Origin of the sequence: Mesorhizobium sp. M1334 (assembly GCF_040317995.1) — a bacterium.
Classification (GTDB): Bacteria; Pseudomonadota; Alphaproteobacteria; order Rhizobiales; family Rhizobiaceae; genus Mesorhizobium.
On sequence record NZ_JAMYLM010000003.1, the window covers coordinates 54488 to 169232 of the forward strand.

Here is a 114745-nt window from a genome sequence, read left to right on the forward strand (position 1 = left end):
CGCCTGACCTTCGTGGTCACCAACAATCTCGGTGCCGATCTGTCCAAGGCGGCATTCGAGGTCGCGCTGTTCAACGAGGTCGGTGTCGTCGATCGGCTGACCGTGCTCGATTTCAAAGAGCTGCCGGCAGGCAAGACCAAGGTGACGCGTTTCGACCTTGCCGGCACCGATTGCGGCAAGCTCAGCCGCGTGTTGATCAACAGCGCCACGGAATGCGCCGGCGCCGAGCCGAATGCCTGCATGCGCGGGCTGAAGACGCAGACCAGGACCGGCATCGCCTTCGGGGTCTGAATTTTGGGACTGGAACCCGCCTTCGCACGAAACGCCGTGGCGTGGCCGCTAGCCGGTTTCCTGCCGCCGGAGCCGGACGATCCGGATTTCGCCATCCCGCGCGAGGCGCTGCGTGTTTCGCTGCGCGACAGACCGGAAGACAGTTACATCGTCGATGCCGACGGCAACCTGCCTACGGTGCCTGTGGAGCCAATGCGGCAGGCACGACAGAAGCAGCGGCGCCGCAACTGGACGGTGGCGATCGCCTGCTCTTGCGCATTCCACGTAGCCGTGGCGCTGGCTTTTCTCACGCTGCCGGACGACCGGCCAAGGATCGAAGGTGCTGACCAGCAAGGCGAAATGCTGCTCGGCGCCGATCCGCAGCAGGCGGCCGGCGATGTCGGAGACGACCCAGAAGTGGCCAACGTAACGATGGTGACCATGCTCGACGCCAAGCCCGTCGAAACGGTCGAGGCACAGGCGACCGCGGCGGAGGAGACGCTCCAGCCGGTCACTGACGCGGCCAAAGCATCGGGAACAGAAGTCGTCGAGCCGGTCAGCGAGGCCGCCCCGGAAACTGCTGCCCTTGCCGATCGCACAGAGCCGGCACCTGCCCAACCCTTCCACCCTGCCCGCCAGGACCCATCGCCCGACATTCTTGCGACCGACAGGCTGGTGCCTGCCGACGACAACGCCGTGCCGCCGCCAGTCAGCGCGGTCGAAACGGCCGAGCCTGCCGAGACGAGTGCTCCGGCACCAGCCGACCTGGCGCCGGCCGAAACGGTTCAGACGACCGAGACAGTCGGCGCGGCGGAAGAACCGAAGCCGGACAGGCCGGAGCCCAAGCAGCCGAAAAAGGCAACCGCACAGAAAAAGCCGGACAGGAGGGCCGAACCAAACGGGCCCGAAAAGCCGGCCTTGCGCAAGAAGGCGAGCAAGGCACTTGCCAAAGCCGATTCCAAGAAGAAAAAGACCGGCTCTGGCGGACGTGACGAAACGGATGTCGCGCGCGGCGCGGCCGACGGCAACAAGGACGGCAAGATCCTGACCGCCAGCAGGGGCGGCAAATCGGGCGTCGGCAATGCAGCCGTCACCAACTATCCCGGCAAGATCAGGTCTAAGCTGGTGCGGGCGTTCAATTCGACACGCACGCGCGCCATCGGCACGGCTACCGTTGTCTTTACCGTCGCATCGAATGGCAGCGTCCGGTCGGCCAGGCTGACGGGCAGTTCGGGGGTTGCCGCGCTGGACAAAGCCGCACTCGACGCAGTCCGCCGGGCTTCTCCGTTTCCTCCCATTCCGGAAGGAGCCGGTCGCTCGGCCTGGCAGTTCGAAGTGCCGCTCGGTATCAGGTAGCGACCATCCCCATGCCGACACCAAAGTCGGCGCCGCCGCTGCCCGCGATACGCGAGCCCTGGCGAAACCCTCAGGCCGCGGCCAGCAGGCTGGCATTGCCGCCCGCCGCCGTGGTGTCGACGCAGACGGCGCGCTCGTGCGCATAGGCGGCCGGATAATAGACTTCGCTGACCAGCGGCACGATCGGGCCGGCGCGCTCGGCGATGACCTTGCGCACGATGCGCGCGGCCTCGGGCGTGCCGGAAAAGGCCACGACATCGACCCGCAGCGAGCGCGCTTCGACCGGGTCCGGCCGGCCGTCGATCGCCGCCAGCGGCAAGCCCTTGCCGGTCAGCGCCGATAGCGCCGCCGGCGCGCCGGGCGCGACGGCGAGCACCGCGTTGCCGGCGGCCAGCGCCTGGATGGTCTGGGCAAGCAGCGTATCCGCGTCGGGACCGAGGCACAGCACGCGCCCGCGCGGCGCCAGCGACAGCGTATTGGCCTCGCCGGTCGGCCCGGGCAGGTCGACCTGGCCGAAATCGATCGCGGCTGCAGCGCCGATGGCCGCGGCGCCCTTGCCGCGCAGATGTTTCCTCAGGATGGCGACGCGATCCGGCCGCGTCGACCACCCGCCAAGCGCCGGGTCCGGCAGATTGTCGGCGAGCTCGGTCGCCGTCACCTTGCGGCCTTCGGCAAGATGGGTGCCGGCCTCCGGCCCCTTGCGGAAGCGCCGGAGATAATGCGGGCCGCCAGCCTTCGGCCCGGTGCCGGAAAGCCCCTCGCCGCCAAACGGCTGCGCGCCGACGACGGCGCCGATCTGGTTGCGGTTGACGTAGATGTTGCCGGCATTGATGCCGTCGACGAAATGCTGGGCGCGGCCTTCGATGCGGGTGTGCAGGCCGAAGGTCAGGCCATAGCCCTTGCGGTTGATCGCCGCGATCACCGCATCGATCTCGTCGGCATCGAAGGCGGCGACATGCAATACCGGCCCGAACACCTCGCGCTCCAGCTCCTCGATGCCCTTGACCCGAAAGACGTGCGGCGCAACGAAGCGGCCATCCTTCGGTGCTTCGAGTTTGGCGATCAGCCGGCCCTGCAGGCCCATTTTGGTGCAGTAGTCGCGGATCGACGCTTGCGCCTCGTCGTCGATGACCGGGCCGACATCGGTCGATATCCGCCAAGGGTCGCCGAGGCTGAGTGCTTCCATCGCGCCTTTCAGCATCTCCAACATCTTCTTCTCGACGTCCTTCTGCACGTAGAGGATGCGCAATGCCGAGCAGCGCTGGCCGGCACTCTGAAAGGCGGAGGCCAGGATGTCGCGCACCGCCTGTTCGGGCAGCGCAGTGGAATCGACGATCATGGCGTTCAGGCCGCCGGTCTCGGCGATCAGCATGGCATCGGGCGCAGCGGTCTCGGCGAGTTGCTTTTCGATCAGCTTGGCGACCTCCGTCGAGCCGGTGAAGCAGATGCCGGCAATGCGCGGGTCCGCGGTCAGCGGGCCGCCGACCGAGGGGCCGTCGCCGGGCAGAAGCTGGATGACATCCTCCGGCACGCCGGCCTCGCGCAGCAGCTGGACAGCACGGAAAGCGATCAGCGGCGTCTGTTCGGCAGGCTTGGCGATGACGGAATTACCGGTGACGAGTGCTGCCGCAATCTGCCCGGTGAAGATGGCGAGCGGAAAATTCCACGGCGAGATGCAGGCGATGGCGCCGCGCGCCTCGGTTCCCGCCTCGGCATTTGCGGCCTCGGCCGCATAGTAGCGCAGGAAATCGACCGCCTCGCGCACCTCGGCAACGCCGTCGGCGAGCGACTTGCCGGCCTCGCGGGCGGCGAGTGCAAAGAACTCGACGGCGTTCGCTTCGTAGAGATCGGCCGCCCGGTTGAGGATGGCGGCGCGCTCGGCAACCGGGCGTTTTGCCCACGCCGGTTGTGCCTCGACGGCGATGCGCACGGCGGTCTCGACCTGCTTGGCGCCGGCCTCGCTGACCGTGCCGACCACTTCCGAAGGTTTTGCCGGATTGACGACCGGACGCTGCTTGCCGTAGCCGGCAGCGCGGCTGACCGGCTTGGCGTGCCAGCGCTCCGGCCCGGCGAACTCGGCCCTCGCCTTGTCGATCGCAGCCAGCGTCAGCGTGTCGGTGATATCGAAACCCTTGGAGTTGCGCCGGCCGGGACCGAAGATCGCCGACGGCGGCACGATCGCCGGATTGGCGGCGGGGCCTTGTTTCTCCACCGTCTCGAGTGGGTCGCGGGCAATGTCCTCGGGCTCGACCTCCTCGTCGGTGAGCTGGTGGACAAAGGAGGAATTGGCGCCGTTCTCCAGCAGCCGGCGGACTAGATAGGCGAGCAGATCGGAATGCGCGCCGACCGGCGCATAGATGCGGCAGCGCGTGCCTTCGGCTTTGCGCACCGTCTCGTGCAGAGCTTCGCCCATGCCGTGCAGCCGCTGGAATTCGAATGTATCGCGGTCCGTCGTCATCGATAGGATGGCGGCGACGGTGTGGGCGTTGTGGGTGGCGAATTGCGGATAGATGCGATCGGTCATCGCCAACAGCTTCTTCGCGCAGGCCAGGTAGGAGACGTCGGTGTTGGCCTTGCGGGTAAAGACCGGATACCCGTCGAGCCCGAGCGTCTGCGCCCGCTTTATTTCGGTGTCCCAATAGGCGCCCTTGACCAGCCGCACCATGATGCTGCGGTCGTATTTCCTCGCCAGTTCGTAGAGCCAGTCGATGACGAACGCGGCGCGCGGTCCATAGGCCTGGACGACGACGCCAAAACCGTTCCAGCCGGCAAGTTCCGGCTCGGCCAGCACCCGTTCGATGACGTCGAGCGACAAATCGAGGCGGTCGGCTTCCTCGGCGTCGATGTTGAGGCCCATGCGCGAATGGCGCGCTGCGAGCGCCAGCGACAGCAGCCGCTCGGCCATGACGGGCAGCATCTTTTCCTTCTGCGTGACTTCATAGCGCGGATGCAGCGCCGAAAGCTTGACCGAGATGCCGTGGTTCTGGCGGATGTCGGGGCCGTTGGCGCCGGCATCGAGCGACGAGATGGCGTCGGCATAGGCCTTGAGATAGCGCAAGGCATCGGCCTCGGTGCGGGCCGCCTCGCCCAGCATGTCGAAGGAATAGAGATAGCCTTTCTGTGTCATCGGCCGGCCGCGCTTGACGGCCTCGGCGATCGTGCGGCCAAGCACGAACTGCTCGCCCATTTCGCGCATGGCAGCCGCGACCGCCTTGCGGATGACCGGCTCGCCCAACCGGCGCACCATGGCGCGCAGCGTGCCTTCGATGCCGCCCTCGCCTTCGTCGAGCACCCGGCCTGTCAGCATCAGCGCCCAGGTCGACGCATTGATGAAGATCGAGCTCGAGCCGCCCGCATGCGCCGACCAGTCGTGCGGCGCGATCTTGTCGGCGATAAGGTCGTCCATCGTTTCGGTGTCGGGCACCCGCAACAGCGCTTCGGCCAGGCACATCAACGCCACGCCCTCCTTGGTCGAGAGGCCGTAGGCGGACAGGAAGACTTCCATCAGCCGCGGATCGGACGAGCCGCGCACTGCCCGCACCAGATCGGCAGCGCGGGCCGAGATCGCCTTTCGGTCTTTCCCTGAAAGCCCCGTCGCCTCGGCCAGCCGCTTCACAGCCTCGTCTTCGTCAGGCAGGTAATTGGCACGGATCTGCTGGCGGATGGCATCGAGCGCTGGCATGACGGTCCTGTAGAGCAAGCATCAGGGAGCGGGCCGGCGGTCGCCGGACCGAATGGCGCAAAGCTAGCACAAAGCCCGATCGCAGTCGGTCCAAAGAAATCGACAGCGCAGGTCGATTGATCTATCATGACGGCTGATGCCCGCCAATTTGACCAGAATTTTAACGACAGAAGACCAATTGGACCGCATTGACAGGAACATCCTGTCGGCGCTGGGCAGCAATGGCCGGCTTTCCATGTCGGAACTGGCGGCAAAAGTCGGCCTGTCGAAGACGCCGGTGCAGGCGCGGGTGAAACGGCTGGAGAAAGACGGCTTCATCAGGGGCTACCAGGCGATCATCGATCGCGAGCGCATGGGCGAAGGCCATGTCGCCTTCGTCCAGGTGAAACTGTCCGACACCCGCTCGGCCGCGCTCGACGCCTTCAACCGCGCCGTGCAGGCGGTGCCGGAGATCGAGCAGTGCCACATGATGGCGTCGAGCTTCGACTATCTGCTGAAGGTCCGCACCACCGACATCGCCGCCTACCGCCGCGTGCTCGGCGAGCGCATCTCCGCCCTGCCGCACGTTGCCCAGACCTCGACGTTTGTCGCGATGGAGACGGTGAAGGATCGGTAGGAGAGCGCTGTTGCGGTAATGTTGGCGGAGTGAAGGACTTAGAAAGCCGATCGCTACAGAGCGGGCTGAGCCACCCTCACTCCGCCAGTGTCTTCAAAAACGCCACCAGCGCCGCGCGTTCGCGGTCCGAAAGCTGCAGCGGGTGGATCTCGGATGTGCCCTCGACGCTTGCCGGTGCCTTGGAATAATGCGCCACCACCTCGTCGAGCGAGGAAAACTGCCCGGCGTGCATGTAGGGCGGCCGGGTGGCGGCACCCCGCAGTGACGGCGTCTTATACGCACGAACGAGTTCCGGCCCGGCCTTGACCATGAAGCGCAGTTCGCGGCAGGCGCTGGCATCGCCGTCGCGAAAGGCGCCGAAACAGTTGAACGGATCGGCCTCGACTTGGCGTACCGCGTCGACGCGGCCGCGATCCGGCGGCAGGCCCGCGACCGGCGGCACGCCGGTGTTGTGGAAGCTGCCGTCGGTAAAACGCGGGCCATTGTGGCAGGTCACGCAATTGGCCTTGCCGACGAACAACTTCAGGCCGAAGATTTCCTCCGGCGAAAAGGCGGCGTCGCCTTTCGGCTCGGCGCCCGCAGCCAGATCGATGGCAAAGCGGTCGAAGCGTGTCTGCGGCGGCGCGATCGAGCGCTCGAAGGCGGCGATCGCCTTGCCGATGTTGGCAAAGACGCGGTTGACCTCCTCGGCTTGGCTGGCGGGCATGGCTTTCCAGGCCGCCTTCTCGGCATCGGTGCCGAGCGGGCTGGCATTGGCCGGCACGCCCGAAAGGTTCGGCAGCGGGCCGAAGATGCGCTCATAGCGCTCGCCGAAGCGGGCCTTGATGTAATGCGCGAAGGCGGCGCGGTTGCCCGCCTGCTCCAGCGGATTTTCAAGCGGTGTCAGCGCTTGCGCCCACAGGCTGTCGCGCCGCCCGTCCCAGAAGAACCAGGGATCATGAGCGACGCCGGCCAACGGCATGGTACGACGATTGGTGCGGCCGACGCCGACCGCTTGCGGCAGGTCGTCCTGGAATTGGCGGTCGATCTTGTGGCAGGTCGAGCACGATACCGTGCCGTCGCCGCTCATCCCGGTGTCGAAGAACAGCGTCGAGCCGAGTGCCGCGGCGGCCGGCACATCGGCGAAGCGATTGGTGGTGTCGGGCTTCAGCGGCGGCAGCCTGGACAGCGCCAATGAGGCGATGGTCTGCTTTTCGGCATCGGAAAACTCCGGTCTGCCGCAGCCGGCAAGCACGGCCACCACCACCAACACGAGAAGACTGGAAAACCGGCTCATCAGCGGCTCACAGCACCACGTTGAAGACGACAGTGTCCGAACCGGCCGCAGCGGAAATGGCAAAATGCAATTGCCACCACCCGCTCATCGTGAATTTGACCCCGTCGATGCGATAGCGCCCGGCGCCGAGGTAATCGGTCGCCTGTGGGCTGGTCGGCAGACCGTGCTTGTGCTGCGGCATGCCGCCGGAAATCGTTATCGCAGCACCTTCCACCGGCGCACCGTCGACGGTATTCAGCGTCAGCAGCCAGGATTCCAGTTCGCCCTGCCGGATGACGCCTTTCTCGGGCTCGAAAGTCGCCACGAACAGCTTGTTCGCCGTCGTCTTGGAACGGCCTACGTCCGAGCTTGGTTGCGGCGCATGCGGCGCCGTCAGATAGACGACGGCCAGCACGCCGGCAAGCAAGGCAGCCAGGCCGAGGCCTCCAAGAAGATAACGCCATAACGATGCCAAACCAATTCCTGTTCTGCGGATAACGTTTCGCTGGGCAGATCGCGTCCCACCCCCTGTGGGAAATCGCGCCCAGCGCAAGAATCCGCCGTCGCCAAGCATGGCGCTGCCGGCCGCAAAAAGCTACAGCACCGCAATTGCAGGATGGAGGAGTGCTTCATGGCAGGAAACGGCATCGCCTCGATTGGCGAGTGCATGCTCGAGCTTTCGGGCCAGGCCGGGCCGAACTGGCGCATGGGCTTTGCCGGCGACACGTTCAACACTTTATGGGCGCTGCATGCCTTGAGCAGCGAGCGGCCGGCGACCTACGTGTCGGCCTTCGGCGACGACCCGTTCTCGCGCGACCAGATCAAGTTCCTGGCCGAGAACGGCATCGGCATCGGCGCCAGCCCGGTGATAGCGGGCGCCCGCCCCGGCCTCTATGCGATCACGCTGACCGGCGCCGAACGTTCTTTCACCTATTGGCGGGCCGATGCGGCCGCAAGGCAGCTGGCTTCGGACCCAGCCGCATTGCAGAAAAGCCTTGAAGACCAGGCGCTTGTCTATTTTTCCGGAATCACTTTGGCAATTCTCGACGAGGGTCCACGCAAGGTACTGCTGACGGCCGTGGCCACAGCGCGCGCGGCCGGCTCGCTGATCGCCTTTGATCCCAATTACCGGCCCCGGCTGTGGCGCCGGCGCGAGGAAGCACAGGCCGCCATGCTCGAGGCGCTCGCAGTCGCCGACATCGCGCTGCCGACCTTCCCCGACGAGCAGGTGCTGTTTGGTGACACGACACCGCAGGAAACAGCCGAACGGCTGCGAAAGCTGGTCGGCGAAGTCGTCGTCAAGAACGGCGAGGAGCCGGCGCTGATCGCCCGGAACAGCGGCTCGCAATCGGTGCCGGCGGTGCATGTCGCCGCGCCGGTCGACACCACTGGCGCCGGCGACTCCTTCAACGGCGCCTACCTCGCCGCTCGCCTTGCCGGACATGCCCCGGAAGAAGCGGTGCAGCGCGCCCATCGCGTTGCCGCCGCCGTCGTGCAGGTGCGCGGCGCCCTGGCGCCGTTCGAGACGCTGAGGGGTGCGTTCGAGGCACCTGCTATCTGAGCTTGATGACGACCTTGCCCTTGGCGCGTCCTGTTTCGACATAGGCCAGGGCATCATTGGTCGCTTCGAATGGAAAGACTCGATCCACAACCGGGCGGATCGCGCCGGCTTCGATGAGAGAGGTGATTTTGCTCAGCTGATCGCCCTGCGCCCACATGAAAAGGAACGAAAACTGCACGCCGCGGCGCTTGGCTTTGGCCCGAATTCCGAGACTCAGGACGCGCAGCACCAGCCTCAGCATCAAATTCAGTCCCTTTTCCTGGCAAATTCGGGATCCGGTGGACCGGAAATGGAGATGAGCTTCCCACCCGCTTTCAGCACGCTCATGGATTTTTCCAGTGTTTTGGCGTCCTGGCTGTTCAAGACGACATCGTAGCCCGACAAAACTTTCTCGAAGTCGTCTTTCCTGTAGTCGACGACGACATCGGCGCCGAGGCTTTTCAGCAGATCGGCACTCGCCGCGCTCGCGGTTGTCGCAACGGTCGCGCCGAGGTGCTTGGCCAACTGAATGGCGAATGTTCCGACGCCGCCGGAACCAGCCTGAATGAAGACCTTCTGTCCCTTCGTCAGGTTTGCCCTGTCGATAAGCGTCTGCCAGGCGGTCAGTCCGACCAGGGGAATCGAGGCCGCTTCTTCCATGCTGAGATTCTCAGGCTTCAAGGCCACGTCGGCTTCATCCACGGCAATGAATTCGGCGAATGTCCCAATCCGGCCATCGCGCGGCCGCGCATAGACATCGTCGCGGCTTTGAACTTGCGAACTTTCGGTCCCACGCGGATAACCGTTCGGCCACGTCGTGGCCCAGGATGAACGGCCGCCGATAGGGCAGGATGAGCTTGAATTCTCCGGTTCTGACCTTGGAATCGAGCAGGTTCACCCCAGCAGCATGGACCGCTACCAGGACATCGCCGTCCTGGAGCTCCGGTTCCGGCAGATGCCGCAAAGGCGCTGATCCGGCCGGTTCAAAACGAGGTGGCCTCCTGAGGGCCGCCCGGACTATTCGGCCGGCTCGAATCTGCCTTGTACCAAGACTGTCTCCACCGGCCCAAGCGGATTGATGATCCGGCTCTCCAGGACTTCGATAAGTTTGCGTCCAACACCCGCCATATCCACGGAATGAACTCCGATCTTTGCGGGCAGGAAGCGTGCCAGCCGCGTGCTGTCGCGGGTGACGATGTGGACGTCGCGGCCTGCTGTAAGACCCCGCTTGCCGAGAGCGTGCAACGCTCCCAGAAGGCCCAGTTCGTTGGCGCACGCCAAGCCCGTTGGCGGATCTGATGACGCCAGCAAGCGATCGAACCAGCCGGCGCTCGATTCCATGGTGAACATGCCATGACCGATCAGCGATTGGTCGATCGGAATACCGGCCTCGGCCATTGCCCTTCCATACCCGGAAAGACGCATAGCACTCGCCTGGTCCTCCGGAACGAGAAGTTGCAGCGCAATGCGTCGACAGCCCTTATCCATGAGCCGCCGGGTCGCCTCGTAGGCAATCTGTTCATTGTCCACATCGACATAGGGATAGGCGATATCCAGGTCGGTTCTTCCAAACGCGACGAATGGCATGCGTTGATCCAGCAGCAGCTTGACGCGCGGATCAGCCGACACCAGGCGTGTGATGATCAGGCCGTCTGCGCTGCGCGCCTGAAGCTGCCGCTGCACACTCTCAACGGCATCGTCGTCGGGAGTGGTGGAATAGATGGACAGACTATAGCCGGCTTGCCGCGCCGCCAGCGTCATGCCTTCGATTAAAGGAAGCTTCAACAGATCGGACAGATGGTCTCGTGTCTCCATCGGGAGCACCGCCGTCAGCGTCTGCGTTCGACCGGTTTTGAGCGCGCGACCATGATGATTTGGTAAATAGCCGACCCGCTTAGCCGCCTCCTTGACGCGGGCTATGGTCGAGGGCTGCACTTCCGGTCCATCCTTCAGAGCGCGGGACACCGTGGTCACCGAGAGGGAAAGTTCCGCGGCGATCTGCTTTAGATTGGCCATTGTTCGCCCGACTTCATTTGCGAAAGCGCCGGCTGATTTGCTGACCGCCATAGCGTTACCGAATTCGACATCCCGGTCAATCCGAACTCCCATAGGAAGCAGCTTGACTCTAGCGTATCCAGATGCAATCGTAACGTTACGATTACAAAATAATGGCTCTTTCAAGCGATATTCCATAGACGTTGGGGAGGAGAACCTATGTCCTGGCTACGCATTTCCTTAACAGCATTCGCAGTCTCGGCTGCCCTGCCCGTGCATGCGCAGACGGTCACCATCACGACCGCGGGCGGCGACTATGGCAACGCCATCAAGGAGGCCATGTGGGGCCCGGCTGCAAAAGAGCTTGGCTATGATGTCCGCGAGGAGACGCAGAGCGACGGCCTGGCCGCCCTGAAGATGCAGGTTACCTCGGGTGCAGTCACGACCGATATCGTCCACCTGGGTTCGCCGGAAGGGGCGCAGTCGGCCGCACAGTCGCTGCTGGAGCCGCTCGACTACAAGATCATCGATCCGAAATCCGTGCCGGACGGCGCAAAGTCCGACTACTGCTATCCGTTCGATTCCTATGGCACCGTCATGTCGTGGAACACCAAGACCTATGGCCAGAACCCGCCGAAGACGTGGGCGGAGTTCTGGGATGTTGCCAAATTTTCTGGCCGTCGCGCGTTGCGGGCCAATGCGCAAGACTCGATCGAGATCGCGCTTCTCTCCGATGGCGTAGCACCGTCGGACGTCTATTCCGTGCTCAGCACACCGGACGGGCTAGAGCGCGCCATCAAGCGGCTTGAAGCGATTAAACCAAACGTCGCCGTGTGGTGGACCTCGGGCGCCCAATCCGCGCAGTTGCTGAAAGACGGTGAGGCGGATTTGGTCATTACCTGGAACGGACGCGCCCAAACCGTGAAAGCCGATGGCGGCGCGGCTGACTACACGTTCAAGGGTTCGGTCATCGGCACGGATTGTCTTGGGGTGCCGAAGGGAGCGCCGAACAAGGAAGCCGCGATGAAGCTCATTGCAGCGATGACGCAGCCCGCGCGGGTTGCCAAGCTGACCGATTTCATTGCCTATGGCCCAGTCAATCCTGCGGCATATGAGGGTGGACTTATTCCCGAGGACCGTCTGAAGACACTTGCGACCGCCCCTGAAAATGCTGGCACTTCGGTGTTTTCCAATTCAGAATGGTGGGTCAAGAATGGCGAGGCTGCCCAACGAGCCTTCGATGAAATGATGGCTCGCTGACTCTCAGCTCTGACGCATGTCGCGCAAAAATGTGCAGCGCGCGACAACGACATGCATGAAAACAAGAACCTGAAGCGCGTAGCGTGAAGCCGGTCGAACGCGACGCGCTTCAAGGCTGGAGCACATGATGAAGTCGCTCGCGATCACCATCGAAAGCGTGCACAAGGCTTATGGGTCCTACGTCGCACTGGATGATGTTTCGCTCGACATTCAGGCTGGCGAATTCCTCACGCTGCTAGGGCCATCGGGATCGGGCAAGACCACGTTACTCATGGCTCTGGCCGGCTTTGTCCGGCCGGATTCCGGTAAACTTTTCCTGGGCGATCGAGACATCACCCGCCTGCCGCCCAACAAACGAGACATCGGCATAGTATTCCAGAATTACGCCTTGTTTCCTCACATGAACGTCCTGGCGAACGTCGCGTATCCGCTGGTGCTGCGCAAGGTACCGAGAGCGGAGGCGCGTCAGCGGGCGCTTGACACCTTGGCCCGCGTGAAGCTGGATGGCCTGGCGGAGCGCAATGTGGCCGCACTATCCGGCGGCCAACGTCAACGGGTGGCATTGGCGCGGGCTATCGTCTTCGAACCGCGCGTGATGTTGATGGACGAGCCGCTGTCGGCACTCGACAAGAACCTGCGCGAGACCATGCAGTATGAGATCCGGCGTCTGCATGATCATCTACGGATCACCACAATCTATGTGACCCACGACCAGCGCGAAGCGCTGATTATGTCTGACCGGATTGCGGTGATGAATTCTGGCCGCATCCAGCAGATAGATACGCCGCAGCGGATTTATGATCGTCCATCGACCCGCTTCGTCGCGGAGTTCATGGGCGAGGCCAACATTGTGGCCCCGGGCTCGGCGCGCAGAATCGACGGCGCCGAAGCATCACGCGAAACGCTGATGATCCGCGCCGAAAGCTTCCATCTTGATGCGAAGCTCGTCGGGGGAGACGGAGTGGCTCTCGAAGGAATACTGCGCACCAAAGCGTTCCGCGGCGAGAACTGGCTTTTGACGCTGGCGCTTGACGGTGGGCAAGAGGTTCTTGTCTGCATTCCGGCAGCGCTGGCCGGCGGCTGCGCCGAACTTGCCGCCGGTCAGCGGATGACCGCATATGCACCAGCAGCGAAGGTTCACGCGATACCGGGAGCGACGGCGTGACCGTCGTCCGGGATCCGGCGCTCGCAGTGGATGCACGGCGCGAGCGGCGGTTTTTTCTATCGCTTTCGCTTCCGGCGCTGTTCATCGTTGGACTGGCGGCGATACTGCCCATCCTTTGGATAATCCGGCAATCCTTCCTGACCACCGGAGGTGAGTACACCGTTGGCAATTACCAGAAGGTCCTTTCGAGCGGACTGACATGGTCGGCGCTCGTCACGACCCTCGAACTGTCCTTGGGTACGCTAGCGGCCTGCATTCTCCTCGGCACCCCTCTGGCGCTCGCTCTGGCCAGCGTCAGACCAAGGTTGGCCAACGTGCTCATGGCGTTCGTCATGCTGCCGCTGTGGACCTCCATTCTGGTGCGTACCTATGGTTGGCTCGTGCTTTTGCGGCGCGACGGCCTGGTCAACGCGGCGTTGACCGGTTCAGGCCTGACGGCGGAGCCATTGCCGCTGGTCTACAACTTCACCGGAACGCTCATCGGCATGGTGCACTACATGCTGCCACTCTTTCTGCTGCCTGTTTATGCTGCGATGCGCGATATCGACCCAAATCTCATTCGCGCGGCAGCGAGCATGGGAGCCACTCTCAGGCAGGTGATCCGCACCGTCATTATGCCGCTTTCGGCGGGCGGCATCTTCTCGGGTTCGATCATCGTCCTCATCTACGCCATAGGTTTTTTCATCACGCCGGCGGTGCTTGGCGGCGGCAAGGTAAATCCGCTCTCTACCCGGATCGAGCGTACATTATCGACCTTTCAGGACTGGGGATCGGCGAGCGTCCTGGGCATTCTGCTCCTCGTTCTCATAGCGCTGATCGGTGTGATGTTGCTGGCGGCACGCCGGCTGGTGGCCCAGAACACCGTGGAAGCCTCCCATGCTTGAAGCCTATCCGCAAAACAGGCTCGCCCGCATTTTGCTCTGGAGCTTTGCCGCTCTTGTCATGGCATTTCTGATGCTGCCGACGCTCGTGGTGGTGCCGCTTTCCTTTTCGGCATCGAATCTCCTCGAGTTTCCGCCGCACGCCTACTCGTTGCGCTGGTACGAGAACTTCTTCGGCTCGGCAACGTGGATGGCCGCGCTGAGGACGAGTTTGATCCTTGGGACATTGACGGCGTTGATCGCGGTGCCTTTCGCGCTGCTCGCCTGCATTTCAATGAACCGGCTGGGCGGAAAGACCGCTGCGGCCATCCAGAGTGTCCTGCTGACCCCCTCGATCACCCCAGGTATCCTGCTTGCGATCGGTCTCTTCTTTGTGTTGGCCGCACAACATCTGATCGGAACGCTATTCGGTGTGCTGGTCGGACATGTGGTGCTGGCCGTTCCGGTCGCCTGCATTGTGTTGCTACCCGCTCTCGCCCGCTTTGACTGGAACCAGGTTCAGGCGGCGCGCAGCCTCGGTGCAAACTGGGCCAGAGCCATTGGCGGAATAATCGTTCCGCAACTTCGGATCAGCTTGCTGTCGGCGACATTGATGGCGTTCCTGACTTCGCTCGACGAGTCTGTGATTTCGATCTTCATTGCAAGCGGTCGCAACAGCACGATGCCGAAGCTTATGTTCCTGTCGCTGCGCGATCAGATCGATCCGACCATTGCGGCGATCTCGACATTGTGGACCGTCATCGTCGTGGCCGTGGTCCTGATTGTGACCCTTCGCCAAAAATCCTGACCGAGACTGGAAACATGCCCACCAATTACCATGCAGCCGACGATCTGGCGGATCATTCGACGGACATCCCTCAGGTAGGGTTGGCCATCATCACCGGGTCGGCAAACTGGGGGCTTGCCTTCCCGGAAGATGTCGAATTCGATGGTGTGCGCACGTTGCGGCGCGACATGAGTTTTGAAACGCCTTTCGGTCGTACCGACAACTGGAAGCTGCTCGAGTTCGACGCGTCGATTACTGCCGACGGGAGAGCAAAGCGCGCTCTGTGCATGTATTCGCACGGCAATCCCCGCGACCATATTGACCATTCCTGTCATCGCCGCGCGTTCTGGGTATTGATGCGGGCGGGTGTACGGCAAGTTCTCGCCTGCTCGACGGTTGGCGCCGTCAACAAGGCGATCCAGCCGGGCGACATGGTGGTGACCGCCGACATCATCGAACTGACGCAGACCCCGTTTTCACTGTTGCCTGACCGCCAGAGCTTTGACTGTTCGGGCAAGCAAATCGTGTGTCCAAGATGTGCGGCGGTTCTGGTCGAAACGGCCCGCCGTCATTGGCCAGCCGAATGCCGCGTTTATGGCATCGAACAGCAGTTGGTGGCTGCCCACTGTTACGGGCCCCGGCTGACAACGCCAGCCGAAGCCTTGGCGTATCGGGGCATGGGGGCGGATGTACTCAACCATTCCATCGCCCCTGAGGCGACCTTGTCGCGCGAGATCGGCGCGTGTTTCGTGCCTTGCGCGTTCGTGACGGCGGGCTTCAACGACTATATGGATCGCAATCGCCAGAAATTGCTGCAGGAGGACGTGCTGCCCAATCTCTCAATGACAGCCTCGCGGGTCGCGCTGGAGACCGCCGCGCGACTTCCTGCTGATCCGGCATGCTCCTGTCAGGGCTTGAAGTCGCCTCAGCCGAAAGAACGCTCCAGCCGGTTCTGAGATAGCCGCCAGATGGCTGAAGCTCTGCCGCAGACTAGGGATCTCGAGAGTTGTGTGCGTCAAGCTCTGCAAAAATGGCGTTGCATTCAGCGATGACGTTGGCGTGTCCGCCGGGCAGCCGGTAAGCCTCATGGGAGCCGGTCTAGGGCCTCCGCAACTTTTACTCTCAGTTGTGCGTCGTCAAGATAAAATCTAGGATTCTCTCTAATCAAGCTGATATCGGAAGTGTATGCGTCAATGTCAGCAAAGATCTCATCTATCACCTTAAAGTCCTGCTCTGGGATGGCTCGCGTCTCATCCTTAATTTCTTTAAGTAAAATTCTACCAACTTAGGAGCATCTATTTCCCCTGCGAGAAAGGTTTCAACCAACGCACGGTATTCGCCAGATACGCTGCTCATAGTTCGCCTCCCAGTTTGCCGGTCGTCAAGACATATTCTAACTGCTTGGGACTGAGCTTCCATCCAGACAGGAGATTTCCTGAACTATCGCGAATGACACTCAAGCCGGTTTGCGGGTCGACGAAGTGCGTTACTGATTGCCCTTGGTAAGTTCCTTGGATGGCCTGCGTCATCTCGGCCTCCAAAGCCTCCTGCACCACAATCTGCAAGTCCTTGCGAAAGCCGTCCTCATCCGACAACAGCAACCCTTTCAACTCGCCCTCTGCTCAGTCTAATTTCTCGATTGGTCATGGCACTCCCCTTCCACGGGAATCGGTGGTCGAAACGTCACCAGCGTGCCATGGCAGCCCCTTGCCTCAGGCCAAGAGCTGTTCTCTCTCCAGAGCTTTTGCAGAACCTTCAGGACACTATCATCCCGAAGGCGCCGCGCTGGGCATGTTCACGACGCTCGAGTCGTACGCTTGGGCAGCGGCACTCCTGCCCTAAGGCTGCCTGAACCGGTATTCCGTCACGTGATGGTAGATCTGCCCAGGCCACAGCGTGGCTTGCGGGAAATACGGCCGGTTCGGCGCATCCGGCCAGATTTGCGGCTCCAGGCAGAAGCCCGAAAAGGCCTTGTATTGACGCCCGCCCAATCCAGGCGAAGACAGCGCCAGGTACTGGCCGGTATAGAGCTGGACGCCCGGCTCCGTGGTCCAGAGCTCCATCTCGACCCCGGAATTCGCGCCTTGCGCCCATGACGCCTGCTTCAGCGGCCCGCGCGTCGAGGCGAGGCAGAAATTCTGGTCGTAGGGGAGCTGTTCGCCCTCGGTCTCCATGCGCAGCGGCCGGGCCTGGCGAAAATCGAAGGGCGTGCCGTCGACCGGCTTGACCGTGCCTGTCGGGATCAGATCGGCGTCGACAGGAAGATAGGCCCCGGCATTCAGCATCAGCCGGTGGTCGAGAATGTCGCCGGCGCCGCCGTCATCCAGGTTGAAATAGGAATGCTGGGTAAGGTTGCAGAGCGTCGGCTCCTCACAGGTGGCGGTCAGTTCGACGCTGAGCGTGCCGGGGATCTTCAGCCGGTAGGTGCAGGTCACGTCGAGCGCGCCGGGAAAGCCCATCGTGCCGTCCGGGTCGTGGAGGGTCAGCGTGACAAAATCCCTGCCATGCAGCGAAACCGCCCAGGCCCGGCGCGAAAAACCTTGCGAACCGCCATGCAGCGTGTGCTTTTCGAGGAAATTGCGCTCGGTCTGATAGCGTTTGCCGGCAAGCGTGAAGCGGCCGTCGCGGATACGGTTGGCATAGCGCCCGACGACGGTGCCGAAGAAGGCGGTGTCCGTCTCATAGTGCTCGAAACGATCATAGCCGAGCACCAGCGGCGCGTCGTGCCCGGCCAGACGCAGATCCTGGATGATCGCACCCAGCCCGATGATGTTGGCGGTGAGGCCGCCGCCACGGATGGTGAAGCGGCGGACGGCCTCGCCCGCCTGCGTCGTGCCGAAAACCTCGCCGTCCTTCATTGCCATGCTCGCAAGTTCGCTGCTCGATGCCAGCCTGGCCTTTCGAAGCGGCCCAGGGTCGTTTCGGTATTACCGCATCAGGCTTCTAGAGACCAAGTCCGCCGATGCAGACATATTTGGTGTCGAGATAATCCTCGATGCCCTGATGGCCGCCTTCCTTGCCGAGGCCCGATTCCTTGACGCCGCCGAACGGCGCTTCAGGGGTGGTGATGAGCCCCTCATTGACGCCGACCATGCCGTATTTCAGCCCTTCCATGACCCGGAAGGCGCGGCCGAGATCGCCGGTGTAGAAGTAGCAGGCCAGGCCGAACTCGGTGTCGTTGGCGAGTGCTACGGCCTCTTCCTCGGTCTCGAACTTGAATACCGGTGCTACCGGGCCGAAGATTTCTTCCTTCATGAAGCGCATCTTCGGCGTCGCATTGGCGATCACCGTCGGCTGGAAGAACGAGCCGCCGAGCGCGTGGCGCTTGCCGCCGGCGACGACCTTGCCGCCTTTGGCGGTAGCGTCGGCAATCAGCTCCTCGACCTTCTCCACCGCCTTCTCATCGATCAGCGGTCCCTGCTGGACACCTTCCTCGAGGCCGGAACCGACCTTCAGCCCGTTGCTCGCAATAGCGAGCTTTTCGACGAACTGGTCATAGATGCCGGCCTGCACCAGGAAGCGGTTGGTGCAGACGCAGGTCTGGCCGGAATTGCGGTACTTGGCGGTGATGGCGCCAGCGACGGCCCGCTCGATATCGGCGTCGTCGAAGACGATGAACGGCGCATTGCCGCCGAGCTCCATCGACACTTTCTTGACGGTCACCGACGACTTCTGGATCAGGATCTTGCCGACCTCCGTCGAGCCGGTGAAGGTGATCTTCTTGACCAGTGGGTTGGCACAGATCTCGTCGCCGATCTCACCGGCGGCGCCGGTCAGGATATTGATTACGCCTTTGGGGAAGCCGACCTCCTCGGCAAGCGCGCCCCAGGCAAGGCCGGAATAAGGCGTCTGCGACGCGGGCTTGACCACGGCGGTACAGCCGGCGGCAAGCGCCGGGCCAAGCTTGCGGGCCAACATCGAGGATGGGAAATTCCACGGCGTAATGGCGGCGATGACGCCGACCGGCTCCTTGGTCACCAGGATACGGCGGTCCGCCCAGGGCGACGGAACGACGTCGCCATAGGTGCGGCGGCCCTCTTCGGCGAACCACAATATGTAGGACGCGGCCGAGCCGATCTCGCCCTTCGATTCGAACAGCGACTTGCCCTGCTCGATGGTCAGCAGTTCGGCCAGCACGTCCTGATTGTCCATCATCGCGTCGTGCAGCTTGCGCAACAGCTTCGAGCGTTCGAGCGCGGTGGTCTTGCGCCATGTCTGGAAAGCAGCGTCGGCGGCTTCGATGGCGCGGCGGGTCTCGGCCTTGCCCGACTTCGGCACTGTGCCGATCTTGAGGCCGGTGGCAGGATTGTTGACGTCGATCGTCTGGCCTGAATCGGCCTGCACCCATTCGCCATTGATGAGATTGGCCTGCCGCATGAAATGGCTGGTTTTCTGAAGCATGATCTCGCCTCCGTTCGGCACCTGGCGGGCCGGTCGCTGATTTCGTGAATGGACGTGCGCGATAGCATCGCTAGAGCCACTGCTCTTAGCCCAGGGCAAGCCCCGCAAGCAATCACAAGATGGCATATAGGGTTTGGGCCAGCCAAAGCGAGAGCGATGCAGCCGGGCTCTTATCCAAAAACGACGACGACCACTGTCAGCCAAAACGCAGTGGTCACGACAGCACAGGCGGTGGCGATGGTCATCTGGTTCGACGCCAGCGCCTGGCCGGTGTTGAACTGCACCGCGATGAGATAGGAATTGATGCCGGACGGCAACGCCGCGACCATCACCGCCACCTTGGCCGTCAATGGCGGCAGGCCGATCAGCCACACCAGGCCGAGAACCAGCGCCGGCATCAGGAACAGTTTCAGCACCGACAGCGCCAGCGCCGGCCTTACATTGCCGGAGATGCCAAAGCGGCGCAGGCTGAGCCCCATGGCAAACAGCGCAACCGGGGCGGCCGTGCCGGCCAGCGCGTCGCTCAGCCGCGTCGCAAGCACCGGCAGCGGCGCACCGGTGAAGCGCCACGCCAGCCCGGCCAGTATGCCGATGATCAGCGGATTGATGAATACCCTCCTGAGAAAGCTCCTGACGACACGGACCGGACGCACAGGCTCGCTGCCGCCGCGGCCGAACATCTCGAACAGGATGATCGAGGCCATCATCATCACCGGCAGGTGAATGGAGACGAGCAGTGACAACACTTCGAACCCGGCCGGCCCGAACACGCCGATGATGAAGGGCGCGCCGAGCAGGACGACGTTGGAGAAGGACGACGATACGCCGCCGACGACGCCGGCGCGGGCGTCCCGCCCGAAGATGCGCGTAACAACCAGATGGCCGGTGGCCCAGGTGAGCGCGACCGCCGCGAAATAAGCGCCCCATAGCGACCACGGCGCCACGCCGTGGAAATCGGCCTTTACCATGGTCTGGAACAGCAAAAGCGGCATTGCCACGTTGATGGCGAATTCGGATACGCCCTCGCCGCTCGCCGGCTTCAAATAGCCGGTCAACCCGGCAAGATAGCCGAGCCCGACGAGACTGAAGACGAAGAGGACGGTTTCGGTAAGCGGAGACATTTTTCCCGTGATAGGCGAGGCCCGGCGGCGGCGCAATCGCCCTTCCCTCGCGAATGTACCGGCCAACAATCCGGCTGCTCGGATCTTGCCCGAATTTGCTCATGGTTGGATGCCAGCGCTATACAGGGTTGTCGGGGGACACGCGGCGAATGGGCCTTGTCGGAAATCAGCACTTCTTCAAGCAGGCGTGGCTGACGGCTTTCGTCGGCGCCATGCTTTGCCTCGTGGTGACCTCGGCTCATGCCGCGGAGCCGGAGAGCCTCAAGGGCGTGGCGCTGATTGTCGGCCAGTCGAAATACCAGCACATAGCGGCTCTTCCCAACCCCGCCAACGACGCCCGCGACATCGCCAAGATGCTGACCGATCTCGGCTTCGGCGCGCGCAGCGTCACCGACCGCGACGCGGCAAAGCTGAAGCGCGACCTCGAGCGTTTCGCTGAGGATGCCGAGGACGCCGACGTCGCCTTGATCTACTATTCCGGCCACGGCATCGAGGCCGGCGGCGAAAACTATCTGGTGCCGGTCGACGCCGACGTTTCTTCATTGAAGGACGCCGATCAGGCCCTGGCGCCGATCTCCGCCGTCATGGACGAATTGAAGACGACCGTGCCGGTAACGATCATGCTGCTCGATGCCTGCCGCACCAACCCGTTTCCGGCGGATGCGGTGCTGCGCCGGGCGCCCACCGCCTCGGCCTCGCCGATCGGCGCCGGCGGGCTGGAGCCGATGCGCGGCGCCAGGGCACTGGCGGACGTTACCGCGACGGAAAATCTGGGGGCGGTGATCGGCTTTGCCTGATCAATCTCGGCAATCTCGAACGGACCGGCAAATATCTGGACGAAGCCGAAGCCGCCTTCGAGGCGACGCTCAAGGTCTTCACCCGCGAAGGCCAGCCGATGCAATGGGCCTTCGAGCAGAACAATCTCGGCGACGTCCACTGGAACCGCGGCAGCTATGGCGGCGGCAATGCCGAATACCAAAAGGCGATCGAATTCTTCGAGAGAACGCCAAGCAAGGCTTTACCGAAGCCGGCTACACACTCCCCATCCCGCTGATCGACCGCAAGATCGATCTGGTGAAGAAGCAGATAGCGAAGAAATAGGCGTCTCGGCCGCAGGTTGCACTCGGCTTGTCTTTCAGCCGGCTTTGCCGTCCCTATATGCCGGTCACCGGGGACCTGCCTGCCGGTCACCCGAAAAGGATGTCTGATGCTTCGATTTGTGCTGGCGCTGCTGTTGCTTGCCGTTTCCGCCACAGCCCATGCGACGGAAGCCGGCTGGGCGCTGCTCCGCGACGGCGGGCATGTGGTCCTGCTTCGCCATGCCATGGTCACCGGCACCACCGATGCCGCCAATTTCGACCTCGGCAAATGCGCGACCCAGGTCAATCTCTCTGAGCGCGGCAAGCAACAGGCGCGCAAGATCGGCGCGCTGTTTGGCGCCCGCGCCGCACCGGTCGAGCGCGTGCTGTCCAGCCGCTATTGCCGCTGCCTCGAGACCGCCCGCATCGCTTTCGAAAGCGAGCCGGAGCCGTTCGCACCGCTTGACCTGCTGAAGACCGACGAAAAGGAAAAGGCCGACCAGATTGCCGCGATCCTTGCCGAGATCCGCGGCTATTCCGGCTCCGACAATCTGGTCATGGTCACGCATCTCGAAAACATCAAGGAATTGACCGGGATCTCGCCGCGTGAAGGCGAGGCCGTGGTCGTCGAGCCGCAGGGCGACGGCCTGCGGGTACTCGGCCGCGTCACTTTCTGATCTGCGCCGGAGCCGGTTGAAGCGTTCGCTAGTAGTGAAATCTAGCGTTTGGTACTTAAGCGGAATACCGGTTCCGACCCGCGATGAGGTCTTGATCGAGTCCAAGGTCGACATTGACCCTTAGTCAGGACCAACGAGCGCTTTCAACTAAAGCGAATGCGATGGTACGTCTCATCAGGACTTCCGAGCCGTGACAACGGGCGAGGTTTTCGTCCTTTACTTTGCCGGCCGGAGCCTCAGCGGCCGAAAAAAGGCCCGGATGTCCTCGACCAGGAGTTCGGGTTGCTCAATCGCCGCGAAATGTCCTCCTTTCGGCATGTCGGTCCAGCGCTCGACACGGAAGACTCGCTCGACCCAGGAGCGAGGTGGCATAGGAAGCTCTCGAGGGAAGACTGCAACGCCGAGGGGCGGTGTTATTCGCTCCCTTGGCCCGAAGGTCAGGGGGCAGAGCCGGTTCTCTTTGTAAATCCGGAGCGAGGCCTCGATCGTGTTACCGAACCAGTAGAGCGAGATGTCGGTAAGCAGCGTGTCTAGAGGGATGGCGCGTTCGAGTTCGCCTTCGCAGTCGCTCCAACTGCGGAACTTCTCGGCAATCCATGCGGCTAGCCCGATTGGGGAATCTGTCAGTGCAAAGGCTAGCGTCTGGGGCTTGGTCCCCTGCAGAAAAGCGTAGGCCCCCTCCGTCGCGGCGAAATTCGCCGCACTGTCGAGGAATGCCTTCTCCTCCGGCGTGACAGGTGGGTCGTCGCGACCGAGGGTCGGGCGGAAACTGCCTGGAATGTAATTCAGGTGCAATCCGATAAGGTCCTCCGGGTAAAGCTGAGCGAGCCAGGTCGAGACGCCGGCGCCGATGTCGCCACCTTGTGCGGCGAAGCGATCATATCCCAGTTCGCGCATCAGCCCCCGCCACAGCTTGGCGACATGCTTTGAGCTAACGCCGGCCTGACGCGGCGGGGACGAGAAGCCGAAACCCGGAAGCGACGGTGCGACGACATCGAAGGCGTCATCGGCATCCCCGCCGTATTTGGCAGGATCCGTGAGCAGCGGAATGACATGCTCGAACTCGGCGAAGGAGCCGGGCCAGCCATGAGTGAGGATCAACGGCAAGGGCGCTGACCCCTTTCCTTTCTGGTGAACGAAATGGATGTCGCACCCGTCTATCGTGACCCTAAACTGAGGCAACAGGTTCAGACGTTTTTCGTGATCGCGCCACCTGAAATCGTATTGCCAGTAACGTGAAAGCTTACTGAGGAAATCAACGTCAGTACCGTCCTCCCATCCGTATGCGAAGATCGACGACGGCCATCTTGTCGCTTGGATACGACGCTGTAGGTACTCGATCTGTTCATCCGGGATGTTAATGTGGAAGGAATGAATGGCCACGAGTGTTGCTCCGATCAGCGGCGAGGAATTGTCCCATCAAGGCACAGAACGAAGGAAAACTCACTGAGCGACAGCTTTGTCCGCTACTTGCTGGTTCCCATCTACGAGACGAAGGTAACATTCCACCCTTGGTGGCAATTCGTTTAAGTTACCTGGCGTCAGATTTTCACCGCTACCAGCCAAGCGTCGACACGGAGCTTCCATCCCTCGATCATGTCCGCGAACGCGTCCTCCGTCAGTTCGGACAGATACGATGCTCCTGCCGGGCTCAAGGCCGTGAACGCATAGGTAATCGACGCCTCCGTGCCTCCGTTAGTGTCGGTCGGCAGGCCACCTCGACAAATCCGAAACGCGAATCCGGCGTAACGCGAACATAGCGGATGCGATGCGCCAGCCGTCCACCCAGGCTCATGTCGCGATGCTCAGCCAAGGCCTTGAGCACCTTCGCCAATCGTTTTTCCAGGCGCACCCGGTCTGCACGCGTTTCTGTAGTCATAGATCTTCGTGGTACATTGGTACACGCAATGACCAGAGATGGGACGGTTTGGGCATATCGCCGGGAGGGGTTGCCAGCGACCCCTATTGCTCTGCCAGAACATCAATCCCAGCTGCCGTCGGCGCATCAGGCCTTTTCCTGCCCGGAAAAACCGATTAGACAGCGCCAAACACATGCGGACAGATTCCGCCCGCAATCGAAGGAAAAGCCCTTGTCCACCACGTTCGACAAAGTCGCCAAGATCATCGCCGACACCAGCGAGATCGATATCGAGACGATCACGCCCGAAAGCCACACCATCGACGATCTCGGCATCGACAGCCTCGACTTCCTCGACATCGTCTTTGCCATCGACAAGGAATTCGGCATCAAGGTGCCGCTGGAAAAGTGGACGCAGGAGGTCAACGACGGCAAGGCTTCGACCGACGACTATTTCGTCATGAAGAACCTGTGCGCCAAGATCGACGCGCTCGTCGCCGCCAAGAACGCCGCGTGAACACAGCGCCTGACGCGCCCGACCCACAACAGCCCCCAATGAACCCCCACGACGTCGTCATATCAGGCATCGGCCTTGTCTCGTCGCTGGGCGAGGGTCCGGATGCGCATTGGCAAAAGCTTGTCCAGCCGCGCCTTGAGCCGGTTCTGGAGGCCTCGCGCTTCTCGCCCTATACGGTCCATCCGCTGCCGGAGATCGACTGGAACCTGCAGATCGCCAAGCGCGGCGACCAGCGGCAGATGGAGACCTGGCAGAGGCTCGGCACCTATGCGGCCGGCCTTGCGCTCGACGATGCCGGCATCAAGGGCAATGACGAACTCTGCGCGACCATGGACATGGTGGTGGCCGCCGGCGGCGGCGAGCGCGACGAGGCGGTCGATGCGGCCATTCTCGCGGCATCGGAAAGCCGCAATGACCGCGACGTGCTGCTTAACGAGAAGCTGACCACGGAATTGCGCCCGACGCTGTTTCTGGCACAGCTTTCCAACCTGCTCGCCGGCAACATCTCGATCGTCCACAAGGTGACGGGGTCGTCGCGCACCTTCATGGGCGAGGAAGGTGCGGGCGTTGCCGCGGTCGAGACGGCGACCGCGCGCATCCGCTCCGGCCAGTCGACGCATATACTGGTCGGCGGCGCTTTTCAGACCGAACATTCCGACATGCTGCTCGGCTATGAACTGGCCGGCTACCTGCATCGCGGCGCGTGGCGGCCGGTCTGGCAGAGGCAAGGCGCCGAAGGCGGCGGTGTGGTGACCGGATCCGGCGGCGCGTTTCTCGTCCTGGAGCAGCGCGAGCACGCGGAACGCCGTGGCCGGAAGATCTACGCGGAACTCGGCCCGGTCCTGTCCGGTCGTGCCAGGCGCCGACGGGGCGAACTCGACGGTGAGATCGCCGCGCTGTTGAAGCAAGCCGCATTGCCGGACGGCGAACTGCTGGCGATCTCCGGCGCTTCGGGCGCCCATGCCGCGACCGCCGCCGAGAAAGCGGCACTCGAGGCCAATCCGGCGATCGCCGCACGCGGCTTTTCGACGCTGACCGGCCACATGAAGGAAGCGCAGTTCCCCTTTGCCGTTGCGCTGGCAGCCCTGGCTGTCGACCGCAAGGCGGCCTACCCTGTCTTCGACGCCACAGTCGAAAAACCGTTTGCCGGCGTCCCGAAGACCGTCCTTGCAACGGCGATCGGCTATCACCAATTCGAGGGCATGGCGCTGATCAAAGCCGCCTAGAGCATCGGACCGAAAGTGTGATGCGGTTTTCGGGCGATCCGATTGCTCCAAGAGAAACAGGTTTTTGGACAACAAATGGCCAATCTGAACGACCATATGGGCAGGCCTATCGTAGCGGTCACCGGCATCGGCGTGGTGACGTCGCTCGGTGTCGGCAAAGCCGAAAATTGGGCGGCACTTACGTCGGGCAAATCCGGCATCCATCCGATCACCCGCTTCCCGGTCGATCATCTCAACACCCGCATCTCCGGCATGGTCGATTTCCTGCCGTCGAGTTCCAAGGGCGCCAGTCTCCTCACCTATGAGCTTGCCGAAACCGCCGCCCAGGAAGCGATGTCGGAGGCCGGCCTCGATGCCGGCGATTTCGGCGGACCGCTCTTCCTCGCTTCGCCGCCGGTCGAGCTCGACTGGAGCGAGCGCTTTTCGCTCTACAATTCCGACACGCACGACACCGGTGCAGAAAGGCTGCTGCGGGTAGCGCGCGGCCTCAGGGAACTCGACATCTTCGAGACCACCCAGTTCGGCTCGATCGCCGACCGGCTTGCCGACCGTTTCGGCACGCGTGGCCTGCCGATCACGCTGTCGACCGCCTGCGCTTCGGGCGCCACGGCGATCCAGCTCGGTGTCGAAGCGATCCGCCGCGGCGAATGCGACAGGGCGCTGTCGATCGGCGCCGACGGCTCGGCGACCGCCGAGGCGCTGATCCGCTTCTCGCTTCTGTCCGCGCTCTCCACCCATAACGACATCCCCGAAAAGGCCTCAAAACCCTTCTCCAAGGACCGCGACGGCTTCGTGCTGGCCGAGGGCTCGGGCGCCCTTGTACTGGAATCGCTGGAGGCAGCACTTGCCCGCGGCGCCACCGTTCTCGGCATATTGCGCGGCTGCGGCGAAAAGGCCGACGACTTCCATCGCACCCGCTCCAAGCCGGACGGTTCGCCGGCGATCGCGGCGGTGCGCGCCGCTCTTGCCGATGCCGGCTTGAGCGAGGACGGGATCGATTATGTCAATGCCCATGGCACCTCGACGCCTGAAAACGACAAGATGGAGCACTTGTCGCTGTCGACGGTATTCGGCGAGCGGATCTCATCAATGCCGGTCTCGTCGAACAAGTCGATGATCGGCCATACCCTATCGGCTGCCGGTGCCGTCGAGGCCGCATTTTCGCTGATGACGATGCGCGAAAGCGTCATTCCGCCGACCATCAACTATGACAATCCCGACCCGGCGATCGTGCTCGACGTGGTGCCGAACGCCAAGCGCAACGCCGAGGTCGGCACGGTCCTGTCGAACTCCTTCGGCTTCGGCGGCCAGAACACCTGCCTTGTCATGGCGCGGGAACCGGTCTAAGCGACCTTTTTCAGCCGGACTGAACCGACAGGCAACATGCGCGCATTGCAACTTATCGAGGATCGCCGGCTTGAAACGGTGGACCTGCCGCCACCGCCGCCGCCGTCGCTCGGCGAGGTGACACTGCGCATCAAGGCCGTGGCGCTGAACCACATCGATGTCTGGGGCTGGCGCGGCATGGCCTTCGCCAAGCGCAAGCTGCCGCTGGTCGTCGGCGCCGAGGCCTCCGGCGAGGTCGAGGCGGTCGGCCCCGGCGTTTCCAGCCTCCTGCCCGGACAGTTGGTGTCGATCTATGGCGCCCGCACCTGCGGGCTTTGCCGCGCCTGCCGCGAAGGCCGTGACAATCTCTGCGAGCATGTTTCGGGCGTTCACGGCTTCCATCTCGACGGCTTTGCGCAGGAAAAGATCAACCTGCCGGCGCGCCTTCTGGTCCCCGCCCCGCCAGGCGTGAGCGAAATCGGCGCGGCGGTGGCGCCTGTCACCTTCGGCACGGTCGAGCACATGCTGTTCGACAACGCCCGGCTGCAGCCCGGCGAGACGATACTGGTTCATGCCGGCGGCTCCGGCATCGGCTCCGCCGCTATTCAGCTGGCCAAGAAGATGGGCTGCACGGTCATCACCACCGTCGGCTCGAACGATAAGATCGACAAGGCCAAGGCGCTCGGCGCCGACCACGTCATCAATTACCGCGACGACCGCTTCGAGGGCGTCGTGCGCAAGCTGACCAAGAAGAAGGGCGTCGACGTGGTGTTCGAGCATGTCGGCGCCGACACCTTTGCCGCGTCCATGCTGTGCCTCAAACGCGGCGGCCGGCTGGTCACCTGCGGCTCGACCTCCGGCGTGTCGACGCAGATCAATTTGATGCAGTTGTTCCAGCAGCAGCTGAAGCTGCTCGGCTCGTTCGGCTGCCGCATGGAAAACATGGCCGACGCCATGCAGAAGATGGCGGCGGGCCTGGTCGCGCCGGTGATCGACACCGAGGTCGGCTTCGACGGCATCGATGCGGCGCTGAAACGCATGGAAGGCCGCGACGTCTTCGGCAAGATCATCCTGCGCGTCGGCTGAGAATGATCGGCAACGCCTTCAAGAAGATCCGCAGGGACCTGGGATTCCGCTATGGCAGGCGGCTTCGCCAGTTCAACTACTGGCTGGTCGCGCGGGTCGCGATGATCATCATCTCCGCGCTGCGCCTGCTGCCGCCCGACAGCGCGCTCAATTTTGCCGACCGCGCCGCCCGCCGCATCGGCCCTTGGGTGGCGCGCCATCAGGTTGCGGTCGACAATCTGCGCCAGGCCTATCCGGAAAAAAGCCATGCCGAGATCGAAGCGATCGCTTCCGACATGTGGGGCAACATGGCCCGCCTGGCCGCCGAATACATCTTTCTCGATGCTTTGTTCGACTACGATCCCGCTGCGACGAAGCCGGGCCGTGTCGAGGTCAAGGGCGTGGAGCATTTCGTGCGCATCGCGGGCGAGGATAAGCCGCATATCGTCTTTACCGGGCATCTCGGCAATTTCGAGCTGCTGCCGGTGGCGGCGGCGACTTTCGGCATGAATATCACGGCGCTGTTTCGCCCGCCCAACAACCCTTACCTCGCCGACTACATCCTCTCGACCCGCCGCTCGAGCATGGGATCGCTGCTGCCGTCTTCGACCGGTGCCTCGTTCGCGCTTGCGGCCGTCCTGGAGAAGGGCGGCAATATCGGCGTGCTGGTCGACCAGAAATTCACCGGCGGGCTCGAGACGACATTCTTCGGCCGCCCCTGCGAGAGCAACCGGGTCCTCGGCACCCTGGCGCGGCACTACGATTGCGATGTCTACCCGGCGCGCTGCGTGCGCTTGCCGAACAATCGTTTCCGGCTCGAGATCGAGGACAAGCTCACCTTGCCGCGCACCGCCGGCGGCAGTGTCGACGTCCCCGCCACCACCCAGCTTCTCAACGACGTCGTCGAGCGCTGGGTGCGCGAAGACCCCGGCCAGTGGATGTGGTTCCACAAGCGCTGGGAGATCAGCAAGCGCAAAAAGCGTCGGCCGGCGACAATGCGCGACAAAGCCGCTTGAGCGGAAACCATAGCAAGCGTTTTCCGCTACTGACGTATTTTGTTCTTGCTTTGTGCCGGCAGCTATGCTATAAATTTAGTTATGGTGCTATTTGGCCCCGACGAACCCGCCGCTCCGGCGGGTTTTTTGTTGCGGGCCGGGGAGCAGACCCTAATTCGTCACGAGGATCCGCGTATTGCCGAAGCCGGCTTTGCGCACCATCGAATAGAATGCGGCCGCGTTGCTGGGGTGAAGGCGCACACAGCCATGCGATGCCGGGCGCCCCAATTGCCGGATCGCGCCGGTGCCGTGGATGGCATAGCCGCCGCGGAAGAACACCGAATAGGGCATCGGCGACATGTCGTATTTGCGCGAATACCACATCCGGGCCGTCCGCTGTGGACGATAGCTGCCGCGTGGTGTGATGTAGCCTTTGCGGGCGGTGGAAACGCTCCACCGGTAATACGACAGCCCGTATCTTACCGTCATCGTCTGTGAGGAAATATCGATGTTCGCGACCAGGCTGGCCGCACGGCTCTCGAACGACGAACCGAACAGCATCGCTACTAATGTCGCTGCCATGAGAACAGTGTTTTTCATGCAATCAAACCCCTTTGATGCCCCTTGCCTGCCTGCCCTCACGCTGTTCTCCAGCGCTTTGATGGCAAGCCAGCGAGCTAACACTTACTCCCTGACGATTTCACCAATCCCAAGCAGCGAATTTGAACGATTTCCCGCAATAGTTGCCGTAACGACACGCAATCGCCTGGCAATTCGCCATCGGGCTTGCAAAACCCCCTCATCCGCTGCTCAATTCGCCGAATGAACGAACCGAACGAACGGCTCCTCAAGGCTATCGATGACCGAGCCGATGATCTGGTTGCACTGACTGCGGATCTGATCCGCTTTCCGACCATCAATCCGCCCGGCGAAGCTTATCGGCCATGTGCCGAATATATCGGCGCGCGGCTGAAGAAGCGTGGTTTTGAGACCGAATTCATCCGTGGCGAGGGCACACCTGGCGACACTGACCGTTACCCGCGCGTCAACGTCGTCGCCCGCTTCGATGGCCGGGCGCCGGGTGCTTGCGTGCACTTCAATTCGCATATCGACGTCGTCGAGCCTGGCGACGGCTGGAGCCTCGATCCGTTCGCCGGCATCGTCAGGGATGGCAAGGTCTATGGCCGCGGCGCTTGCGACATGAAAGGCGGGCTTGCCGCCTCGATCATCGCCGCTGAAGCCTTCATGGAGGTCTTTCCCGATTTTCCCGGCGCCATCGAGATTTCAGGCACGGTCGACGAGGAGTCCGGCGGCTTTGGCGGCGTCGCGCATCTGGCCAAGCTCGGCTATTTCTCCAGGCCGAAGGTCGACCACGTCATCATTCCCGAACCGCTCAACAAGGATCGCATCTGCCTTGGCCATCGCGGCGTCTGGTGGGCGGAGATCGAAACCAGGGGCGAGATCGCGCACGGCTCGATGCCGTTCCTCGGCGACAATGCGGTGCGCCATATGGGCGCTGTGCTGCGCGCCTTCGAGGACGAATTGTTTCCGGCGCTCGACCGCAAGATGACGCGCATGCCGGTCGTGCCCGAAGGCGCAAAACGCTCAACCATGAACATCAACTCGGTCCATGGCGGCCAGACGGAGGATTTCCGGCCCGGCCTGCCCTCGCCCAACGTGCCCGATTCCTGCCGGCTGACCATCGACCGCCGCTTCCTGCTCGAAGAGGATCTCGCTACGGTCAAGAGCGAGGTGACCGATATCCTCGAACGGCTGAAGCGCGAGCGCAAAAAGTTCGACTACGAAATCCGCGATCTGATGGAGGTGCTGCCGCTGATGACCGAGCGCGACGCGCCGGTGGTTAAGGCGGTCGCTCAAGGCATCATGGAGATATTCGACCGCGAACCGGATTACGTGATTTCGCCCGGCACCTACGACCAGAAGCACATCGCCCGTATCGGCCACATCTATGACTGCATCGCCTATGGCCCGGGCATCCTCGATCTCGCCCACCGGCCCGATGAATGGGTCGGCATTGCCGATATGCTGGACTCGGCAAAGGTGATGGCGATCGGCCTCAACGTTCTGCTGAGGGACGCCGGCCCGCGATGATCCGGCCATGGGCGAAAAAACATTCCTCCCGGCGACCGCCGACGGGACGAAACGCAATTTACTCGGCGGCGAATTCACGCTTCTATCCGGCCGGGTTTGAGCACGTGTTTTAGACATGGGGAGTTGCACGATGAAATTGTGGAAAACCATTCTGGCCGCCGCGGCGCTGGCGTTGGCCGCCGGAACCTCGGCGATGGCCGCGCGCACCGACCTGGTCATCGGCATTACGCTCGAACCCCCGCATCTCGACCCGACCGCGGGTGCCGCCGCGGCAATCGACGAGGTACTCTATGCCAATGTCTTCGAGGGCCTGACCCGCATCGGCCCGAACGGCGAGGTGCTGCCCGATCTCGCGGAAAGCTGGAGCATTTCCGACGATGGCAAGGTCTACATTTTCAAGCTGCATACCGGCGTGAAATTCCATGACGGCACCGACTTCAACGCCGACGACGTGAAATTCTCGCTCGACCGTGCCCGCGCCGAAAATTCCGTCAACGCGCAAAAGGGCCTGTTTGCCGCCATCGACAAGGTCGAGGTTGTCGATCCCGCGACGGTAAAGGTCACGCTGAAGAACCCGCAAGGCTCGTTCCTCTACAATATGGGCTGGGGCGACGCGGTTATCGTGGCGCCTGAGACAGCCGACACCAACAAGGAAAAGCCTGTTGGCACCGGCCCATTCAAGTTCCAGAACTGGGCCAAGGGCTCATCGATCACGCTGGTCAAGTCGGACAATTACTGGGGCGCCCCGGTATTCCTCGACAAGGCCGAGTTCCGCATCATTCCGGATGCCGCCGCCGCCGTTCCGGCGCTGCTTTCCGGCGACGTTCAGGCCTTTCCGTTCTTCGACCCCGACAGCGTCGCCCAGGTCAAGGACGACCCACGCTTCAAGGTGGTGATCGGCTCGACCGAGGGTGAAACCATCCTGTCGATCAACAACAAGAAGCCGCCCTTCGACAAGCTACAGGTCAGGCAGGCGATTTCCTTTGCGCTCGATCGCAAGGCGATCATCGACGGCGCCTCGGCCGGCCTCGGCGTGCCGATCGGCTCGCACATGTCGCCCGCCAGCGAGGCCTATGTCGACCTCACCGGCCTCTATCCGCACAATGTGGACAAGGCCAAGGAATTGCTGAAGGAAGCCGGCCTGGAGAATGGCTTCAAGGCGACGCTCAAGCTGCCGCCGCCCTCCTACGCGCGGCTCGGTGGCGAGATCATCGCCTCCGAGCTTCGCGAAATCGGCATCGATCTCGAGATCATACCGGTTGAATGGGCGCAATGGCTGGACCAGGTCTTCACCAAGAAGGATTACGACCTGACCATCGTTTCCCATACCGAGCCTAACGACATCGATATCTATTCGCGTAAGGACTATTACTTCAATTACGACAATCCGGCCTTCGACAAGATCATCGAGGAGCTGAACCTTACCTCCGATGAGGCCAAGCGCACGACGCTGCTTGGCGAGGCGCAGAAGGTCCTGGCAGATGACGCCGTGGTCGGCTTCCTGTACGAATTGCCGAAGGTCGGCGTCTGGGACGCCAAACTGCAGGGCCTGTGGGAAAACGCCCCGATCCAGGCCAACGACCTGACCAAGGTGAAGTGGACGGATTGAGGCGCTGACAGAAGGGGCGAAAGTTGCACTCCGTCATACCCCCCTCTGTCCTGCCGGACATCTCCCCCTCAAGCGGGGAGACTGGCCGTTTCCACGCTGCCACTGCCCTTGCAACGCCAGTGGTTAGCGAAGAGGGCTCAATCTCCCCGCTTGAGGGGGAGATGTCCGGCACAGAGGGTGGGCGGGAACGCAAGCTTCGCCCGGTTTCTGCGTTCGCCAACACAGCGGTTCCTCAACGTCCATGACCGCCTACCTCCTCAAGCGGCTCGCCATCGCCGTCGTCACGCTGGTTCTGGCCTCGATGGTGGTCTTTGCCGTGCTGGAAATCATTCCCGGCGACCCGGCGCGGCTGATGCTTGGCCTGAACGCCAGCGCCGACCAGATCGAATTGCTGCGCAACCAGATGGGTCTCAACGCTCCCGTCGTGCTGCGCTATCTGCATTGGGCCGGCGGCTTGCTGAGCCTCGATTTCGGCCGTTCCTACACCTATTCGGTGCCGGTCATCGATCTGGTCCGTGAGCGCCTCGTCGTCTCGCTGCCGCTGGCACTGATGGCGCTGTCGCTGTCCACCATCATTGCCATTCCGGTCGGACTGTTTTCCGCCAGCCGGCACGGCCGGGCCGGCGACACGATCGCGATGGGTGCCGCCCAGCTTGGCGTCGCCGTGCCCAATTTCTGGTTTGCGCTCATGCTGATTTATCTGTTCGCCGTCTGGCTGCGGCTGGTGCCGGGCGGCGGCTTTCCCGGCTGGAGCGCCGGCGTCTGGCCGGCACTGAAATCGCTGCTTCTGCCGGCGGTCGCCCTCGCTCTGCCACAGGCGGCGATCCTCGCCCGGGTCACCCGCTCGGCGCTGATCGAAGTGCTGAACGAGGACTACATCCGAACCGCCCGCGCCAAGGGCCTGCCCTATCGCCTTGTCTTGTGGCGGCATGCGCTGCGCAACGCCATGATCCCGGTGGTCACCATTCTAGGCCTGCAATTCGCTTTCCTGCTTGCCGGCACCATCATCATCGAGAACGTCTTCTACTTGCCCGGCCTCGGCCGGCTGGTGTTCCAGGCGATCAATCAGCGTGACCTGATCGTGGTCGAGAGCGTCGTCATGTTGCTGGTCGCGGCGGTCATCATCGTCAATTTCGTTGTCGATCTCTCCTATGCGGTGGTCGATCCGCGCCTGAGAGGCCGGCAATGACGCTGCACATCGACATCCCCGACGAGAACCTTGCCGGCATCCTGGCCAAGGCGTTTCGAAACCGTTCGTTCCTCGCCGGCTTCGTCGTCACCGCACTGGTGGCGGCGGTCGCGATCTTGTCCTTCTTCTGGACGCCTTACGATGTCACCAATCTGGTCATTTCCGACAAGACCCAGGCGCCGTCGCTGGCGCACTGGTTCGGCACCGACCATTTCGGTCGCGACATCCTGTCGATGATCATGGTTGGCGCCCGCAACTCGATTGCCGTGGCGCTGGTGGCGGTCGGCATCGGCATGGGCGTCGGCGTACCGCTCGGCGCCTTTGCCGCGGCGCGCGGCGGCTTCGCCGACGACGTGCTGATGCGGTTGAACGATTTGGTCTTCGCCTTTCCGGCGCTGCTTTCGGCAATTATGATCACCGCCATCTTCGGGCCGGGCGCGTTCAACGCCATCATTGCCATTGGCATCTTCAACATCCCGGTGTTCGCGCGCGTCGCCCGGGCCGGCGCCCTGGCGATCTGGCCGCGCGAATTCATCCTCGCCGCCCGCGCCGCCGGCAAGAGCAGGACGCTGATCAGCATCGAACATGTGCTGCCCAACATCGCCACGCTGCTGCTGGTACAAGGCACCATCCAGTTCGCGCTGGGCATATTGGCCGAAGCCGGGCTTTCCTATGTCGGGCTGGGCACCCAGCCGCCGATGCCGAGCTGGGGCCGCATGCTGTTCGACGCCCAGACTCGCATGGTGGTGGCGCCCTGGATGGCGATCTTTCCGGGCATGGCGATCGTCGTCACCGTGCTTGGCCTGAACCTGCTTGGCGACGGCATTGCCGACATTCTCGATCCGAAATCGCGGCGGCAGCGATGAGCCTGCTCGAAATCGAGAAGCTGTCGCTGACCATCGGCAGCACCCGTATCCTCAGAGACATCGAACTTTCCGTCGCGCCGGGCGAAGTGATGGGGCTGGTCGGCGAATCCGGCTCCGGCAAGTCGATGACGGCGCTCACCGTCATGCAGCTTCTGCCCTGGGCAGCGCATACCAGCGGACGCATCACCTTCGACGGCATCGACATCCTTGCCGCCAGCGAGGACCAGATGTGCGCGCTGCGCGGCGACGACATCGGCATGGTGTTCCAGGAGCCAATGACGGCGCTCAATCCGGTCAAAACCATCGGCGAGCAGGTCGCCGAGGGTATTCGCTGGCACACCAGGGCGAGCCGCGCCGACGCTGAGGAACGGGCGCGAAAAATGCTGGACCGGGTCGGCCTGCCGGCAGCACAATTCCCGCTCTCGCGTTATCCGCACGAACTCTCCGGCGGCCAGCGCCAGCGCGTCGTCATCGCCATCGCCTGTGCGCTGAAGCCCAAGCTGCTGATTGCCGACGAGCCGACGACCGCGCTCGACGTGGTGCTGCAGGCGCAGATTCTCGACCTGCTGCGCGACCTCGTAGCGGAAAACCGCATGGGTCTTCTGCTGATCTCGCACGACCTCGCAGTGGTGACCGAGATGGCGGACCGCATCATCATCCTGCGCCATGGCGAGGTGATGGAGGCCGGCGATACCGCGCGCACGCTGTCCGAACAGCTTCATCCCTACACGCGACAGCTGGCGCAGGCCTCCATGCATGTGCCGGCGCGGGCCCGCACACATGACAGCGGATCGGCCAAACCGCTGCTTCAGGTAGAGAACGTAACGCGGGATTATCCGGGACGGCGCACCTCCCTGTTGAAACGCGCGGCTCCAATCCGCGCCGTCGACGATGTCTCCTTTGCGATGGCGCCCGGCCAGTCGGTGGCGCTCGTCGGCCGTTCCGGCTGCGGCAAGTCGACGCTTGCTCGCATGATCCTGGCACTGGACAAGCCGACGGCGGGTATGATCCGCTTCCGCGGCGATACCCTCACCGGCAAGAGCGAGGCGGAGCTGAAGCCGGCACGGCGCAACATGCAGGTCGTGTTCCAGGACCCGTATGGTTCGTTCGACCCACGCCAGAAGGTCGAAAGATTGGTGGCCGAGCCGCTGCATGTGCTGGAGAAGAAGCCGGCGCCCGCCGCACGGCGCGAGATGGTGGCGCATGCGCTACACGAGGTCGGCCTCTCGCCAGGCGACATGGACAAATATCCGCACGAGTTTTCGGGCGGCCAGCGTCAGCGCCTGTCGATCGCCCGCGCCATCATCACCCGGCCGAAGCTGGTCGTCGCCGATGAGCCGGTCTCGGCGCTCGACGTCTCGATCCGCGCCCAGATCCTCGATTTGTTCGCGGAGCTCAACCAGAAGCTCGGTATCGCCTATCTGTTCATCACCCATGATCTGACCGTCGCCCGCGCCATCACCGACGAAGTGATGGTCATGCATGACGGCAAGATCGTCGAGCGCGGCAGGACAAGCGAAGTGCTCGACCACCCGCAATCCGCAGCGGCCAAGGCGTTGGTCGCCGCCGCTCCAGATTTGCACCGGGCGATCGCGAAACGACTGCAGGAACAGGGGTGAGCGGCCGGTTCGCAACGCGAATTCATCGTGCCGGTGGCACGATGAAAGGCCAGCGAACGCCGGGACGCTGCGGAGCAGCGGGGACCCGGCCGGACCCCTTATGGCGACTCGTGAACGGTCTGGCCCGGTTTCTCGACATATAAACATTTCTGCAGATATTGGATTGTGACAAGATTCTGTCATACTCGTTTCTCGATGATTGAGTAATTCAAAGCAACTGTCTGACGAGGGAATCATGAAAAAGTTCCTTCTTTGCGCAGCATTGCTTGCCACCGGCGTTTTCGGCGCGGATATATCTTTTGTTTCTTATATTAGAAACTTTGCGGGAATGGCAGCCTTTGCACAGGAGGCGCAATCGACTTCGCCGGATCTTGACTCCGGAGGCGGCGCTTCCACGACGGGCTCTTCGTCGGACCAGACACCGGGTGCGGGAGACGCTGCCTCGGGCGGCGCTGCGGCGGGCTCCGACGCGGCGTCGAAGGTCGACGGCAAACCGGCTGACAAGACCACCGATGCCAAAACCCGCGGCGAAGACGACCGACACCGAAGCCGCACCGGTGGCAGCAGCGGCAACGACCGAGACGACCACGGCGACGGGAGCAGTGATCCGGAAGCGATCGGCACACCGAAGGTACCTCAACGCACGATACATGGATCCAGTGCTCGGACGGTTCATCTCACCGGACGATTGGGACTCGACGCTGCCCGGCGTTGGGACCAACAGGTATGCGTATGCCCAGAACGATCCGGTTAATAAAAGTGACCAGAATGGGCATGCAATTGATCCGGATGCAGATAGGTATCCACTGGGTCGGGAAGCAGGAGGTGGTACTAGGGCGGCCGACAACAGCGAGAACGCTAAGGCCCTTCAAGCAGCAGGTGAGCAAGCGGCCAAGGATTTAGGGATCGAGGACAAGAAGAAAACTGGGAATGCTGCAAAAGTTGCGCAGTCAGTAACAGTCGATGATCTGCCAGCGGGAACCCCAATTCAGCCTCTGGAGAGTTATCAGTTCCAAAAAATCAAGTACCGCTCGGTTCACGTCACGTCTTATCATTTAGGCAATATATTCAAGACGACAAAACGAAAGGTTGGTGGGTAAGCTTTCACGGGCCTCTAGCAGGCGCCAAGATATCAATGACGACGGATGACAAAGGCCAAATTAACGGGTACGTTTTGTCGCCGCCGGGAAGTCCGCCAGTAGAGAAAGGTAAAGAACCTCTATCTGTTTTTAGGATTGGTTTTAAGAAATGCAGTTACAAATCAGCCCTACGTCAGGACATTTGACGATATACGACAAGCAATTTCACCAGTTACGGGGCGAACTGTGCCAACTCAAAGCCCGTTTGCCCATTATCCGTTGGATCCGTTCGACTCCTTGAGGTTTCCATGAGTACTCAGATACCGTGGGTTGAGAATACCGAAATAGCCTTGATTAGAATCGAATTGTATTCGGTTGTGATTGAAGCGTTATCAAGGGATTCTGGAAATTGGATTTCCATTTGTTTAAACGTTGACTTTCAAATCTATCGCTCGGACGAATTTTCAAAGTACGATGTTGTAAAACACAGTGGCTCACTGCCAATTCTTTGGAATCTGATTGGGGCAAGCATCGTTTCAGTTGAATTCGATCAAGGTACCCTCGAGATAAAATTAGACGACGGCGCATACATCTCTGTCGAAATAGAAGCTGGAAGACTGGAGCAAGTTACTTTCCGCCGCCTTGGGTCAAACGTACTCGAGCACCTTCCCTGATCGGCAAGTCTGGCTCCGGGTCAAAATTGTCGGAACTACGGTGACAGAATTTGGACTGCACCCGGTAATTCTGTGACAGGAATTACGGTGACAGGCAAACTCGCCCGCCAGGATGTCACGCTGGGCACGCTGACCCACACCACGACCAGCGTGCGCGATGCCTCCGGCCAGACGCTGCGCACCCAGTACCTGCCGGTGCAGCTCGACTTCGGCACGCTTGCCGCTCCGCTGCAATACACCGCCGGCAACAAGCTCTTCTCCGCCTCCGGCTTCATCACCTCGACCCTCTACGAGGCCGACGGCCAGACGAAAGAGATCACATATGCCAACGGTGTAAAAACGTCCTTCACCTACTCGCCGACCCGCCGCTGGCTGACCCGCGTCACCACGGCAAGGGGCGCCACCGTGCCGATGCCTCAGCCTTGCGGATTCACCACATCGGCAGGGCTGATTTCAAGCAGGTCGAGGGTGCGGCGCAACAGCTGCATCTCACTCCCGGCAAGTTGCGAATCGGCCTTGGCGATTTCCGCCATGTGGCGGGCGAGCAGCTTGCGCCGTTCGACATCGAGGTCGCGGAACTGCGCGATGGCCTGCGAGCCGTTGGTCTCGTAGCCGAATTCGTTGAGGTATTCGATGACGCTGTCGACGCTGGTTTCGGGAATGCCGAAGGCGTCCCGGCAGATACGCCTGAAGGCGGTCATTTCGCTTTCGCTGACCGAACCATCGGCCAGGATCATGCGGAACAGCATCAGTAGCTCCGCCGACAGCACCGGATCGTCCGCCACCTTGCGCACGCCGGGGTCGCCGTCGAAAATCGAGCGTATCTGGTCCAGCAATCCCATCGCCATCAGCCCCTTCCGATTCGTTCGGAAGGTAGCGCGGAATCGGCCTGGCGCAAACGGGGGTGCGCGTGCTGGAGCCGCATGTTTTCTCGCTGGAAAGCTGCCGGCCAATCCGGCAAGCCGCTGCGCTCATTGGTGTGTGACCGTGCGACTGATACTATGCCGCTGTACGAATCATGTTGAGGAGGGACGGACATGAATCTCAGTGCACCTACCCAGCTTATTTTTATCATATCCCTTGTCATCGCCATCATCGGCGTTCTCGCCGCGCTTGGCGTTCTTGCGTTTATCCCTTTGGCTTCTGTGTGGATTGTCGTCATCGCCTACATCGTGCTGGCCGCCGGCTGTCTGATGCGCGGCGCTTAAACACGTCCAGACAATTCGGAATCTCAGGCAACTCGGAGCGCCCGGCCAAAAGCCGGGCGCTTTTGATTCTGCAGGATGGTCTGTTAGAATTCCTGGACCAGGGAAAGCACAATGCCCACCAGCGAAGACGGCAGCCGCCACGACGGCCCGGAGCTCGATCGGTTCGAGATGGTGCGGCGCGCGCCGAGCCATCGGCTTCAGGGCGCCGTCACTGACATGTGTGGCTTTCGCGAAACCATGCCAGGCCATTTCCGCGCGATCGAATATGCCTCGCTGACCGTGCCGCTGGTCATCAGCTTTGCCGAACCCTTTGCCATCGGGCTCGGCAGGAACCCCACCGACAATGACCGCTTCGCCAGTTTTGCCGCCGGCCTTTATGCCGGGCCGGTGGTGATCGAATCCTTCGGCGGCGCCTGCTGTGTGCAGATCAATTTCACTCCGCTCGGCGCTCGTCGCTTCTTCGTCCGCCCGATGAGCGAACTGACCGACCGCATGGTCGGCCTGGATGACGTGCTCGGCGTCGAAGGCATCGCGCTTCGCGAAAGGCTTGGCAATGCGCCGGATTGGAGCTCACGCTTTGCCATCGCCGAGGCCTTCGTCGGCGATCGGTTGGCAACCGCAGACCGCACTCAGGCCGAAATGGTCTGGGCCTATGAGACGATCGTCTCGACGCGTGGGCGGACCCGCATCTCGACGCTGGCCGAAAAGCTTGGCTGGAGCCGCAAGCATCTTACCGGAAAATTTTCGGACGCAGTCGGCACCGGCCCAAAAACGCTGTCGCGCATCGTCCGTTTCAACCATGCGCTTGGCCTGTCGAGACAGACCAACAGTGATTGGGCCGACATCGCCGCCGACTGCGGCTATGCCGACCAGGCGCATCTGGTGCGCGAGTTCCGCGACCTCGCAGGCGTCACGCCGACTACTGTCGCCGCGAGGTAACATTTCTTCAAGACGCGCAACCAGCCTTCGCCCAGACTGGGTTGATCGACCAACCCGCTGAAGGAGATCAGCCGTGCCGAACACCACCGAACCACCGCGGCTTTACCCGGCGCTGCGCTACAAAAATGCCGGCAGGATGATCGACTGGCTGTGCGAGGCTTTCGGCTTCAGCGTTCGCGCCCGCTATGGCGAAGGCGATGTGGTGCACCATGCCGAACTCGCTTTCGGCTCCTCGATCATCATGCTCGGCACGGCGCGCGACGATGCCTATGGCAAGATGGTCGGCGCGCCCGGTTCGGGCGGCGGCAAGTCGATCTACGTTGCGGTCGCTGACGCAGATGCGGCATACGCGCGGGCAAAGACCGCCGGCGCCGAGATTCTGGAAGAACTCACCGACCGCGACTATGGCAGCCGCGAATTCATCTGCCGCGATCCGGAAGGCAATGTCTGGTCGTTCGGCACCTACTGGCCGAAGGCTGACGAGCCCGCCAGCTAACGCGCCAGCCCAAAGATGGCGTCGCAGTCGAGGTGGGTTTCCAGCTCGGCGGCGATCTCGTCCAGTGCCCGTTCGACCTCGGCGCGGTAGTCGATGCCGCCGCCCTTGACGCCGAGGCTTTCGAGGAATTTCGCCCGGAAGGCATCGGCGGAAAACAGCCCGTGCATATAGGTGCCCAGCACCTTGCCGTCGGCCGAGACAGCGCCGTCATCGATGCCGTTGATAGCGGCGGACGGCCGCAGCGTGTCCGGACCGGTGGTGCGGCCGAGATGGATTTCGTAGCCCTCGAGCGGCAGATCGAACGGCACCGAGCGCGCGCTGACATTGCGCACCGTCTTTTCCGGCTCCATCACCGTTTCGACGTCGAGCAGCCCGAGGCCTTGCGTCTCGGTAACGCTGCCCTCGATACCATCGGGATCGCGCACGACATGGCCGAGCATCTGGAAGCCGCCGCAAATGCCGACGATATGGCCACCGCGTTTCCTATGCGCGGCAAGGTCGCGGTCCCAGCCGTTCTCGCGGAATTTCAGGAGATCGCCAATCGTCGACTTCGAGCCGGGAATGACCACCAGCCCTGCATCCTGCGGCAGGCGCTGGCCAGGCGGCACGAACACCACCTCGACCTGCGGTTCGGCCTTGAGCGGGTCGAGATCGTCGAAATTGGCGATGCGCGAAAGCACCGGCACAGCGATCTTCAGCGCGCGCTTCTCACCGGACGCCAACCGTTCGAGCACGACGGAGTCTTCCGACGGCAGCCGCGCCGCCGCCTTCAGCCACGGCACCACGCCAAAGCAGCGCCAGCCGGTGAATTTTTCGATCGCCTCGATGCCATCGTCGAACAGCGTGACATCGCCGCGGAACTTGTTGATGAGATAGCCGACGATCATGCGCCGGTCCTCGTCCGGCAGGATCAGGTGGGTGCCGGCGACCGAGGCGATGACGCCGCCGCGATCGATATCGCCGACCAGGATCACCGGCACGCCGGCGCGCGTCGCAAAGCCCATATTGGCAATGTCGCGGCTCCTCAGGTTGATCTCGGCCGGCGATCCCGCGCCCTCGACAATGACCAGGTCCGCGCCCTCGCCGACCGTCGCCCAGGAGTCCAGCACCGCATCCATCAGCCGGCCCTTCAGCGTCTGATAGTCGCGCGCCCGCGCCTCGCCGAACACCTTGCCCTGCACTACGACTTGAGCGCCGACATCGGTCTGCGGCTTGAGGAGGACCGGGTTCATGTGGATGGTCGGCGGCACGCCGCAGGCGATCGCCTGCAGCCATTGGGCGCGGCCGATCTCACCGCCGCCTGAAGCGCCTGGAATATCGGCGACAGCGGCGTTGTTCGACATGTTCTGCGGCTTGAACGGCCGCACTTTCAAGCCGCGCTTCTTCGCCGCGCGGCAGAGGCCGGCGACGAGCACCGTCTTGCCGACATCGGAACCCGTGCCCTGCAGCATGATCGCCTTGGCCATCTCAGTCCCTGCCCTGCGCAACGGTTGCGGTGATCGTCGACTTGGCTGCCAGTGGCCCGCCGCGCCAGAGATAGAGCGCCAGCAGCGGCTCCTTGCCGGTGCGCATGGCGTGGCTGACGTCAGAGGCATGGTGTATCACCTCGCCCGGCGCTCGAAGGCGAAAACTGCCATCGCCCATGCGCCATTCGGTGCCGCCGGTCAGCGGGATGTAGATCTCCTCCGCGACATGGTGGTGGTCGGGGTAGACGATGTCGGGTCCAAGGATCAGCAGGCCGGCCGCGACCTCTTCATTGACGAAATGGCCGCGCGTACCAAACACCTCCAGCCAGCCGTAATTGTCTATGAAAACCTTGCCGAAATCCGCTTCGCCATAGGTCTGGCCCCAGCGCAGATCGCCGCGACGCTCCGCAACCAGCCGCGCCAGCGGCTTGGCCGCAACGGGAGCGAGTTCGACGATACGGTCGAGCTGGACGAGACAAGGCAGTGCATGCGGTTCGAGCGGCCGGCTTGGCATGTCCCAGCCGATCCGGGCAACGGCGTCGCGCACCAGCGCATCGTCGAACGTCTGGAGATAGGCATGGAAGCATCCAAGCAGTTCGTCGAATTTTGTCGTCACACTTTGCTCCAAAGCGCATTCGCGCACAGCGGCTGCGCGGACGGGTCGGGTTGCGCGGCGGCATCATTGGTCTAGATTGAACGGCGCGCAAAGCCAAAAACGACAGGCCAGCAGGCCGGAAACGTCAGGGAGCACGCCATGGACGCCGCTGTCGATGCTGGCACCAGCCAGTTCGAACTCAACGAGGACCAGCGCGCCATCCAGGAGATGGCCGAGGCCTTCGCCGCCGACCGTGTGGCGCCGAACGCACTCGACTGGGATCGCAACAAGTATTTCCCCGCCGACGTGATCCGCGAGACGGGCCCGCTCGGCCTTGGAGGCATATATGTCCGCGAGGATGTCGGCGGCTCGGGGCTCGGCCGGCTCGACGCCGTGCTGATCTTCGAGGCGCTTTCGCGGGCCGATCCGGCGTTTTCCGCCTTCATCTCTATCCACAATATGGCGGCATCGATGATCGACCGCTTCGGCGGCGACGAACAGCGCCGGCGCTTCCTGCCGAAGCTGACCTCAATGGAATGGCTGGCAAGCTATTGCCTGACCGAGCCCGGCTCGGGCTCGGATGCGGCGGCGCTGAAGACGCGCGCGACAAAGAGCGGCGGCGACTATGTGCTGAACGGCGCCAAGCAGTTTATCTCCGGTGCCGGTGACAGCGACCTCTATGTCGTCATGGCGCGCACCGGCGCCGACGGGCCGAAAGGCATTTCCACCTTCGTCGTGCCGAACGATGCGCCGGGCCTTTCTTTCGGCGCCAACGAGCACAAGATGGGCTGGCACATGCAGTCGACGCGCCAGGTCGTCTTCGAGGACTGCAAGGTGCCGGCGGAAAACCTTCTGTCGGCAGAAGGCGCCGGCTTCGGCATCGCCATGGCCGGGCTCGACGGAGGCCGGTTGAACATCGCCGCCTGCTCGCTCGGGGGCGCGCAATCGGCACTCGACAAGGCGCTCGCTTACACGGCCGAGCGCAAGGCTTTCGGCTCGAAGATCAACCAGTTCCAGGCGCTGCAGTTCAAGCTTGCGGACATGGAGACCGAATTGCAGGCAGCGCGCGTCTTCCTCTACACCGCCGCCTCGAAGCTCGACCGCAACGCGCCGGATGCCTCGAAATGGTCGGCGATGGCGAAGCGCTTCGTCACCGACACCGGCTTCAATGTCGCCAACGACGCCCTGCAGCTGCACGGCGGCTATGGTTATCTGCACGATTACGGCATCGAGAAGCTGGTGCGCGACCTGCGTGTCCACCAGATCCTCGAAGGCACCAACGAGATCATGCGCGTCATCATCGCTCGCGCGCTGATTGGACGGTAGAGAATTTAGTGAGTAGTGAGTAGAGAATTTAGTGAGTAGTGAGTAGTGAGTAGTTAGTAGTTAATGGTGAATGGTGAATGGTGAATGGTGAATAAATCATATAGAACATGACTAACCCATGATCCCTGATGACTATTCACTATTCTCCACCCCACCCACGGAGCGCCATCATGACCACCATCGCCTTCATCGGCCTCGGCAATATGGGCAATCCGATGGCCTCCAACCTGGTCAAGGCCGGGTATGCCGTGTACGGCTTCGACCTGGTGCCGGAGAACCTCGTCATCGCCAGGGAACACGGCGTCGTCATCATGGCCAACGCCGTTGCAGCGGTGAAAGACGCCGATGCGGTCATCACCATGCTGCCAGCCGGTAAGCATGTTCTGACGGTTTACGCAGACATAGTGTCCAAGGCAAAAAAAGGCGCGCTGTTCATCGATTCCTCGACCATCGATGTCGAGTCGGCTCGAAAGGCCCATACCATCGCCGCCAAGCACAGGTTGCTGTCGATCGACGCGCCAGTCTCCGGCGGCACGGGCGGTGCGGCGGCCGGCACGCTGACCTTCATGGCCGGCGGTTCGAAGGATGCCTTCGCCAAGGCCGAACCAATCCTCAAGCCGATGGCCGGCCGCATAGTTCATTGCGGCGACGACGGCGCCGGACAGGCGGCGAAGATCTGCAACAACATGATTTTGGGCATTTCGATGATCGGTGTTGCCGAGGCCTTCGTGCTGGCGGAAAAGCTCGGCCTGTCGCACCAGGCGCTGTTCGACGTCGCCTCGACCTCGTCCGGCCAGTGCTGGTCGCTGACCACCTATTGCCCGGTGCCCGGCCCGGTGCCGACATCGCCCGCCAACAATGGCTATAAGCCTGGCTTCGCGGCGGCACTGATGCTGAAGGACCTGAAACTGTCGCAGGAGGCCGCACAGAGCGTCGGTGCAGCAACGCCGCTCGGCGCCGAGGCAGCTCAGCTCTATGCGCTGTTCAACGCACAGGGGAATGCCGGTGCCGATTTTTCCGGCATCATTAATTTCCTCCGTGGTAACCCCGCGTAAGCTCCAAGTTCACAGGTTTTCGATCTGCCCAAAGCGGAAAGTCGGCAAATTTAGGTTTGCTTAAGCTCTTGCTAACCCTGCAGTAACGATATGCGTTTAAAACGGATTGCGAGGCGGACATCCGCCCGGCGCTCCGGATCAGGTCTCGCGTACCGGAGCCCGTAAGTTTCGCCTTTAGTTTCGCAAGTGTATTGTTGGCGAAGTGCCGTGCGTATCTGGCAAAGCCGCGTTCCGATGGAGCGCGGTTTTTGCGTTTCGCTTCCTCGCCCGGCAAGCGCTCGGTCGATCGCCGGGCGTCCGACATGGAGCGCCCGGCGGTCGTTCACCGCTTGCGCAGATCTGCTTCGGCCAGATCGAGCGCCTTTGCGATACGATCGCAGGCCATGTCGATCGTCTCGCGCGTCCAGATCAGCGGCGGCGACAGGATCATCGTGTCGCCGGTGGCGCGCAGCATCATGCCCTGGGCGATTGCGTGGTCGCGAACGGTCACCGCCGCGTTGCCGGCCGGCAGGAAGCGTTCCTTGGTTGCCTTGTCCTTGACGATCTCGATCGCTCCCATCAGCCCGAACGAGCGCACCTCGCCGACCAGATCGTGCTCGCCGAGACGTTCCTGCAAAGCCCTGGCGAAGTAAGGCCCGGTGTCGTTCCTGACGCGCTCGACCAGCCCCTCGCGCTCGATGATCTCGAGGTTCTTCAGCGCCACCGCGCAGGCCACCGGGTGCCCGGCATAGGTGTAGCCGTGATAGAATTCACCGCCCTTTTCGACCAGCGTCGCCGCGATGCGGTCGCCGACCAGCAGCGCCGACAGCGGCTGATAGCCAGAGGTCAGCGCCTTGGCCGTGGTGATGGTGTCGGGCTCGACATCGAAGGCTTGTGCCGCGAACCACTCGCCGGTGCGGCCGTAGCCGGTGATGACCTCGTCCAGCATCAGCAGGACGTCGTATTTGCGGCAGATGCGCTGCACTTCCGGCCAATAGCTCATCGGCGGGATCTTCACCCCGCCTGCCCCCATCACCGGTTCGCCGATGAAGGCGGCCACCTTGTCGGCGCCAGCTTCGAGGATCGCGTCCTCGACCGCTTTTGCCGCGCGCAGGCCGAAATCATGGTCGCTTTCGCCGGGCAGTGCGAGCTCATAGGCATAGGGCATCATTACATGGACGATGTTGGGCACGGCGCCGCCGAGCTGCTTGTGCATCAAATCCATGCCGCCGAGCGAGGCGCCGGCGATGGTCGAGCCGTGATAGCCCATCTTGCGCGAGATGATGCGGTTCTTCTCCGGTTTGCCTTCCAGCACCCAATAGTGACGGACCAGGCGCAGCGCCGTGTCGTTGGCCTCCGAACCGGACGAGCCGTAGAACACCTGGTTGATGTGCCTTGGCGCGATCTCCGCCAGCTTTTTCGACAGCAGAACCGGCGTCGGCGTCGAGCATTTGAAGAAGGAGTTGTAGTAGGGCAATTCCTTCATCTGGGCGTAGGCGGCGTCGGCCAGCTCGTCGCGGCCATAGCCGACATTGACGCACCACAGCCCTGCCATGCCGTCGAGGATTTCCGTCCCTTCGGAATCGTAGATGAACGGCCCGTTGGCGCGAGTGATGATCCGCGAGCCGGTCTCGCGCATCTCTTTGTGGTCGGTGAACGGATGAAGGTGATGCGCGGCATCGATCTGCTGAAGCTGCTTCAGCGAATAATTCTGGTAGGTCATGTCTGATCTTTCCTCTTGAACCAATCCGGCAGCTTTTGCGCCGGGGCGGATTCGTCAGAGGACAGCGGGCGGCGAATAGCCGATGCGGGCGCACAGCCGCAACAGCTCGGCGCGAAGCGTGCGCGGCGACGGCGTCACCGCGACCCCAAATGCGCAACCCGATTTCGCCAGCCGAGCCATGCATGTACCTTAGGCTGCCTCGAGCCCTCAGTTCAAGCCGTGCCGGTCAAGCGACGCCGGTCAATTGGTGCCAGTCAATTGGTGCCAGTTAGGGCCCGCTGCAGGAAGACATATTTCATCGCCGCCTGGGCTGCTTGCGGCCGCCGATCGCCGCGTCCGCCATGGCCGCCCTCGGTCTCCTCGAAGAACAGCGTCTTGCCGTGGCCGGCCGCCTGCAGCCGTGCCGCCATCTTGCGCGCGTGCCCGGGATGGACGCGATCGTCGGCGGTCGAGGTCGTCAGCAACACCGGCGGATAGGCTGCGTCCGTGTCTACATGCTGGTACGGCGAATAGGCGGCGAGCCAGGCTGCCTCTTCCGGCTTCGCCGGATCGCCATACTCGGCCATCCACGACGCGCCGGGCGGCAGTTCGGTGTAGCGCAGCATATCGAGCAGCGGCACCTCGATGATCACGGCACCGAACAATTCCGGGTGCTGGGTCAGCGAGACGCCGGTCAGCAAGCCACCATTCGATCCGCCTTGGATGCCCAGCGTGGCGGGCGTAGCGATGCCGCGCTTCACCAGATCTTGCGCGACCGCGGCGAAGTCGTCGAAGGCATTCTGGCGATTGGCCTTGAGCGCCGCCTGATGCCAGTTCGGGCCGAACTCGCCGCCGCCGCGTATGTTGGCCTGCACATAGGCATTGCCCTTCTCCAGCCACAGCCTGCCGCGCACGCCGGCATAGCCGGGCAGCAGCGGCACTTCGAAGCCGCCATAGCCGTAAAGCAATGTCGGCACGGGTCCATGCAAGTCGCGCCTCCTGACGACGAAGTACGGGATCATCGTGCCATCCTTCGAGCGCGCTTCGAACTGTTCGGAGACCAGCGACGACGCATCGAAACGCGCCGGCTGCGACTTCACCGTTGTCAGGCCCGCGGCGTTGTCGTCCGACCAGATGATCGAGCTCGGCGTCAGGAAATCGGTGAAGGAGAAGGAAACGCTGGAACCGAAATGCTCGGCATGGCTGATGCCGACATTGCCGTTTTCGGGCAAAGCCACGGGCTTGAACTCCCAGCCGCTGTCGCTGCGCTTGCCGGCGACGACCTTGCCGCGCACATTGTCCATCAAATTGATGAACAGCCGGTCCTGCGTGCGGGCAATACCGGCGATCGAGACACGGTGCGCCGGCTCGAGCACGGTATCGAGGGATCCGAATAGCCCGGTTTCGATCCAGCGCTCGAAATCGAGTGAATAGAGCCCGTCGGGCTTGCACAGCGTGCCGTCCGGCGCCGTCCATGGCGTACGCACGCCGAAGACAAGCTGGCCCTTGAACACCGCTGTATCGGTGACGTCGTCCGGCAGCGGGATGCGCCTGTTTTCGCCCGATGGCAGCCGCAGGAAACTGTGCGAGGCGAAGAAGTCGATGGTCCGGGCGAGGAAGACATGACGCTTGTCGCCGTCGAATTCGACGGACCCGCCGGCGGCAAGATCCTGCTTCAGCGCCTCAAAGATCGGCATCGCCTCGTTCAGTGGCGTGCCGCGCCGCCAAAGCTTGACCACGCGCGGATAACCGGACTGGGTCTTGTCGTCCTCCTCGAAGGCGGCGGAAACGATAACCGTGTCCTCGTCCAGCCAGCTAAAGCTCGACTTCGAGGCAGGAGCACGAAAGCCGCCATCGACGAAGGACCTGCTTTCGATATCGAATTCGCGCATCTCGCTGGCATCGCCGCCATCCGGCGACAGGCTGAGCAGGCAGCGGCTGAAGTCGGGATAAAGTCGGCTGGCGCCGCTGAACACCCATTTCACTCCCTCTTTCGCCGCCAGGCTGTCGAAGTCGATGATCGTCTGCCATTCCGGCTTGTCGGTCTTGTAGGACGCGACCGTGGTGCGCCGCCAGAGGCCGAGTACGTTCGTTCGGTCCTGCCAGAAATTATAGACATAGCCGTTGATAGCGGCCCCGACGGCGATGTTATCCTCGGCCGTCATCAGGTCGAGCGCCGTCTGGAACGACGTCTGATAGGACGGATCACCCTGCAGCTCCCCGACCGTGATCGCATTTTGGCGATGCACCCAGTCGAGCGCCTGCTTGCCCCTCCTGTCCTCCAGCCAGAGAAACGGGTCTTCGGCCGCCGAACCCGGCTGGCCCTTGGTATTCGATTTGGTCATGAGGTCTCCGGTTGAGTCGGGCGGCGGCATAGCCAAGATCGACATGGGGCCGCTTATATTCAAGTCGTTCGTCAGAAACGGCGGCTTTCTGGCATTCACGCCATCCGTCTTCGAATGACCGTTACAACTGCCAGCGCCAGGCAAATGGCACCGAGCGTCATTGGCAGGCCGCCGGCGCCAACAACATCCATGGCGCTGCCCGCCAGCGGCGGCACGGCGATGCCGCCGATGCCCCACATCAAAGAGAAGGCGGCATTGCCGGCGACCAGTGCCGAGCCGGTGAACCGCTCGCCGAGCTCGATGATCGACATCGTGTAGATACCGTACGAAACCGCACCCCAGACGAAGACGCACGGCCAGATCAGCGGCGTCTCGATGAGAACCGGCAGCAGCGCGCATCCCAGCACCGTCATCGAAACACAGATGAACCGCACCAGCCGCGCCGTCAGTCGTTCCGCCAACAGGCCGAGCGGCACCTGCATAGCGATATTGCCGGCGATCATCACTGACAGCAGCGCCGACATGTGCGCTTCCGCAATGCCATAATGTGTTCCGTAGACCGGCAGCAAGGCGAGCACCGCCTGTTCGAAACCGGCGGCCACAATCACCGCCGACAACAGCAGCCACGCCTGCGGCACGAACCCCAGCACCGAAACCCGGTGCCCGCTCTCGTCGACCTTGGGCAGCCGTGCCAGCACCGAGGCGAGGCAGGCGCCGCAAAACAGGAATGCGCCGATGCCGACCAGAAACGGCGGCCATCCCACGGTGCCGACCGCAAGCAGGCACAGCGGCCCCGCCGCAAAGCCCGCCGAAATGATGGTCGAATAGATGCCCATGACGCGGCCGCGGCGTGCCGGCGGCGCCAGTGCGATCACCCAGACTTCGCTCAGCACGTAGAGCGGGTTGGTGACGGCGCCGATCAAAAAGCGCAGCGGAAACCACAGATAGACGTTTTGGGTCCAGCCGATCAGCGCCAGCACCAGCGCGGAAAGTGCCGCGCACGTAAGCGCGGTGCGCCCTGCCCCGAAACGCCGCGCTAGCGCCGGAACCAGCGGCGACGAGACGATGAAGCCGATCGGCGTCATTGCCGCCGACAGGCCGATTATGGCCGGCGAGACGCCCTGGCGCTGCAGGATGAAGCTCAACAGCGGATAGCTCAGCCCTTGCGCGATGGCGAACACCGAGACGGTGGCGATCACGCCGGTGATCGCCGCCCATTGCGCTATTTCGCCGCTGCTTTGTTCCGCCCGGTCCATGATGCAGGATTAGCGTTTCGGTTCCGTCGCGGTAAGCACCGGCAACGAAAACCGCTTGCGCCAGCCGAAACGCGATCAAGAGGCTGGCGATCCCGCCGGCTGCCCCAGGGTATGTCGCTTCCCTCGCCCTAGTGGTCGCCGCCTCCGCAATGGCAGGACGGCCGGCGGTCCATTATGCCGCCGCATTGCCGCAGCGTACGAGGACTATCATGACCGCCGCCCTTCAGCCCGCCGAACCGGCACTGGCAAACGACCGCGCCCGTCGCGGCGGCCGCGCGGGGAAGCGTGCCGGCGGCTCGACGGCGTTTGAGCAGCCGCCGTTTCGGCAGTTGAAGAACCCGCTGACGCCGACCCGGCTGGTTTCCGACGACGAGCTGGAATCAATTCACCTCGCCTCTCTGCGCGTGCTGCGGGAAATCGGCGTCGACGTGCTGCATGACGAAGCCCGGCGCATCATGAAGGCGCATGGCGCCGATGTCCGCGAGGGCAGTGAGCGGGTGCGCTTCGACAGCGACATGATCCTGGAACTGGTTGCCCATTGCCCGCCGGAATTCACCATCCACGCCCGCAACCCGGCGCACAATGTGCGCTTTGGTGGCGATAATCTGATCATCTCGATGATGGCGTCGGCACCCAATTGCTCAGACGTCGACCGCGGCCGTCGGCCAGGCAACCAGCAGGACTACCGCAACTTCCTCAAGCTTGCGCAGATGCACAACATATTGAACTGCACGGGCGGGTACCCGGTCGAGCCGATCGACATCCATCCGTCCGTGCGCCACCTCGAATGCATCCGTGACCTCGCCACGCTGACCGACAAGATGTTCCACATCTATTCGCTCGGTAAGGAGCGCAACGTCGACGGCATCGAGATCACCAGGATCGCGCGCGGCATCAGCCATGAGCAGTTGCTCGCAGAGCCGTCGGTATTCACCATCATCAACACCAATTCGCCGCTCAAGCTCGACGTGCCGATGATGGAAGGTATCATCCAGATGTCGAGCAAGGGCCAGGTGGTCATCGTGACGCCCTTCACCCTGTCCGGCGCCATGGCGCCGGTGACGATTGCCGGCGCGCTGGTGCAACAGAATGCCGAGGCGCTGTCCGGCATCGCCTTTGCGCAGATGGTGCGCAAGGGCGCGCCTGTCGGCTACGGCGGCTTCACCTCGAATGTCGATATGAAGTCCGGCGCGCCGGCCTTCGGCACGCCGGAATATATGAAGGCGCAGCTGGTCGGCGGGCAGCTCGCCCGCCGCTACAACATCCCCTACCGCACCTCCAACACCTGCGCCGCTAACACGGTCGACGCGCAAGCCGCCTATGAAAGCGTGTTCTCGCTGTGGGGCGCCATTCAGGGTGGCGGCAATCTGATGATGCATGCGGCCGGCTGGCTCGAAGGCGGCCTGCGCTGTTCCTACGAAAAGACCATCCTCGATATAGACCTGTTGCAGATGGTCGCCGAGTTCCTGACGCCGCTCGATCTTTCCGAGGAAGCGCTGGGTTTCGACGCCATCCAGTCGGTCGGCCCCGGCGGCCATTTCTTCGGCACCCAGCACACGCAGGACCGCTACAAGACCGCGTTTTACGCGCCAATCATTTCCGACTGGCGCAATTTCGAGAGTTGGGTTGAGGCCGGATCGCCGACCGCACTCGAAAAGGCCAATCGCGTGTGGAAGGAACGGCTGGCGTCCTATGAAGAGCCTTATATGGACCCGGCAATCCGCGAGGAGCTCAACGCTTTCGTCGACAAGCGCCGGGCCGAAGGCGGCGCGCCGACCGATTTCTGATCATCTGATGAGTAGTCGACCCCCACTCCGTCTTGATGGCAGGCTGGCCGAAAACATCGCCGTATTCGACCTCCGCTTTGTTTTCGCGCCCCGCTCACTCGATTCAATCTCTTCAAAAACGGAATTATCTTAATGAAATCTCATGCAAAATCGGTTGTCATCGGCGGCGGGGTCGTTGGCTGCTCGGTGCTCTATCATCTGGCCAAAGCTGGCTGGACCGACATCCTGCTGATCGAGCGTTCGGAGCTCACCTCCGGCTCGTCCTGGCATGCGGCGGGCGGCTTCCATACGCTGAACGGCGATCCCAACGTCGCCAAGCTGCAGGCCTATACGGTGCAGCTTTACAAGGAGATCGAGGAGATTTCCGGCCAATCCTGCTCGCTGCACCTGACCGGCGGCGTGATGATGGCCGATACGCCCGAGCGCATGGACTTCCTGCGGCTCGCCCACGCCAAGGGCCGCTATCTCGGCATGGACACAGAACTGATCACGCCGTCCGAGGCGAAGGCGATGTTCCCGCTGATGGACGAGACGAATTTCGTCGGCGCCATGTGGGATCCGGTCGAGGGCCACCTCGATCCTTCCGGCACCACCCACGCCTATGCCAAGGCCGCCAGGAAGCTGGGCGCCGAGATCGTGCTGCGCAACCGCGTCGTCGAACTGACGCAGGAGGTCGACGGCACCTGGAACGTCGTCACCGAGCAAGGCACGGTCAAAGCCGAGCATGTCGTCAACTGCGGCGGCCTGTGGGCGCGTGAGATCGGTCGCATGGTCGGCGTCGAACTGCCGGTGCTGGCCATGGAGCACATGTATCTCCTGACCGAGCCGATGCCGGAGGTCGAGGAATTCAACAAGTCGACCGGCCGCGAGATGATCGGCGTGCTCGATTTCAAGGGCGAGATCTATACCCGCCAGGAGCGCAACGGCATCCTGCTCGGTACCTATGAAAAGGCCTGCAAGCCGTGGTCGCCGGTCAACACGCCGTGGGATTTCGGCCACGAGCTGCTGCAGCCCGACATCGACCGCATCGCGCCGTCGCTTGAGATCGGCTTCAAGCATTTCCCCGGCATCGAGAAGGCCGGCATCAAGCAGATCATCAATGGTCCCTTCACCTTCGCGCTGGACGGCAACCCGCTGGTCGGTCCGGTGCAGGGCCTGACCAATTTCTGGTGCGCCTGCGCCGTCATGGCCGGCTTCAGCCAGGGCGGCGGCGTCGGCCTGGCGCTGTCGAACTGGATGGTCCATGGCGACCCCGGCTTCGACGTCTGGGGCATGGACGTGGCCCGCTTCGGCGAATGGGCAACGCTGCGCTACACCAACGCAAAGGTGCGCGAAAACTATTCGCGCCGTTTCTCCATCCGCTTTCCCAACGAGGAATTGCCGGCGGCAAGACCGGCGCAGACGACCCCGCTTTACGACACCATGCTCGCCAATAACGCCGTCATGGGCGACAGCTGGGGTCTCGAAACCCCGCTCTGGTTCGCGCCGAAAGGCTCGGAGCCGAAGGACGTCGTGTCCTTCCACCGCTCCAATGATTTCGGCCCGATCGGCGAGGAGGTGCGCGCCACCCGCGAGAAGGTCGGCGTCACCGAGATCGCCAACTTTGCCAAATACGAAGTCTCCGGACCAGGGGCCGAGGACTTCCTCAACCGGCTGATGACCAATCGCATGCCGAAGACCGGCCGCATCGTGCTGACGCCGATGCTGAACGAGTTCGGCCGGCTGATCGGCGACTTCACCATCGCCAAGGCGGGCGAAGAACGCTTCATGATCTGGGGTTCTTCGGCAGCGCAGAAATACCACATGCGCTGGTTCGAGAAGCATCTGCCGAAGGATGGCCCAAGGGCGTCAGAGGTGCGCATCCACCGCTTCGACCAGACGCTGGTCGGCCTCTCCATCGCCGGGCCGAAATCGCGTGACCTGCTGCAGAAACTGGTCGATGTCGACATCTCGACCAAGGCCTTCCGCTTCATGGATTTCCGCGAGATGGCGGTCGGCGGCGCGCCCTGCATGGTCAACCGCATCACCTACACCGGCGACCTCGGCTATGAGATCTGGATGGCGCCCGCCTACCAGCGCCTGGTCTACAAGGCGATCAAGGAGGCTGGCGAAGAGTTTGGCCTTATCGATTTCGGCATGCGGGCTTTGCTCTCGATGCGCCTTGAGAAGAACTTCCCGACCTGGTTCCGCGAGCTACGTCCGATCTACGGACCATTCGAAGGCTCGATGGACCGCTTCATCAAGCTGGAGAAGAACGATTTCATCGGCCGGGAGGCGGCAGCCAGGGAACAGGCGGCAGGGCCGAAGCTGCGCCGCGTTTCCTTCATCGTCGATGCCGCGGATGCCGACGTCATGGGCGACGAGCCGATCTGGGCCAAAGTCGGCGGCAAGGATTACGGCACCGTGGAAAAGCCGCATGGCTACGGTGCACCGCGCTTCGACGCGGGCGGCAAGGAAGTGCGCGGCTCGAACGCCGCCGAAGGCGCGTCTGCCGTGCGCGGCATTGTCGACGGCGACTGGCGCGTGGTCGGCTGGATCACCTCCGGCGGCTATGCGCATTATGTCGAGAAGTCGATGGCGCAAGGCTATGTACCGGCAGCGCTTGCCGAGAACGAGAGCGCCGGCCTGTTCGAGATCGAAATCCTTGGCCACCGGCGTCCCGCACGCATCAATGTCGAACCGCCGTTCGATCCGAGCGGCGAAAGGATGAGGACGTAGGCGCAGCCAGCCGGTCGCATTGTGCGGAGCATGCTCTTCATGCTAGCGCAGCCGGCAACACTCTGCTGGCAAGGGCGATGAGATTTCATTGAAGTACAATCTGAGATGGGCCGAGTGGCTGGCCGAGGGACGGATCGGCCCGTTCCCGGCGGCGATTGTCATGGTCGCGGCTTACTTCGCCTTGCAGACCATCATACTGTCCCTGTTGAGCTCTTGGGCGGGAACCGGCGTCGGCATCGATGATGCGGAGCAGCTGATCTATATACCGTATCTCTGGGCTGGATATGGCGGCTCGCAACCACCCCTCTACACCTGGATCAACTGGCTGGCCGCGCATGTTTTCGGCACCAGTATCTTCACGCTGAAGCTCGTCAAATACTCCGTGCTGTTCCTCGCCGCCTGCAGCGTGTTCGCCGCCATGCGGCGGTTCGGCTACACCAAAGCGACAGCGGCGGCGGCCATGTTCGGTCTGTTTACGATCCCGCAGATCGTCTGGGAATCGCAGCGCGCCTTGTCGCATTCCGTCGCCGTCGTCGCCTTCTGCTCGCTGCTCCTGCTTGCCATGGCCTATCTTCTCGAGCGGCGAAGCATGGTCGCCTATGCGGCGTTTGGCTTGGCCACGGCGGCTGCAATTCTTGCCAAATATAATGATGTCTTTCTCGTGATAGCCCTTGTTGCGGCAGTGCTGTCGCTGCGCGAATGGCGCAGCGTAATCCTCGATCCGAAGTTCGCCATCAGCATAGCGGTCGCGATATTGGTGCTGGCGCCAACCACCTATTGGAGCCTCATGCATCCCGCCGATTTATTGTCGAGAGGCGAGAAGTTCGGAATAGACTCGCAACGAGGGCGCATGGCGGCGGCCTTTGTCGGTGCCGGCAAGTTTATCATGGGGACCTTCAATTTCGCGGTCTTGCCGGTGCTCGTCTCCGCGCTGGCTTTCGGGCTGGCCGGGTTTCGTTTCTCCGAGTGGCACCCGAAAGGTCCGGCTCGGGAAATTCTGTTGCGGCGTACCTTGGCGCTCGGCTTGGCCATGCTTGCGATACTTGTACTGGCCACCGGCGTGACGGTGGTCAAGGATCGCTGGCTGCTACCGGTCCTGTTCATGTTGCCGCCGGCCATCGTCGCCACTATGGAACGGCTGACGCCGCGCGGCAGGAATGCGCAGCTCCTGGTAATCGCGGCTGGAGCGATCATCGCCGTGCTCCTCGCGCCCGCCACCTGGTACGTCCAGATAAACGGGACCAGTGGTCTGTCGCGGATGATCCGCGTGGATTACCCGGCCCTCTATCGCCAACTGACTGCGGACGGACCGGTCAAAACCGCAATATCTGATGGTGCATGGGTCGGAAACCTGCGGCTGGTCGACGAAAAACTGGTCGCACTTGACCAGGAAGTGCCTAATTTCGAAATGCTGATGCAGGAGCCGGCCGTACTCGTCTGGCTTGACCGCGACGATCCGCGTCCGGTCATTTTGGAGCAGCTCAAAGTGGCCGGCTATGAGCCGGACGGCCAGCCGCGGCAAATGATGGTTCCGCTGTTGCGTGGCACCGGCAAGTCCACCCGGCCCGGCGCCTATGTAAGATTGAAGAGAATGGCGGTGGGAGGAGCCACGGCGCCAAAAGAAGGCGTTAGCGGAGGAGCCGAGGGTGGACAGGAACCCGACTGACCGGCCCCGTCATCACCGCAAGATCATGCCGTTCGAGCCGGACGGCTCGAACGATGTGCTGCGCAAAAAATCGCGGCTGAAGGCCGCTGAACTCAACCAGCATGCGCTGGGCTATGGAGCGCTGGCGGAAACCGAATGGCAGGCGGCGGGAATTGCTGCTCCTGACCTGCCCGCCATGCGCCGATACCGGCTCGAGCGCATCCGCGCCGAGCTGAAGCGCCGCGATTATGCGGGAGCCTTGCTCTACGATCCGGTCAACATCCGCTATGCGACGGATGCGACCAACATGCAGCTCTGGGTCGCACACAATCGGACCAGGCATTGTTTCGTCGCCACCGATGGCCCGGTGGTGCTGTTCGACTATTTCTCCTGCGAGCATCTTTCCGATCATTCCGGCGTCGTCGACGAGGTGCGGCCGGCAGTGTCGTGGGCTTATCTGTACAGCGGCGAGCTGACCGGTCAAAAAGTCCGCCGCTGGGCAGCCGGCATCGCCGAGCTGGTATTGGAACACGGCGGGGGCAATCGCCGTATCGCGATCGACCACATCAATCCCGAGGGCATCGAAGAGCTCGCCCGTCTCGGCATTTCGACCGGCAATGGCGAGGCGGTGATGGAAAATGCGCGGCTGATCAAATCGCCCGACGAGATCCTTGCCATGCGCCGCGCGATCGTCGCTTGCGAGGCAGCGATGGGTGAGATGGAGCAGGCGCTGAGGCCGGGGATTTCCGAGAACGAATTGTGGGCCGAACTCCACCGCGGAAACATCGCGCGCGGCGGCGAATGGATCGAAACCCGGCTCCTGTCGTCGGGTCCGCGCACCAATCCGTGGTTCCAGGAGTGCTCGTCGCGGACGATCGAGGCCGGCGAGCTCGTCGCCTTCGACACCGACCTGATCGGTCCTTACGGCTTCTGCGCCGACCTTTCGCGCACTTGGCTTTGCGGTGACGCGCCGCCGTCGCAGGAGCAGCGCGACCTGTTCCGAATCGCCGCCGACCAGATCGCCAACAACACGGAGCTGATGCGGCCGGGCGTATCGTTCCGCGACCTCGTCGAGCGCTCGTCAGTGCCGCCGGGGGACTGCTTCCCCGCCCGTTATGGGGTGCTCTATCATGGCGTCGGTCTTGCCGACGAATACCCGACTTTGCCGCATGCTAGCGACTGGACCGACGACACACCCGACGGAGTGCTCGAACCTGGCATGGTGCTGTGCGTCGAGAGCTATATCGGTCGGCTTGGCGGCTACGAAGGCGCCAAGATCGAGGAACAGATCCTGATCACCGAAACCGGCAACGAGAAGCTTTCGACCTACCCGCTCGACAATCGGCTGCTTGGCGGCTGCTAATGCATGTCCCACAAAAGCATGCCCCCGGGCTTGACCCGAGGGTGTGCAGCGGTTCTGCGATAACGACATGCATAAACAGGAATCTAAAGTGCTCGCATGAGGCCGACCGAACGCGACGCGGTTATGTGAGCGCTGCGATCGCCTCGCGCATCGTGGTGACGATCGTTTCCGGCGTTGTCCTTGCCGTGATGAACGGCAAGCCTTTGCGACGCCTTGTCCAGCCGACCACCGTCACCTTCTGGGCCGCAGGCTCGAAACGCTGCGCCAGCGCCCAGCTCTCGCAGTCGATCGCCGCGACGTCGGCCCTGCCCTCGGCAACAGCAACGATCGAAGCACGGTGCCCACAGCTTTCGCTCAACGCGGAAAAGATGTCCAGACTCTCGCCCAATGCTTGCAGGTCGCGAGTTGGCGCGATGATGCCCGACATGGAATCCAAGCTGTTAAAGGTGAAACGCTGGCCGCGCAGCAGATCGAGCGGAATGACGGCACCGCCGTCGGCCGGCGACCTTGCCTGCGGTGCCTCGCCCGCTCTCATGATGATGGCGCTCGAATAGAGTTCGCCCTGTCCACCCTCGAAGGCATCATAACGCGGCTGACCGACGAGCTGGACACGTTGCGACAGGCCGAGTTCCATCGGTCCCCAACAGGTTTGCGCAAGGAGCAGCGCCGGGTGCAGCCAGAGCCGGTGAAAATCCAGCTCGTCCGGCGGCAATGTCGCCGGATCTGGCGCGACGGGTTTTCCCTGATCGTCTCGGATACCGCCAGGCACTGGAGGCAAATCGCCATTGCGGCGGATGATCGTCTCCGGCGCATCGATGCCTCTTTGTCTGAAAGTATCGCGCAACCGCGCCCATTGCGCGTCGACCTCGTCCCGCGCTTCCGGCCAGTCATACATCGGCAAAGCCGCAATGAATTCGCTCATGTCGGGGATTTGACCGTTATGCGGGGAAATTGACAAGTTCAGGAAAGCGTCGTCCGCGCGGAACCGCCTGCAACAACGCAAGAATCACTCTTTCGGCGGCTCGGCGGGTACCGGTGCGCTGCCAAGCCCATTGAGGCTGCGTGCCCTGACACGCGGCTTGAATGCGCGTCCCGGTTCCGGCATGCGCCGCAGCACGGGATGGACGACCGGCTCCTTCGCCTTGAAGGCATAGGCCTTGAGCAACGCGAAATAGTTCGGATAGGCGTAGCCATTGTTCATCCGCAGCCACTCGTCGCGGCGGTCGCGAAACAGCTTCGGCAGCCTGTACCAGGCCACCGTCGGACTCTTATGATGGACGAAATGCAGATTGTTGTTGAGGAACAGGAAGGACAGCGGCGAGCGCTCGACGATGATCGTGCGGCCTTCCGGATGTTCCGACCATTGGTGCTCGGCGTAGGTGCGGATCGAAATCAGCGATTGTCCCAGCCATACCGGCACCAGAACGTAAAGCCACAACGGCATGCCGAAGCCGAACTGCACGATGGGCAGCACGATGGCGAGGCCGATAGCGTGCAGCAGCCAGGCCTTGCGGACGACCTTGTCGCCCGCGACGACCTGCCTGGCGTCGCCGATGAAAAAGCCTATGCAGGACAGCCACGGGCCCAGCACGAAACGGCCGAGCATTGTATTGTTGATCTTCAGCAGGAATTTCATCGCCGACGGCAGTCCCTCGTGCTGCCAGAGCGCCTTGTAATAGCTTTCGGGATCGTCGAGCGGATCGGTCAGGCGCTCGTCTGCATGGTGGCGCAGGTGAATGGTCTTGAACCGGCGAAACGGCCAGACAAGGCCAATCGGCAGGAACACAAACGCTTCGTTGAGCCGCGCGTTCCGGGTTGGGTGGCCGTGCAGGACCTCGTGCATCAGCGAGGATTGCAGCGTCGCAATCAGGGTCAGAAAGGCGAGCGCCAGCAGCGGGTAGGATGGCCAGAGCAGAAAGCCGGCAGCGAGCCAGCCGCCGTAGCAGAGAAGTGCGAGAAATACGGTCGGCCATTCGATGGCTGCTGCGCCGTGTCGCCTATTGCCCATGCTCGTCATGCTATCGACCACTGCCTTCCAGTCGCCGGAACCCGTTTGATTCCTGACAGCATTGTGTCAGGAGTGTTGCATCGGGGCAACGCGATAAAGCGCACAAACTGTTGCGATTGCGCATTTTCAGCTGCATATGTTATGCATTGTAAACAACGAACCGGATTCATTTACGCCTGAAGCTCCGCGCTCGCAGGTTTCAGCGCAAATTTTTCCTCCTATCGAGTGGGACGGCGATTTGGACAAACGCGACCTGTCGACGATCTTTCGTGAGCGCCTGAAAATGCTCTTGACAAGGTCCGATTTGAACCAGTCAGCGTTCGCCGGTGCGGTTGGCATCGACCGTTCGGCACTGTCGCAGCTGCTCTCCGGCGGCTCGACCCGCCTTCCCCGTGCTGAAACGCTGCTTAACATCGCCGCCGAATTCAAAGTCTCGCTCGACTGGCTGCTCGGCCTCAGCCACGACGAGGGCGTCACCGGTGAAATCCGCGAGAGCCTTGAGATCGAGGAGGCGCCGGACGGCTTCGACCGCACGCTGCTGGCTCGCTGGCATGCCGAGGCGGCGGGAACGAAAATCCGCTACGTGCCGGCCGGCATTCCCGATCTTCTGCGCACCGAGGCGCTTGTCGACTATGAAGCCGTCATCGCCAACAAGAGCCGCGAGGCACAGGCCGGCGAAACGCAGTATCGCATCGACTACAACCGACGGCCCGAAACCGACATGGAAGTCTGTATGCCGCGCCACACGCTGGAGATCTTCGCGCGCGGGCTGGGCGTGTGGGACCGCTTTCCGGAGGCCGACCGCCACCAGCAACTCCTGCACATGGCGACACTGCTCGACGACCTCTATCCCACCTTCCGCCTGTTTCTCTATGACGGGCGGATGCGCTATTCGATCCCCTACACGATCTTCGGACCTTATCGCGCTGCCATTTACGTCGGCGACATGTATCTGGTGCTGAACGCCACGCAGCCGATCCGCATCCTGACCAGCCATTTCGACAATCTGATCCGTGCCGCGGACGTCAACGCGCATGAGGCGGCCAGCTTCACACGAAAGCTGGCGGAGATGCGATTTTGACCGGTTGTTTCCCACGCCGACATTGACGTCACATAAAGAATTCTTTATATCGTTATCTCAATAATTCTCCGGGAAGGCGTATTCCACAATGACCAATCCGATCGACGCGCTGCTTGCCGAAAAGGGCGTCCTGCTCGCCGATGGCGCCACCGGCACCAATCTGTTCGCCATGGGCCTTGAGGCCGGCGAGGCTCCCGAGCTCTTGAACGAGACCGCACCCGATACCATCACCAGCCTGCACCAGAACTTTGTCGATGCCGGCGCCGACATCATCCTGACCAACTCTTTTGGCGGCACCCGCCATCGGCTCAAGCTGCATCATGCGCAGGACCGGGTCTATGCACTGAACAAGCGCGCCGCCGAGATCGCAAGCGCCGTTGCAAAAAAGGCCGGCCGCAAGGTGATCGTGGCCGGCTCCGTCGGCCCGACCGGCGAGCTGCTGGTACCGCTTGGCGCCATGACCTATGACGAGGCGGTCGAGGCCTTTGCCGAGCAGATCGAGGGGCTGAAGGCGGGCGGCGCCGAAGTCGCCTGGATCGAAACCATGTCGGCGCCGGACGAGATCCGTGCCGCCGCCGAAGCCGCCATCCGCGTCGGCCTGCCGTATACCTATACCGGCTCCTTCGATACCGCCGGCCGCACCATGATGGGACTGCTGCCGAAGGACATCCACGGCGTCGTCGATGGCCTGTCGCAGACACCGCTCGGTGTCGGCGCCAATTGCGGTGTCGGCGCCTCCGACATTCTCGCCTCCCTGCTCGACATGACCGACGCGAGGCCGGAAGCAACGGTGATCGTCAAGGGCAATTGCGGCATTCCCGAATTTCGCGGTGCCGAGATCTACTATTCCGGCACACCCGAGCTGATGGCCGATTATGTGCGCCTAGCCGTCGATGCCGGCGCCAAGATCGTCGGCGGCTGCTGCGGTACCTCGTTCCAGCACCTTGCCGCCATGCGCAAGGCGCTCGATGCGCACACCAAGTCGGATCGCCCGACCGTCGAGCAGATCGTCGAACGCATCGGCCCAATGCGCAACAAGCAGGCTACGGTCAACGTCGCCGAGACCAGCGAAGCCCGCCGCGAGCGGCGCCGCGGACGCGCCTGACGCTTTCGTCTGCGACATGGTCCGCGCGAAGCAGTGCGGCGCCGAAAAAAAGGCCGGCAAGGTTTCCCTCGCCGGCCTGCCTCACCCGCCCGTAGGCCGGTTCCCCCTATCAGAACGATTCCATCTGAAAGAAACCGGCCGTCATTGCCACTACCGGTTACCGCCGAGCGCCGAGGCAAGGCGCACAAGCGAGAGGAACTCGGACCGGTATCCAAACGGGTCGGCTCCTCTGGCGGCGGTGGCAATCTGCATGATCTTGTCGTAGCCGAACTTCGCGGTCGCATCCTCGTCGCGCAGCTTCTGGCCGAAGGCAGCAACGGCAACGGAGAAACGCTGGTCGGTGCTGGCCTGGTCGAACGACGCCACTTCGTTGGCTGACGTCACTGTCGTGGTGATCAGCTTCGAAGTGTCCTCGTTCGGCAGCTTGTAGCGGATCTTGACGAAGGCATATTCGTCGGCATTGGCAACACCGCCATTGTTCACCGAGGCCTGGCCATAGCGCAGTTGATCAATCTGTTCGCCGCCGCTGCCCTTAGGCGTGATTTCGTAGATCGCTGTGACCGAATGGCCTGAGCCGATCTCGCCGGCGTCGACCCGGTCATTGTTGAAATCCTCGCGATTCATGGCGCGGGTCTCGTAGCCGATCAGCCGGTACTCCGAAACCTTGTTCGGGTTGAACTCGACCTGGATCTTCACGTCCTTGGCGATGGTGAACAGTGTCGAGGAGGCATCCTCGACCAGTACCTTCTCGGCCTCCGCCAACGTATCGATATAAGCAGCGGTGCCATTGCCGTTCTGGGCGATGGTCTGCATCATCTGATCGTTCAGATTGTCGCGGCCGAAGCCGAACACCGACAGGAATACGCCTGTCTTGCGCTCCTTTTCGATCAGCCGCTTCAGATCGTCATCGTCGGTCTGGCCGACATTGAAATCACCGTCGGTGGCGAGCATCACCCGATTGATGCCGTCCTTGACGAAGGATTTCTGCGCCAGCCTGTAGGCTTCCTTGATGCCGGCCTCGCCTGCCGTCGAGCCGCCGGATGTCAGATTATCGATGGCAGCGAGGATCTTGTCCTTTTCCGAAGCCTTGGTGGGCTCCAGCACGGTACCGGCATCGCCCGCATAGGTGACGATCGAGACGGTGTCGTCAGGTCTCAGCTTGTTGACCAGCAGTCGGAAGGCCGACTGCAGGAGCGGCAGCTTGTCCTGCTCGTTCATCGAGCCCGACACATCGATCAGGAAGACCAGATTGGCCTTGGGCTGCTCGGCCGGCTTCACGTCGAAGCCCTTGATGGCGACATGCATCAGCTTGGTGTGCTCGTTCCACGGCGTCGGCATCACGCTGACGGTCGAGTTGAACGGCGCCGAGGCGGAGTCCGGTCCCTTCCAGTCATAGGGGAAGTAGTTGACCATCTCCTCGACGCGCACCGTATCGGCTTGCGGAATAAAACCTTCCTTCAGCGAGCGCCGCACGAAGGAATAGGAAGCGGTGTCGACATCGATAGAGAACGTCGAGACCGGATCTTCCAGTGCGGCATGCACCGGATTGGTCTTGAAATTCTCGATGCGATCGCGGTTTTTCTTTTGCGGCAGCATCTGGTCTGCCGGCGCAGCGGCAGGCTGCTGTGCCATCAGCATGGGCTCGGCGACCGTGCCAGGCATGCGTCCGACCCGCGCGCCGCCATCGACGGCCGGAGCCGCAGTGCTGGTGCCGCCATTCAGCACAAACTCGCCACTCTGCGCCGGTTCGGGAGCATTGCGGGTGAACACGTCCTGCTGGGTCAACCCGCCGACTGCGGTCGATTCCGCTTTCGGCGGCGATGTCGGCGCCACAAGCGCCTCGCCGGCGTTACGGCTTTCGCTGTCGGCGTCCGCCTTCTTCTGCTTGTCTGCTTCGGCCACGACCGGCGGTTTGACGGTCGCCGGCTTGTCGGCCAGTGTCTCGGTGATCTTATCGTCCCCGCCGAATTCGGGCCCGCTGAATGTGGATTCCCCAAGCATGTACATGGCAGCGTATCCGGCGATCGGCAGGGCAACGAGCCCGGCGATGGCCGGCGTGGCGAAGAGTTTCTTTTGCATGATTTCGCTCCAGAGCCTTTGTGCTCGCTCTGTGAGACGAAGCCCGCTTGCCGATCCTTGGGCGGCCGGTAAAGTTTTTTCTTCCATGTCATAGGCGCGCAGCGCGGCCTGGAGGGCACGCGCCTTTGCGTCCGCGTCCGGCGCCGGTGCCGCGATGTCGCGCAGTCTGTTGAGTTCGTTGTCGTCGACCATGGTCACACTTCCCCGGCTGAACGTATCAGCGTCTTCAGCCGTTTCTTCGCTTCATGGATGTGCCAGGAAACCGTCGTCTCCGAGATCGCCATCGCCTCGGCGGCGGCTGCATGGCTCAGCCCTTCGCCATAGACCAGCAGCACCGCGTCGCGCTGCTTGTCCGGCAGCTTGCACACCGCCGCCCAGAGCGCCTCGGCCGGGTCTTCCGGCTCAGCCGAGATTTCCCCCGAAATCAGGACATAGGCGCCATAGGCATCGGTCTTGACCGTCTCGCGGGCGGTCTTGCGCATCATGTCGCGCGCCGCATTCAGCGTCATGGCGTAGAGCCATGTCGTGAAGGCGCCGCTGCCATGATAGTCGCGGATCGCCCGGCCAAGCCGGACGCAGACTTCCTGGGCGATATCCTCGGCGTCGGCCTTTTTCCCGCACCAGCGATAGGCGGCGCGATAGACGAAACCGTAGTGCCTTTCGAGCAACTTGCCGAAAGCACCCCGATCTCCGCCCTTCGCCCGCCCGATCAGTTCAGCGTCGGAGGCTTCGCTTTCGTCCAGCATCATCGCCATCATTGCCTGTTGGACGAAGGCTAATGGCTGTTCCTTGGGGCGATGGAAAGAATTTTCTGGCGCGCCGTCACGTCGTAACGGTTGGCGTGCCCTGACCGAGCGTCTCCGCGAACAGCGTCGTCAGCCGCTTCCAGTGGCGCTCGGCGCCGGCTGCATCGAAGGCGCTGTGGTCCGGCACGCACCAGCCGTGCGCCATGCCGGCATAGTTCTCGATGACATGGTCGACCTCGGCCGCGCGCAGCGCTTCGGCCAGCCGCGCCGCTTGCGCGGGCGGAAAGCTGCGATCAGTGCCGGCCGTACCGATATAAACCCTTGCCTTGAGCGAAGCGGCCTTCCGGTGCGGACTGTCGGCGGCGTCACCAGCCAGATTGCCGCCGTGGAAACTGGCCGCGGCAACGATGCGGCCGGGATAGCTGGCCGCTGCGTTCAGTGCCCGCGCTCCACCCATGCAGTAGCCGACAATGCCGACCGGCCCGGCCAGTCCTTGCGCAGCGAGCGCATCGAGGAAAGCGCCGCTGTCGCGGATCGTCTTTTCCTGGGTCGTGCCTTCGAGGAGACCTGTGATTGCGGTCTTGCTCCTCTCGTCGCCGAACGCAGTCTTGGGATCGAACGGACCGTAGGGCGCATTGCGGTAAAAGAGGTCCGGCACAAGCACCGCATAGCCCTCGCCCGTAAGCCGCTCCGCCATCTGATCAAGCGCCGGTCGCGGACCGAAAACGTCCATGTAGAGGATGATCGCTGCCTTGGCTGGGGCCGCCGAACGGAACAGCCGGGCCTTGGCAATGCCGTCGCTTGTCTTGATCCGCATCGCTTGCGTGGCCATCATCCGCTCCGTTGATCTGACCTGCGATAGATACCCGCGGTGACCGTCGCCGCAAGCTGTAGTGAGGCGATCTGCTTCAAGATTTCGTGCGGCATTCGGCGACGCTACAGACGCGCGAATGCTGCCATGTGAAAGGCCTGAACTTCGGCCGGATAGCGATAGTCGGTGCCGTATGGACAGGCGTTGCGATCAAGGCAGCCGCCGGTCCGGCAGGGCGCGCCGTTTTGCCCGCGCACATGCGCCAGACAGGTTTCATGTGCAAAACCATCCGCAGAATAAGCCTCTACCGGACAGGATTTCAGGCAAGGTTTTTCCAGACATGTGTCGCAAAGGTGAATCATGCCGCGGGGTTCTTGGAGCGCAATTTTGTCTTCGAACAGCAGCGCGCCGCGATAGGCATGCCAGAGCCCATATTTCGGATGCATGAGAATGCCGAGCGGTGACGGCTTCAGCCCCTCCGCACGTATCGCCCATTGCTGGAACGGCAGATAAGGCCTGTCGGACGGTGACACCGCGCGCGCCCCGAATTTTCCGGCCACCGCGCCGATCACTTCGCGCGACCATTTGTCGAGCGGATCGTCGATCGGCTGTGACTGTTTCTCCAGCCAGCGCAGGAAGTGCGGCCAAGGTGCGGCACCCGCCTGCCCCACCACCAGGACGGATCTGGCGGCAGCGCCGGAGAGATCGGAAGGCGCCTTCTCAGCGCCTGCAAAATTGAAGCCGCCGCGAAGCATGAGACCGTGTGCGGAAAGTGCCGCCGCGATGGTTTCGACCATGCTGCGCTCGAGGATCATCCCTTCTTGTCCGGGTCGGAGAAGGCGCTCCGCCAGACTTCCTTGTGGATGATGTTGGCGACTTTAGCCCCGCCTGATTCGGGCTCCTTTCAGGTGAAGGCGTCGGCCATCGACGCCTTCTTCCTGGCAATGAAGTCCTTCAGCCCGTCGTCGATACCCGGATCGAGATGCGGCGCCTCGTAGCTTTCCAGCCAGCGGCGGGCGAGCTCGTTGGCGCGCTGCGGCGCGGTTTTTTCGCCTTCGGCCAGCCATTGCTCGTAAGAATTATTGTCGGCAATGTTGGAACGGTAGAACGCGGTCTGGAAATTCGCCTGGGTGTGATCGCAGCCGAGATAGTGGCTGCCCGGGCCAACCTGGCGGATGGCGTCCATCGCCTGGCCGTTTTCCGACAGGTCGACGCCTTGGGAGAACTTCTGCGTCATGCCGAGCTGGTCGATATCCATCATGAACTTTTCGTAGCAGGAGGCGAGACCGCCCTCGAGCCAGCCGGCCGAATGCAGCACGAAATTGGTGCCGGCGAGGATCGTCGAGTTCAGCGTGTTGGCGCTCTCGTAGGCGGCCTGCGCATCGGGGATTTTTGAAGCACAGAGCGAACCGCCGGTGCGGAACGGCAGGCCGAGCCTGCGGGCAAGCTGTGCGGCGCCATACGAGACCAGCGACGGCTCCGGCGTGCCGAAAGTCGGCGCGCCCGACTGCATCGAGATCGACGAGGCGAAGGTGCCGAACAGAACCGGCGCACCGGGCCGGATCAGTTGTGTGAACGATGCCCCGGCCAGAACCTCGGCCAAAACCTGTGTCAGCGTGCCGGCGACCGTCACCGGGCTCATCGCACCGGCAAGGATGAACGGCGTGACGATACAGGCCTGATTGTGGCGCGAATAGACCTTCAGCGCTCCCAGCATGGTCTCGTCGAAGACCATCGGCGAGTTGGCATTGATCAGGCTGGTCAGCACCGTGTTGTTCTCGACGAAATCGTCACCAAACACGATCTTGGCCATCGCCACCGTGTCTTCAGCGCGCTCGGGCGCGGTCACCGAGCCCATGAACGGCTTGTCCGAATATTTAATATGGCTGTAGACCATATCGAGATGCCGTTTGTTGACCGGCACATCGACCGGCTCGCAAACCGTGCCGCCCGAATGGTGGATCGACGGCGCCATATAGGCGAGTTTTACGAAATTCCGGAAATCCTCGATCGTCGCATAGCGCCTGACGCCGTCGAGATCGCGCACGAAGGGCGGTCCATAGACTGGCGCGAACACTGTCGCGTTGCCGCCGATCTGCACCGAGCGCTCGCCGTTGCGGGCGTGCTGGGTATACACGGACGGAGCGGTCTTCAACAGCGAGCGGCAGAGGCCCTTGGGGAAATGCACCCGCTCGCCCTTGACGTCGGCGCCCGCCTCTTTCCAAAGCTTTAGCGCCTCGGCGTCGTCGCGGAAGATGATGCCGATCTCCTCCAGCACCGTGTCGGTGTTCTTTTCGATCAGCGCCAGCCCTTCCTCGTCCAGCACTTCATAGACGTTGATCTTGCGCTTGATATAGGTGAGCTGTGTGCCGGGGCCGCCGCCCGAACGTGCAGCCCGTCGGGCTGCGGCGCCACCGCTGGCAGCGCGCCCGCGCCGCGCGTTTGACGCTTCCTGATCGACCGGCGCGTTCTCACTCATAATCGTTCTTCCCTGGCTTTCGTTCTGGCCTTGATTTACTCCGGCCGGGCTCTTGTACCGACCTGAAATCCGTTTGCGGCCGCATATTGCGGTCTCTGGCCGGATCGTAGCCATGCACCCTATTCGAAACGGCCCGCCAGCGCCAACGCCTGTCGCAAAATCGACAAGAATTCCAAGAGATTTACGGTCGCTTTCGTTTTGCGGGAAGTCGCAAATCAGCTATGGACAACCGGCCCATGCGGGTTAGGTATTGGCGCGATATTTTTAAGCTGCCGCGATAGTTGTAGCCGGCAAGGAGCCTGAGAAAAAATGGCCGACGACGAGATCATCCTTTCGGAACTCTCCGACGACGAGTTGGTGCAGCAGATGCACGACGATCTTTATGACGGGTTGAAGGAAGAAATCGAGGAAGGCACCAATATCCTTCTCGAGCGCGGCTGGGCGCCTTACAAGGTGTTGACCGAGGCTCTGGTCGAAGGCATGCGCATCGTCGGTGAGGACTTCCGCGATGGCATCCTGTTCGTTCCCGAAGTGCTGCTGTCGGCCAACGCGATGAAGGCCGGCATGTTCATCCTGCGTCCGCTGCTTGTCGCCACTGGCGCGCCAAAGCAGGGCAAGATGGTGATCGGCACCGTCAAGGGCGACATCCACGATATCGGCAAGAACCTGGTCGGCATGATGATGGAAGGCGCCGGCTTCGATGTCATTGACCTCGGTATCAACAATGCGGTCGAAAAATATCTCGATGCCATCGAAAAGCACCAGCCCGACATCATCGGCATGTCGGCGCTGCTGACGACGACCATGCCTTACATGAAGGTCGTCATCGATACGATGAAGGAAAAGGGCATTCGCGACGACTATGTTGTGCTGGTCGGCGGTGCGCCGCTCAACGAGGAATTCGGCAAAGCCGTCGGTGCCGACGCCTATTGCCGCGACGCCGCGGTGGCAGTCGAGACCGCCAAGGACTTCATGAAGCGCAAGCACAACGTCCGCGCTTCGGCCTGAGCCAATAAGTCCGGCACCAACGAGAAAAGCCGCGCCTTGCAGTGCGGCTTTTTTATTCCCAAATGTTTAGAGCCGTGCGGATCAGGGTTTCTTGACGGTATCGTCAACAGCCTTAGCAGTGGATTTGATGTCCTTACCGACGCCGCGCACCGTGTTGGCGCAGGCCGAAACAGCCAAGGCGCAGGCGAGAATAGTGATTGGCGCAACGCGGAACAATTTCATGATTGGTGTCTCCCTCAGCATATAAATTCGCTGGACAGCAACGAAGATGGATTAGACTGGTTCCATGACTACCGCGCGAAAACAACAATCCGATCAGGGCGACAGGCTGCTCGTCATCGCCTGTGGGATGATTGCGCGCGAGGTTTTGGCGGTCAAGGAGCAGCTTGGGCTCGACCATCTCGACCTGACCTGCCTGCCAGCGGAGTTCCATTTCTATCCGGACCGCATCGCGCCGGCCATGGACAAGGCTATCGAGAAGGCCAAGACCGACGGCTACAGACACATTTTCGTCGGCTATGCCGATTGCGGCACGGGTGGCTTGCTCGATCGGGTCTGCGAGAAGCATGGCGTCGAGCGCATGGCCGGGCCGCATTGCTTTGCCTTCTACCAGGGCATGGATGCCTATGCGAAAGTCGCCGATGACGACATGATGTCGTTCTACATGACCGACTTCCTCTGCCGGCAATTCGATGCCTTCTTCATGAAGCCGCTCGGCCTCGACAAGCACCCGGAGCTGATCAAGGACTATTTCGGCAATTACGAGAAGCTGATCTATATCGCTCAGACCGACGACCCGGAACTCGACAAGGTCGCCGAAAAGGCGGCGAAAATGCTCGGCCTCGCCTATGAGCGCCGCTCGACCGGCTATGGCGACCTGACGAAGGAGCTGGCCAGCGCTGCAATCCTGGCTTGACGGTACTTCTAGGCAAGGCCTTCTTCAGCTTCGAGCCCGGCGAGCACATCGGCAAAGCTCGTCTTGCAGACGAAACCCAGCCGGTCCCTCGCTCGCGACGCATCGTAGACCCGGTCGATCGACGAAAAAATCGTCCAGCCTTTCTTCGCGTAGAGTGCCGGATAATCCGGAAAATAGCGTGCGACGACCGACGGTGCATCGGCGATCAATGCCGCGCAATCCTCGGGCTGGAACGGTGTTGGTGCCGAAATGATGAAGATGTCGAAGCCCAATTGCGGTGCTTTCTCCAAGGCAGCGATATGGGCATCGGCAGCATCCTCCACCGTCAGCCGGCGAAACAAAAGCTCATTGGCTTTGGTGTTGGCGTCCGACTGTTCGATCACGTGCGCCATATCGTCTGCTTCGGGAAAGAACCGAGCGGTGCGCAGTACGATCGACGGAAGGCCGAACTGGAGCTGGTAAGGGCGACAAAGATGTTCCGCGGCAAGCTTGGTGACGCCATAGATGTTGCGTGGCTCCGGCGACATGTCTTCCGTCAGCCATGCCGCCTTGCGCGCGCTTCCCGTGAACCGGCGCGTATGGCCTCGGAAATCATCAGCGATGTCGTCGACGTAAACACGAAGCGCTGAACCGCGAATGCAGCGGCCGCATCGAGCAGGTTGAGCGTGCCGCGCACATTCGTCTCGACGAAATCCTCGTTGCGATAACGTTCGATGTCGGGCTTGTGCAGCGCGCCGCTGTGGATGATGGCCTCGATGCGGTTCTCCTCGACCGCCTGCATGACCAGGTCGCGATCGGCGACTGAGCCGACGATTGGAGTTTCCGAAGACGGAACGGGATCGAGGCCAGTGACGTCATGGCCGAGGGCCCGCAGGCGCGGTGCCAAGGCGCTGCCTAGCCAGCCCGACGATCCCGTCAGCAAGATCCGCATTCTTTCCACCTCGTTTCCGCTGTCGATGCCCAAGCACGGATGACAGAACGTGGCGAAACATTAAGGTATGCGCCAGACAAGAAAACGGGCTGCTCCAGCCATCAACAGGGAAACGCCACCGATGATCGCTCGCCTCATGTTTGCCGCAGCAACTGTCCTCTGCTTGACCATGCCCGCGTTCGCCGACGGCGAGGTGCAGAAGTTGATAACGGCTGCCGACAAGGCGCGGCTCGACAAATATGGCGAGACGCGCAAGGCAGCGCTTGACGAGGCGAAGGCCGGCGATCCAGCCGAGGTCAAGCAGCTCGACGCCTTGCTGGCAAAGCCGCTGGTTTCCTTCTCCGACAACGACCTGACCGGCAAGTGGCAATGCCGCACCATCAAGGCCGGCGGATTGAGCCCGCTCGTCATCTATGGCTGGTTCAAATGCAAGGTGAGCGACGACGGTTCCGGCTGGAGACTGGAAAAGATCACCGGCTCGCAGCGCACCAAGGGCCGCTTCTTCGACGATGGCGAGAAACGCGCGATCTATCTTGGTTCCTTCTACGTCAACGACGATCCGGCAAGGCCCTACGGCAGCGGCCCGGAAAGCGATCAGGTCGGCTATGCCTTCCGCAACAGCGCCAGCGAATGGCGCATCGAGTTCCCGGCGCCCTATTACGAATCGAAGCTCGACATCCTCGAACTCAAGCGCTGAGCCCCGATCACCAAGGGTTAACCCGGTCAGCCTGGCATTCGCGCGCAAAGAACAGGTCTTTGCGGAGGTCGCGAACCATGGCACGGTCGAAACCAAACCAACGACCGATCGTCGTCGTCACCGAAGGCGGCTCGCATATCTGGGCGATCGTCAACGCGGTCGCCGATCAACTCGGGCCGGTCAGTGTTGTCCTCGAAGCACCTGAATCCAAAAAGCAATTGCTTCTCGGACGGGCGCGACGGCAAGGCTGGGCCTCGGCCATCGGTCAACTCGGCACGATGATGCTGACCCGGCAAAACCGCAGCCGGGCGACACAATTTCAAGCTACGCGTTGCGGCAGGCGGCGTTCTCGCGCGACATCTGCGTCGAGGCGGTCAGAGATGCGCTGGCCGGCAAGCTCGGCACGGTCGAGCCCGGCCTGCCTTCGAAACAATGGTATCACCCGACGGGTCTGGTCCTATCTCTGGACCGGGATAACGAAGGGCGTCTGGTGACGCGCCGATTTACCGGATGCCCACCTGCCACTAACATTGCATCATGAGCGACATCGACCACCGCACCATCATTGCCGGCCTTTCGGTCGAGGACCGTCGCGAGCTCACCGCCAGGCTTGACCGGCCAGGCATTGTCCGGCTGGCCGTCCATGGCGGGCTGGTTATTCTGCTGGGCGCGCTGATTGCCGCCCGCATCCCGTTCTGGCCGCTTCTCGTCTTGCCGCAGGGAATCCTGATCGTCTTCTGCTTCACGCCGTTGCACGAGACCGTCCATGAAACGGCGTTCAGGACGGCGTGGCTCAATCGCGCTGTTGCCGCCGTGGCCGGCTTCCTGATCCTGCTGCCGCCGGCATGGTTCCGCTATTTCCATTTCGCCCATCACCGCCATACGCACGACCCGGAAAACGACCCCGAACTGATGGCGCCGAAGCCGGGGACCGTCAGCCAATATCTGCGCTATCTGTCGGGCGGCCCCTATTGGATCGCCATGGGCCGCGTGGTCGCAACCAATGCGGCTGGCCGCAATCGCGACGGCTTCGTACCGGAAAAGGGTCGCGGCAAGGTGGTTGCCGAAGCACGGCTGTTCCTCATCGGTTATGCGGTGTTGCTGGCCGCATCTTTCGCCATACAGTCGGCGCTGCTGTTGTGGGTCTGGATCGTGCCGGTGCTGGCAGGACAGCCGTTTTTGCGGGCCTACCTGCTGGCCGAGCACGCATTGTGCCCGCATGTCGCCAACATGCTCGAGAACACCCGCACCACCTTCACCAACAGGCTGGTGCGCTTCGTCGCCTGGAACATGCCATACCATTCGGAGCACCATTCCTATCCGGCCGTTCCCTTCCACCGCCTGCCGCGCTTCCATGAGATCGTCGCGGAGCATCTAGGCACGACCGAACGAGGTTACGTGCGCTTCCACAGGAAGCTGGTCGGCAGCTTCGATGGCCGCGCCGGCTGACCTGTGCTGAAAGACTCCGCTTTCAACCGCGGCCGTCGATTGCGTCGCTTTTGAAGGCCCCCGCGTCGTCCCATAACAAGCAGCCCAACAGCGCTTCCGGCAATGCTCGAAATCACTGCATCGGCCCAAACATCGGAATCGATCTTCGGAGGGCACGATGCAGCGAAGTCAGGTGGTAGAGCATCGTTTGTGCGTTCGATTTGGACGCGCGGCGCTCTGCAGGAGCAGGAATTCATGGCCGATCTGATCGTCGTCTACTGGCGCGACATCCCCGCCCAGGTCATCGTCAAAAAGGGCCGGCAGAACGCCAAGCGCGAACTGCCGCTGCGCTTCACCGAGGCGATCGACATGTGCGCCATGCGCACCGGCGCCGGCGGCACCGACGACTATCTTGCCGAATGGCGCAAGGCAGAACCCATCCCAGTCGGTGACGATCTTGAAACCGAGGCGGAGAAGGCTCTTCAGGAAATCGATGCGAAATACGACCGCGAGCGGCTGGTCGCTCTGGTCAAGGCGGGCGGCAAAGAAAATGTCTGATCCCCAATCAATGCCGGCGACGACGGCTCAGACCGGCCTGACCCAGGCGACCATCGTCAGGAAGGCGGCGCCGAAATCCGACTACAAGCCGGCCGACGTGTCGCCGCAGCGGCGCGTGCAGCGCTCGTTTGCAGTGCGGCTTTGGTCGGTCCGGCATTCGCGGCTGCTCGAATGGTTTTACGCCAAATTCGCCGACACGTTTCTGCTCCTCCACCCGCTGTGGAAGGGCATCGGCTACAGCCGCGTCGAAGGACCGGTGAAATTCGTCGAAAAGCGCGTCAAGGGTTTCATGTTCGACTGCCGCATGTGCGGCCAGTGCATCCTTTCCTCGACCGGCATGTCGTGCCCGATGAACTGCCCCAAGCAATTGCGCAACGGCCCTTGTGGCGGTGTCCGCGCCAACGGCAATTGCGAGGTCGAGCCTGATATGCCCTGCGTCTGGGTTAAGGCCTGGGAAGGCTCGCGGAACATGGTGCATGGCGACAGGATTTTGGAGGTGCAGAAACCGGTCGACCAATCCTTGCGCGAGACCTCCGCGTGGCTGCGCGTCACCGCGCAGGCGGCGGCCGCCCGCGATGCGGCCCGGAACATTACCAACACTGGAGCGTCGGCATGATTGGCCGCCAGCCCGACGAGAATCCGGCCGGCATCCATTTGCCGCTCGATCCCCTGCCCGGCCACACCTCACGTGGTCGCCTGGAGCGCGTATTGAGACGCGGCGAATTCGCAGTGACGACCGAGCTCAATCCGCCCGACAGCGCCGATCCGGAAGACGTCTACAACCGCGCCAGGATTTTCGACGGCTGGGTCGACGCCATCAATGCCGTCGACGCTTCGGGCGCCAACTGCCACATGTCGTCGGTCGGCATCTGCGCCCTCCTGACCCGCATGGGCTATGCCCCGATCATGCAGATCGCCTGCCGCGACCGGAACCGCATCGCCATCCAGGGCGACGTGCTTGGGGGTGCTGCGATGGGCGTCGCCAATATGCTCTGCCTGACCGGCGACGGCGTGCAGGCCGGCGACCAGCCCGGCGCCAAGCCGGTGTTCGATCTCGACTGCATGTCGCTGCTCGAAACCTGCCGTATCATGCGCGACAACGGAAAATTCCTGTCCGGCCGCAAATTGACGACCCCGCCGCAGCTTTTCCTTGGCGCGGCCATCAACCCGTTCGCGCCGCCGATCGATTTCCGGCCCTATCGGCTTGGCAAGAAGATCGCTGCCGGCGCGCAGTTCGTGCAGAGCCAGTACTGCTTCGACGTGCCGATGTTCCGTACCTACATGCAGAAGGTCCGCGACCTCGGCTATACCGAGAAATGCTTCATCCTGTGCGGCGTCGGGCCGCTGGCCTCGGCCAAGACGGCCAAATGGATCCGCTCCAACGTGCCGGGCATTCACATTCCCGATCAGATCGTCAAGCGCCTGGAAGGCGCTCAGGATCAGAAGAAGGAAGGTAAGCAGCTCTGCATCGACATCATCAATGAGGTGAAGGAAATTCCCGGTGTGTCCGGCGTTCATGTGATGGCCTATCGCCAGGAAGAATACGTCGCCGAGATCGTCGACGAATCCGGCGTGCTGAAGGGCCGCCGGCCGTGGAAGCGCGAAATCCGCCGCGACGACCAGCTCGTTGCCGACCGGCTCGACCACATACTGCATGACGACCTCACCGAAACCCAGGTCGACATGGTCAAAACCGCGCATTGACAGCGCGAATCGTCAGCATTCGCTTGATCACAAACAGATAACGATATAAAGAACTCTTTATATCACGATGGAGAGATTTCATGACCCGCACCATCGTCGCCTCGGCGACACGAGAAATCATCATCGGCTTCGATCAGCCCTTCTGCGTGATCGGCGAGCGCATCAATCCGACCGGCCGCAAAAAGCTGGCCGCCGAAATGATCGCCGGCAATTTTGAGACCGTCATCAAGGATGCGCTGGAGCAGGCCGCCTGCGGCGCGACCATGCTCGACGTCAATGCCGGCGTTACCGCAGTCGATCCCAACGCCACTGAGCCGGCGCTGCTGGTGCAGACGCTGGAGATCGTGCAGGGCCTGGTCGATCTGCCGCTGTCGATCGACTCCTCGGTGACCGCCGCGATCGAAGCGGCGCTGAAGGTCGCCAAGGGCCGGCCGCTGGTCAATTCCGTCACCGGCGAGGAGGAAAAGCTCGAAGCCATCCTGCCGCTGATCAAGAAATACAACGTTCCGGTCGTCGCCATTTCTAACGACGAGACCGGTATTTCGATGGACCCCGATGTGCGCTTTGCCGTCGCCAAGAAGATCGTTCAGCGCTGTGCCGACTTCGGCATTCCGGCGCATGACGTGGTCGTCGACCCGCTGGTCATGCCGATCGGCGCGCTGGGCGATGCCGGCCGCCAAGTGTTTGCCCTGCTACGCCGGCTGCGCGAGGAGCTCAAGGTCAACACCACCTGCGGCCTCTCCAACATCTCGTTCGGCCTGCCGCACCGTCATGGCATCAACGCCGCCTTCATCCCGATGGTGATCGGCGCCGGCATGACCTCGGCGATTATGAACCCGGTGCGGCCGCAGGAAATGGAAGCGGTGCGCGGCGCCAACGTGCTGAACGGCACCGACGAGAGCTGCACCAACTGGATCAGGACCTACAAGGACTACAAGCCTGCTGAAGGCGGCCAGGCCGTTGCCGCCCGGACGCAGGTCAACGCGCCGGGCGATGGCAATGGCAATGGCGGACGCAGGCGCGGCGGCCGCGAAGCGCGGATGGCCCGGGGTTGAGCCATGGCTTGGCCGACACGATATGGGTTTACGACTGGGGAGGAACCGAAACACAGCGGCATCGCTGCCGTGGCCAAGACCCGAGCAGCGTAGAAAGTAAAGTCTGGAAACGAATGAACTCTCCCGTCAACATCACTGATCCACTCGTGCTGTTCATGCCGTCGGGCAAGCGCGGGCGGTTTCCGGTCGGCACGCCGGTTCTGGATGCCGCGCGCCAGCTTGGTGTCTACGTCGAGAGCGTGTGCGGCGGGCGTGCCACTTGCGGGCGTTGCCAGATCGAGGTGCAGGAAGGCAATTTCGCCAAGCACAAGATCGTCTCCTCCAACGATCACCTCTCGCCCAAGGGCGCCAAGGAAGAGCGCTACGAGCGCGTTCGCGGGCTCCCCGAGCGGCGCCGCCTGTCCTGCTCGGCACAGATCCTCGGCGATCTCGTCGTCGACGTGCCGCAGGACACCGTTATTAACGCGCAGACTATCCGCAAGGACGCCGATACCAGGGTCATCGCCCGCGATGCGGCTATCCGCATGTGCTATGTCGAGATCGAAGAACCCGACATGCACAAGCCGCTCGGCGACCTCGACCGTCTGAAGATCGCGCTGATGAAGGACTGGGGCCTTAAGAGCCTCGATTTCGATTTCCATCTGTTGCCGCAGGTGCAAGGCATTTTGCGCAAAGGCAACTGGACCGCGACGGCCGCCATCCACAAGGACACCGACAGCGAGACCGCGCGGGTCATCGCTCTGTGGCCTGGCCTGAAGAACGAGGCGTACGGGCTTGCCTGCGATATCGGCTCGACCACGATCGCCATGCATCTGGTGTCGTTGCTGTCGGGTCGGGTCGCCGCCTCATCGGGCACCTCCAATCCGCAGATCCGCTTCGGCGAGGATCTGATGAGCCGCGTCTCTTACGTGATGATGAACCCGGACGGCCGCGAAGGCATGACGGTCGCCGTGCGCGAGGCCATTTCGGGCCTCGTCGACAAGGTCTGCGCCGAAGGCAACGTCCAGCGTAACGATATCCTGGATTCCGTTTTCGTCGGTAATCCGATCATGCATCATCTGTTTCTCGGCATCGATCCGACCGAGCTCGGCGGCGCTCCCTTCGCGCTAGCCGTCTCCGGCGCCGTGCACATCAAGGCATCGGATATCGGCTTGAAACTCAACCAGGGCGCCAGGCTTTACATGCTGCCTTGCATTGCCGGCCATGTCGGCGCTGATGCGGCTGCAGTGACGCTGTCGGAAGGCCCCCACCGGCAGGACGAGATGATGCTGATCGTCGATGTCGGTACCAATGCCGAGATCGTGCTCGGCAATCGCCAGCGGGTCGTGGCGGCCTCCTCGCCAACCGGCCCAGCCTTCGAGGGTGCGGAAATCTCCGGTGGCCAGCGCGCCGCACCGGGTGCAATCGAGCGCGTCCGTATCGATCCCGAAACGCTGGAGCCGAAATACCGCGTCATCGGCTCGGAACTCTGGTCCGACGAGCCGGGCTTCCTCGACAGTGTGCAGGCGACCGGCGTCACTGGTATTTGCGGCTCCGGCATCATCGAGGTGGTCGCCGAGATGTACCTCGCCGGCATCATTTCCGAGGACGGCGTCGTCGATGGATCGCTGAGCGGCCACTCGCCTCGCGTCGTCGCCAATGGCCGCACCTTCTCCTATGTGCTGAAGGAAGGCGAGCCCAAGATCACCATTACCCAGACCGACGTGCGCGCCATCCAGCTTGCCAAGGCGGCGCTTTATGCCGGCACCAAGCTTTTGATGGAAAAGCAGCACACCGATCACGTCGACCGCATCCACTTCGCGGGCGCCTTCGGCTCGTTCATAGACCCGAAATACGCAATGGTGCTGGGCCTGATCCCGGATTGCGACCTCGACAAGGTCTCGGCCGTCGGCAATGCGGCCGGCGCCGGTGCCCGCATGGCGCTCTTGAACCGCGGCTATCGCCGCGAGATCGAGGAAACCGTCAGCAGGATCGAGAAGATCGAGACGGCGCTGGAGCCGAAATTCCAGGAACATTTCGTTTATGCCATGGCGCTCCCGAACAAGATCGACCCGTTCCCCAAGCTGTCGGCGGCGGTGAAACTGCCGCCGCGCAAGACGGTGAGCGAAGACGGCATTGCCGGCGACGCCGCCCCGCGGCGCCGTTCGCGCGAAGGCCACGCCGCGCGGCGCGGGCGGGGATGACTTGCCTCCGCTAGGCTGTCAGCCTTTCCATTTTTCATTTGTATGCAAATGTTTCCAGATCGCGCCGATCTGGAAACGAAATCGCGTTTTCGTGAAATCCGCCAGATACATGTGCGGAGCATTTAACCGGCATCGAACGGCAGGCAGAAACAGTTTTCGGCCACCGCAACGCTCCAAAGGAGATCAAGATGTCGATGTTCGAAAGCCTCGGCCGCTATGGTGCGGCCTTCAAGAAAACACGTGAAGCGCGCAAGTCGCTGCGCATCCTCAATAGCTTGCCGCCTGAGATCCAGAAGGACATTGGCTGGCCGGTGTCGCCGCGTTCGAGCGAAAGGCAGCTTTCGGTGGGCTGGGGCATGCAGCGCGGATGAACTTCACCGACAAATGCAAGCTGCTTGGTATTCGCCGGGGCCGCAATGCGGCTCCGGCTGCACCCAGCAATTGGCTGCGCGCCGCACTGCCGCCGCGGCGCTGAGCTGCCCAGGTGGGCTGGCGACTTCATGGACCTGAGGCTTTATCGCCAGCTGGAGTCAAACCACCGTGTTGAGATTGCATAAATATTGACTTTTTTGGTGGCGACACAATCTTCAAAATAGTCGGGGGTTCTCTTAGTCGGCTCAGCCGAAGTCCGTGTATCTGCATGCCCAGTCTCAAAAGCCACGTCGTTTCGTTCGTGCTCAGGTACAGCCGTAAGAAGGCGTTTTCCAGCCCGGAGAACCTGCAGCGCTGGATCGCCTATGCGCGCAAGACGGAAAACCATCGGCCGCCTGCGTCGCTGCGGTCGCGCCTGGAGATCACAACCCGCACGATCAACGGCTTTCCCGTCTACGAGATCGCGCCCAAGGCTGGTGAGCGGAGGCGGATTCTCTACCTGCACGGCGGCGCTTACGTCTTTGAAATCACCCCCTATCATTGGCGGCTGATCGCCGACATGGCCGACCGCCTCGGGTTCGGTATCACCGTGCCGATCTATCCCATTGCTCCCGAACACGATTTCCACGCGATGTTCGGTATGGTCGGCGCCGTCTACCGCCAGATGTTCGGCGAAACCAGGGCAAATGACATCATCTTCATGGGCGATTCCGCCGGCGGAAACATGGCTGTCGTGCTGACCATGATGGCTGCGCAAGACGGCCTGCCCTTGCCATCACGCCACGTGCTGATTTCGCCCGGCCTCGACGTATCGCTCGCCAACCCAGAAATGTATGAGGCTGAACGCAACGATCCATGGCTGGGCATTGCCGGCGGCCGCGAGGCGATCCGGCTTTACAGCGCCGGCATAGATCCCACCGACTGGCGCATCAGCCCGGTTTACGGCGACCTGTCGGTGCTGCCCAAAACGCTGCTGCTGACCGGTTCACGCGATCTGCTTACACCCGACAATCTGATCTTCGCGGAAAAGGCACGCGCGGCCGGCGTCGAAATTGAGGTCGTCCACGAGCAAGGCATGTTCCATGTCTGGCCGTTGATCGACATGCCGGAGGCGCGACGCGCGCGGGACAGCATCGTTACGTTCTTGACCAACGAAACTGGCAGTTATCATGCCAAGGCAGGAGAGTTGTCGCTGCAAAGGGAAGACCGCGACGGAACCCCTCGCGATCTGGTTGCGCCGCTCAGGTCGTAGTTTGGCTCAGAACTTCCCAGTTTCCCTGAACATCTCAAACGTCGCTCGGATATGGTCGGCGACTGCCTTCACCGGCGCGCTGGCGTCCGGCGTCACCACCATGGCGAGATTGTAGGTGCCTATGTCTGGCATGCCGTCCTTCGGGCACAGCTCGACCATGTCACTGCCGAGGAACGATTTCGGCAGCGGCGCGACTGCAAGATCCGCCATGATCGCGGCGCGCTGGCCGGCCGTGTGCGCGCTCATATAGGCGATACGGTAGTTGCGGCCCTCGCGGCCAAGCGCCTCCAATGCCCCCGCCCGCCAGGCGCAGCCTTCTTCCCACAAGGAGACCGGCAGCGGCTCGCGCAGATGCGCACAGCCCCCCTTGGCACCGGCCCAGACGATAGGCTCGGTGAGCAGTACTTCGGCGCCGATCGCGCTGGTCTTGTATGAGTTGGTGAGCAGCGTGATGTCGAGTGCCCGATCGTCCATGCGACGGCGCAGGTTGACGCTCTGGTCGATGGTGACGTCGACCGCGATGGAAGGATGCGACTGTGCGAATCGCTTCAGCACATGCGGCAGCACACGTTCGCCATAATCGTCCGGCGAGCCGAGCCGCACCACCCCGACAATGTCTGGAATGATGAACTTCGATACCACCTCGCGATTGATCGACAGCAGCCGGCGCGCATAGCCGAGCAGCATCTCGCCATCGGTGGTCAGCGTCACCGAACGGGCGTCGCGCGCGAACACCGAGCGGCCGAGAATGTCCTCCAGCTTCTTGATCTGCATGGAGACGGCCGACGGCGTGCGGAAGACCGCATTGGCCGCAGTGGTGAAGCTGCCGGTCTCGGCGATTGCGACGAAAGTGCGCAGAACGTCGAGATCGAGCAGCGGCAGCGGATGATTGAGTGGGGCGTTCATGGCAAGCGACCTTCAATTTTTCTGATGCAAACCATCATTCCATTTCGTTTGATTGAACATCAGTTTGGGAGGATAGTCAACTCCATCGAAGGCAGGACGCATCGAAGTGGTCCCGAAACAACCATGACACGGACCTGCAATCGACACGAAATGAAGCTGAAACAAACCCGGTGTACCGCCTGACGCTGCAAGCGCCGGGACATCCCGGCCCAACGCGAAGGAGAATGAGATGTCTATCCTGTCATCCATCGGTCGGATCGCGACCGAGTTCAGCGAGGCCCGTGCCCGCTACCAGACGGAACGCGCCATCCGCGCGCTGCCGATTGAACTGCAGAAGGATATCGGCTGGCCCGAAGCTGCCGATGCCAAGACCGGCACTCGCCATGGTGTGGGATCTTGGGCTGGAGCAAAGTAAACCGTGTGTATCAATAGCTGAAGGCCTGCCGCGCAGATCAGCCCGGCAGGCCTCTTTTGTTTGTATTCAAATGATTTTCCCGAGCCATGTCGCCGTCGCATGCCGCATATGAGCAAGTCGCATAGCAGCCCGCACTGGCAATCAACACATTGTAAATAATCGAAAATCCTGGGCAGGTTGCCCAAATTTGTCGCATTCCGTGTCGCTTTTCATATCAAGTGCTTCGCTTTTGCGACTTAGTTTCCCCTCACGTAAGCCTATATCATCATCAACAAACGAGCTGCCCCACTCCATCAAGCGAAGGCGACCCGTCTGAGCAACTGAATGGAGATGATCATGAAGCTTTTTGCCCGCCTCTTTGCCCGCCGCGACATGAACCTGACGACCGCGCTCGAACGCCAGCGCCTGGCCAACACCATGCCCGGCCAGACCGGGGCCATGGCTGCCGCGCGCCTCGGCTTCGTCGCCTGAGACAGCTGACACAGCAATCCTGGCGGAAGCAGCCCAGCGCTGCTTCGAAGTCGATCCAGCGCCGCCTCGGTTTTGCCGAGGCGGCGTTTTTGTGTGCGCAGACTGTGTAGGCTCGTTGGTCGATCCGGCGGCCTGTCACGTCCTTCGCCGCACAGCGATTGCCCATTTGCGACCCGTGTCGCAAATAAAGTGGCTCCGTTGCCATCTAGCCAATTGACAGGAAACGTTTTTCCTGATGTCGCTATGCTGATCGCGACATCCTGTTCGCGCCATTGCAGCGTGAGGATCTACCCGTGAACGTCGTAAAGCACCCGATCCGGCGATCGTTCGTATTCTTCCTGGTCCCCGATTTCACCATGATCGCCTTCGCAACGGCGCTCGATCCGTTGCGTTCGGCCAACCGCATGCTCGGCTATGAAGCCTATCGCTGGCGGCTCGCCAGCATCGACGGCAAGCCGGTGCGCGCCTCGAACGGCGTCGAATGCGCCGTCAACACGTCGCTGGAGGAAGAGCGCAAGAAGATGTCCGGACCGGACCGGCCGAACATGGCCATCGTCTGCAGCGGCATCAATGTCGAGCGCTACCAGAACAAATCGGCCTTTGCCTGGTTGCGCGAGGAGTACAATCGCGGCGTTGCCGTCGGCGGCCTGTGCACCGGCGCGCATATCCTGGCCGCAGCAGGCCTGCTGTCCAACAAGCGCTGCGCCATTCATTGGGAGAACCTGCCGGGCTTCTCCGAGGCGTTCCCCAAGGCCAATGTCTTCGCCGACCTCTTCGAGATCGACCAGAACATCTACACCTGCGCCGGCGGCACCGCCGCCCTAGATATGATGCTGAAGCTGATCGGCGACGATTTCGACGAAAGCCTCGTCAACCGCGTCTGCGAGCAGGTGCTGACCGATCGCGTGCGCAGCCCGACCGACCGCCAGCGCCTGCCGCTGCGCGCCCGCCTTGGCGTGCAGAATTCCAAGGTGCTGACCATTATCGAGTTGATGGAGGCCAATCTCTCCGAGCCGCTCTCTCTGATCGAGATCGCTGACCATGTCGACCTGTCTCGCCGGCAGATTGAGCGCCTGTTCCGCACCGAGATGGGGCGCTCCCCTGCCCGTTACTATCTGGAGATCCGCCTCGACCGCGCCCGGCACCTGCTGATCCAGTCGTCGTTGCCGGTGGTCGAAGTGGCGGTCGCCTGCGGCTTTGTTTCCGCCTCGCATTTCTCCAAATGCTATCGCGAGTTGTACGCCCGCTCGCCGCAACAGGAACGCGTCGACCGCAAACAGCTTCTGGCGGCTTGATCCAGCACGTTTCGCGGGCGGCCGAAATTGTCATGACATTGTCTGGCGACATGTGGTATCCGGCAATCGAGAGGTATCAATGACGACTAGAACCACCAGATCGGAAAAACTGGACTTGCGCCTTACCCCCCAGGCAAAGCGTACACTCGCAACCGCCGCCGCGACTGAACGCCGTTCGCTCAGCGATTTCGTGCTTGAAAGCGCGCTTGCGCGAGCCGAAGAAACATTAGCCGACCGGCGCAGCTTCCATCTCGACGCCGAAAAATGGGTCGCGTTCATGGCAGCGCTCGACGCGCCAACGCGTGATCTCCCCCGCCTCAAGCGCCTATTGAACGAACCAAGCACCTTTTCCGGTCGCGATCCAGCGTGAGCGAATTCCAGATCGAGAAACTGGCCCGCAAGCATTTGGTGGACATGTTCGACTGCGGTGAAGAACCGCTCAATCGCTTTCTCGTACGCTATGCATTCCAAAACCAGCAAGCCAATGCTTCGCAGACCTACATTGGTCTCTCTGGCGAGGCTGTGATCGGCTTTTATACCCTGGTCGTTGGTGAGGTTAAATATGAGGGTGCGCCCGAACGATTGACAAAAGGTCTCGCACGCCATCCGGTGCCTGTAATGCTGCTGGCGCGTCTTGCGGTCAGTCTGGACTGGCAAGGCAAAGGCGTCGGCGGCGGACTGTTGCGCGATGCCGTTCTGCGCTGTTTGCAGGCGGCCGATATTGCAGGCATCCGCGCGGTCGTCGTCCACGCCAAGAACGACGGCGCCCGCACGTTTTACGAGCGCTACGGATTCGTGCAATCGCCGACGGACCCGCTGCATCTATACGTACTTATCAAGGACTTACGAAGTCTCTGAGCCGTTCAGGCGCCTTGCTGACCCGACTATACCTGCGCCGTGCGTATCGCCTCGACGCGGATGTCTTCCGTCAGCCGCGCCTTCAGCGCCGAAAATTCCGGGCTGGTCTTCAGCGTGTAGTGGCGCGGATGCGGCAGGTCGACGGCAACGTCCGACTTGATGCGGCCGGGCCGCGCCGTCATCACCACCACGCGCGACGCCATGAAGATCGCCTCCTCGATGTCATGGGTGACGAACAGCACCGTTTTTTGCCGGCGCTCCCATATGCCGAGAAGCAGTTCCTGCATCAGCCCGCGGGTCTGGTTGTCGAGTGCGCCGAACGGCTCGTCGAGCAGCAGGATCTCCGGATCGTTGGCCAGTGCCCTGGCAATCGCGGTGCGCTGCTGCATGCCGCCGGAAAGCTGCTTCGGCCAATGGTTTTCAAAACCTCTCAGCCCGACGAGATCGACGTAAGAAGCGACGATTTCGTTGCGCTCGTGCTCGGCCATTCCACGTTCGCGCAGGCCGAAGCCGATGTTCTCGGCGACCGTCAGCCACGGAAACAGCGTATAGGACTGGAAAACCATGCCGCGGTCTGGACCGGGCCGGTCCACCACCCTGCCGTCGAGCATAACACGTCCCCCACTCGGCGCTTCGAGGCCGGCGACGATCCTGAGCAGCGTCGACTTTCCACAGCCGGATGGCCCCAGGATGGTGATGAAGTCGTTGGCGGCGACCGCCAGATCGATCGGCATCAGCGCCTTGACCGGCTGCCCACCGCCGACACCGGCGAAGGTACGCGAGACGCCTTCGATGACCAGCTTGCTCACGCCAGGCTCCATGGAAACAGCCAACGGTTGAGCGCCTTGAAGGCGAAATCGGACAACAGCCCGATCAGGCCGATGACGATGATGCCGAAGATGATCTGCCCTGTCGCCAGCCGCGACTGGCTGTTGATGATCATGTAGCCGATGCCCGACGACGAGCCGATCAGCTCGGCGACGATGACATAGGTCCAGGCCCAGCCGAGCACCAGCCGCAGGGTCTCGGCAATCTCCGGCGCATTGGCCGGCATGATCACGCGCCGCACGATGCCGTTGTCGGACGAGCCAAGCGTGTAGGCCGCCTCGACCAGGTCGCGCCGTGTGCCGCCGACCTTGACCGCGATGATCAGGATGATCTGGAACACCGAGCCGACGAAGATCACCAGCAGTTTTTCGAGCTCGCCAACGCCCGCCCACAGAATGAGCAGCGGGATGAAGGCCGATGCCGGCAGATAGCGGGCGAAGGAGACGAACGGCTCCAGGAACGCCTCCACGGGCTTCCAGGCACCCATCACGATGCCAAGCGGCACGGCAACGATGGCCGCCATCAGGAACCCGCCGAAGACGCGCCAGATGGTGATAAGGATGTCGAGCCAGAAGCGGTCCTCGACCAGCAGCCGCCAACCGTCTCTCACCATCGACAGCGGATCGGCAAGGAAAATGCGATTGACGTGGCCGCCAAGCGTGATCCACGCCCAGAACGCCACGAACAGCACGAAGAACGAAATGCCGAGCACGGTTCGAATGCCCGGCGAGACCGGATGCAAGGGGCGCGGCATCTTCGACCGTCCTCTGATCGGAATGAAAAAGCGGCGGCGCACGCGCCGCCGCCGGGCGACAATCCTGCCGGTTAGTCGGCGACGGCGCTGGTGTCGGCCAATGTCGATACGTCGGGCGCTTCCTTGATCAAGCCCATCTGCAGCAGAAGCTCGCCGGCGGTCTTGGAAAAGTCCTGGAATTCCTTGGTGAAGAACTGCTTGTTTTCAGCCTTGTCGGCCCATTTCAGGTATTTTGCCGACTCTTCGAACTCCTTGGCCGACTGCTTCACGTCGGCGCCCATTGTCTCATAGGATTTCGCCGGGTCGCTCTTTATCAGGTCAAGTGCCTCGAAATAGCTGTCGGCAAGCGCCTTGGCCGCATCCGGATTGGCCTTGAGGAACTCCGGCGTGCAGCCGACCGTGTCGAGCACCATCGGATAATCGAGAGTGGTCACAAGGATATGGCCCTGGTCGGACTTTTCGCGCACCGCCGAGATGAACGGCTCATAGGTGACCGCCGCATCGTTCTGTCCGGCGAGAAACGCCTGCGCCGCCGCGTCCGGCTCCAGGTTGACGACCGTCACGTCCTTGGTCGACATGCCGTTCTTGTTGAGCACCCAGGCCAGCATGAAATAGGGCGACGTGCCCGGTGCCGAGGACGCGACCGACTTACCCTTGAGATCGGCGACGGTCTTGATGTCGTTGCGGGCGACGATGCCGTCGGCGCCGTAGGACTTGTCGAGCTGGAATATCTGCTTGGTCGTCACGCCGTTAGCGTTCCAGACCAGCCAGGTCTCGACCGTAGTGGCGGCGCATTGCAGGTCGCCGCTGGCGATGGCGAGGGGCCGACTGGCTTGCGGCACCTTCTTCAAGGTGACGTCGAGGCCGTGCTTTTCGAAGATGCCGGCCTGCTTGGCGAGCGTCAGCGGCGCAAAGCCCGTCCATCCGCTGATGCCGATGCTGACCGATGTAGCGGCGGTGGCCGGCGCGGACAATCCGACGGCAAGCGTCAAGCTTGCTGCAAGAATTCCGATCTTGTTCATGTCGGTTCCCCTTTTTTGTTCGGATGGAGAATTGTGTCACAGACGCGCACAGCCTTGTCAATGAAGCAGATGCTGCACTGCGGTATGTCACCACCGGCAGCAAACTTCGCCATTAGCGGGTGTTGTACATCCAGCTGCGATCGCGCCACATTTTTTCGCCGACCAGGCAGTCGGTGACGGGGATGTCCTGTGCCAGCACCAATGGCGGATGCGCCGCCTCTTCCGCCGCTCGCTGCGGCGAGGCCGGACCGGCAAGCTCCAGCACCAGCTTGCGGCGGATGGCCTCCGGAAACTGCGTCCAGTCATTGACCGGAATCATGAAAGAGCCCGGCCCGCCGATGACGCAGTCGCTGTAGTAGCGGTCGAGATTGTTGACATCGTAGGCGCTGGTGAACCCGCCCCTGGTCATCAGCGGCAGGCCGTTGACGGTGATGCCCTGCTTGATCACGGCGTCGCGGGTGATATCGACAGGTGCGCCCTGGTTGTTGGGGCCGTCACCCGAAATGTCGATCACCCGCTTGACGCCCTGGAAGCCGCTTTCGGCAAAGAGATCGCTGGCGAATTCCAGCGCGCCGGAGATCGAGGTGCGCCTGGCACTGGCCGGCGGATGAGCGGAAAGCTGCGCTGCCAGCCGTTCGGCGTCGGCACGATTGGCGATCACCGTCCACGGCACGACGACCTGCTGCCAGGTCGCGCCAGCCCATTCGACATAGGTGACGGCAATCTTGCCATGAGCGCCTTCGCCGATTGCCTGCAGGACATCGTCATGCGTCAGCGCCGCCGCATAGCCATGACGTTGGATTTCGAGCTCGTCCGGCGACATGGACAAGGATACGTCGACTGCCAGCACCAGTTCGACATCGACCGGCTCGGCGGCGCGGGAGATTGCCGCCGGCCATAGCACCGACGCCAGCGCGGCGGCACCCGAGACGAAATGTCTTGCACTGGCAAAACCAGACATGCCGCACGTTAAGCGAAAATCGCCGATCGACAAAGAGAAAGCCCGGTGGAGAGCCGGGCTCATTCGGTCACATTTTTGCGACCGCCCCAATGCTTAGCTGCGCGGATTGAGGTTCTCCGGGTCATAGAGCGGCCTGTAGCCGACGGCGGCCACTTCGACTGGGTATTTCTCGCCGAAATATTCGACGTTCAGCTTGCGGCCCTCCTGGCAATACGCCCAGGGAAGGTAGGCGAGCGCGATGTTCTTGCCGAGGGTCGGACCATAGGCCACCGAGGTCGTGAAGGAGCGGCGGCCGAGCTCGTCGACGAGCGTCTCACCGGTTTGCGGGTCCATCACCGGCATCGTGCCGACCGGATAGCGGGGAACGCCGTTGGAATCGGTATTGTCCGTCATGATAAGCGTGCAAAGCATGGCCGGCTGGTGCACCCGGGCGCGATATTCCAGATGCTTTGCCTTGCCGCAGAAATCGGCCTCCTTAACCTTCGGTCGGGCAAGGTCGGCTTCCAGCAGATTATATTCGGTCAACAGATCCGCGTTTTGCAGGCGCAGGCTCTTCTCCATACGGCGGCTGTTGGCATAGGTCTCGACGCCAAAGGCCATCACGCCGGTCGACCGCAGCGCGTCCCAGACAGCGAGGCCGTCCTCGTAGCGCATGTGCAGTTCCCAGCCTTGCTCGCCGACATAGGAGATGCGGAAGGCGGTCACGTCCTTGCCGGCGATCCTGACGGGCTTGATCGCGGCAAAGGGAAAATTCTCCGGCGTCAGCCCGTCGGGGTTTTCCACGCACTTGCTCAATGTCGCCCGCGCGTTCGGACCCCAGATGCCGATGGTCACGTACTTCTCGGTCACGTCGGTGACGGTAACGTCGAAGCCTTTGTCTTCTGCCGTCCGGCGCATGTACTGGAAGTCGCGCGGCCCGGCATCGGCGCCGTCGATGACGCGGCAGCGGTCGGCCATGCGGATGACGGTCAGGTCGGCGCGCACCATGCCTTCCTCGTCGAGGAAATGGGTGTAGATGCCCCTGCCGGTATTGTTGTCGCCGCCGATCTTTGCCGCGCACAGCCATTCCATCAGCGCGACATGGTCCGGGCCTTCGACGTCGTACATGGCGAAATGCGACAGGTTGACGATGCCGCAATCCTCGCTCATGGCGAGATGCTCGGCGTTCGAGACGCGCCAGAAGTGGCGGTTATCCCATTCGTTTTGGCGCACCGGCACCCGGTTGCCGTATTTCTCGAGCAGATGCTCGTTGGCGGCGTAGCCATGGGCGCGCTCCCAGCCGCCTAGCTCCATGAAATAGCCGCCGAGTTCCTTCTCGCGCTCCCAGAACGGCGAGCGGCGGACATTGCGAGCCTTGGAGAAGGGCTCGCGCGGATGGACCGCCGGATTGTAGACCTTCATCGCCGTTTCAGTGCAGCGGTCCCAGATGAACTGCTCTTTCGTCTGGTGCGGATAGAAGCGCGAATAGTCGATGGCGTGATGGTCGATCGCCGTGCGGCCGTCTGTCATCCAATCGGCGATGAGCTTGCCCATGCCGGGACCGTCCTTGACCCAGATCGCCACGGCATACCAGAGGCCCCTCACCTTCTGGCTTTCGCCCATCGAAGGACCGCCGTCCGCCGTCACCTGCAGCAGCCCGTTGAAGGAATGGCTCTCATTGTAGCCCAGCTCGCCCAGGATCGGCGTCAGTTCCATGGCCCGCTCCAGCGGCGCCAGGATCTGCTCCATGTCGAGATCGCGCTGCGACGGCGAAAGCCGTGCCTCGTTTTTCTCGAGAATATCGCGCGGATGGCAAAGGCGCGGATTGGTTTCTTCGTAATAACCCCATTCGATCTGCCCGCCTTCGGCGGTCTTGGGATCGCCGGTATCGCGCATATAGGCCGAATTACCCTGATCGCGCAGCAGCGGCCAGCCGATCTCCTTGCCGGTGCCGGCGAACTCGGTGTACGGCCCGAAGAAGGTGAGCGGGTGGTCGATCGGCATGACCGGCAGGTCCTCGCCCGCCATTTCCGCGATCAGCCGCCCCCAGATGCCCGTGCAGACCACGACGTAGTCGGCCTGGATGGTGCCGCGGTCGGTCACCACGCCCTTGATGCGGCCGTTCTCGATGACGAGCGACCTGGCCGAGGTGTTGGCAAACGCCTTGAGTTTGCCCGAGGCTTCCGCCTGGTCGACCAGCTTGCCGGCGACTGTCTGCGAACGCGGGATGACGAGGCCGGCATCGGGATCCCACAGGCCGCCCTGTACCATCTGTTCTTCGATCAGCGGGAATTTTTCCTTGATTTCGGCGGGATCGATCAGGCGGGCGCGTGTGCCGAAGGCCTTCGCCGAGGCGATCTTGCGCTTGATTTCCGCCATGCGGGCGTCGTCTCCGACGCGTGCGACCTCGAGGCCGCCGATGCGAGCGTAATGACCCATCTTTTCGTAGAAATCGATGGAATAGAGCGTCGTCCAGCACGACAGGAAATCATGGCTGGTCGTGTAGCAGAAGTCGGAGGCGTGCGCCGTCGAGCCGATATCCGTCGGGATGCCCGATTTGTCGATGCCGACAATATCGTCCCATCCGCGCTCTATCAGGTGATGGGCGACCGATGCGCCGACGATGCCGCCCAGCCCGACGATGACGACCTTCGCCTTTTCCGGAAACCCTGCCATTGCCCGCGACTCCAAGATGCTATTGCGAGCAGACTATAGGTCGGCGCGGCGGCGCGCTTGCAGCCTGTTTGCGACATCGCCAAAAAAGCCCGCGCCACCAGCTCGTCGAATGCAGTTGGACCTACGCCTTCACCCTGCTCGGTACGAAAGCGCTGCTAGAGCCCGTTCTGCGCAGCTTCGAAGAAAAGTGAATACCTTCATCGCCGATTACTGGAAGTAAATAAAAGGCCGGGCGTTTGCCCGGCCTTCAAAAATCATGGCGTCGACTTTACTTGATGCGCGCGACGCCGCCCGAGATCTCGACGGTTTCCGAACCCGTCAGCGCCTCGAGGTCGCCATTCGGCAAGGTAACAAAACAGCCGCTCGGGCAAAATTCCACGGTTTCGCCGGCGGCCAGCGCCAGCTCGGTCTTGCCGCCGCCTTCCGTCACGATCAGCGTGCGGGTCTCGGCGTCCTTGTTGACCGCGCTGGCGGCATGGGCCGAACCGCCCACGGCCAGAAAAGCGATGGCGGCGACGAGAGACTTCCACATTTTGCAGTATCGGTGTTGCCACCGCCTCTGTTGCATTTCGCAAGGCATTCTCGCCGTTTGCAGGTGAGCTTATATGCAATGCAAGCTGAACAGCAACTGAATGCCGCATTCATGCCGCAATTGGTTTCCGAAGACTTGAAGGCACGCTGCTAGTCAGGATCGGGCTTGCGGACCTTGCGTGCCGACTTGGCGAGACGTTTCGCCTCGACCGCCGCTAGAGCTTTTGCTTGTTCCCGCTCGGCGAATTCGACTTCGATCTTGTCGTCGTCGATCGGCCACGCCTCGTGCTTTTTGGTCTCGACGACGGCGCGCGGTGTCGACGGAATTTCGATATGCTGGTCGGCGAACACATCGAAGATGGCAAAGCGGATGTCGTTCTGGACGATATTGCCACTAAGAACGTCTGCCAGGAACACGCGTATCTCGAATTCGAGCGCGGCCGGGCCGAAATTGGAAAACAACACAAAGGGTTCCGGGTTCTTCAGCACCAGCGGATGGCTGCGTGCGATCTCCAGCAGGACGCCATGCACTTGCTTGACGTCGCTGCCATAGGCAACGCCGACCTTGATGTCGATCCGGCCGAGCTTGTTGCGGTGCGTCCAGTTGCCGACCGCATTGTTGATCAGGTTTGAATTGGGCAGGATCACCGATTGCCGTTGGAACGTTTCGATCTCGGTGGCGCGCACGCTGATCTTCTTGACCGTGCCGCTGATGTCACCGGCGACGATCCAGTCGCCGACCTTGAACGGCCGCTCGGCCAAAAGGATCAGGCCCGACACGAAATTCGAGACGACATTCTGCAGGCCGAAACCGATGCCGAGGGACAGGGCGCCGGCGACCAGCGCAAGATTGGAGAGGTCGATACCGGCCGCCGAGATGCCGACCAGTGCCGCGACCGCGACGCCGGCATAACCGACCGCCAGCCGGATCGAATTGCGCACGCCAGTGTCGACCCGGCCGCGCGCCATCACCGAGCCGTCGAGCCAGCCCTGGAACCAGCGCGTGAGGAAATAGCCGATAATGAAGACGACGACGCCGGTGAGAATGCCGGTGACCGAGATCGTCACCGAACCGATGGTGAGGCCGGTCGCCAGCTTGTAGGCCCAGGCCTGAATGTCGCCGGGCTGGAAGCCCCACATCAACAGGATCAGCGGCAGGAACACCAGCACAATCATGATGTTGATGGCGGCGCTGACGACAAGCCCGAGCTGGTCGAGGGCGGTCTCTTCGTAGCTTGAATTGGCCGCTAGCCAGCGCCCGATCGAAGTTTTGGCGAACCCGCCTTCCTCGCCGATCGCCCGCGCCGACAGGAAACCGATATAGGCGGTGACCAGGATCGTGCCGGTGACCACGACCTGCAGCGAGACGAAAATTGCAAGGCCGATATAGCCAAGCAGTGCCGACGCGATGGTGAATAGGCCTAGCGCGATGGCGGTGTAACGCAGCCACGCCGGCCAGGGGCGCCAGCTTCCGTCGGGAGCCTTGAACGGCTTCAGTAGGCCCATAAGGATCAGGATGATGCCGACGATGATGGTGGCGATGAAGCTTCTGGCGATGGTCAGCGACAGTGGCGAGCCCATCTTGTCGTTCACGACCGATAGGAAATAGTTGATGCCGATGGCGACGGCCATGGCGGTCGTCAGCCGCACCAGCCAGCGCGCCGGGCCGGTTTCGACCGGGATCAGACGCCAGTTCGGCAATCGGGGCTCGAGCGCTGCGTTGGTCAGGCGGTTGACGCAGAACACCACCGCGACAACGGCAACCAGCGAATTCAGGAAGATGCCGATGTCACCGCGTAAAACATTGTAATAATTGAAGAAGAAGATCGTCGAGACAAGGAAGGCGCCGACCGCCAGCGTCGGCAGCAATGTCGACCAGAACGCCACCGACAGCCGGCTGAGATAGGAGGGGTCCTCGACGGAGGGATCCGCTTCGAAGACGCGGCCGAACAGGCGTCGGCCGCCGATAAAAAGCACTGCAGCGAATGCGAGCGCCATCAAAGTCGCGGCAAGAATGGCCTGGAACTTGAACTTGAAGGCGAAGCTCAGCCAGGACGAGACCGCCTTATAGAAGCCGGAAAACTCAGCGTTGGCGTCGGAAAAGACTTCGGGGCTGAGCGCATCGGACAGCACGTAGCGCTTGGTAAGCACATTGCGAAACAGCTCGCTGCGCATGTTGCCGATCTTCTCGATCAGCCCACTGATGCGGATCGACAGGTTCTGCGCGCTGGCAATAACGGCGTTGATCTCGGCTTTTTCGGAAGCCAAGGCCTGGCGTTCACCGGTTACGATGTCTGGCTCGGCCGGCTGGCCCGCGGCCGGCGGAGGTCCCAGCACCTCAATCCGATCGTTGATATCGCCGAGACGCGAGCGGAACGCTAGCGCGCTGGTGAGCGCCGCCCGCGACAGATCCTCCAATTGCAGACGGATTTCCACCAGGGTGGCATCGTCTTGGCCGTCCTGCTGTATTTTCTTCTCGAGACCGTCGGTCTTGGCCGTCAGACTCTGGATGACCTTCTGCTGGTCTGCGATCAACCCGGCGGCGCCCTGCCCGAGTGCCTGCGCCATTGCAACGAACGACGGCGCCGAGACGACAAGCGCAAGAATCAAGACCAGGCGGAGTAAACGAAAGAACATGTTTTTTTCTGGCGACTCGCGGGCGGCATCGGCAGTTTTGGAGCACGTCCTTGATAAAGAGGCTCATATCACGGGGCAAGTCATCCCAGGCGTCTCGTTTTTCGAAGCCGGCCAATCGAACTCGGCCAATCGGAGTCGGTCAATCGAAGTCGGGGAGTCGAAAAGCGATGGCGCAATCTTGGCTTTGCGTTGGCCACCTGCTCTATAGTCTGCCGCCAAGCCTGAAATGGATGACAATAAGAATGGCGGAATATTCGGCCTTTTCGCTTCTCAAAAACGCGCTGACCGGAAACAAGGACTGGAGGCCGGCCTGGCGCAAGCCCGACCCGAAGGCGTCCTATGACGTGATCGTCATCGGCGGCGGCGGCCATGGCCTGTCGACCGCTTACTACCTAGCCAAGGAGCACGGCATCACCAATGTCGCGGTGCTGGAGAAGGGCTGGCTCGGCTCCGGCAATGTCGGCCGCAACACCACGGCGGTCCGCTCCAATTATCTCCTGCCGGCCAACACGCGCTTTTACGAGCATTCGATGAAGCTGTGGGAGAACCTGGCCCACGACCTGAACTATAACGTCATGTTCTCGCAGCGCGGCTGCCTGAACCTCGCCCACACACCCGCCCAGCTCGACGACTATGCCCGGCGCGGCAACGCCATGCGCCATCTCGGCGTCGACGCCGAACTGATGACTACGGCGGAGATCGCCCGCCTGGTTCCGGCACTGGACGTCTCGGCCACCGCGCGCTTCCCGATTGTCGGCGGCCTGATGCAGCGGCGCGCCGGCACCGCCCGCCACGACGCCGTCGCCTGGGGCTATGCGCGCGCTGCAGATCGGCGCGGCGTCGACATCATCGAAAACTGCGAGGTCACCGGCTTCCTGCGCGACGGCGACCGTATCACCGGCGTCACGACGACGCGCGGCGAAATCCGCGCCAAGAAGGTAGCCGTCGCAGTGGCCGGCAGCACCGGGCAAGTCATGCGGCTCGCCGGCATCGAGACGATGCCGATCGAGAGCCACGTGCTGCAGGCCTTCGTCACGGAATCGCTAAAGCCGTTCATCGATACGGTCCTGACCTTCGGCATGGGCCATTTTTATATGTCGCAATCGGACAAGGGCGGCCTTGTCTATGGCGGCGATCTTGACGGCTACAACAGCTACGCCCAACGCGGCAGCCTGCCGATCGTCGATGAGGTGATGAGCGAGATGCTGGCGCTGTTCCCTGGGCTGGCCCGTGTCCGCATGCTGCGCTCATGGGGCGGCGTCTGCGACATGTCCATGGACGGTTCGCCAATCATCACCACCGGTCCGCTGCCGGGCATGTATCTCAACTGCGGCTGGTGCTATGGCGGCTTCAAGGCGACGCCGGCTTCCGGCTGGTGCTTTGCCTGGACCATTGCCAAGGACGAGCCGCACGATCTCAACGCGGCCTTCACGCTCGACCGCTTCTATCGTGGCCTGGTGATCGACGACAAGGGCCAGGGCGCCACGCCCCGGCTGCATTAGGCCATGATCCCGAACCGCAGGTCCGCGTCAGCGAAAAGTGGAAACCGGTTTTCGGACAAGATCATGGTCAAACGAGAAGTTTAAGAGATCCATGCTCATCACCTGCCCCTATTGCGGCCCGCGCGACGTGATCGAATTCACCTATCAGGGCGACGGCAATCGCCAGCGCCCACAGCCCGCCTCGCAGAACCTCGACGCCTGGAACGCCTATGTCTACGACCGGCTGAACCCGGCCGGTGACCACAATGAGATCTGGCAGCATTCCGGCGGCTGCCGCGCCCATCTCAGGGTCGTGCGCAACACGCTGACGCACGAGATCTCCAGCACCGCGTTCGCGCGCGGCGACCACAATTCGGTTGCGCGGCACCGGGCCGAGGACAAGCCATGAGCCCGCGCCGTACCGAGGCCGGCGGCCTCATAGACCGGCTGCGGACCATTCGTTTCACCTTCGACGGCGCGCCCTATACCGGCCACGCCGGCGACACGCTGGCTTCGGCGCTGCTGGCCAACGGCGTCACCCTGTTCGGGCGTTCGTTCAAATATCACCGTCCCCGCGGCGTGCTGACCGCCGGCGTCGAGGAGCCTAACGCGCTGGTCACCGTGTTGCGGGGCGAGGTTCGCGAGCCGAACATTCCCGCCACAATGGTCGAGATCTATGACGGGCTGACCGCAATCAGCCAGAACCGCTTCCCCTCACTTGCCTGGGACGTCAGTGCCGTGAACCAGCTCGGCGGCAAGCTTTTGTCGGCCGGCTTCTACTACAAGACCTTCATGGGACCGGTGATCGGTCCGCTGAAGGGCACGCGCTTCTGGATGTTCTGTGAGCATTTCATCCGCCGTGCCGCCGGCCTGGGCAAGGCAGGCACGGCTCCCGATGCGGCGCGCTACGAACGCATGAATGCGTTTTGCGATGTGTTGGTAGTCGGCTCCGGCCCGGCCGGGCTGATGGCCGCCAGGGCTGCTTCCGATCAGGGTGCACGCGTCATCCTGGCCGAGCTCGAGCCGCATTTCGGCGGCTCGGCCAATTGGTCGGGCGAGACGATCGATGGCATGCCGGCCGCCGACTGGGCGGGGCGCGCCGCTGGCCAGCTCGAAGGCCGTGACAATGTCCGCCTGCTGCCGCGCACCACGGTCTGGGGCTATTATGACGGCAACACGCTTGCTGCGCTCGAACGCGTCACCGACCACAAGGAAACGCCCGGCAAGGGCGAACCCCGCCATCGCTACTGGACAATCCGCGCCAAGTCGGTGGTGCTGGCCACCGGCTCCCTGGAGCGTCCGCTGGTCTTTCCGGGCAATGATCGACCAGGCGTGATGCTGGCGCATGCGGCCGAGCGTTTTGCCAATGAATATGGCGTGCTGCCCGGCGACAGGATCGGGCTGTTCACCAACAATGACAGCGCCTATCGCGCGGCCCTGGCGCTGAAGAAGGCCGGCGCCGTGATCGTCGCCATCGTCGACGTACGCCCTGAGCTTTCGAGCGAGATGCGCAAGCTGGCCGGCGAAACCGAGGCCGAGATCTTTTCTGGCCACGCGGTGATCGCAACCGAGGGCGGCAAGGCGCTGTCCGGCTTCAAGGTGCAGCGCTTCGATATGGCGAGTGGCGCGCTTTCCGGCGATGCGCGCAGCATCCACGCCGATTGCCTGCTGATGTCGGGCGGCTGGTCGCCGACCATCCATCTGGCCAGCCAGGCCGGCGCCAAGGCGGAATGGAACGAAACGTTGCAAGCGTTCCTGCCGCCGAAACCTACAACACGGCAATGGATCGGCGCCGGCGCCTTCACCGGCAGTTTCTCCACCACCGAGGCGATCGCCGAAGGTCGCGCCGCCGGTTTTTCCGCGACGGGCGGAACCGGCGCGCCGGCGGCCTTGCCGGTTGTCGAAGCCGCACCCGGCGATCCCGATCCGGCGCCGGTGTTCGAGATCAGGGCCAGTGGAAAGAGCTTCGTCGATTTCCAGCATGATGTGACGGCCGACGACGTGCGGCTGGCGCATCGGGAAGGCTTCGTCTCGGTCGAGCATCTGAAGCGCTACACCACGCTCGGCATGGCGACCGACCAGGGGAAGAGTTCCAACATACCAGGCCTGGCCATAATGGCCGAGGCGCTGGGCAAGCCGATCCCGCAGGTCGGCACGACGCGCTTTCGCCCGCCCTTTTCGGCGGTATCGATCGGCTCGCTTGCCGCCGAACGCTTCGGCGATCTGAAACCCGAGCGACTGACGCCGATGCATGACTGGCACGTCGCCAACGGCGCCACCATGTATTCGGCCGGCCTCTGGTACCGGCCGATGATCTATGGCCATCCCGGCGAGACGATCGAGCAGGCCTATGTGCGCGAAGCGAGAGCCACGCGCGAGAGCGCCGGCATCGTCGACGTCTCGACACTGGGCAAGATCGCCGTGCAAGGCCCGGACGCGGCGGAATTCCTTGACCGCGTCTACACCAACATGTTTTCGACGCTGGCCGTTGGCAAGGCGCGCTACGGGCTGATGCTGCGCGAGGACGGTCTCGCCTTCGACGACGGCACAACATGGCGGCTCGGCGAGCAGGATTTCCTGATGACCACCACCACCGCCAATGCCGCCAAGGTGATGCAGCATCTGGAGTATTTCCTCGACGTGATCTGGCCGGAGCTGAAGGTCCACCTCACCTCGGTGACCGATCAATGGGCCGGTGCCGCCATCGGCGGGCCGAAGGCAAGGCAGATATTGGCTGCTTGCGTCAGCGGCACCGCCGTCGACAATGCCGCACTGCCCTTCATGGGCATCGTCCACGGCGAAATCGCCGGCGTGCCGGTGATGGTCTGCCGGCTGTCCTTCTCCGGCGAAATGGCCTTCGAGGTCTATTCCGGCGCCGGTTACGGCACCCATGTGTGGGAGGCGCTCATCGAAGCCGGCAAGCCGTTCGGGCTGGTGACCTACGGGCTGGAGGCGCTGGGCACCATGCGCATCGAGAAAGGCCACGTCACCGGTGCCGAGATCGACGGCCGTACCACGGCACGCGACCTGCATCTCGACTGGATGCTGTCGAAGAAGAAGCCGTTCATCGGCTCGGCGATGATGGATCGCGAGGGGCTGATCGCACCCGACCGCCTGGAACTCGTCGGTATTGTTTCGCTCGACAACCAGCCGCTCAATGGGGGCGCACACATCGTCGAGCAGCTTGACGAAGCCAACCCCCACGGCTCGCTTGGCCACATCACCGCCTGCTGCTATTCGCCGGCGCTCGGCAAATATATCGCGCTTGCCCTGGTCAAGGGCGGCAAGGCGCGGCGCGGCTCGCGTGCCTACGTTTCCGACCCGTTGCGCAACCGGTTCGGGCCGGTCGAGATCGTCTCCAACCATTTCTTCGATCCGGACGGGAGCCGCATGCATGGTTGAACGCCAATCACCGCTTGAGCCGGTGCTGCATCCGGGCTCGCATGGCTACGGCGTCGAAATCATCCTCTCCGAAACCAGGCCGGGGTCGATTCTGCAGCTCGCCGCCTGGCCCGGCGAGGAGAAGACGTTGATGGCCAGCATCCATACGGTCACCGGCCTGACTTTGCCCGACGGCGCCGGCGGCGGTGTGACGAACGGCGCCAGGTCGGTGTTCGGCTTTGCGCCGGGAAAATTTACGGTTGTCGATGAAGCCGAGGGATTGGCGACGGCCTTTGCCGATGTCGTCACTCCGGCCATCGGTACGGTCACCGACCTTTCGCACGGCCGCACCGCGATCCGTATCGCCGGGCCGAAGGCCGAGTGGGTGCTGGCGAAGTTCTTCGCCATCGACTTCGCGCTGCCGGCCTTCCCGATCGGCGCCGGCCGCTCGACCATGCATCACGACGTCTTCGCGCAGATCCAGCGCACCGCGGCCGATCAGTTCGATATCTATGTGTTCCGCTCGTTCGCACGCTCGTTCTGGAAGGCACTCTGCCACGCCAGCGAGGAAGTCGGCTACGACGTGCAATAACTCAGGCGGCGCGTCGCCACGTTAGCTGGCGAACGTCACCCACTCTTCCAGCGGCGCGCGGTCGGTGCGGAATGCGTTTTCGGGCTTGGACGTGTCCTCATAGCCGAGCGCCATGCCGCAGACGACGATCTCCTCGTCGGGAATGTTGAGCACCGGCCTGATCTGCCGGTGATAGGGCGCGAAGGCAGCTTGCGGACAGGTGTGCAGGCCCCTGCCCCGCGCCGCGACCATGATGTTTTGCAGGAACATGCCGTAGTCGATCCACGACCCCTTGTTCAGCCGCCGGTCGACGGTGAAGATCATGCCGACCGGCGCATCGAAGAAGATGAAGTTGCGGTCGTGCTGCGCGCGCATCCTGTCGACCTCGCGCCGGCCGATGCCGAGCACGCCGTAGAGACCGAAGCCGTTGGCCCGCCGCCGCGTCAGATAGGGTTCGAAGAACTGGTCGGGATAGTAGCGATATTCGTCCCACTCCGCCTTTTCGGCGCGGATGCCCGAGCTGAGGATGGCATCGGTGATGCGCTGCTTGACCTCGCCCTTGGTCACATAGACCTTCCAGGGCTGCATGTTGGTGCCTGAGGGCGCGCGCGCGGCAACGGCGAGAATATCGCGGATGGTGTCGTCGTCGATCATATCGGGCAAGAAGGCGCGTACCGATCGGCGCGAGGTGATCGCGTCATCGACGATCGCTGCCGCAATCCGGGAGTTGTTTTCCAGCATGGCCGTCCCTTTGCGTATGATCCCGGACCCGATTCTCCGGAAGGATCATGCGCCGACTAGAAGTGATGGAGCATCCTTGCGCGTCTTTTTGAACGCCGATAAGCCTATTCGCCTCGACCGGACGCCCCACTCGCCGCTCGTGCGCCGAGCCTTTGCCCGAACCGTCAAAATGGCGCAAGTAAATCTTGTGGGCGCATGAAAATCCTCTTGATTTTTTCACAAACGTGCCGTCACATGAAATTTGCTGGGAATTTTTCACCGAAACAGGGACAGCTTTGCCCTCAACCGCGGCCAGATCGGAACAAGACAGCGGCGAACGGCTGCTGGCCGGCGACATCCGCGCGTTGCGCAAGGCGCGCGGACTGACGCTTGCCGAGACCGGCCTCAAGCTCGGCCGCTCCGTCGGCTGGGTCAGCCAGGTCGAGCGCGGCCTGTCGATCCCGTCGCTCGGCGACCTCAGAGCCTTCGCCGAATTGTTCGGCGTGCCGGTCAGCCTGTTCTTCAGCCACGACGTGCCTGTCGAGACCGAGCGCGGCGTGGTCGTGCGCGCCGGCAGCCGACGCGTGCTTGGCACAAGCGATTCTGGCCTGGTGGAGGAGCTGCTGTCGCCCGATCTCGGCGGTAGCTTCGAGATGCTGCGTTCGGTCTTCGCCCCGGGTGCCGAGCTGAAGACCGAGGCGCGCCGGCCGACCGAGGAAGCCGGCTACGTCGCTTCCGGCAGCTTCGACATCGAAATTGCTGGCGTCTGGCACCGGCTTGGCGAAGGCGACTCCTTCCGCTTCGACGGCAAGCCGTTCCGCTGGCGCAATCCTGGAGCCGAGCCGGCTGTCGTCATCTGGGTGGTTTCGCCGCCTGTCTATTGAACGAATGCATGTCGCCCAAAAGTGCGTGGCGGTTTTGGGACAACGACATGCATCAAAACAAATAGTCGGAGAAGAACATGGCCGGTTTGCCGACCACGGCACGCGTTGTGATCATCGGAGGCGGTGTCGTCGGCGCCTCCTCGCTCTATCATCTCGCCAAAGCGGGCTGGATCGACTGCGTGCTTCTGGAGAAGAACGAGCTGACTTCCGGCTCGACCTGGCATGCCGCCGGCAACGTGCCGACTTTCTCCTCGTCATGGTCGCTGATGAACATGCAGCGATATTCGACCGAACTCTATCGCCGGCTGGCCGACGAGGTCGGCTATCCCATGAACTACCACGTCACCGGCTCGCTCAGGCTAGCCCATAGCCCGGAGCGCATGCAGGAATTCCAGCGCGCCAAGGGCATGGGCCGCTACCAGGGCATGGACATCGATATCGTCGGGCTCGACGAGATCAAGCGTCGTTACCCCTTCATCGAGACGCATGAGCTGAAAGGCGCGCTCTACGATCCGAATGACGGCGACATCGACCCGGCGCAATTGACCCAGGCGCTGGCTAAAGGTGCCCGCGACATGGGCGCGAAGATCATCCGCTTCTGCCCGGTCACCGGCGTGCGCCGAGAAAACGACGAGTGGGTGGTCGAGACGGCGCAAGGCGAGATCCGCTGCGAGATCGTCGTCAACGCCGCCGGATACCGCGCCGCCGAGATCGGCAGGATGTTCGGCCGCGAGGTGCCGATGATGGTGATGAGCCATCAATATATCCTGTTCGAGGAAATCCCCGAACTGGCGGCGTGGTCGAAGGAACAGGGCAAGAAGCTGCCGCTGCTGCGCGACGTCGATACATCCTATTATCTGCGCCAGGAAAAGAACGGCATGAATCTCGGCCCTTATGAGCGCAATTGCCGCGCCCACTGGGTCGGCCACAACGACCCGATGCCCGACGACTTTTCGTTCCAGCTGTTTCCCGACGATCTCGATCGGCTGGAACATTACCTGGCCGATGCTGTCGCCCGCGTGCCGATCCTCGGCACCGCCGGCCTATCCAAGGTCATCAACGGGCCGATCCCCTACGCGCCGGACGGCAACCCGCTGATAGGGCCGATGCCCGGCGTGCCCAACGCCTTCGAGGCCTGCGTCTTCACCTTCGGCATCGCCCAGGGCGGCGGCGCCGGCAAGGTGCTGGCCGAATGGGTGACCGAGGGCCAGACCGAATGGGATATGTGGTCCTGCGATCCGCGCCGTTTCACCGCCTTCGCCTCGGCTCCGGATTATTGCGTTGCCAAGGGCATGGAAATCTACGGCAACGAATACGCCATCCAGTTCCCGCGCCATGCCTGGCCGGCCGGACGCGACCGTAAGCTGTCGCCGCTCCACGGCCGCATCAAGGCACTCGGCGCCCAGTTCGATGCCTATAATGGCTGGGAACGCGCCACCTGGTATGCGCAGCCCGGTGACGACGTCTCCGAAGAAGCCACGCTGACTTTCCGTCGCGACGGGCCGTGGCAGCATCGTGTGCGCCAAGAATGCCTCGCCGTCCGCGATGCCGCCGGCATTCTGGACCTGCCGGGCTTTTCCCGTTTCAATCTCGATGGTCCAGGTGCCGCCGAATGGCTCAGCCTCCAGGTCACAGGCCTGGTGCCGAAACCCGGCCGCATCGGCCTCGTCTATTTTGCCGACGACAAGGGCCGCATCGTCACCGAAATGTCGGTGGTCCGGCACGACGAGAACCTGATGACGCTGATCACCGCCGCGGTGGCTCAGTGGCATGATTTCGAATGGCTGAAATCGCGCATCCCAAAGGACGCCACATTCAAGCTGACCGACCGGACGGAGGAATACTCTACCCAGATCCTCGCCGGCCCCAACTCGCGAAAAATCCTGGCCGAACTCTGCGCGGCCGACCTCACCCTGCCCTGGCTGACGCATCAGGAGACCAGTATCGCCGGACGTTGGGCAAAGCTGGTGCGCGTGTCCTTCGCGGGCGAGCTCGGCTGGGAAATCCACAGCAAGATCGATGATACCGCAGCGATCTTCGACACCGTCTGGGCAGCTGGCCGGAAGCACGGCCTGAAACCGTTCGGCATGTACGCGCTGGATTCGCTGCGGCTCGAAAAAGGTTACCGCACCTGGAAGGGCGACCTGTCGACCGACTATTCGATCCTGCAGGGCGGCCTGGAGCGCTTCGTCAGATGGGACAAGCCCGACTTCCGCGGCAAGGCGGCGCTGCAGAACGAGAAGCAGCAGGGCGTCAAGAAGCGCTTCGTCACGCTTGTCGTCGAAAACCCCGGCGACTGCGACGCACCCACCATGTCGACGCTTTGGCATGACGGCCGGATCGTCGGCGAGACGACGTCCGGCGGCTGGGGTCATCGTATCGACAAATCGATCGCGCTCGGCATGCTGCGCGCCGACCTGACCGAGCCGGGAACGGCGGTCGAGGTCGAGATCTTCGGCGAACGCTTCAGGGCGGTCGTGCAGGAAGATGAGCCGTTATGGGATCCAAACAACGAGAGGCTCAGAGCATGAAGAAAGTGATCCTCACCGATGGCGGCGTGGGCCAAGAGCTGGTCCGCCGCAGCAGCTCCGAGCCGACGCCGCTGTGGTCGGCCAGGGTGCTCATCGACGAACCGGATCTGGTGCGCGACCTGCATGCCGAATTTATCCGCGCCGGCGCCCGCGTCATCACCATCAACACTTATTCCGCAACGCCGGAGCGGCTGGCGCGCGAAGGCGCGGAAGAGCTGTTCAAACCGTTGCAAAAGCTCGGCATAGAACTGGCAAGGCAAGCACGCGACCAGGCCGGCGACGCGGCGATCGCCGGCTGCCTGTCGCCGCTGTTCGGCAGCTATGCGCCAGCGCTGACGATATCCTTCCAGGATACGCTCGACGTCTATCGCCGTATCGTTGCCGAGCAGGCGGACGGCGTCGATCTGTTTCTATGCGAAACCATGGCGTCGGCCGAAGAGGCGCGCGCCGCCGTCACCGCGGCATCGGAAAGCGGCAAGCCCGTATGGGTGTCCTGGACGCTCGCCGACCACGGCGCGCCGCGCCTGCGCAGCGGCGAAGCCATTGCGGCGGCGGCAAGCGCTCTCGACGGCCTGCCCGTCGCGGCCCGGCTGATCAATTGCTGCCGGCCCGAGGCGATCGCTGCAGCGCTCCCCGAACTGATCGCCCTCGGCAGGCCGGTCGGCGCCTATGCCAACGGCTTCACCTCGGTCGAGGCACTCAAGCATGGCGGCACCGTGGAAGTGCTGCACGCCCGCCACGACCTCGATCCGGATGCCTATGCCGGCCAGGCGATCGGCTGGGTCGAGGCTGGCGCCGGCATCGTCGGCGGCTGCTGCGAAGTCGGACCGGCCCACATCGCCGCGCTGCGCGACCGGCTCGAACAAGCCGGCTACGAAATGTCGGGAGTAGCATAATGCCCAGACCATCATCGCGCATTTCCGGCATCGTGCCTTCGGGCAAGGATGGCTGGGAGGTTCATTCCGCTGCCTGGGCGCGCAAGCAGGCTGGCGAGGACATCATCATGCTGTCGGTCGGCGACCACGATTTCGACACGCCGGGCGAGACGATCGAAGCCTGCGTGACGGCCGTCCGCGCCAGCAATCACCACTACACGCCGCTTGCCGGCGTTCCACGCCTGCGCAAGGCGATGGCGGCGGCCTCGACGTGGTGCACCGGGGTTGCGACCAGCCCCGACCAGGTCATCGCCACGCCGGGCGGGCAGGCCGCGCTTTACGCGGCCATTCAAGCGGTTCTCGACCAGGGCGACCATGCCATCGTCGTTGCGCCCTATTACGCCACCTATCCGAATACCTTCAGTGCGGCGGGCGCCGAGTTCAGCGTCGTCGAGACCCCCGCCGAAGACAGCTTTCAGCCGCGCGCCGCCGACATCCGCGCCGCCCTTCGGCCGAACACCCGCGCCATCCTGATCAACACGCCGAACAATCCCACGGGCGCCGTCTATTCGCGCGAGCGCCTGGAAGAGTTGGCGCAGATCTGCCGCGAGCATGACCTCTGGCTGCTGTCGGACGAGGTCTACTGGACGCTGGGCGGCGGCGAGCACGTCTCACCACGCTCGCTGCCTGGCATGGCGGAACGCACGCTGGTCATCAATTCGATGTCCAAGAGCCACGGCATGACCGGCTGGCGCATGGGCTGGCTGACCGGGCCCGAGGAGATGATCTCGCTGCTGACCGACCTCAATCTGGTGATGACCTACGGCCTGCCGGCCTTCATAAGCCTCGCCTGCGCCGAGGCGCTCGAAAACGGCTACGGCGTCGAGGAGATCGCCGAGCGCTATGCCGCGAGGCGCGCCGTCGTTCTCGATGCCATGCGCGGTATGAACAACGTCACCGTGCGCGGCTCCGAAGGCGGCATGTATGTGATGCTCGACATATCGGCGATCGAGCCGGACGACGAAAAATTCGCCTGGGCTTTCCTCGACCAGGAGAAGGTCGGCGTCATGCCCGGCTCGAGCTTCGGCGCGGCCGCAGCAGGCCACATCCGCTTCAGCCTCTGCCAGCCTGAGCCGGTGCTGATGGAGGCTGCCACACGCCTGCGCCGCTTCGCATCCAGCTATCGCCCTGAGGCCGCATGAGCGCCCCGCCCACCAAAACCATTCCGACCAAGGCCATTCCTCCCAAAGCAAGGGCGGTCATCATCGGCGGCGGCGTCTCCGGTTGCTCGGTCGCCTATCATCTGGCCAGACTCGGCTGGACCGATATCGTGCTGCTCGAGCGCAAGCAGCTGACGTCAGGCACGACATGGCACGCTGCCGGCCTGATCGGCCAATTGCGCGGCTCGCAGAACATGACGCGGCTGGCGAAATATTCGGCCGACCTCTACGTCAAGCTCGAGGCCGAGACCGATGTCGGCACCGGCATGCGCCAGGTCGGCTCGATCACCGTGGCGCTGACCGAGGAGCGCAAGCACGAGATCTATCGGCAGGCGTCTCTCGCCCGCGCCTTCGATGTCGACGTGCGCGAGATTTCGCCAGGTGAAGTCAAGCAGATGTACCCGCATCTCAATGTATCCGATGTGGTCGGCGCCGTGCATCTGCCGCTCGACGGCCAGTGCGACCCCGCCAACATCGCCATGGCCTTGGCCAAGGGCGCGCGCCAGCGCGGTGCGACGATCGTCGAGAATGTGAAGGTGACCAAGGTCCATACCAGGGCCGGCCGCGTCACCGGGGTGTCCTGGGCGCAGGGCGGCGAGCAAGGCACGATCGATACCGACATCGTCGTCAACTGCGCCGGCATGTGGGCACGCGAACTTGGCGCCCAGAACGGCGTCACCATCCCGTTGCACGCCTGCGAACATTTCTATCTCGTAACGGAACCGATCCCCGGGCTTTCCCGCCTGCCGGTGCTGCGCGTCCCGGACGAGTGCGCCTACTACAAGGAAGATGCCGGCAAGATGATGCTCGGCGCTTTCGAACCGGTAGCCAAACCGTGGGGCATGAACGGCATAAGCGAGGATTTCTGCTTCGACCAGTTGCCCGCGGACATGGATCATTTCGAGCCGATCCTCGAAATGGGCGTCAACCGCATGCCGATGCTGGCCACCGCCGGCATCCACACCTTCTTCAACGGCCCCGAAAGCTTCACGCCCGACGATCGCTACTATCTCGGCGAGGCGCCGGAGCTTTCCGGCTACTGGATGGCGACCGGCTACAATTCGATCGGCATCGTCTCCTCCGGTGGCGCCGGCATGGCGCTGGCGCAATGGATCAATGACGGCGAGGCGCCTTTCGATCTCTGGGAGGTCGACATCCGCCGCGCCCAGCCGTTCCAGAAGAACCGCCGTTATCTTAAGGAGCGCGTTTCCGAAACGCTCGGCCTGCTCTACGCCGATCATTTCCCCTACCGGCAGATGGCGACTTCGCGCAACATAAGGCGCTCACCGCTGCATGAGCATCTGAAGGCGCGCGGTGCGGTGTTCGGCGAGGTCGCCGGCTGGGAGCGCGCCAACTGGTTCGCTAGGCCCGGCCAGGAGCGCGAATACCGCTATTCCTGGAAACGGCAGAACTGGTTCGACAACCAGCGTGAGGAGCATCTGGCGGTCAGGAACGGCGTCGGCCTGTTCGACGTGACCTCGTTCGGCAAGATCCGCGTCGAAGGTCGCGACGCCTGCGCCTTCCTGCAAAGGCTCTGCGCCAACGACATGGATGTGGCGCCGGGCAAGATCGTCTATACCCAGATGCTCAACCAGCGCGGTGGCATCGAGAGCGACCTCACCGTCTCACGGCTGTCTGAAACAGCCTTCTTCCTCGTCGTGCCCGGTGCGACGCTGCAGCGCGATTTAGCCTGGCTGCGAAAACACCTTGCCGACGAGTTCGTCGTCATCACCGATGTGACCGCTGCCGAAGCCGTGCTCTGCCTGATGGGCCCGGATGCGAGAAAGCTGATTCAAAGGGTGAGCCCCAACGATTTTTCAAACGAAAACAACCCGTTCGGGACGTTTCAGGAGATCGAAATCGGCATGGGGCTGGCCCGCGCCCACCGCGTCACCTATGTCGGCGAGCTCGGCTGGGAGCTTTATGTCTCGACCGACCAGGCCGCCCACGTCTTCGAGGCGATAGAAGAAGCCGGCGCCGACGTCGGCCTGAAGCTATGCGGCCTGCACACACTGGATTCCTGCCGCATCGAAAAGGCCTTCAGGCATTTCGGCCACGACATCACCGACGAAGACAATGTGCTGGAGGCCGGCCTCGGCTTTGCCGTGAAGACGGCCAAGGGAGACTTCCTCGGTCGCGATGCTGTGCTGAAGAAGAAAGAAACCGGCCTGTCACGCCGGCTGGTGCAGTTCTGCCTGAACGACATCGAGCCGCTGCTCTTCCACAACGAGGCGATCCTGCGCGACGGCAGGATCGTCGGTCCGATCACCTCGGGCAATTACGGCCATCATCTCGGCGGCGCCATCGGGCTTGGTTACGTGCCTTGCAAGGGCGAGAGCGAGGCGGATGTCCTGTCGTCGTCCTACGAGATCGAGATCGCCGGCGAGCGCTTTGCGGCGGAGGCGTCGCTTAAGCCGATGTACGATCCGAAGGCGGAACGGGTGCGGATGTAGCGCACCTCATAACGCGTCCATCCTGGCCGCGACTTTCGCCACGAACCTCGTCCGACTGCCGTCGGTCGACAGGTTCATCGAGTAATGCGCAAGGTAGGAAACCGACCCGCCGGGCTTGATCGTCGCACGCAGCACCCGATTGACCAGCTTGCGCGGCGGGTCACCCATCAGCATGGCTCGGAACCGGCTGCCGCCATAGGTCGTGACCGCGACCACCTTGCGAATATTGTGCAGTGACGGCTGCACCTTGCCGGCGACCAGCTTGAACGACACACCGGGCAGGAAGACGCGATCGAAAAAGCCTTTCAGAATGGCCGGATAGCCGAAGTTCCACACCGGAAACGACAGCACCAGCGCCTCGGCCCGCAGCAAGCGCTCGACATAAGGCGACGCCGGATCGCCGTCGCTGCGTTCGTCGTGATAGGACATCCGTTCGGCGCGCGTCAGCCTGGGATCGAAATTCTCGGCATAGAGGTCACAGTCGTCGACCACATTGCCGGCCGCCTTCAGGCGCTCGACGATGGTCCGGTGCAGGCCGGCATTGAAGCTGGTCTCCACCGGATGAGCGTAGAGGACGAGGACGTTCAACCCGCGTTCTCCAGCCCCTTGAACAGGAACGACTTGCCCGAGCGATAATCATAGTCCGGATTTTCCCAGGCGATCATCTTGCCCGGATTGAGCAACCCTTGCGGGTCGGTTTCGCGCTTGAAGGCGAGCTGCACCTCGTCGGTGCGCTTCATGCCGCCTTCTTCCAGCGTGTAGCGGTGCGGGTTGAATATCCAGCAGCCATTGTCCTCGTGGATGCGGATGATCTCGTCGAGCCGCTCCGCCGTGGTGAAGCGCACCAGCGGGAGCCCTGCGATGCCGATGGCGCCGTCGAAGCGGATGAATTCGAGATGCGCCGGCACCTCGTCGCCGAAGCGATCGACCATCGCCTTGACGTGGCCGAGGTGGTCCGGCGAAGGGTAGCGGGTCTGCAGGTAGGTGATTGTCGGATCGACCCGGATGGCACGCAGCGTCGTGTGGTTCCAGGTCAGCTCATAGGCCGGCGGCAACCCTTTGAGATCGGCCTCCTTGTCGGCCCGGAAGACAATCTCGCCCTTGCTGCGCGCCGTGAAGGCAAGGAAGGCATCCATCGCATGCGGTGCGATCATCAGGACGACGATGCTTTGGCCGCGCCGGAAAAACCGCTGGTGGCGCTTGAAATAATCGTAGGGGATCGGTGCTGCGATCGGCGTGATCAGTTTCGCCAGTATGCCGTCCTGGATGGCGAGGTCGTTGCCGAAGCCGGCCGCATCCATGAAATCGTCGAAGCCGACGATGACGTCGATCCAGTCATAGCTGGCGGTCAGCGGCATCTCGACTTCGGTGATGATGCCGTTGGTGCCGTAGGCATGCATCACCTTCAGCACGTCCTCGCCGGTGAGCTCCATGACACGCGGCTCAGCCTCCATCGTCACGGTCCTCAGTCGGATGACATTGCCGAGATCGCGCAGTCCGCCCCAGCGGATCGAGCCGATCCCGCCGGAGCCGCCGGCGACGAAGCCGCCGATCGATGCCGTGTTGTAGGTCGACGGCGACATGCGGAGCTCCTGGCCGGAATGCGCCCGCGTCGCTCTGTCGATGTCGGCGAGCACGGCGCCGGGACCAGTGACCACACGGCCGGGGGCGATCGTCTTGACCGCGTTCATCTCGGCGAGATTGAGCACGACGCCGCCGGACAAGGGCATCGCTTGGCCGTAGTTCCCGGTGCCGCTGCCGCGCGGCGTCACCGGCACGCCATGCCGGTGACAGGCGGCGAGAATGCGGACGACCTCGTCTTCGGTTTTCGGCGTCACGATCAGGTCGCCGGTGACGTGATCGAGCTGCTGCTTCAGCACCGGGCTGTACCAGTAGAAGTCGCGGCTCTTCTGCTGGACGATCGCCGGATGGTCGTCGATCTTCAAACCGTGCAGGTCGCGCTTGAGCGCCGCAATATCCATCATTCCACCATCAGATCATCGAGTTCGGCATAATCCGGCAACTGGCGCTCGATCGCCAGGCCGTCGCGTACAACGATGCGATCCGATTCGGGCCGTGACAGCAATTCCGTCCAGCTCCGCCCCTTGAAGACGACGAAATCGGCCGGCGCTCCGGCGGCAAGCGTGCCGAAACCGTCGAGCCGCATCACCTTGGCCGGCGTCGAAGTCACCGCTTTCGGCCAGTCGGCGACGGGATGGTCGAGATGCAGGATGCGCGTCGCCATCCGGTAAACCTCAAGCATGTCGAGATCGCCATAGGCGTAGAACGGGTCGCGCGTATTGTCGGAGGCGACGGCCACGGCAATGCCGCGCGCCTTCATCTCGTGCAGCAACGTCACCCCGCGCCAGCGCGGCGTGGTGTTGTCGCCGCGCCGGTCCTGCAGATAGAGATTGCACATCGGCAGCGACACCACCGCCAGACCGGCCTTGGCGACCTTGTCCAGCGTGTCGAGCACGTCGAGATCGGGCTGGCGCGCCAGCGAGCAGCAATGGCCGACCAGGATGTTTCCCTCGAAACCGTTCCAAAGGGCGGCTTCGGCGATTTTCTTCAGCGAGATCGCCGCGATATCGTCGGTCTCGTCGGCATGGAAATCGAGGTCGAGGCCGTGCTTGATCGCCTGCGCAAATACCTGGTCGAGCAGTTCTTCGAGATCCGGCACCATATAGGTGACGACGCCGAGCACGCCGTTGGCCGCAGCCACACGCTTGGCCAGCCTCTCGAACCATTTCCTGTCGCGCACGCCCTCGATGCCGAGCAGGCAGGCCGCCTGCAGCTCGATGCGGCCGCGCCATTCATCCCGCATCGTCTCGAACACCGGCCAGGAGATCTCTTCCTGCGGCGCAACGCTGTCGAGATGCGTGCGCAGCGCCCTGGTACCATGCGCATAGGCCGAGCGCAGCGAAAAATCCATGCGGCGGGCAACGTCGTCGGCGCTCCAGCGCGCCGCCCGATCGGCGCCCGTTGCGTTCAGCGCGCCCATGAAGGTGCCGTCCGGGTTGGGCTTTCGAGGCCAGATATGGCCCTTGTCGATATGGGTGTGGCAGTCGACGAAGCAGGGCAAGACGATCCGGCCGCCGAGATCGGTGGCGCCTGCTGGCGTGTTGGATCGCTGATGTGCTGCAATGCTGGAGATTTTTCCATTGGCGACGGCGATATCCGTAAGCGCAAAGCCGTCGGCATCGAATGCTGCGGCAAGTCCTGGCGTCAGCGACTGATGAACACGAACGTTAGCAAGATGATAAGGACCAGAGGCTGGTATCAAGCCGCACTCCCCTCTGTCCTGCCGGACATCTCCCCCTCAAGGGGGGAGATCGGCAGCTTCAACCGGGGCGCTTCCTTTGCCGCGTCCGAGATTAGCGAAAACAAAACATGCAGCCGATCTCCCCCCTTGAGGGGGAGATGTCCGGCAGGACAGAGGGGGGTAACGGCGCCGACCATGCCTACCGCTCCTGCCTCAGCGCGCTCTCGTGCCAGCGCCGCAAAATGAGATGCGAGACCAGCGACAGCACCAGGAAGATCAGGATGCCGGTCAGCGAGATCAGGATCAGCGCCGCGAACAGCCTTGGCGCGTTGAGCCGGTAGCCGGCCTCGATGATGCGCGAGGCGAGGCCGGACGACTGGCCGGTGGCGCCGGCGACGAACTCGGCCACCACCGCGCCGATCAGCGACAGCCCGCCGGCGATCTTCAGCCCGCCGAGGAAATAAGGCATCGCCGCCGGCAGCCGCAGATAGCGCAATTGCTGCCAGCGGGTCGCACCGTTGAGCTTGAACATGTCGCGCAGATTGCGGTCGACCGAATTGAGGCCGAGCGTGGTGTTGGAAAGGATTGGGAAGAAGGCGACGATCCAGGCGCAAAGCAAAAGCTTTGTCGTCTGGTTGTCGACATAGATGTTGATCAGCGGAAAGATCGCGACGATCGGCGTCACCTGCAGCACGATGGCGAACGGAAAGAACGACATCTCCACCCATTTCGACTGAGCGAACAGCACCGCCAGCCCGACGCCGCCGATGACGGCGAGAAGCAGGCTCAAGAAGGTGATCCTGAGTGTCACGAGCAGCGAGGAGAACAGCAGCCCGGCATCGTCATGCAACGTCTGCAGCACCACGCCGGGACGCGGCAGGATGTATTTCGGGATGTCGTTCCAGACGCAGACACGGTCCCACAGCCAGATCGCCAAGATCATGATGGCCAGCGGCAGCAGCCATCTGCCGATGCGCTCGAAGCGCTCCTGGCGGACGCGGCGCGCCTCCTCCGGGTCGAGCGCCAGGACTGGTTCTTCAATGGCCGTCATGATGCGGTCCGGCAGTTGAGTTGATGGCGCCGATCAGCACGTCGGATGCCTGGCGGCAGAGCGCGGCATAGTCGGGCGAGGTGCGAAACGCCTCGTCGCGCGGATAGGGCGCGTCGACGGCAAGCTCCGCGAACACTCGGCCCGGCCGCGCCGCCATGACGACGACGCGGTTGGAGAGGAAAACGCTTTCGAAGACGCTGTGGGTGACGAAAACGACGGTGAAATGCTCATCCTGCCATAGCTCCAGAAGGTCATTGTTGAGCTTGAAGCGGGTGATCTCGTCGAGTGCCGCGAACGGCTCGTCCATCAACAGAATCCGCGGCTTGGTCACCATGGCGCGGGCGATCGAGACGCGCATCTTCATGCCGCCCGACAGTTCGCGCGGCACCGCCTTCTCGAAGCCGGTCAGGTGAACCCGTGCCAGCATCTCCATCACCGTCGGTGCCGCCTTGGCCCGCGACACGCCCTTCAGCCGCAGCGGCAGCCAGACATTGTCGAAGACGTCGGCCCAGGGCAGCAGCGTCGGCTCCTGGAAGACGAAGCCGATATTCGAGCGGTCGCCGATATTCGAACGATCGCGGGCGCCGCTGCCGCGCCAGTCGAGCAGGCCCGAGGTCGGCGTCGACAGGCCGGCAATCAGCCGCAGCGCCGTCGATTTGCCGCAGCCGGACGGGCCGAGCAGGCTGAGGAAGTCGCCTTCCCGGATCGTCAGCTCGACATTGCTGAGCGCGGTGACGCCGTTGGAAAAAACCTTGCCGACGCCACGCAGCGCCAACAGCGTCGGCCCCGGTACACTTCCTGGCTGTTGCGCCACTTTCTCCAGCTTCACGGTCTACTTCTTCAGGTCGAGCCCGACGCCCTTGTTGACGAAGGAAAGCGTGTAGGCCTTCTTGATGTCGATGCCCGCCGGCGCGACCTTGGCCTTGACCATCTTGTCGTAAAAACTCTGGATGCGCGCGTCGGTCATGGCGCCGATGCCGAGCTTTTCGCTGTCGCCGGAATCGACCACGCCGAACTTCTTCAACTGCTCGATCGAGAAGGCGATCTGCTCATCCGTCATGTCCGGATTTTCCTTCTTGATCATTTCGTTGGCGGCCTTGTTGTCGCCGTAGAGATAATTGTACCAGCCCTTGGCCGAGCCATCGACGAAGCACTGGACCACCTCGGGCCGCTTGTCGATCGTCTCCTGCATGGTCTCGACCGTCGTTGCATATGTGTCCCAGCCATAGTCGGCCAGCAGGAACTGGTTCGGCGTGAAACCGCCCTGCTTCTGAACGGCGAATGGCTCCGAGGTGACGTAACCCTGCTGGATCGACTTCTTGTTGGCGATGAACGGCGCAGGGTTGAAGGTGTATGGCACGCGCTTGGCGGCATCGAAGCCAAGGTCGGTGACCATCCACTGGAAGAAGGTCTGCGCACCTTCGTCGCCGAGGATGTACTGGTCGGCGTTCTTCAGGTCTTCCCATTTGTCCAGCCCCTGGCCGGGATGGGACATGATGACCTGCGGGTCCTTCTGGAAGTCGGCGGCGACGACGCGCATCGGTATGCCTTGCTGCACGGCATCGAAGGCCGACAGCAAATTGCCGCCCATGTAGAAATCGATCTTGCCGGCCAGCAGCAGCGGCCGGCCGCTGACCTGTGGGCCGCCCTGCATGATCGTCACGTCGATGCCGCAGGCCGCATAGGTGCCATCTGCCACCGCCTGGTAGTAACCGCCATGCTCCGGCTCGGCCAGCCAATTGGTGCCGAAGGTGACTTTTTCGTTCGCTGCCGCAGCAAGCGTGCCTGCGCCAAGCAGCACGATCGCGCCGGCCGAAATCTTCAGTCTTCCGTACATCCACACCACCCTTTGTTCGCTCCGGCGCGTCACGCGGCGGGCTCGACACCATTGTTTCAAGAAGCAAGACACATGCCACCGGCGCGTTACGCCGGGACCGCCCGCTTGTGCAATGCCCGCCTGTGCAATGGCGGCGCGAAGGCCGGACGGGTCATGCTGTACGAAAGGCATCGTGCCTATTTTTTGATCGCCTGTCCACAATCGCCCTCGTGACATGCACCGCCATCTTGATGCCCGCATCGATCCCGCATTAGAGCGACGTGCGTCCACTTGGACGCACAAAGTATGCTCTAAAACTTCGTATCCTGTCGCATCGTGCTTTCCGAAAATCGATCTCGATTTTCGGGCCGATGCGATAGGCTGCCGTGAACGGAGATTGCCATGTTCAAATTTCTCACGCCGAAGTCGATCAAGCCGCCCTTCGCCCGCTACAGCCACGGCGTCGAGCTGCCGCCCGGCAAGCGGCTGGTGCTGTGTTCGGGCCAGGTCGCGATCACCGCGGACGACCAGATCCCGGAAGAGGCCGGCGCACAGGCTGAGCTCTGTTTCCAGAACATATCGGCGATTCTCCGCGAGGCCGGGCTCAGCCTGTCCGACATCGTCCGCATCAACGCCTACGTCACCGACCGCGCCTTCCTGCGCCCCTATATGGAG

105 protein-coding genes and 2 pseudogenes (2 of these 107 cut by a window edge) are annotated in these 114745 nt (G+C 62.7%); 62 read left to right on the top strand and 45 right to left on the bottom strand.

The annotated features are described in order from the left end of the window. Together NKH17_RS07320 and NKH17_RS07325 are read left to right on the top strand one after the other, a co-directional pair. Positions 1-291 carry the 3' portion of a hypothetical protein gene (locus NKH17_RS07320; RefSeq protein ID WP_254818227.1) on the top strand. It extends 141 nt beyond the left edge of the window, so 291 of the gene's 432 nt are visible here — the last part of the coding sequence; the start codon falls outside the window, past its left edge; it ends in the stop codon at positions 289-291. A 36-nt stretch (positions 292-327) separates the two neighbouring features. Then, positions 328-1626: an energy transducer TonB family protein gene (locus NKH17_RS07325; protein ID WP_352897277.1), complete on the top strand. Its 1299-nt coding sequence runs from the start codon at positions 328-330 to the stop codon at positions 1624-1626. Positions 1627-1696: 70 nt separating this feature from the next. Here the strand turns inward: NKH17_RS07325 and putA are convergent, their stop codons facing one another. Then, entirely contained in the window at positions 1697-5308 is a 3612-nt protein-coding gene (gene putA, locus NKH17_RS07330; protein ID WP_352897275.1) for a bifunctional proline dehydrogenase/L-glutamate gamma-semialdehyde dehydrogenase PutA, read from the bottom strand. 136 nt (positions 5309-5444) lie between these two features. Here putA and NKH17_RS07335 point away from each other — a divergent pair, with 136 nt between their 5' ends. Then, entirely contained in the window at positions 5445-5924 is a 480-nt protein-coding gene (locus tag NKH17_RS07335) for an Lrp/AsnC family transcriptional regulator (protein ID WP_352804058.1), read from the top strand. Positions 5925-6000: 76 nt separating this feature from the next. On the opposite strand, the gene NKH17_RS07340 is transcribed toward NKH17_RS07335, so the two are convergent. Beyond that, positions 6001-7200 (bottom strand): cytochrome-c peroxidase, encoded by a 1200-nt coding sequence (locus tag NKH17_RS07340; RefSeq protein WP_352897273.1) that lies wholly within the window; start codon positions 7198-7200, stop codon positions 6001-6003. Positions 7201-7207: 7 nt separating this feature from the next. Continuing rightward, complete coding sequence (locus NKH17_RS07345; protein WP_352646833.1) at positions 7208-7654, bottom strand: FixH family protein; 447 nt, start codon at positions 7652-7654, stop codon at positions 7208-7210. Positions 7655-7810: 156 nt separating this feature from the next. On the opposite strand from NKH17_RS07345, the gene NKH17_RS07350 reads away from it, so the two are divergent. Beyond that, positions 7811-8740 carry a sugar kinase gene (locus tag NKH17_RS07350; protein WP_352646835.1) on the top strand — a complete coding sequence of 310 codons (930 nt, stop codon included), beginning with the start codon at positions 7811-7813 and terminating at the stop codon, positions 8738-8740. On the opposite strand, the pseudogene NKH17_RS07355 reads toward NKH17_RS07350, so the two are convergent. Both NKH17_RS07355 and NKH17_RS07360 read right to left on the bottom strand, forming a co-directional pair. Then, positions 8733-9683, bottom strand: a pseudogene (locus NKH17_RS07355) (NADP-dependent oxidoreductase). The gene NKH17_RS07350 and the pseudogene NKH17_RS07355 overlap by 8 nt on opposite strands. A gap of 53 nt (positions 9684-9736) precedes the next feature. After that, positions 9737-10786, bottom strand: coding sequence for a LacI family DNA-binding transcriptional regulator (locus tag NKH17_RS07360; RefSeq protein WP_352646836.1), 1050 nt, complete (start codon positions 10784-10786; stop codon positions 9737-9739). A 147-nt stretch (positions 10787-10933) separates the two neighbouring features. On the opposite strand from NKH17_RS07360, the gene NKH17_RS07365 reads away from it, so the two are divergent. The 5 genes from NKH17_RS07365 (at position 10934) to NKH17_RS07385 (ending at position 15742) form a co-directional block, all read left to right on the top strand. Continuing rightward, the gene (locus NKH17_RS07365; protein ID WP_352897270.1) at positions 10934-11974 is read left to right on the top strand and encodes an ABC transporter substrate-binding protein; all 1041 of its coding nucleotides are present in this window, start codon (positions 10934-10936) and stop codon (positions 11972-11974) included. Between the two features lie 127 nt (positions 11975-12101). After that, complete coding sequence (locus tag NKH17_RS07370) at positions 12102-13139, top strand: ABC transporter ATP-binding protein (protein WP_352805080.1); 1038 nt, start codon at positions 12102-12104, stop codon at positions 13137-13139. Beyond that, positions 13136-14023: an ABC transporter permease gene (locus NKH17_RS07375; RefSeq protein ID WP_352804041.1), complete on the top strand. Its 888-nt coding sequence runs from the start codon at positions 13136-13138 to the stop codon at positions 14021-14023. The genes NKH17_RS07370 and NKH17_RS07375 overlap by 4 nt, the downstream gene beginning before the upstream one ends. Positions 14024-14093: 70 nt before the next feature. After that, positions 14094-14807 carry an ABC transporter permease gene (locus NKH17_RS07380; protein WP_352970486.1) on the top strand — a complete coding sequence of 238 codons (714 nt, stop codon included), beginning with the start codon at positions 14094-14096 and terminating at the stop codon, positions 14805-14807. Positions 14808-14821: 14 nt separating this feature from the next. Further along, positions 14822-15742: a phosphorylase family protein gene (locus NKH17_RS07385; protein ID WP_352804035.1), complete on the top strand. Its 921-nt coding sequence runs from the start codon at positions 14822-14824 to the stop codon at positions 15740-15742. A 128-nt stretch (positions 15743-15870) separates the two neighbouring features. Here the strand turns inward: NKH17_RS07385 and NKH17_RS07390 are convergent, their stop codons facing one another. The 5 genes from NKH17_RS07390 to NKH17_RS07410 form a co-directional block, all read right to left on the bottom strand. Next, positions 15871-16062 carry a colicin immunity domain-containing protein gene (locus NKH17_RS07390; RefSeq protein ID WP_352970632.1) on the bottom strand — a complete coding sequence of 64 codons (192 nt, stop codon included), beginning with the start codon at positions 16060-16062 and terminating at the stop codon, positions 15871-15873. Between the two features lie 76 nt (positions 16063-16138). Then, positions 16139-16396: a colicin D domain-containing protein gene (locus tag NKH17_RS07395; RefSeq protein WP_352804032.1), complete on the bottom strand. Its 258-nt coding sequence runs from the start codon at positions 16394-16396 to the stop codon at positions 16139-16141. Between the two features lie 228 nt (positions 16397-16624). Next, the gene (locus NKH17_RS07400; protein ID WP_352804030.1) at positions 16625-17650 is read right to left on the bottom strand and encodes an aldose epimerase family protein; all 1026 of its coding nucleotides are present in this window, start codon (positions 17648-17650) and stop codon (positions 16625-16627) included. A gap of 79 nt (positions 17651-17729) precedes the next feature. Beyond that, a complete protein-coding gene (locus NKH17_RS07405; protein WP_352804027.1) occupies positions 17730-19187 on the bottom strand; it encodes an NAD-dependent succinate-semialdehyde dehydrogenase in 1458 nt (485 codons plus the stop codon). A gap of 170 nt (positions 19188-19357) precedes the next feature. After that, positions 19358-20308: an AEC family transporter gene (locus tag NKH17_RS07410; protein ID WP_352897267.1), complete on the bottom strand. Its 951-nt coding sequence runs from the start codon at positions 20306-20308 to the stop codon at positions 19358-19360. 149 nt (positions 20309-20457) lie between these two features. On the opposite strand from NKH17_RS07410, the gene NKH17_RS07415 reads away from it, so the two are divergent. The 3 genes from NKH17_RS07415 (at position 20458) to NKH17_RS07425 (ending at position 22064) form a co-directional block, all read left to right on the top strand. Beyond that, positions 20458-21105 carry a caspase family protein gene (locus tag NKH17_RS07415; RefSeq protein ID WP_352804023.1) on the top strand — a complete coding sequence of 216 codons (648 nt, stop codon included), beginning with the start codon at positions 20458-20460 and terminating at the stop codon, positions 21103-21105. 98 nt (positions 21106-21203) lie between these two features. Further along, positions 21204-21362, top strand: coding sequence for a hypothetical protein (locus NKH17_RS07420; protein WP_352897265.1), 159 nt, complete (start codon positions 21204-21206; stop codon positions 21360-21362). 153 nt (positions 21363-21515) lie between these two features. Beyond that, positions 21516-22064, top strand: coding sequence for a histidine phosphatase family protein (locus NKH17_RS07425; protein WP_254818209.1), 549 nt, complete (start codon positions 21516-21518; stop codon positions 22062-22064). Between the two features lie 216 nt (positions 22065-22280). On the opposite strand, the gene NKH17_RS07430 is transcribed toward NKH17_RS07425, so the two are convergent. Beyond that, a complete protein-coding gene (locus NKH17_RS07430; protein ID WP_352805094.1) occupies positions 22281-23447 on the bottom strand; it encodes an alpha/beta fold hydrolase in 1167 nt (388 codons plus the stop codon). 707 nt (positions 23448-24154) lie between these two features. Here NKH17_RS07430 and NKH17_RS07435 point away from each other — a divergent pair. From NKH17_RS07435 to NKH17_RS07455, 5 genes are all read left to right on the top strand, one after another. Beyond that, the gene (locus tag NKH17_RS07435) at positions 24155-24439 is read left to right on the top strand and encodes an acyl carrier protein (protein WP_254818207.1); all 285 of its coding nucleotides are present in this window, start codon (positions 24155-24157) and stop codon (positions 24437-24439) included. Positions 24440-24477: 38 nt separating this feature from the next. Then, positions 24478-25665: a beta-ketoacyl-ACP synthase gene (locus NKH17_RS07440; protein WP_352897262.1), complete on the top strand. Its 1188-nt coding sequence runs from the start codon at positions 24478-24480 to the stop codon at positions 25663-25665. Positions 25666-25740: 75 nt separating this feature from the next. Beyond that, positions 25741-27012 carry a beta-ketoacyl-ACP synthase gene (locus NKH17_RS07445; protein ID WP_352805097.1) on the top strand — a complete coding sequence of 424 codons (1272 nt, stop codon included), beginning with the start codon at positions 25741-25743 and terminating at the stop codon, positions 27010-27012. A gap of 36 nt (positions 27013-27048) precedes the next feature. Further along, entirely contained in the window at positions 27049-28077 is a 1029-nt protein-coding gene (locus NKH17_RS07450; protein WP_352477635.1) for a zinc-binding dehydrogenase, read from the top strand. Between the two features lie 2 nt (positions 28078-28079). Further along, entirely contained in the window at positions 28080-29072 is a 993-nt protein-coding gene (locus NKH17_RS07455; protein WP_352646857.1) for a lipid A biosynthesis lauroyl acyltransferase, read from the top strand. 150 nt (positions 29073-29222) lie between these two features. Here NKH17_RS07455 and NKH17_RS07460 read toward each other — a convergent pair whose 3' ends face one another. Next, entirely contained in the window at positions 29223-29651 is a 429-nt protein-coding gene (locus NKH17_RS07460) for a L,D-transpeptidase (protein WP_352646859.1), read from the bottom strand. Positions 29652-29873: 222 nt separating this feature from the next. Between NKH17_RS07460 and NKH17_RS07465 the strand changes: the two genes are divergently transcribed. The 7 genes from NKH17_RS07465 to NKH17_RS07495 all read left to right on the top strand — a co-directional run bounded on the left by NKH17_RS07465 (position 29874) and on the right by NKH17_RS07495 (position 38199). After that, positions 29874-31163, top strand: a complete 1290-nt coding sequence (locus NKH17_RS07465; protein WP_352646861.1) for an acetylornithine deacetylase/succinyl-diaminopimelate desuccinylase family protein — start codon at positions 29874-29876, stop codon at positions 31161-31163. A gap of 130 nt (positions 31164-31293) precedes the next feature. Further along, entirely contained in the window at positions 31294-32772 is a 1479-nt protein-coding gene (locus NKH17_RS07470; protein ID WP_352805106.1) for an ABC transporter substrate-binding protein, read from the top strand. Positions 32773-33013: 241 nt separating this feature from the next. Further along, complete coding sequence (locus NKH17_RS07475) at positions 33014-33961, top strand: ABC transporter permease (protein WP_352897258.1); 948 nt, start codon at positions 33014-33016, stop codon at positions 33959-33961. Further along, complete coding sequence (locus NKH17_RS07480) at positions 33958-34827, top strand: ABC transporter permease (protein ID WP_352477629.1); 870 nt, start codon at positions 33958-33960, stop codon at positions 34825-34827. Before NKH17_RS07475 ends, NKH17_RS07480 begins: the two co-directional genes overlap by 4 nt. Continuing rightward, the gene (locus NKH17_RS07485; RefSeq protein ID WP_352897256.1) at positions 34824-36446 is read left to right on the top strand and encodes an ABC transporter ATP-binding protein; all 1623 of its coding nucleotides are present in this window, start codon (positions 34824-34826) and stop codon (positions 36444-36446) included. The genes NKH17_RS07480 and NKH17_RS07485 overlap by 4 nt, the downstream gene beginning before the upstream one ends. 512 nt (positions 36447-36958) lie before the next feature. Beyond that, positions 36959-37546, top strand: a complete 588-nt coding sequence (locus NKH17_RS07490) for an RHS repeat-associated core domain-containing protein (RefSeq protein WP_352897254.1) — start codon at positions 36959-36961, stop codon at positions 37544-37546. Between the two features lie 287 nt (positions 37547-37833). Then, the gene (locus NKH17_RS07495; RefSeq protein WP_352897252.1) at positions 37834-38199 is read left to right on the top strand and encodes a hypothetical protein; all 366 of its coding nucleotides are present in this window, start codon (positions 37834-37836) and stop codon (positions 38197-38199) included. Between the two features lie 416 nt (positions 38200-38615). Here the strand turns inward: NKH17_RS07495 and NKH17_RS07505 are convergent, their stop codons facing one another. Then, positions 38616-39047 carry a tellurite resistance TerB family protein gene (locus NKH17_RS07505; RefSeq protein WP_352897250.1) on the bottom strand — a complete coding sequence of 144 codons (432 nt, stop codon included), beginning with the start codon at positions 39045-39047 and terminating at the stop codon, positions 38616-38618. A 189-nt stretch (positions 39048-39236) separates the two neighbouring features. On the opposite strand from NKH17_RS07505, the gene NKH17_RS07510 reads away from it, so the two are divergent. The 3 genes from NKH17_RS07510 (at position 39237) to NKH17_RS07520 (ending at position 40842) form a co-directional block, all read left to right on the top strand. Next, positions 39237-39407, top strand: a complete 171-nt coding sequence (locus NKH17_RS07510) for a hypothetical protein (protein ID WP_254818195.1) — start codon at positions 39237-39239, stop codon at positions 39405-39407. A gap of 111 nt (positions 39408-39518) precedes the next feature. Next, on the top strand, positions 39519-40346 hold the full coding sequence (locus NKH17_RS07515) for a helix-turn-helix domain-containing protein (RefSeq protein ID WP_352805115.1): 828 nt from the start codon (positions 39519-39521) through the stop codon (positions 40344-40346). A 73-nt stretch (positions 40347-40419) separates the two neighbouring features. Then, positions 40420-40842: a VOC family protein gene (locus tag NKH17_RS07520; RefSeq protein WP_352897247.1), complete on the top strand. Its 423-nt coding sequence runs from the start codon at positions 40420-40422 to the stop codon at positions 40840-40842. Here the strand turns inward: NKH17_RS07520 and NKH17_RS07525 are convergent. Beyond that, positions 40839-42308 carry a cobyric acid synthase gene (locus NKH17_RS07525; protein ID WP_352897245.1) on the bottom strand — a complete coding sequence of 490 codons (1470 nt, stop codon included), beginning with the start codon at positions 42306-42308 and terminating at the stop codon, positions 40839-40841. The genes NKH17_RS07520 and NKH17_RS07525 overlap by 4 nt on opposite strands. A 1-nt stretch (position 42309) precedes the next feature. Next, positions 42310-42924: a dimethylsulfonioproprionate lyase family protein gene (locus NKH17_RS07530; protein WP_352805124.1), complete on the bottom strand. Its 615-nt coding sequence runs from the start codon at positions 42922-42924 to the stop codon at positions 42310-42312. A gap of 138 nt (positions 42925-43062) precedes the next feature. Between NKH17_RS07530 and NKH17_RS07535 the strand changes: the two genes are divergently transcribed. Both NKH17_RS07535 and mmsB read left to right on the top strand, forming a co-directional pair. Beyond that, the gene (locus tag NKH17_RS07535) at positions 43063-44229 is read left to right on the top strand and encodes an isobutyryl-CoA dehydrogenase (protein WP_352805127.1); all 1167 of its coding nucleotides are present in this window, start codon (positions 43063-43065) and stop codon (positions 44227-44229) included. 170 nt (positions 44230-44399) lie between these two features. Further along, the gene (mmsB, locus tag NKH17_RS07540) at positions 44400-45284 is read left to right on the top strand and encodes a 3-hydroxyisobutyrate dehydrogenase (protein WP_352897242.1); all 885 of its coding nucleotides are present in this window, start codon (positions 44400-44402) and stop codon (positions 45282-45284) included. A 322-nt stretch (positions 45285-45606) separates the two neighbouring features. On the opposite strand, the gene NKH17_RS07545 is transcribed toward mmsB, so the two are convergent. From NKH17_RS07545 to NKH17_RS07560, 4 genes are all read right to left on the bottom strand, one after another. Then, positions 45607-46986: an aspartate aminotransferase family protein gene (locus NKH17_RS07545; protein WP_352477620.1), complete on the bottom strand. Its 1380-nt coding sequence runs from the start codon at positions 46984-46986 to the stop codon at positions 45607-45609. Positions 46987-47040: 54 nt separating this feature from the next. Further along, a complete protein-coding gene (locus NKH17_RS07550; protein ID WP_031194280.1) occupies positions 47041-47166 on the bottom strand; it encodes a hypothetical protein in 126 nt (41 codons plus the stop codon). Positions 47167-47240: 74 nt separating this feature from the next. Beyond that, positions 47241-49310, bottom strand: a complete 2070-nt coding sequence (locus NKH17_RS07555) for a prolyl oligopeptidase family serine peptidase (RefSeq protein WP_352897240.1) — start codon at positions 49308-49310, stop codon at positions 47241-47243. 95 nt (positions 49311-49405) lie between these two features. Then, the gene (locus tag NKH17_RS07560; protein ID WP_352897238.1) at positions 49406-50566 is read right to left on the bottom strand and encodes an MFS transporter; all 1161 of its coding nucleotides are present in this window, start codon (positions 50564-50566) and stop codon (positions 49406-49408) included. Between the two features lie 209 nt (positions 50567-50775). Here NKH17_RS07560 and NKH17_RS07565 point away from each other — a divergent pair, with 209 nt between their 5' ends. The 4 genes from NKH17_RS07565 to NKH17_RS07580 all read left to right on the top strand — a co-directional run bounded on the left by NKH17_RS07565 (position 50776) and on the right by NKH17_RS07580 (position 58079). Then, entirely contained in the window at positions 50776-52353 is a 1578-nt protein-coding gene (locus NKH17_RS07565) for a trimethylamine methyltransferase family protein (protein ID WP_254818184.1), read from the top strand. A 132-nt stretch (positions 52354-52485) separates the two neighbouring features. Beyond that, positions 52486-55071: a GcvT family protein gene (locus NKH17_RS07570; protein ID WP_352897236.1), complete on the top strand. Its 2586-nt coding sequence runs from the start codon at positions 52486-52488 to the stop codon at positions 55069-55071. Between the two features lie 88 nt (positions 55072-55159). After that, positions 55160-56737, top strand: coding sequence for an ArnT family glycosyltransferase (locus tag NKH17_RS07575; RefSeq protein ID WP_352897234.1), 1578 nt, complete (start codon positions 55160-55162; stop codon positions 56735-56737). 25 nt (positions 56738-56762) lie between these two features. Beyond that, a complete protein-coding gene (locus tag NKH17_RS07580; RefSeq protein ID WP_352805288.1) occupies positions 56763-58079 on the top strand; it encodes a M24 family metallopeptidase in 1317 nt (438 codons plus the stop codon). A 121-nt stretch (positions 58080-58200) separates the two neighbouring features. Here the strand turns inward: NKH17_RS07580 and NKH17_RS07585 are convergent, their stop codons facing one another. After that, entirely contained in the window at positions 58201-59001 is an 801-nt protein-coding gene (locus tag NKH17_RS07585) for a phosphate/phosphite/phosphonate ABC transporter substrate-binding protein (protein WP_352646897.1), read from the bottom strand. A gap of 84 nt (positions 59002-59085) precedes the next feature. After that, positions 59086-60096 (bottom strand): fatty acid desaturase, encoded by a 1011-nt coding sequence (locus NKH17_RS07590; protein ID WP_352646899.1) that lies wholly within the window; start codon positions 60094-60096, stop codon positions 59086-59088. Positions 60097-60325: 229 nt separating this feature from the next. Between NKH17_RS07590 and NKH17_RS07595 the strand changes: the two genes are divergently transcribed. Together NKH17_RS07595 and bmt are read left to right on the top strand one after the other, a co-directional pair. Further along, positions 60326-61168, top strand: a complete 843-nt coding sequence (locus tag NKH17_RS07595; protein WP_254818179.1) for a helix-turn-helix domain-containing protein — start codon at positions 60326-60328, stop codon at positions 61166-61168. A gap of 88 nt (positions 61169-61256) precedes the next feature. After that, positions 61257-62273, top strand: a complete 1017-nt coding sequence (bmt, locus tag NKH17_RS07600) for a betaine--homocysteine S-methyltransferase (RefSeq protein ID WP_352897232.1) — start codon at positions 61257-61259, stop codon at positions 62271-62273. Between the two features lie 150 nt (positions 62274-62423). Here bmt and NKH17_RS07605 read toward each other — a convergent pair whose 3' ends face one another. The 5 genes from NKH17_RS07605 to NKH17_RS07625 all read right to left on the bottom strand — a co-directional run bounded on the left by NKH17_RS07605 (position 62424) and on the right by NKH17_RS07625 (position 68388). Then, positions 62424-64544: a vWA domain-containing protein gene (locus tag NKH17_RS07605; protein ID WP_352897230.1), complete on the bottom strand. Its 2121-nt coding sequence runs from the start codon at positions 64542-64544 to the stop codon at positions 62424-62426. Between the two features lie 2 nt (positions 64545-64546). Further along, a complete protein-coding gene (locus tag NKH17_RS07610; RefSeq protein ID WP_352897228.1) occupies positions 64547-65107 on the bottom strand; it encodes an RNA polymerase sigma factor in 561 nt (186 codons plus the stop codon). A 67-nt stretch (positions 65108-65174) separates the two neighbouring features. Beyond that, the gene (locus tag NKH17_RS07615; protein ID WP_352897226.1) at positions 65175-65930 is read right to left on the bottom strand and encodes a dienelactone hydrolase family protein; all 756 of its coding nucleotides are present in this window, start codon (positions 65928-65930) and stop codon (positions 65175-65177) included. 104 nt (positions 65931-66034) lie between these two features. Further along, positions 66035-66724 (bottom strand): hypothetical protein, encoded by a 690-nt coding sequence (locus NKH17_RS07620; RefSeq protein WP_352897163.1) that lies wholly within the window; start codon positions 66722-66724, stop codon positions 66035-66037. Between the two features lie 89 nt (positions 66725-66813). Next, positions 66814-68388 carry a trimethylamine methyltransferase family protein gene (locus NKH17_RS07625; RefSeq protein ID WP_352477608.1) on the bottom strand — a complete coding sequence of 525 codons (1575 nt, stop codon included), beginning with the start codon at positions 68386-68388 and terminating at the stop codon, positions 66814-66816. A 309-nt stretch (positions 68389-68697) separates the two neighbouring features. Between NKH17_RS07625 and NKH17_RS07630 the strand changes: the two genes are divergently transcribed. Continuing rightward, positions 68698-69396 carry a cobalamin B12-binding domain-containing protein gene (locus NKH17_RS07630; protein WP_023676506.1) on the top strand — a complete coding sequence of 233 codons (699 nt, stop codon included), beginning with the start codon at positions 68698-68700 and terminating at the stop codon, positions 69394-69396. A gap of 81 nt (positions 69397-69477) precedes the next feature. Here NKH17_RS07630 and NKH17_RS07635 read toward each other — a convergent pair whose 3' ends face one another. Next, on the bottom strand, positions 69478-69618 hold the full coding sequence (locus NKH17_RS07635) for an EncA/B family entericidin (RefSeq protein WP_352477607.1): 141 nt from the start codon (positions 69616-69618) through the stop codon (positions 69478-69480). A gap of 64 nt (positions 69619-69682) precedes the next feature. Here NKH17_RS07635 and NKH17_RS07640 point away from each other — a divergent pair, with 64 nt between their 5' ends. Then, a complete protein-coding gene (locus NKH17_RS07640) occupies positions 69683-70312 on the top strand; it encodes a DUF1638 domain-containing protein (RefSeq protein WP_352803960.1) in 630 nt (209 codons plus the stop codon). Positions 70313-70320: 8 nt separating this feature from the next. On the opposite strand, the gene NKH17_RS07645 is transcribed toward NKH17_RS07640, so the two are convergent. After that, on the bottom strand, positions 70321-70839 hold the full coding sequence (locus NKH17_RS07645; protein ID WP_352897223.1) for an NAD-dependent epimerase/dehydratase family protein: 519 nt from the start codon (positions 70837-70839) through the stop codon (positions 70321-70323). A gap of 8 nt (positions 70840-70847) precedes the next feature. Further along, positions 70848-71243, bottom strand: coding sequence for an NAD-dependent epimerase/dehydratase family protein (locus NKH17_RS07650; RefSeq protein WP_352897221.1), 396 nt, complete (start codon positions 71241-71243; stop codon positions 70848-70850). 121 nt (positions 71244-71364) lie between these two features. Between NKH17_RS07650 and NKH17_RS07655 the strand changes: the two genes are divergently transcribed. Continuing rightward, on the top strand, positions 71365-71940 hold the full coding sequence (locus NKH17_RS07655; protein ID WP_352805163.1) for a DUF4893 domain-containing protein: 576 nt from the start codon (positions 71365-71367) through the stop codon (positions 71938-71940). 7 nt (positions 71941-71947) lie between these two features. Here the strand turns inward: NKH17_RS07655 and NKH17_RS07660 are convergent, their stop codons facing one another. Next, positions 71948-72094, bottom strand: coding sequence for a hypothetical protein (locus tag NKH17_RS07660; RefSeq protein WP_352805297.1), 147 nt, complete (start codon positions 72092-72094; stop codon positions 71948-71950). Between NKH17_RS07660 and NKH17_RS07665 the strand changes: the two are divergent. From NKH17_RS07665 to NKH17_RS07705, 9 genes and pseudogenes are all read left to right on the top strand, one after another. Further along, positions 72087-72434, top strand: a pseudogene (locus tag NKH17_RS07665) (hypothetical protein). The gene NKH17_RS07660 and the pseudogene NKH17_RS07665 sit on opposite strands and share 8 nt — an antisense overlap. Before the next feature lie 43 nt (positions 72435-72477). Beyond that, positions 72478-73389 (top strand): fatty acid desaturase family protein, encoded by a 912-nt coding sequence (locus NKH17_RS07670; RefSeq protein WP_352897219.1) that lies wholly within the window; start codon positions 72478-72480, stop codon positions 73387-73389. 234 nt (positions 73390-73623) lie between these two features. Continuing rightward, positions 73624-73926, top strand: a complete 303-nt coding sequence (locus tag NKH17_RS07675; RefSeq protein ID WP_352897217.1) for a virulence factor — start codon at positions 73624-73626, stop codon at positions 73924-73926. Beyond that, on the top strand, positions 73919-74542 hold the full coding sequence (locus tag NKH17_RS07680) for a methylenetetrahydrofolate reductase C-terminal domain-containing protein (RefSeq protein WP_352897215.1): 624 nt from the start codon (positions 73919-73921) through the stop codon (positions 74540-74542). The genes NKH17_RS07675 and NKH17_RS07680 overlap by 8 nt, the downstream gene beginning before the upstream one ends. Then, complete coding sequence (locus tag NKH17_RS07685) at positions 74539-75630, top strand: methylenetetrahydrofolate reductase (RefSeq protein WP_352477600.1); 1092 nt, start codon at positions 74539-74541, stop codon at positions 75628-75630. Before NKH17_RS07680 ends, NKH17_RS07685 begins: the two co-directional genes overlap by 4 nt. An 80-nt stretch (positions 75631-75710) precedes the next feature. Further along, complete coding sequence (locus NKH17_RS07690) at positions 75711-76685, top strand: methyltetrahydrofolate cobalamin methyltransferase (RefSeq protein ID WP_352897213.1); 975 nt, start codon at positions 75711-75713, stop codon at positions 76683-76685. Between the two features lie 113 nt (positions 76686-76798). Further along, positions 76799-78868: an ASKHA domain-containing protein gene (locus tag NKH17_RS07695; protein ID WP_254818165.1), complete on the top strand. Its 2070-nt coding sequence runs from the start codon at positions 76799-76801 to the stop codon at positions 78866-78868. A gap of 188 nt (positions 78869-79056) precedes the next feature. Beyond that, on the top strand, positions 79057-79239 hold the full coding sequence (locus NKH17_RS07700; RefSeq protein ID WP_023676518.1) for a hypothetical protein: 183 nt from the start codon (positions 79057-79059) through the stop codon (positions 79237-79239). Between the two features lie 269 nt (positions 79240-79508). Further along, a complete protein-coding gene (locus NKH17_RS07705) occupies positions 79509-80492 on the top strand; it encodes an alpha/beta hydrolase (RefSeq protein ID WP_352805178.1) in 984 nt (327 codons plus the stop codon). Between the two features lie 6 nt (positions 80493-80498). On the opposite strand, the gene NKH17_RS07710 is transcribed toward NKH17_RS07705, so the two are convergent. After that, on the bottom strand, positions 80499-81398 hold the full coding sequence (locus NKH17_RS07710) for a LysR substrate-binding domain-containing protein (protein WP_023676521.1): 900 nt from the start codon (positions 81396-81398) through the stop codon (positions 80499-80501). Between the two features lie 229 nt (positions 81399-81627). Between NKH17_RS07710 and NKH17_RS07715 the strand changes: the two genes are divergently transcribed. The 5 genes from NKH17_RS07715 (at position 81628) to NKH17_RS07735 (ending at position 84437) form a co-directional block, all read left to right on the top strand. Continuing rightward, positions 81628-81813 carry a hypothetical protein gene (locus tag NKH17_RS07715; RefSeq protein WP_023719925.1) on the top strand — a complete coding sequence of 62 codons (186 nt, stop codon included), beginning with the start codon at positions 81628-81630 and terminating at the stop codon, positions 81811-81813. 336 nt (positions 81814-82149) lie between these two features. After that, entirely contained in the window at positions 82150-82284 is a 135-nt protein-coding gene (locus tag NKH17_RS07720; protein WP_352805184.1) for a hypothetical protein, read from the top strand. Positions 82285-82640: 356 nt separating this feature from the next. Further along, positions 82641-83579 carry a GlxA family transcriptional regulator gene (locus NKH17_RS07725; protein ID WP_302895626.1) on the top strand — a complete coding sequence of 313 codons (939 nt, stop codon included), beginning with the start codon at positions 82641-82643 and terminating at the stop codon, positions 83577-83579. Positions 83580-83658: 79 nt separating this feature from the next. Beyond that, positions 83659-83949: a type II toxin-antitoxin system TacA family antitoxin gene (locus tag NKH17_RS07730; RefSeq protein ID WP_352897210.1), complete on the top strand. Its 291-nt coding sequence runs from the start codon at positions 83659-83661 to the stop codon at positions 83947-83949. Then, entirely contained in the window at positions 83946-84437 is a 492-nt protein-coding gene (locus tag NKH17_RS07735) for a GNAT family N-acetyltransferase (protein WP_352805187.1), read from the top strand. The genes NKH17_RS07730 and NKH17_RS07735 overlap by 4 nt, the downstream gene beginning before the upstream one ends. Before the next feature lie 26 nt (positions 84438-84463). Here NKH17_RS07735 and NKH17_RS07740 read toward each other — a convergent pair whose 3' ends face one another. The 7 genes from NKH17_RS07740 to NKH17_RS07770 form a co-directional block, all read right to left on the bottom strand. After that, positions 84464-85246, bottom strand: a complete 783-nt coding sequence (locus NKH17_RS07740) for an ABC transporter ATP-binding protein (RefSeq protein ID WP_352805190.1) — start codon at positions 85244-85246, stop codon at positions 84464-84466. Then, positions 85243-86019 (bottom strand): ABC transporter permease, encoded by a 777-nt coding sequence (locus NKH17_RS07745; protein ID WP_023676527.1) that lies wholly within the window; start codon positions 86017-86019, stop codon positions 85243-85245. Before NKH17_RS07745 ends, NKH17_RS07740 begins: the two co-directional genes overlap by 4 nt. A gap of 71 nt (positions 86020-86090) precedes the next feature. Continuing rightward, positions 86091-87041, bottom strand: coding sequence for an ABC transporter substrate-binding protein (locus tag NKH17_RS07750; RefSeq protein ID WP_352738689.1), 951 nt, complete (start codon positions 87039-87041; stop codon positions 86091-86093). Positions 87042-87153: 112 nt separating this feature from the next. Beyond that, positions 87154-88002: a DUF1194 domain-containing protein gene (locus tag NKH17_RS07755; protein WP_352738691.1), complete on the bottom strand. Its 849-nt coding sequence runs from the start codon at positions 88000-88002 to the stop codon at positions 87154-87156. A 93-nt stretch (positions 88003-88095) separates the two neighbouring features. Then, positions 88096-90657, bottom strand: coding sequence for a GcvT family protein (locus NKH17_RS07760; RefSeq protein ID WP_352477592.1), 2562 nt, complete (start codon positions 90655-90657; stop codon positions 88096-88098). A gap of 268 nt (positions 90658-90925) precedes the next feature. After that, a complete protein-coding gene (locus tag NKH17_RS07765) occupies positions 90926-91189 on the bottom strand; it encodes a hypothetical protein (RefSeq protein WP_254818157.1) in 264 nt (87 codons plus the stop codon). A 149-nt stretch (positions 91190-91338) separates the two neighbouring features. Continuing rightward, on the bottom strand, positions 91339-93825 hold the full coding sequence (locus NKH17_RS07770; RefSeq protein WP_352897207.1) for a mechanosensitive ion channel family protein: 2487 nt from the start codon (positions 93823-93825) through the stop codon (positions 91339-91341). Between the two features lie 242 nt (positions 93826-94067). Between NKH17_RS07770 and NKH17_RS07775 the strand changes: the two genes are divergently transcribed. The 4 genes from NKH17_RS07775 (at position 94068) to NKH17_RS07790 (ending at position 99279) form a co-directional block, all read left to right on the top strand. Next, positions 94068-95327: a sarcosine oxidase subunit beta gene (locus NKH17_RS07775; protein WP_352505738.1), complete on the top strand. Its 1260-nt coding sequence runs from the start codon at positions 94068-94070 to the stop codon at positions 95325-95327. A 91-nt stretch (positions 95328-95418) separates the two neighbouring features. Next, entirely contained in the window at positions 95419-95715 is a 297-nt protein-coding gene (locus tag NKH17_RS07780; protein WP_023676536.1) for a sarcosine oxidase subunit delta, read from the top strand. Beyond that, positions 95712-98708, top strand: coding sequence for a sarcosine oxidase subunit alpha (locus NKH17_RS07785; protein WP_352897205.1), 2997 nt, complete (start codon positions 95712-95714; stop codon positions 98706-98708). Before NKH17_RS07780 ends, NKH17_RS07785 begins: the two co-directional genes overlap by 4 nt. Continuing rightward, entirely contained in the window at positions 98701-99279 is a 579-nt protein-coding gene (locus NKH17_RS07790; protein ID WP_352897204.1) for a sarcosine oxidase subunit gamma, read from the top strand. Before NKH17_RS07785 ends, NKH17_RS07790 begins: the two co-directional genes overlap by 8 nt. A gap of 21 nt (positions 99280-99300) precedes the next feature. Here the strand turns inward: NKH17_RS07790 and NKH17_RS07795 are convergent, their stop codons facing one another. Next, entirely contained in the window at positions 99301-99999 is a 699-nt protein-coding gene (locus tag NKH17_RS07795; protein WP_352897202.1) for a nitroreductase, read from the bottom strand. 275 nt (positions 100000-100274) lie between these two features. On the opposite strand from NKH17_RS07795, the gene NKH17_RS07800 reads away from it, so the two are divergent. The 5 genes from NKH17_RS07800 to NKH17_RS07820 all read left to right on the top strand — a co-directional run bounded on the left by NKH17_RS07800 (position 100275) and on the right by NKH17_RS07820 (position 107941). Next, positions 100275-100862: a helix-turn-helix domain-containing protein gene (locus NKH17_RS07800; RefSeq protein ID WP_352897200.1), complete on the top strand. Its 588-nt coding sequence runs from the start codon at positions 100275-100277 to the stop codon at positions 100860-100862. A 77-nt stretch (positions 100863-100939) separates the two neighbouring features. Continuing rightward, on the top strand, positions 100940-103393 hold the full coding sequence (locus NKH17_RS07805; protein ID WP_352897199.1) for a GcvT family protein: 2454 nt from the start codon (positions 100940-100942) through the stop codon (positions 103391-103393). Then, on the top strand, positions 103390-104289 hold the full coding sequence (locus NKH17_RS07810) for a homocysteine S-methyltransferase family protein (RefSeq protein WP_352897197.1): 900 nt from the start codon (positions 103390-103392) through the stop codon (positions 104287-104289). The genes NKH17_RS07805 and NKH17_RS07810 overlap by 4 nt, the downstream gene beginning before the upstream one ends. Continuing rightward, positions 104289-105470 (top strand): pyridoxal phosphate-dependent aminotransferase, encoded by a 1182-nt coding sequence (locus tag NKH17_RS07815; RefSeq protein WP_352897195.1) that lies wholly within the window; start codon positions 104289-104291, stop codon positions 105468-105470. Before NKH17_RS07810 ends, NKH17_RS07815 begins: the two co-directional genes overlap by 1 nt. Continuing rightward, the gene (locus NKH17_RS07820; RefSeq protein ID WP_352897194.1) at positions 105467-107941 is read left to right on the top strand and encodes a GcvT family protein; all 2475 of its coding nucleotides are present in this window, start codon (positions 105467-105469) and stop codon (positions 107939-107941) included. The genes NKH17_RS07815 and NKH17_RS07820 overlap by 4 nt, the downstream gene beginning before the upstream one ends. Positions 107942-107947: 6 nt before the next feature. On the opposite strand, the gene NKH17_RS07825 is transcribed toward NKH17_RS07820, so the two are convergent. The 6 genes from NKH17_RS07825 to NKH17_RS07850 form a co-directional block, all read right to left on the bottom strand. Then, the gene (locus NKH17_RS07825) at positions 107948-108529 is read right to left on the bottom strand and encodes an NAD(P)H-dependent oxidoreductase (RefSeq protein WP_352897192.1); all 582 of its coding nucleotides are present in this window, start codon (positions 108527-108529) and stop codon (positions 107948-107950) included. Next, complete coding sequence (locus tag NKH17_RS07830; protein WP_502894201.1) at positions 108526-109926, bottom strand: FAD-binding oxidoreductase; 1401 nt, start codon at positions 109924-109926, stop codon at positions 108526-108528. Before NKH17_RS07830 ends, NKH17_RS07825 begins: the two co-directional genes overlap by 4 nt. Then, positions 109923-111224 carry a cytosine deaminase gene (locus NKH17_RS07835; RefSeq protein ID WP_352897190.1) on the bottom strand — a complete coding sequence of 434 codons (1302 nt, stop codon included), beginning with the start codon at positions 111222-111224 and terminating at the stop codon, positions 109923-109925. Before NKH17_RS07835 ends, NKH17_RS07830 begins: the two co-directional genes overlap by 4 nt. A gap of 178 nt (positions 111225-111402) precedes the next feature. Further along, positions 111403-112254: an ABC transporter permease gene (locus NKH17_RS07840; RefSeq protein WP_254818144.1), complete on the bottom strand. Its 852-nt coding sequence runs from the start codon at positions 112252-112254 to the stop codon at positions 111403-111405. Further along, positions 112241-113083 (bottom strand): ABC transporter ATP-binding protein, encoded by an 843-nt coding sequence (locus tag NKH17_RS07845; RefSeq protein WP_352505726.1) that lies wholly within the window; start codon positions 113081-113083, stop codon positions 112241-112243. Before NKH17_RS07845 ends, NKH17_RS07840 begins: the two co-directional genes overlap by 14 nt. Positions 113084-113086: 3 nt before the next feature. After that, entirely contained in the window at positions 113087-114091 is a 1005-nt protein-coding gene (locus NKH17_RS07850) for an ABC transporter substrate-binding protein (RefSeq protein WP_254818142.1), read from the bottom strand. 381 nt (positions 114092-114472) lie between these two features. Between NKH17_RS07850 and NKH17_RS07855 the strand changes: the two genes are divergently transcribed. Further along, positions 114473-114745: the 5' portion of a RidA family protein gene (locus tag NKH17_RS07855; protein WP_254818141.1), read on the top strand. Its footprint extends 111 nt past the window's final position; 273 of the gene's 384 nt are visible here — the first part of the coding sequence; the start codon lies at positions 114473-114475; its stop codon lies off the right edge, out of view.

Bases quoted from the DNA above. Each gene is read 5' to 3' on its own strand.
- putA (WP_352897275.1), bottom strand. From the start codon at position 5,308: ATGCCAGCGCTCGATGCCATCCGCCAGCAGATCCGTGCCAATTACCTG.
- NKH17_RS07335 (WP_352804058.1), top strand. From the start codon at position 5,445: ATGCCCGCCAATTTGACCAGAATTTTAACGACAGAAGACCAATTGGAC.
- NKH17_RS07340 (WP_352897273.1), bottom strand. From the start codon at position 7,200: ATGAGCCGGTTTTCCAGTCTTCTCGTGTTGGTGGTGGTGGCCGTGCTT.
- NKH17_RS07350 (WP_352646835.1), top strand. From the start codon at position 7,811: ATGGCAGGAAACGGCATCGCCTCGATTGGCGAGTGCATGCTCGAGCTT.
- NKH17_RS07360 (WP_352646836.1), bottom strand. From the start codon at position 10,786: ATGGCGGTCAGCAAATCAGCCGGCGCTTTCGCAAATGAAGTCGGGCGA.
- NKH17_RS07365 (WP_352897270.1), top strand. From the start codon at position 10,934: ATGTCCTGGCTACGCATTTCCTTAACAGCATTCGCAGTCTCGGCTGCC.
- NKH17_RS07370 (WP_352805080.1), top strand. From the start codon at position 12,102: ATGAAGTCGCTCGCGATCACCATCGAAAGCGTGCACAAGGCTTATGGG.
- NKH17_RS07380 (WP_352970486.1), top strand. From the start codon at position 14,094: ATGCTGCCGACGCTCGTGGTGGTGCCGCTTTCCTTTTCGGCATCGAAT.
- NKH17_RS07385 (WP_352804035.1), top strand. From the start codon at position 14,822: ATGCCCACCAATTACCATGCAGCCGACGATCTGGCGGATCATTCGACG.
- NKH17_RS07400 (WP_352804030.1), bottom strand. From the start codon at position 17,650: ATGGCAATGAAGGACGGCGAGGTTTTCGGCACGACGCAGGCGGGCGAG.
- NKH17_RS07405 (WP_352804027.1), bottom strand. From the start codon at position 19,187: ATGCTTCAGAAAACCAGCCATTTCATGCGGCAGGCCAATCTCATCAAT.
- NKH17_RS07410 (WP_352897267.1), bottom strand. From the start codon at position 20,308: ATGTCTCCGCTTACCGAAACCGTCCTCTTCGTCTTCAGTCTCGTCGGG.
- NKH17_RS07415 (WP_352804023.1), top strand. From the start codon at position 20,458: ATGGGCCTTGTCGGAAATCAGCACTTCTTCAAGCAGGCGTGGCTGACG.
- NKH17_RS07420 (WP_352897265.1), top strand. From the start codon at position 21,204: ATGCAATGGGCCTTCGAGCAGAACAATCTCGGCGACGTCCACTGGAAC.
- NKH17_RS07425 (WP_254818209.1), top strand. From the start codon at position 21,516: ATGCTTCGATTTGTGCTGGCGCTGCTGTTGCTTGCCGTTTCCGCCACA.
- NKH17_RS07440 (WP_352897262.1), top strand. From the start codon at position 24,478: ATGAACCCCCACGACGTCGTCATATCAGGCATCGGCCTTGTCTCGTCG.
- NKH17_RS07445 (WP_352805097.1), top strand. From the start codon at position 25,741: ATGGCCAATCTGAACGACCATATGGGCAGGCCTATCGTAGCGGTCACC.
- NKH17_RS07450 (WP_352477635.1), top strand. From the start codon at position 27,049: ATGCGCGCATTGCAACTTATCGAGGATCGCCGGCTTGAAACGGTGGAC.
- NKH17_RS07455 (WP_352646857.1), top strand. From the start codon at position 28,080: ATGATCGGCAACGCCTTCAAGAAGATCCGCAGGGACCTGGGATTCCGC.
- NKH17_RS07460 (WP_352646859.1), bottom strand. From the start codon at position 29,651: ATGAAAAACACTGTTCTCATGGCAGCGACATTAGTAGCGATGCTGTTC.
- NKH17_RS07465 (WP_352646861.1), top strand. From the start codon at position 29,874: ATGAACGAACCGAACGAACGGCTCCTCAAGGCTATCGATGACCGAGCC.
- NKH17_RS07470 (WP_352805106.1), top strand. From the start codon at position 31,294: ATGAAATTGTGGAAAACCATTCTGGCCGCCGCGGCGCTGGCGTTGGCC.
- NKH17_RS07475 (WP_352897258.1), top strand. From the start codon at position 33,014: ATGACCGCCTACCTCCTCAAGCGGCTCGCCATCGCCGTCGTCACGCTG.
- NKH17_RS07480 (WP_352477629.1), top strand. From the start codon at position 33,958: ATGACGCTGCACATCGACATCCCCGACGAGAACCTTGCCGGCATCCTG.
- NKH17_RS07485 (WP_352897256.1), top strand. From the start codon at position 34,824: ATGAGCCTGCTCGAAATCGAGAAGCTGTCGCTGACCATCGGCAGCACC.
- NKH17_RS07490 (WP_352897254.1), top strand. From the start codon at position 36,959: ATGCCAAAACCCGCGGCGAAGACGACCGACACCGAAGCCGCACCGGTG.
- NKH17_RS07495 (WP_352897252.1), top strand. From the start codon at position 37,834: ATGAGTACTCAGATACCGTGGGTTGAGAATACCGAAATAGCCTTGATT.
- NKH17_RS07505 (WP_352897250.1), bottom strand. From the start codon at position 39,047: ATGGCGATGGGATTGCTGGACCAGATACGCTCGATTTTCGACGGCGAC.
- NKH17_RS07510 (WP_254818195.1), top strand. From the start codon at position 39,237: ATGAATCTCAGTGCACCTACCCAGCTTATTTTTATCATATCCCTTGTC.
- NKH17_RS07515 (WP_352805115.1), top strand. From the start codon at position 39,519: ATGCCCACCAGCGAAGACGGCAGCCGCCACGACGGCCCGGAGCTCGAT.
- NKH17_RS07525 (WP_352897245.1), bottom strand. From the start codon at position 42,308: ATGGCCAAGGCGATCATGCTGCAGGGCACGGGTTCCGATGTCGGCAAG.
- NKH17_RS07535 (WP_352805127.1), top strand. From the start codon at position 43,063: ATGGACGCCGCTGTCGATGCTGGCACCAGCCAGTTCGAACTCAACGAG.
- mmsB (WP_352897242.1), top strand. From the start codon at position 44,400: ATGACCACCATCGCCTTCATCGGCCTCGGCAATATGGGCAATCCGATG.
- NKH17_RS07545 (WP_352477620.1), bottom strand. From the start codon at position 46,986: ATGACCTACCAGAATTATTCGCTGAAGCAGCTTCAGCAGATCGATGCC.
- NKH17_RS07550 (WP_031194280.1), bottom strand. From the start codon at position 47,166: ATGGCTCGGCTGGCGAAATCGGGTTGCGCATTTGGGGTCGCGGTGACG.
- NKH17_RS07555 (WP_352897240.1), bottom strand. From the start codon at position 49,310: ATGACCAAATCGAATACCAAGGGCCAGCCGGGTTCGGCGGCCGAAGAC.
- NKH17_RS07560 (WP_352897238.1), bottom strand. From the start codon at position 50,566: ATGGACCGGGCGGAACAAAGCAGCGGCGAAATAGCGCAATGGGCGGCG.
- NKH17_RS07565 (WP_254818184.1), top strand. From the start codon at position 50,776: ATGACCGCCGCCCTTCAGCCCGCCGAACCGGCACTGGCAAACGACCGC.
- NKH17_RS07570 (WP_352897236.1), top strand. From the start codon at position 52,486: ATGAAATCTCATGCAAAATCGGTTGTCATCGGCGGCGGGGTCGTTGGC.
- NKH17_RS07580 (WP_352805288.1), top strand. From the start codon at position 56,763: ATGCCGTTCGAGCCGGACGGCTCGAACGATGTGCTGCGCAAAAAATCG.
- NKH17_RS07585 (WP_352646897.1), bottom strand. From the start codon at position 59,001: ATGAGCGAATTCATTGCGGCTTTGCCGATGTATGACTGGCCGGAAGCG.
- NKH17_RS07590 (WP_352646899.1), bottom strand. From the start codon at position 60,096: ATGACGAGCATGGGCAATAGGCGACACGGCGCAGCAGCCATCGAATGG.
- bmt (WP_352897232.1), top strand. From the start codon at position 61,257: ATGACCAATCCGATCGACGCGCTGCTTGCCGAAAAGGGCGTCCTGCTC.
- NKH17_RS07605 (WP_352897230.1), bottom strand. From the start codon at position 64,544: ATGGTCGACGACAACGAACTCAACAGACTGCGCGACATCGCGGCACCG.
- NKH17_RS07610 (WP_352897228.1), bottom strand. From the start codon at position 65,107: ATGGCGATGATGCTGGACGAAAGCGAAGCCTCCGACGCTGAACTGATC.
- NKH17_RS07615 (WP_352897226.1), bottom strand. From the start codon at position 65,930: ATGGCCACGCAAGCGATGCGGATCAAGACAAGCGACGGCATTGCCAAG.
- NKH17_RS07620 (WP_352897163.1), bottom strand. From the start codon at position 66,724: ATGATCCTCGAGCGCAGCATGGTCGAAACCATCGCGGCGGCACTTTCC.
- NKH17_RS07625 (WP_352477608.1), bottom strand. From the start codon at position 68,388: ATGAGTGAGAACGCGCCGGTCGATCAGGAAGCGTCAAACGCGCGGCGC.
- NKH17_RS07630 (WP_023676506.1), top strand. From the start codon at position 68,698: ATGGCCGACGACGAGATCATCCTTTCGGAACTCTCCGACGACGAGTTG.
- NKH17_RS07635 (WP_352477607.1), bottom strand. From the start codon at position 69,618: ATGAAATTGTTCCGCGTTGCGCCAATCACTATTCTCGCCTGCGCCTTG.
- NKH17_RS07640 (WP_352803960.1), top strand. From the start codon at position 69,683: ATGACTACCGCGCGAAAACAACAATCCGATCAGGGCGACAGGCTGCTC.
- NKH17_RS07645 (WP_352897223.1), bottom strand. From the start codon at position 70,839: ATGTCGCCGGAGCCACGCAACATCTATGGCGTCACCAAGCTTGCCGCG.
- NKH17_RS07650 (WP_352897221.1), bottom strand. From the start codon at position 71,243: ATGCGGATCTTGCTGACGGGATCGTCGGGCTGGCTAGGCAGCGCCTTG.
- NKH17_RS07655 (WP_352805163.1), top strand. From the start codon at position 71,365: ATGATCGCTCGCCTCATGTTTGCCGCAGCAACTGTCCTCTGCTTGACC.
- NKH17_RS07670 (WP_352897219.1), top strand. From the start codon at position 72,478: ATGAGCGACATCGACCACCGCACCATCATTGCCGGCCTTTCGGTCGAG.
- NKH17_RS07675 (WP_352897217.1), top strand. From the start codon at position 73,624: ATGGCCGATCTGATCGTCGTCTACTGGCGCGACATCCCCGCCCAGGTC.
- NKH17_RS07680 (WP_352897215.1), top strand. From the start codon at position 73,919: ATGTCTGATCCCCAATCAATGCCGGCGACGACGGCTCAGACCGGCCTG.
- NKH17_RS07685 (WP_352477600.1), top strand. From the start codon at position 74,539: ATGATTGGCCGCCAGCCCGACGAGAATCCGGCCGGCATCCATTTGCCG.
- NKH17_RS07690 (WP_352897213.1), top strand. From the start codon at position 75,711: ATGACCCGCACCATCGTCGCCTCGGCGACACGAGAAATCATCATCGGC.
- NKH17_RS07695 (WP_254818165.1), top strand. From the start codon at position 76,799: ATGAACTCTCCCGTCAACATCACTGATCCACTCGTGCTGTTCATGCCG.
- NKH17_RS07700 (WP_023676518.1), top strand. From the start codon at position 79,057: ATGTCGATGTTCGAAAGCCTCGGCCGCTATGGTGCGGCCTTCAAGAAA.
- NKH17_RS07705 (WP_352805178.1), top strand. From the start codon at position 79,509: ATGCCCAGTCTCAAAAGCCACGTCGTTTCGTTCGTGCTCAGGTACAGC.
- NKH17_RS07710 (WP_023676521.1), bottom strand. From the start codon at position 81,398: ATGAACGCCCCACTCAATCATCCGCTGCCGCTGCTCGATCTCGACGTT.
- NKH17_RS07715 (WP_023719925.1), top strand. From the start codon at position 81,628: ATGTCTATCCTGTCATCCATCGGTCGGATCGCGACCGAGTTCAGCGAG.
- NKH17_RS07720 (WP_352805184.1), top strand. From the start codon at position 82,150: ATGAAGCTTTTTGCCCGCCTCTTTGCCCGCCGCGACATGAACCTGACG.
- NKH17_RS07725 (WP_302895626.1), top strand. From the start codon at position 82,641: ATGATCGCCTTCGCAACGGCGCTCGATCCGTTGCGTTCGGCCAACCGC.
- NKH17_RS07730 (WP_352897210.1), top strand. From the start codon at position 83,659: ATGACGACTAGAACCACCAGATCGGAAAAACTGGACTTGCGCCTTACC.
- NKH17_RS07745 (WP_023676527.1), bottom strand. From the start codon at position 86,019: ATGCCGCGCCCCTTGCATCCGGTCTCGCCGGGCATTCGAACCGTGCTC.
- NKH17_RS07750 (WP_352738689.1), bottom strand. From the start codon at position 87,041: ATGAACAAGATCGGAATTCTTGCAGCAAGCTTGACGCTTGCCGTCGGA.
- NKH17_RS07755 (WP_352738691.1), bottom strand. From the start codon at position 88,002: ATGTCTGGTTTTGCCAGTGCAAGACATTTCGTCTCGGGTGCCGCCGCG.
- NKH17_RS07760 (WP_352477592.1), bottom strand. From the start codon at position 90,657: ATGGCAGGGTTTCCGGAAAAGGCGAAGGTCGTCATCGTCGGGCTGGGC.
- NKH17_RS07765 (WP_254818157.1), bottom strand. From the start codon at position 91,189: ATGTGGAAGTCTCTCGTCGCCGCCATCGCTTTTCTGGCCGTGGGCGGT.
- NKH17_RS07770 (WP_352897207.1), bottom strand. From the start codon at position 93,825: ATGTTCTTTCGTTTACTCCGCCTGGTCTTGATTCTTGCGCTTGTCGTC.
- NKH17_RS07775 (WP_352505738.1), top strand. From the start codon at position 94,068: ATGGCGGAATATTCGGCCTTTTCGCTTCTCAAAAACGCGCTGACCGGA.
- NKH17_RS07780 (WP_023676536.1), top strand. From the start codon at position 95,419: ATGCTCATCACCTGCCCCTATTGCGGCCCGCGCGACGTGATCGAATTC.
- NKH17_RS07785 (WP_352897205.1), top strand. From the start codon at position 95,712: ATGAGCCCGCGCCGTACCGAGGCCGGCGGCCTCATAGACCGGCTGCGG.
- NKH17_RS07790 (WP_352897204.1), top strand. From the start codon at position 98,701: ATGGTTGAACGCCAATCACCGCTTGAGCCGGTGCTGCATCCGGGCTCG.
- NKH17_RS07795 (WP_352897202.1), bottom strand. From the start codon at position 99,999: ATGCTGGAAAACAACTCCCGGATTGCGGCAGCGATCGTCGATGACGCG.
- NKH17_RS07805 (WP_352897199.1), top strand. From the start codon at position 100,940: ATGGCCGGTTTGCCGACCACGGCACGCGTTGTGATCATCGGAGGCGGT.
- NKH17_RS07810 (WP_352897197.1), top strand. From the start codon at position 103,390: ATGAAGAAAGTGATCCTCACCGATGGCGGCGTGGGCCAAGAGCTGGTC.
- NKH17_RS07815 (WP_352897195.1), top strand. From the start codon at position 104,289: ATGCCCAGACCATCATCGCGCATTTCCGGCATCGTGCCTTCGGGCAAG.
- NKH17_RS07820 (WP_352897194.1), top strand. From the start codon at position 105,467: ATGAGCGCCCCGCCCACCAAAACCATTCCGACCAAGGCCATTCCTCCC.
- NKH17_RS07830 (WP_502894201.1), bottom strand. From the start codon at position 109,926: ATGATGGATATTGCGGCGCTCAAGCGCGACCTGCACGGTTTGAAGATC.
- NKH17_RS07840 (WP_254818144.1), bottom strand. From the start codon at position 112,254: ATGACGGCCATTGAAGAACCAGTCCTGGCGCTCGACCCGGAGGAGGCG.
- NKH17_RS07850 (WP_254818142.1), bottom strand. From the start codon at position 114,091: ATGTACGGAAGACTGAAGATTTCGGCCGGCGCGATCGTGCTGCTTGGC.